This is a genomic window from Limisalsivibrio acetivorans (assembly GCF_000421105.1).
Taxonomy (GTDB): Bacteria; Chrysiogenota; Deferribacteres; order Deferribacterales; family Geovibrionaceae; genus Limisalsivibrio; species Limisalsivibrio acetivorans.
This window is the reverse complement of the sequence record NZ_ATWF01000001.1, coordinates 1831776-1947118: the sequence shown is the minus strand read 5'-3', so window position 1 is coordinate 1947118 and position 115343 is coordinate 1831776. Positions and strand designations below refer to the sequence as shown.

The following is a 115343-nucleotide window of genomic DNA, read 5'->3' as shown; positions in this document are numbered from 1 at the left end:
TAAGGCTCCAGATATAAGGAGAAACCTTAAGATTCTGGGGTGGGCTGTGTTCATCATCGGCGTTCCGCCATGGGTTGTTGTTTATGTTTCTGAACATAACTGGATGGCCGCCTCTATCGAAGCGGGTGGAATACCAACTATGATGCTCGGTTTCATGACTGCATATCGTAATACAGACAAACCGGGAAAGGCAGTTCAGTCCTTTGGTGCAGTCTCCATGTATGCAGTTCTTTCGGCGGGTATACTATACAGCCTATACGACTATGGCGGGATAACCTCACTGTCGCAGATCTTCGAGCTTGGAACGATAACCGGTTTTCTCCTCGGCAGTTATATGCTTGCGAAGTTTAATCATAACGGCTGGCTCCTGTTTATGATGATGAGCGCCTGCGTAGCTGCACTCATGTATCTGGCTGGGCGTTATATAATGCTCACAGAGCAGGTTATCTCCATAGGGTTTGCACTTTACGGCTACATCAGTGCAAAGAAACGAAAGGAATGGGAGGACTACGAAGACAGCTGGAGCGGATACTCAAGGGGGACATTCAGCGGGGAGTCATGATGTTGTGCCTGAATCATGGCGTTATCTGAGTCTTCTGATAACATCTGAATATACTTCAAGGTTATCCCGCTTTCCGATGCCGAGAACTAAAACGATTAACTTATCATCATTGATTTTGTATACTACTCTGATTTGCTTCTTGTGGACGTACAACTTGTAATATCCGCTGAGATCAATGCCGGCTTTGTTACGAAAGCATTTCGCCTTTGTATGGGTTTGTCTCAAGAGCCTTTAGCTGTTTTCCGACAATCTTTTTGATGCTGCCGTCCAGCTTTTTGAACTCTTCCATGGCTGATTCGCTGAGTTCAACCTTGAAGCTATTGTTCATCGACAGCAATCCCTTCATCGTCTAGTACCTCATCAAGAGAAAAGCTCTGCTCTGATCTTCTCTCTTCAATGAGTTTTGCTATCTCAAGATGTTCGGCTAAATCCATGATGGATTTCATGAGCTCATAATCCTCAACAGGCAGAACCACCATCTCTGGAGTGTTGTTACGCAGGACAACAACACGCCGCATCGTGTCTAGTAATTCGCTGACCTTGCTCATGTTTCTAGAGAAAGAGCTAGCGCTCATCATCTCACTTAGTTCGTACTTTACAGAACCCATAACCCCCTCCAATCTTACGTATAATAATACGCAGGATAATACGTATGTCAATATTTATGTAATACGGGCTAATTCCTGCTACGAGTTTTCTAAGCTACATCAGTGTAAAGAAAAGAAAGGAATGGGAGGACTACGAAGACAGCTGGAGCGGATACTCAAGGGGAACATTCAGCGGGGAGTCATGATGCTGTGCCTGAATCATGGCGTTATCTGAGTCTTCTGATAACATCTGAATATACTTCAAGATTATCCCGCTTTCCGATGCCGAGGATTAAAACGATTAACTTATCATCAATGATTTCGTATACAACTCTGATTTGCTTCTTGTGGACCGACATCTTATTTAGTAATTAACTGATTAAGCACATGTTTCTGAATAATCAGCTTGCAATCCGGTACTATATGAAGGGCAGTAGTAAACCAACAATCTGGCGGGCAAATGATACGGAGGTGGACAGGAATCGAACCTGCCGAAGACTCAAAGAGCCTCCCGATCAGTTTTGAAGACTGCGGGGAGCACCAGCATCCCAAACACCTCCATTAATGGAACTATTAAATGCTGCTTTTTATCTTTTCTGCGGTTTGCTGCATATGCTCCGTTGAGTCGTACTCCTTATGTTGGGGCGTAAAGCGGATGCCGTCATTCTCATAGCGTGGTATGAGGTGTATATGGGCGTGGAAGACCTCCTGTCCGGCGGCCTTGCCGTTATTCTGCACAATATTGATCCCGTCGCAGTTGAGCGCTTCCTTCATGGCTTTTGCCAGTTTCGACAGAAGTGGATAAACCTTTGAGCCCACAGACTCGGGCGCATCGAAGATATTCTCAAAATACTCTTTTGGTATAAGGAGAACGTGCCCAAGGTTGGTGGGCATAATATCCAGAATCGCTATAAAATCCTCATCCTCATAAACCTTGGATGAAGGTATCTCCCCTTTGATTATCTTGCTGAAAATCGTTTCCATAATCTCTGTCCTCCCGTTTACGAGTAATATATTCTTATACTGAAACATTATCCATGTAAAGGTGGCAGACAAATCAAAAATACCTAAATATATTGAAAAACAGCACTCATCCTTTATAATTCAATATAATGATACTCCGGCGGCGTTATGTTTCATTGGTTTATCCTACAACTGCCGGAAATCCTGGCAGCGGCGCATCTGAAGCCGTCCTAGTGCCAAAAGGGGCAGATCTGTGAATAATGAAAAAGACTGCATCTCCAGAGCAGACCTTATCGCAGCATATAAATATTTCTCACATAACCTGCGTACATCAACGGCTACCATCGTTGCTATGCTTGAGGCGGTCAATGACGACCTGGGAGACGATGCAGAGGAGATGCTAGAGATAGTTGCTGAATCAGGCTTTCTGCTGGACACCTTCGACAGGGGGATGAGCTCCTGTTTCCGTTTTCTTTTGGAAGACAAGGTTGATGCCGCCGATGATGACATTGATGTGAAAAGACTGGTGGACCACTACCTCGATAAAACTAAATTCTCCACACACCCCGATCAGGCGGATATCGAGATCGATGTGGAGGATGATTTCCACATACGTACATGCGGCTATGTCTTCAAAACACTTTTTATGATGGTGCTCAGCGAGGCCGTGGCAAACGCAAAGGGGAAGCTGATAATCAAAGGGGAGCCCCCTGTGCTCAGCCTCTCATGCGGCCAGGGATTTAACGAACTTCCTGTGGTTTTCAGCATCTTTACCAATATGTTTGAAAGGGGCGGAACAAGGTTTTCATACACCAGCGATGAAATATCCATGAGGTTTGATAATGAGAATTTTGATTGCAGATGATGAGCTCAGGCTCAGAAAAGTAGTTGCCATGCACCTTAAGAAAGCAGGTTTTGAGGTGGTGGAGGCGGGCAACGGAAAGCAGGCGCTTGAGCTTCTTGGAGAGAAGGAGCCCGATGTTTGCGTTCTTGATGTTATGATGCCTGAAATGACAGGTCTTGAGGCTTGCGCTGCCATAAAAGAGGATGATGAAACCTCCTCTATCCCCGTTATTTTGCTCACAGCTATGGCGGAGAGCGGCGATATTGAAAAAGGTAACACCGCAGGGGCGGATTATTACCTCACAAAGCCCTTTAGCCCGAAGGAGCTTATTGAGGTTATAAACAGCAAACTTAAAACAGAGTGAGAAAGGATATGAAACTTTCGTACAGAGGGAGCAAGGATACGCTTAAACAGCTTATCTCCATGCTCGCCGGTGAGATTGAATTTGTGCAGGAGGATTCGGCGGATGTCTGCATCATCGAGATCAGCGATGTTGAGATACTCTATAAGCTGAACAAGGAGTTCAGGATCCCCACCTTCTTCTATATCAATACGAAGGATAAGCGGATACGGGAGGGGATCAAAAACTTCAAGATCTCCGGACTCTTCTTCCCTCCGCTGAAGAAAGAGGATATCCTCAAGAAGCTTAAGGTCTCTGCCGAGCATACCAGCCAGGGGAAAACCTCCGGTGATTTCGATACTCTCAAGGCGAAGGTTATCGCCAAGGCGGAGAGCATACCAGCTCTGCCTGCCCTTGCGAGGGAGCTGTTAAGGCTTACCCAGCAGGACAACTCCCAGATGAAGGACTTCGTGGATAAGATCAAGAAGGATCAGGGTGTCTCCTCCCGCATAATAAAGCTTGTCAACTCCCCCTTCTATGGCCTCCGAAAGGAGATAACGAGTATAGACCGTGCTACGGTTCTTCTTGGGCTTAATACGGTTAAGAATCTTGCCCTCGCTGTATCCACCGAAGGTTACTACAACAAGCAGTTCAACATATATAAAACAGACGGTCACGCCCTTTGGGAGCATGCGGTTATGGTTGCCTTACTGTCTGAGTGCTTGGCGTCACGTGTGGGTGAGGATTCCGATGCCCTTTATCTTGCAGGGCTTATGCACGATATAGGCAAAACTGTTCTTGTGGATTTCCTCGTCAAAGAGGTGGACACCACCAAGGACGAGCTTGCACAGATCGGGATCGATCATGCGAGTGTAGGCTCTATGATACTTAGCAAATGGTCCGTTGCGGATATTATCTCCGAAGCTGTGAATAAACATCACTTGAAGACGGACAACAGGCAGGCTATGATTGTTTATTTTGCGAATCTCCTTGCGCAGGATAGAGAAAATGCTGAAGGATATCTTGCTGATGCAGCTGAATTCTTCGGCGTGTCCTATGAGGATGTCGCTATACCCGTAATGCAGATTCTGGAGGTTAGTTCTGAAGAATCGGAAGATGGTGAATCTGGATAAGAAGCTTTTCAACGCATTCTTTACCAGTACCGCTGCAGACTTTCAATATACATTGTGCGACTATATCATGGAGAACGGCTGTCTCTCCTTCACCTTTTGGACATGCGAAGGGAACATCTGCGAACCCGCTCTAGGCGAAAAAGGGGGCAGTGGTATCAGTATGGATATCTTCGATCTTGGATACAGCGGGGATGCTGTAACCGTCCCCATGATGGAGATCCAGTACTTTGATGAGGCCTTCAGTGTCCACACCGCCTTGTTTTTCAAAAGCTCAAACCGTGTCCTCGGTGTGGTGACCTTCCACGAAGAACCACCGGCTGAGATCGTTTCCGAGATAAGCGAATGCGCACCCTTCATAGGCTCCCGAATGGATGAGCTCCTCGCAAGGGATGCCAACATAAACGTTTATGTGGACTACCAGAAAAAGATCGAATTCATAAAGAAGGGGAGCCAGATATTCAAGGCCATCGAGCTGGATAAGGTTATCGCGGTTTCCCTTTCATTCTTCATGGAGGTTTTCACAGCCGAAGCGGTCTGTGCGCTCTATAAGAGCGAATTCAGCGGATACGGCCTTGAGGAGAATGATTTACGTGAAAAGATAAGCATTGAGGGTGTTTCAGCATGGGAGTTTGCCTCAAAGACCGATAGAACTGAATTCATAGAGGAGTCGTGCCATTCCAACGACTTCAATATAAACAACGTATTCATCGTGTATGAAGAGACTATGCAGATCCGATTTCTCCTCTTCAATATACATTTCGATATAGTGCCCGATAAGGAGTTCAGCGAGCTCGTATCATCCCTTGTAACCATTGCTGTGGAAAACGCCGCAAACCATGAGGCGATGACCCGTTTCAAGCTGGAAGAGAACGAGATGAAGGCAACGGGAAGCATCCTGAACAAGTTTGTCCAGCGGGATGTCTATTACGATAGTTATCCCGAGATATACGGCATAAGCTACCCCGCCAGAACCGCAGGTGGTGATTTTTTCTTTGTGAGAGAGCAGGGGGATACGGTTTTCTTCTGCGTCGCCGATGTTTGCGGAAAAGGGTACTCCGCTGCTGTCTTCACCGTTGTTCTCAGCGTGTTCGTAGCTATGAGCAACTGTTTTGAGGGTGAGAACGGCCTTGAAAACCTTACCAGAACAATGAACCTCTTCCTTATAGACAAAAACTTTGAGGACAGATTTATCACCGCCTTCTTTGGAACATATAACAGGACAAACAAGGAGCTCAAGTATATATCCTGCGGCCATGAACCGGGTGTTCTCTATGATGAGAAAGGTATGAACGTTCTCGGTTCCCACTATCTCCCCCTCGGCATAGCGGATGACAACTATGAGAGCGAATCGGTACCCATTCCGGAAAACTCCACCCTGTTCGTTTATACGGACGGCATAACGGAGTATATCAGCCAGGATGATCTGGAGGATAAGGTGGGTGCCCTTGTTAAAGGTGATTGCGAAAACGTCGTCCATGAGTTATATAAAGAACTTGTCACAGACAGGGACACACAGAGGGACGACTTCACCTGTATGCTGCTGAACTTCTAGAGCATACGTCCATTTCCCCTGAAGCAAACCATCTTAACCCGGAGTATTACTTGGAAAAGAAATCTCGTGAAATACAGAAGATGTTTGACGACATCGCCCCTAAATACGATTTTCTCAACCGTGCCCTTAGCTTCCGCACCGATGTGGCTTGGCGTAAGAAGGCCATAAAGCTTTCGGAGCTGGAGGACGGGCAGAGGATCCTTGATCTGGCCTGTGGAACGGCGGATATGATGATCCAGATGAGCAAGTCCGAAAAGGATATCGAGCTCATTGGCGGTGATTTTAGCTACAACATGCTCAGAAAGGGTGCGGAGAAGTTTCCCGAGGGTGCTTTTTCCGTAAGCGATGCCCATTGTCTCCCCTTCAAGGATGAATCCTTCGATCGGATCCTCATAGCCTTTGGCTTCCGCAACGTTACGGATAAGCCGAGGGGGCTGAGCGAGATGAACAGGGTTCTTAAACCGGGGGGAAGGCTCTGCATACTCGAGTTCAGCACACCGGAAAACCCTGTTTTTGCCGCAGTTTACCGTTTCTATTTCACAAAGATTCTCCCCTTCATCGGGGGGCTTATATCGGGGAACAGGAAGGCCTATGAGTATCTCCCCGATTCCGTTTATAAATTCCCAAAAAAGCCCGAGTACCGCAGGATGATAATGCAGGCGGGCTTTTCTAAGGTGGATTTTAATCCGCTCAGCATGGGCATCTGCGATGCCACTATCTGTATAAAATAACAGCTGCCTTTCAGGAGGTTTAAATTGGCTTATAAAGATCTAAGAGAATTCATAAAACTGCTTGAGAAAAAGGGTGAGCTTGTGAGGGTCACCGAAGAGGTGGATCCGATCCTTGAGATAACGGAGATAACCGACCGTGTCTCCAAAAAGCACGGCCCCGCCATTCTTTTCGAGAACGTTAAGGGGAGCGACCACCCTGTACTCATGAACATGTTCGGCTCAAACGAGAGGATGTGCATGTCCCTTGAGGTGGATACCCTTGATGAAATGGGGGAGCGGATCATTAACCTCATAGATCGTGATACCCCTGAGAACCTCATGGACAAGGTGAAGGCTCTGCCCACGCTCATGGAGCTCAATAAACTTTTCCCTAAGAAGGTGAAGAAGGGGCCATGCAAGGATGTTATCCTGAAGGGCGACGATGTGGATATTACAAAATTCCCCGTACTCCAGTGCTGGCCGGAGGATGGGGGCAGATTCATAACATTGCCCTGCGTCTTCACGAAGGATCCTGTTACGGGTGAGCGCAACTGCGGCATGTACCGTATGCACGTTTACGACCGCAACACCACGGGTATGCACTGGCATAAGCACCACCACGGTGCGGACCACTTCCGTAAGGCGAAGAAAGCGGGGCTTGATAAGATCGAGGTGGCAGTCTCCCTCGGGGCTGATCCCGCCATAACATATTCCGCCACGGCGCCTGCTCCTGAGGGTATCGATGAGATGCTTCTTGCTGGCTTCATCCGCAAAAGCCCCGTGGAGATGGTCCCATGTGAAACCGTGGATCTGGAGGTCCCTGCAAACAGCGAGATCGTGATAGAGGGTTATGTTAATGTGGACGAGCTCAGGCTCGAAGGCCCCTTCGGCGACCACACCGGCTACTATTCCCTCGCAGACATGTATCCCGTTTTCCACATAACCTGCATAACCCACCGGAAGGATGCGATATACCCCTCCACCATCGTGGGTAAGCCCCCCATGGAGGATTGCTACATGGGTATCGCCACAGGCCGTGTCTTTCTCCCTGTGCTGAAGAAGCAGGTTCCTGAAATAGTAGATATGGCTCTCCCTCTGGAGGGTGTTTTCCATAATATAATGTTCATCTCCATAGATAAGAAATACCCTATGCACGCCAAGAAGATAATGAACTTTGTATGGGGTACGGGACAGATGATGTTCACCAAGATGATCGTCATTGTCGATTCGGACGTGGATGTACATAACAACTCAGAGATCCTCTGGAGAATGGGTAACAACGTGGACTGGAAGCGGGACATCGTTGTTATGGAGGGCCCGCTCGATGCCCTTGACCACTCCTCCCCCTATGCCTATTGGGGAAACAAGATAGGTATCGATGCCACTAAGAAGTGGAAGGGTGAGGGTCATGACAGGGAATGGCCCGATGACATCTCCATGGACGAGGATATCGTAAAACGTGTGGACGAGAAATGGAAGGATTACGGTATAGACCTTTAGACAGAGAGCAGAGAGCGGAGGAGTTCATCCGCTTCCTCGATGAAAACTATGCGGGGGCTGACTGCAGCCTCCGCCACGATTCACCCTTTACCCTCCTGACGGCAACCATCCTCAGTGCCCAATGCACCGATGCCCGAGTGAACATAGTAACCGAGACACTATTCAAGAAATACCCGACACCGGCAGATCTGGCGGATGCCGATATTGGGGAGCTCATGGAAGATATCCGCTCCACCGGATTCTATAAAAACAAGGCGAAGAGCCTTAAGGGTATGGCTGGAGCATTGATAGAGAAGCACGGCGGCGAGGTACCCGATACGATGGAGGAGCTCACGGCACTCCCCGGTGTGGGCAGAAAGACGGCAAACGTTATCCTCGGCAACTGCTTTGCCAAGCCCGCCATAGTTGTGGATACCCATGTGAAAAGAATATCAAACAGGCTGGGGCTGGTGCAGAGCAATGACCCCGATAAAATTGAGAAAGAGCTGTACGATATTATCCCCGGAGAGAAGGGTGCGGAATGGTCCCATCAGGTTATCCTTTTCGGCAGGGAAACTTGTACTGCCAGGAAGCCGAAATGCTCCGAATGCCCCATTGCCGAAATATGCCCATACCTTAATGGTGAATTATGAAAACCTTATACATTGATATGCATGCAGGGCTCTCAGGTGATATGTCTTTGGCGGGGCTCATCGGCCTTGGCCTTGAGACGGGAGAGCTTGGGGATATGCTCTCAAGGCTCACAGGAAGGGATATCCAGGTTAGCGTAGAGAATGTTCTGGTGAGCGGTATCTCCGCATGCAGGCTTAGCCTGAATCTCCCCCATGAACATGCCCACAGGCATCTGAGCGATATAGAGGAGATGCTCGGCAACGGTGTACTATCTCAAGATGATGCATTGAGGGCTTTGAAAGTGTTCAGGAAACTTGCTGAGGCGGAGGCGGAGATACACGGCACAACGCCGGAGAAGATCCATTTCCATGAGGTGGGCGCCCTTGACTCCATTGCAGATATTGCGGGCTTCTGCTGGGGTCTGGGCAGGCTGGGTATCGAAAGGATCGCAGTCTCTAAACCGATGCTCGGCCATGGGAGTATAAAGTGCGCCCACGGGATAATGCCCGTTCCGGCACCTGCAACCCTTAAACTCCTTGAGGGGATAGAGGTTATCAGAACGGACGAGCCGAACGAGATCACAACACCCACAGGTGCGGCGATAATATCAGCTCTGGCGGATGAGGTGAGCGTACGTTTCACGGGAAACATTCTACGCTCAACCTTCTCCACAGGGACAAAGGTGCTTGAAACCTTTCCGAATCTCCTGCGGATGATTATATTAGAGGAAGTCGAACTTGAGTCGGTATACGTGCTCAATACGGATATCGATGATGCATCGGGTGAAGATCTCGCCGGTGTTATGGATGCCCTCTCCATAGAGGGGGTGCTGGATATCTCATACACCCCGAGGTTCGGCAAAAAGAACCGACCCGGCTGGCGCATTGAGGCGGTTGTTGAGAAGAAGGGTATAGAGCCTTTAACCGCTTTCATCCTCGAAAGAACTTCCACCGCCGGCGTTAGATACTATCCCGTTCTGCGTAGTATAATGCAGAGAAGGATCGAGAGGGTGGAGGTTTTCGGTTCTGCGGTTTGTGTGAAGGTTCTGGAATATCAGGGTATAATAAAGTTCTCGCCCGAATGGGAGGACTGTCTCAGAGCTTCGAAGGAAACCGGGCGGAGACCCTCGGACATATATACTGCGGCAAAGGGAGTGTTTATAAAATGACACTGAAGAACGGATACATACAGATATATACAGGAAGCGGCAAAGGGAAAACCACCGCCGCCCTTGGCCTTGCTCTCAGGGGAGCAGGGGCTGGCCTTAAAGCATATATGGGGCAGTTTCTCAAAAGTGCGGAGTATTCAGAGCATGAGTACCTTGTTCAGCATACGGGGCTCATCGATGTGGAAACTTACGGCAGCGGAAGCTTTATAGAGGGGCACCCGAGTGAAGAAGACAAGCGTCTTGCCGAGATAGGGCTTAACAGGGCGGAGCGTGCCATGACCTCTGGAGACTATGATATAGTTATTCTCGATGAGTTGAATGTGGCTGTTCATATTGGTCTTTTGTCCGTTGAGTCGGTCCTTGAGCTCATGGAGAAAAGACCCCCGAAGGTCGAGCTGGTGATCACTGGAAGGTTTGCCCCAAAGGAGATGACAGACCGTGCGGATCTGGTCACAGAGATGCGGGAAATTAAGCATTATTTCAGCTCAGGTGTCTCCGCAAGGGATGGTATAGAGAAATAATATGAAAAAATTGTTATATTTCGTTCTTCATAACAATTATATGACATAATAGTGCTAGATCGGGTACTGGTGATGCATGCCCACAGAAAAAGGCCGAATGTGGGAAGCGAATAACTCAAAAAAAGCCCTCTAACAGGTGATATATGCTACCCCGGTTTTGGCAGGAATCTCTTGATAAGCTTGATCATGCCTTTCAGCCCCTCGTAAACCCCTTCAGCGGAGTTACCTTCGCAGTGGAAGCGTTGCTTAGAAACTATGAGCAGTGCGGTTTTGAGAGCGTTGGCGAGTTATTTGACCGTGCCTACAGGGATAATGTACTCTTTGAGCTGGACCTGGTTCTTCGTTCAAAGGCGATGGTAAAGTTCAAGACCGTGGGCGGCTTCTCCAAGATGAAGCTCATGTACAACTATGATGAGCGTACCATTACAATGCCCGATTTTGTTAAGGGGAGAACATTTCAGCTCCTTCAGGAAAACGGGCTTGAGCCGGACTCATTCTGCTTTGAGATAAGCGAGCGGGGGAGAAACGGTATGGCGGCAAGCGCCCAGAGCGTTTTTGAAAACGCCAGAACCTCCGGGTGCCGGATAGCACTGGACGATTTCGGTGCAGGATTTGCAAACTTCGAGCTCTTCTATTACGCCGAACCGAACTTTATAAAGATAGACCGTTTCCTTATACAGGATATTGATACAGATATAAAAAAGAAGAAATACTGTAGTCACATAGTTAGCATGGCGCATTTCTTCGGTATATCCGTTATCGCTGAGGGTGTTGAAACAAGGGGTGAGTTCTTCTCCTGCAAAGAGGTTGGCTTCGACATTGTTCAGGGCTTTTTTATCCAGAGACCAACCCTCAACAGTTTCGATATCAAGACAACGTATTCCTCTATTCAGGAGCTTGACAGCTACGATAAAAGGGACCTCAGCGAGGATGCCTACCTTATCTCGAACGAGATCGTGAAGCTTTCGCCAGTCAATATTAAAGATAAGGCGGACAAGGTGCTTTCGGCTATGCGTGAGCATATGGATGTGCCGGTTGTTCCTGTAACGGATGATGCCGATGTTCCCGTGGGGATAATCAGCGAGAAGGATCTGAAGGAATACCTTTACATGCCCTACGGAAAGGAGCTTCTGAATAACCGTTCTCTCACGGTAAATATCCGAAAGTTTGTTAGCAGATGCCCCATCGTGGAGATCAATGTACCCATTGAGAAGATCCTTGAGCTTTTTGTTTCCAACAAGGATGCGGATGGCGTGATTATCACGAAAGGCCTTAAATACTTTGGCTTTCTCACCGCTCAGTCACTCCTTAATACCCTTAACGAGAAGAACCTCGCCTTTGCGAGGGATATGAACCCGCTTACCAAGCTCCCCGGAAACAACCTTATCAATGCTTACCTTAACGATGCTTTCAAAGACGGGAATACGCAGTATTTTCTCATATACTTCGATTTCGACAACTTCAAGCCTTTCAATGACCGCTTCGGTTTTCGTCAGGGTGACAGGGCCATTATCCTTTTCTCTGATATACTTAAGAAAGATTTCAGCGGTAAGAATGAGTTCATAGGACACGTCGGCGGTGATGATTTTTTCGGTGGGATGTCCTGTTCCGGCATGGAGTGCAGCAACATCGTTGCTAAGATAAAGAAAACTATCCGTAAATTCACCGATTCCGTGGTATCTTTTTACACCGAGGATGAGGTGGACACTGGCCACTATACCGCAAAAGACAGGTCTGGAAACATCCAGAGCTTTAACCTTCTGAGTGTTTCTGCAGCGATAATCGAGCTCCCCCCGGGCGACCGTGCCCACACACCCGACCAGATCTCCAATATCCTCGCCGACCTTAAAAAGCAGGCTAAGGCCAGCGATGACAAGATCGCTATCGCCAGCATGGGCCAGAAGGAGATTACCATCGTTAAGGGTGTGCAAAGCTCCATAGCCTGAGCCTCTTCACGGAGCTAACTTATAAGACCTATCCCGTACCAGCGGCTTTGTACCATCCAGCACTTCTGACGCATATCGAGCATACGGAAAGCATTACAGGAACCTCCACAAGAACGCCTACCACCGTTGCCAGTGCGGCGCCGGATTCCGGTCCGTACAGAGATATAGCTGTAGCCACAGCGAGCTCGAAAAAGTTACTCGCACCGATGAGGGCACCCGGTGAAGCCACGTTGTGTCGTATTCTAAACCTGCGCATCAGCCAATATATAAGCCCGGAATTGAAGTAAACCTGCAGCAGTATAGGTATACTAAGCAGAAGAACATGGAATAAGCGGCTTGTGATATTTTCCGATTGAAAGGCAAAGATGAATACAAGCGTTGCCAGCAGTGCGGAGATTGAGAGGGGCTGAAAGAAAGGGACGAAGCTGTTCTCGAACCATTCCTTACCCTTTGTCTTTATTACTGCACCCTTTGCCGCCACAGCACTGATAAGCGGAACCGCTACGAATACAGTCACAGAGAGAAACAGCACGTTATAGGGAACACTGAGATCAGAGGTTCCGGAAACTAGAAACTTAACTATGGGGGCAAATGCAAAAAGCATGATAAGATCGTTCACCGACACCTGAACAAGGGTATAGCCGGGATCACCCTTTGTTAGACTGCTCCACACGAAAACCATGGCGGTGCAGGGTGCCGCAGCAAGGATTATGAGACCTGCCATATATTGATTGGCCAGCTCCTCTCCAATAAATGGAACAAAAAGGACCTTAACGAAGAGATAGCCGAATAATGCCATGCTGAAGGGCTTAACCAGCCAGTTCACCGCCAGAGTAATCAGCAGACCCGCAGGGTTCTTTCCCGCATCCTTAACAGAGGCAAAGTCCACCTTGAGCATCATCGGGAAGATCATGAACCACATCAAAACGGCGATGGCGAGGTTTATGCCTCCGCCTATCTCTAGAGAACGCATCGTATCTGTAAACCCTGGGAACATCTCGCCAATGAAGACGCCTGCCCCCATGGATAGAGCCACCCATAGTGTCAAATATTTGCCGAAAAGTCCCATCTACTCACCCTTTATCCTCTCGATAAGATCAAGAACACGCATCTTAATTGTGTCCCGTACAGCGATAGTTTTTTCCAGCTTCTGTTCATCCGTTCCTTCAGCTGCGGATGGGTCCTCAATGCTCCATACAAGCTTGTCCTTGATAGTGGGGAATATGGGGCATCTCTGTGCGGTCAGCTCATCGCAAACTGTTATAACATAGCTGTATTGACGACCCTCCTTGAAAAAGTCGAAAACGGACTTTGTCGGGTTGCCGCTGATATCTATGCCATCGAGCTTCATCGCCTCAACGGCGAAGGGGTTAAGGTTACCCGGTGTCAATCCGGCACTCTCAGCATCAATAACATCCGAGCCTAATTCATTAGCATATGCTTCTGCCATCTGGCTTCTGGCCGAGTTGTGTACGCACACAAAAAGTATCTTAGTCATGGTGACCTCCTTTTTTATATTTCTATAATAATAGAAATAATGATTAATGCAATATTATTAGTGTTATCGAAATGTTAGATCTTTGGTTCGAAAATAGAACGCTAAAAGCTGTTTGGTACATAAAAGTCAGATTGTGGTCATATACCCCTTGAAATCTCCATCACAAGGGAGTAGTGTTCAGAGCCTGAGCATTAAAGTAAGGCGTTCCATGGTGCAGTTATGGACATAAGAAGAGAGCTATTAGGCGGACCGCACTCAAAGAGGCGGCGGTTCGGCAGATTTCTTGATGGTCACGAGGACCTATATATGGTGATCATCGCTGTAATAATCGGCCTGCTGGCCGGATACGGCAATATCATCTTCCGTTGGATGATAGGCTTCTTTCAGGGGCTTTTCTACGGAAGCCGCTCGGAGTTTATCCTCGAAACACTCAACAACACACCCTTTTATAAGATTATCCTGATACCGGCCATCGGCGGGCTTATGGTGGGGCTTATCTCCATCATGTTCAAGTTTGCCAAGGGGCATGGTGTTCCGGACGTTATGAAGGCGATAGCAATGAACCGGAGCATATCCCCCGCCATCGCCATCATTAAGTCGCTCTCATCAGCCATAACCCTCGGTTCAGGAGGTTCTGCGGGTAGAGAGGGGCCCATCGTGCAGATCGGTGCGGCCATCGGTTCCGGGGTAGGGCGTTTCTTCCGGTTCTCCACCAGCCGGATGAAGGCCTCCGTTGCATGCGGTGCCGCAGGCGGACTAGCGGCGACATTCAATGCCCCCATAGGGGGTGCGATGTTTGCTGCCGAGGTTCTTCTCGGGGAGTTCGGACTCAAAACATTCAGTCCAATCATCATCGCATCGGTTATAGCAACCGCCGTTTCCAGGGCGTATCTGGGTCATGAGGTAACCTTCGAAGCCCCAGTTTATCACCTCGAAAGCGCCTTTGAGCTCCCTCTTTATGCGCTTCTAGGTCTTCTATGCGCAGTGGTGGGGGTATTCTTCATAAGAACCTTCTATTTCTTTGAGGAACGCTTCGAGAGCCTCGACATACCCTCATGGAGCAAGCCGGCTCTCGGTGGTCTGCTTATGGGTACACTGGCCGTTTTTTCCCGAGATATCATGGGTGTCGGCTACGACACGATTATAAAGGTCCTCCATGGCGAGGTGGGTATGATCCTCCTCGTCATAGTCTTTCTCAAGATACTGGCCACCTCCTTCACGCTGGGCTCTGGAGGCTCCGGCGGTCTTTTCGTTCCCTCACTTTTCATCGGTGCGGTGACCGGAGGTTTTTTCGGCTGGCTTATGCACTCACTCATGCCAGGGATGACAGCGGACAGCGGAGCCTACGCCCTCGTTGCAATGAGTGCCATGCTTGCCGCAACCATGCGGGCGCCTCTCACAGCGATACTTATCATATTCGAGATAACCCAGAGCTATACCATCATTCTCCCCCTCATGCTCACAGCGATAATAGCCAACATCGCTGCAAACTGGATCGAGAAGGAGTCCATATTCTCATGGATACTAACGAAGCAGGGGATACGCATCAAGCGGGGGCTTGAGGAACAGGTACTCGATTCCATATATGTTCGTGATGTTCAGTTCACCGATGTTACCTCCTTCCATGAAAACACCCCCTTTCGAGAAGTGATGGAGGGTATACAGACGGCACCCCAGAGCTACTTCCCCGTTCTTGACAACAGCGAACACCTTGTCGGCATGCTTTCTCTGGACGACATCAGGGGAGTGATCTTTGAGGAGGGGCTTGAGGATATTGTTGTTGCAGGAGAGATATGTACGAAACAGGGGGTGATTTATCTTTATCCGGATGATACACTTACGGTTGCCATGGAAAAGATGGGACGCAAGGATCTGGGTGCACTCCCCGTTGTGGAAGAGGATGGCGAGGGCTACAGGGTCACAGGCCTTCTGCGTAGAAGCGACCTGATACTTGCCTACAATAAAAGAATAGCAGCGATGAGAGAATGATAGATTTTAAGAACGAACTTAACGACGGACAATACGCCGCAGTAACCAGCACAGAATGCCCTCTGCTCGTTCTGGCAGGAGCCGGAACGGGGAAAACAAGGGTTATCACATACAGGATCGCATACCTTATAAAGGTCTGTGGGATACAACCGGACAACATCCTCGCCGTAACATTCACAAACAAGGCGGCGGAGGAGATGAAAACAAGGCTTTTCGGCCTTGTGGGCCCTTCGGCGTATAGCGTCTGGATGGGCACGTTCCACTCCATATGCCTCCGCCTTCTCCGGCGAGATGGCCATCTGGTTGGTTTGCAGGGGGGCTTTGGTGTCATCGATCAGGACGACAGGCTCTCGCTCATGCGTTCAGTGGTGAAAGATCTCAAGATCGACCACAAGAAATATCCGCCAAAACAGTATATGCACCGAATAAGCTGGTTTAAGAACACCAAGCCCTATGTTGATTCCATGCCACCCGATGCGGCTACCTTCCACAGGCTGGACGAGGTTTTTAATGAGTATCAGCACAGGCTGGACCAGCAATATCTCATAGATTTCGACGATATGCTCGCCCTGACCATACGCATGCTGCAGGCTAACCCGCAGACAAGGGACCACTACCGGAGTATATTCAAGTATATCCTTGTGGATGAGTATCAGGATACGAACGGAATACAGTTCCTGTTCCTGCAGCTTCTTTCCGGAGAGAACGGAAAGATCTGTGTGGTAGGGGATGACGACCAGTCTATCTACGGCTGGCGTGGTGCGGATATTCGAAATATCCTTGAGTTCGATAAGCATTTCAGCGGTGTTGAAACCGTTAAGCTCACAGACAACTACCGAAGCACAGCGGATATCCTCGCAAGAGCTAATTCACTCATAAACAACAACAGGATGCGTAAAGGGAAGGAGCTTGTCCCCTTTGTTAAGGAAGAGGGGACCGTTGAGTACCGTTCCGCCATGAACGAAGCCGCAGAGGCGGAGTTTGTTACGTCCACCATCGAGAAATACATGGAGGAGGGACACTCCCTCAAGGATACGGCAGTTCTTTACAGGACCAACGCCCAGTCACGTAACTTCGAGGTAAACCTGAATAAAAAGGGGATACCGTATAAGGTGATCGGCGGCACAGCATTCTACCAGAGGCGGGAGATCAAGGATATCCTCAGCTATCTCCGCTTCTTTGATAACGCATACGATACCGTCTCCTTCGCACGAAGCCTCAAATTCCCCGGCAGGGGAATAGGGGATGGAACCATAGAGAAACTCCGCCGTTACTCCATATCGAATGGAATGAATCTTCTCGAGGGAACTAAGAACATGGGGGGCTCACTCAGCGCAAATATGCGTAGAGGGCTAGAAGGCTATGTCAGGCTTATGGACCATCTCGCAGGCCTCGGGAAGGTAAGCGATATGGTGAACGATATCATAGAGATGACAGAATATAAGGAGTACCTCAAAAAGTTCGAGAGTAAGGAGGAGGCAGAGAAGAGGGCAGGAAACATAGACGAACTTTTCAACGCCGCCGTCGCCTTCGAAGAGGCAAACCCCGATGGAACACTCACCGACTTCCTCGCCACAACATCGCTCACAACATCAACGGATGAGGATACCGGCGATAGGGTCAGCCTTATGACAATACACTCCGCAAAGGGGCTTGAGTTTGATGTTGTCTTCCTCACAGGGCTGGAAAACGGGCTTTTTCCTCTACATTCCAGTATAGACGAGCCGGAGCAGATGGAGGAGGAGCGAAGACTGTGCTATGTCGGTGTTACCAGAGCCAAAAAGCATCTCTATGTCACTAATGCAGAAAACCGTATCATTTACGGTAAGCGTAATATGACCACCCGCTCCTATTTTCTTGATGAAATGGGATTCAAAGAACCCGAATGGTTCCGTGCAAAATCGCCGTCCTTCGCAAATAGCAAAGTTAATGTTAAAAAGCCAGGCAACAAAAAATCGGGTGGAAGTACAGGTAAAGCGGGGAAAAGGGTCCAGCATGAGAAATTCGGCGAAGGTATTATTATCTCCGTGTCAGGAGATGGAGCCAGCGAAAAGGCGGAGGTTTTCTTCAAAGACGCAGGCGGACTTAAGAAAATCGTCACTTCATTTCTTACTTTTCTAGATTGAAATTGCAGTATTAGGATATACGTAAGGGATGCTTTTTTGGGAACAAACCACCCACAATCTATCTGAATACATTCCCATCCATGGAATATTCCATAGATTAGTAAAACTAAGAACGCAGGGAACTTTTTAGGGAACAAAGTTCCCCGCACCCCTCAAAAACCCATTTTGAAGATAAATATAATGATTGATGTGTAGTACGCTTTAATCCATGAAAGCTTATGCTAATAACACATTTGAGGTTGATACGTAAAAGGCTTCCAAGGATGGAAGCCCTGAAGTGAAGAATATGGAGCTATGCTTCATATTCTGTAACGGAAGTAAGCGGAGCGAAGGCTTTGCCGAGTGTAGCGGCAGGGAAATTCTCAGGATGATGAATTTCCCTGATATTAATTAGCAGCTTCCTTCTCACTTACGCAAGCGAGCTTTCATCCATGAAAGCTAATGCAAATCATACGTTTAAAGGTTGATATGTAACAGGCTTCCATGGATGGAAGCCCTGAAGGCGAAACTAAATTGAATTGTATTCAATTCATGTAGCCGGAAGTAAGCGGAGCGAAGGCTTTGCCGAGCGTAGCGGCAGGGAAATTATCAGGATGATGAATTTCCCAGATTAGTTTAAGGGGAAAATTTTAGGGAAAACTTTCCCCTTAGAATCCCCTTAAAAACCCATTTTGGGTTTTTTATAAAGGTTGAAGCGGATAAAGCCAACATGGATGTTGGCTCTGAAGTGAAGAATATGGAGCTATGCTTCATATTCTGTAACGGAAGTAAGCGGAACGAAGGCTTTGCCGAGTGTAGAGGCAGGGAAATTCTCAGGATGAAGAATTTCCCAGATATATCGTAGCCGGAAGTGCGAGAGAGCGGGTCTCCCCCGCTCGAACAACAATGGAATTTCCATGAATGGCAAATTCCATATATTTAATCGGTAGCTCTAACGTTTACACCCAAGAGAAAACAACGTGAGACGTGAAAAGGTATTTCATAAATTGGAAGACTAGTAGCCAACGACTCATTTGGCCTTAAAAGCTCTTAATCTTCCCCGAATGTTTTGCAGCCGAATGAGCTCTTTTGGAACCGCCCGGAAGTTTTGGCCGCACGTGACAGGTGAGGTAGTTCTAAATATTGAATACTGGAATGTGTGAATAGCGGCTACACTCCTCAGCATCAGCAAAACTTCAGGTGAAAAAGGAGTGAAATGAGGGAACCACCATCTCTTACGAATTTATGATAATAAATGAGTAATAATGGGGGCTGGAAAACCCTGAGGGAATAGTTTTGCATACTTTTGCGCCAAAAGTATGGCGTGCTTTAGCACGAAACACATAAATTAGTGACTAATTTCGCATTAAATTAAGTAAAAATAAGACTAAGGGGAAAATTTTAGGGAAAACTTTCCCCTTAGAATCCCCTTAAAAACCCATTTTGGGATTTTTATAAAGGTTGATACGCAACAGGCTTCCATGGATGGAAGCCCTGAAGGCGTAGCTGAATTGGGCTCTGCTCAATTCACGCAACCGGAAGTAAGCGGAGCGAAGGCTTTGCCGAGCGTAGCGGCAGGGAAATTCTCAGGATGAAGAATTTCCCAGATAGGATCAGTCTGGCTTCCATGGATGGAAGCCCTGTAGGCAAAACTAAATTGAATTGTATTCAATTTATGTAGCCGGAAGTAAGCGGAGCGAAGGCTCTGCCAAGCGTAGCGGCAGGGAAATTCTCAGGATGATGAATTTCCCAGATTAATAAAGACCAAGGCAAATTCCGTAGATTTGTAGGTCAAAATATTGCCTTAGTCACAATGTTCTTGAGACTTTCCAGAGTATCAAGCTTAACAATCCTCTCACCACCCAGTACAACTGCCGGCGGATTAACTATTCCGTATTTCGAGGGCACACCCTCCTCGGAGGTATCAATGAGCTTAACTTCTACCTTAGAGCCGTACTTATACTTTATCTCTTCTGCGAGTTCCGGTGTTTCCTTGTCGAGATCGCCGTCGTAGAGTATTTCTATGAGCATTTTTCCCTCCTTTTCAGCATTAACAGGTTCCGTTGGTATTAAGTAACTACTGCTATTAATAATAAGCCCCAATGACCCGATTTTCCAGTTTAATCCATCTGACAATTGCCTTTATTGACTATGCCCCTTGGCTGTAGTATTCTCTAACTTTGACTTCCACGAGGTGAATGAGAATATGCTCAAGAAATACCTTCTCGCTCCCGGGCCTACTCCAGTGCCTGAAAGCGTTCTTCTTGAAATGGCCAAACCGATACTTCACCACCGTACAGATGAATTCTCCTCTATTTTCGACAGCGCCGCAGAAAGGCTACCGAAGCTTTTCGGCACTGAGGGAGAGGTTCTTATGCTTGCCGGAAGCGGTACAGCCGCCATGGAGGCTGCTGTTGTAAACACTCTCTCTCCAGGCGACCATGTACTTGTGGTCAATGCAGGAAAATTCGGCCAACGGTGGCGTGACATATGCAATGTATTCGGCATGACCGTTTCCACAATAGATCTTGAATGGGGCGAATCCGTCAAGGCGGAACAGATCGAGGAGTTTATTAAGGAGAATCCCGATACTAAAGCTGTCCTTCTGCAGGGTAGCGAGACCTCCACAACAGCCTGCCACCCTGTTAAAGAGATCGCCTCTGTAACCTCTGCCACAGACGATACGCTCCTCATAGTTGACGGGATTACTTCTGTTGGTGTTTATGACACACGTATGGATGAATGGGGTATCGATGTCCTTGTAACTGGCTCCCAGAAAGCCTTTATGCTCCCTCCGGGACTCGCTTTTATTGCACTGAGCGACAGGGCATGGGCCAGAGCTGAGAACGCATCTATTCCGAGATACTACTTCGATCTGCGCAAAGAGCGTAAGACTCAGCAGAAATCTACCACCGCTTATACACCGGCTCTCACCCTTATCATCGGGCTTAACAAGGTTCTTGATATGCTCTTCGAAGAGGGTCTTGAGAATGTCTACAGGCGGCATCAGGTAAATGGAGATGCCACACGTGCAGCAGTCAAAGCCCTTGGCTTTGAGATGCTTGCGAAGGATAATCCATCCAATGCGGCGACTGGCTTTTATCTCCCCTCTGAACTTGATGGAGGCGCATTTGTGAAATTCATGCGTGAGAAGGTCGGTGTGACCTATGCAGGGGGGCAGGATCACCTTAAGGGGAGGATCCTGCGGATTTCCACACTAGGCTACCACGACGTTTTTGATACAATAACAGCCGTTTCCGCTCTGGAGATGGGGCTTGTCCGCTTCGGTGCGGATATTGAGCTCGGCAAAGGGGTTTCAGCGGCACAAAATATACTTAAGGATTACATCGGATAGGTTATGACCCAGGGTATTACAAACATTGCACCCATGCGTGCAAAAAAACTGAACGACATTGAAAAATCACTGCGGGGAGTTCTCAACTCCTACGGGTATATGGAGATATTCCTTCCCATATACGACTATTACGACATGCTCTCCCGCACAGCCATGGACTTTAAGGACGAGAACATCATCCGGTTCATCGACCGTAACACGGGTAAGTCTCTAGTGCTCCGCCCCGATTTCACACCCCAGGTGTGCAGATATGCGGCAAACTATATGGAGGGCTTCCCCCTCCCCCTTCGTCTCGGCTATCGAGGAAGGGTGTTCCGCAATGTAAATCTAGATAAGGGTGTTAAAGCGGAGAAACTTCAAGTGGGTTGCGAGCTTTTCGGTATGAGTGAGCTGGCAGGCGATACAGAGCTCATCCTCATTGCGGATAGAGGAATGAAGGCTCTTGGACTAAGCGGCTACAGGTTCGTTGCCGGCGACATACGATTTACAGAAACCATCCTCGAAATGGCAGGGGGTGGGCGTGAGGAGCTCCTTGGACTCCTGAGTGCAAAGAACGTTCAGGGTATCAAGGACTTTGCCTCAAATGCAGGATTGACTGATGGCGACACCGCTTTCCTTGCCTCCCTCCCCTTCGCATACGGCGGCATGGATGTTATTGATGAGCTTATCCGGACCGCACCTGCAGGTATCGCCAAGGAGAGGCTTGAGTACATTAAATCATTATTCAGCCAGCTCATCTCCCTCGGTGTTGATGAAAGCATGCTTGTATTCGACGCCGCAGAAACCACCGGACACGATTATTACACTGGCCTTGCCTTTGAAATCCTCCACGACAGCGTTGGCGGAAGGGTAGGATCAGGCGGAAGATACGACAACCTCGCAGGAAAGTTCGGCTTCAACGTATCCGCATGCGGAATGGCCTTCAATGTTGAGGAGATAATCCACATAGATAAACCCGTGGGTGAAACGGCTGAATTCGATTATATCGTAAAAGGGGATCTTGCCAAAGCAGAAGAACTTAGAAGCGAAGGTAAATCCGTAATGTTTATAGAAAATGAAGGTGAGCAGGATAGCTTCACCGACTACTACAATATAAAGGAAATCCTTTAGGGAGAAACTGTAATGAGCTGTAGTGTTATTCTTGGCGCCCAGTGGGGTGATGAAGGTAAAGGCAAAATTGTAGACATACTCACAGAACAGGCAGATGTCGTAGCACGCTCCTCCGGTGGACACAACGCCGGACACACCGTTGTTATCAAAGGCGAAAAATATATCCTGCACCTCATACCCTCCGGTGCGATGCATCCCGAAAAGCTTAATATCATCGGCAACGGCGTTGTCGTTGACCCCAAAGCTCTCATCGAGGAGATTGTGGGGCTTGAGAAGAAGGGTATAGACTTCACCGGCAGACTCTTCATAAGCAAGCGTGCCCACGTAATCATGCCCTATCACGGCCTCATAGACCGTATTCGTGAAGAGATAAAGGGAAGCAAGAAGATCGGCACAACGGGACGGGGAATAGGCCCCACATACGCCGACAAGGCCGCCAGAAACGGTATCAGGGTCTGCGACCTTTACGATAAAGAGGTATTCCGTGAGAAGCTTGAGCAGGGTGTAAACGAGGCGAATTTCCTCCTCGATAAAAAATACGGCAGTGACGAGAAGATCAACGCTGATGATATATACACCGAATATCTCGAGTACGCTGAGCGTATCCGCCCCTACGTTAAAGAGACCACCTATCTCATCAACGAGCTCTATGATTCCGGTAAAAAGGTTATGATGGAAGGTGCCCAGGGTACACTTCTGGATGTGGACTTCGGTACATACCCCTTTGTGACCTCCAGTAACTCAACTGCAGGGGGCTCCTGCACAGGTACGGGACTTTCACCTAACAGGATTAACAACGTTGTGGGCGTTATGAAGGCATACACCACAAGGGTGGGAAGCGGTCCTTTCCCCACAGAGCTTTTCGACGAAGACGGTCAGCGCCTGCGCGATGTAGGCCATGAGTACGGCGCAACAACCGGCAGACCCAGAAGATGCGGCTGGCTGGACCTCGTGGCGGCAAAGTTCGCATGCGTTGTTAACGGCATAAACTACATTTCACTCACCAAGCTGGATGTGCTCACAGGTATGAAAACAATAAAGGCATGCGTGGGCTACAAATATAAAGGCGAAACACTCGACACTTTCCCCCCTGAGATAGGCGCCCTTGAAGGGTGTGAGCCCATATACAAAGAGTTCCCCGGCTGGGAGGAGGATATCACAAAGGTAAGTAACTACGATGACCTCCCCGAGAATGCCAAGAAATACCTCGATTATGTAAAGGATTTCCTCGGCATTAAGTACAATATTGTATCCGTAGGAACGGACAGGGAAGAGACAATGATCCTCGAGGATGTATTCTAGATAACTTAATCATAAAAATATTGAGAAGCCCTGGACATTTTTTTGTGCAGGGCTTTTTTTATGGATAAATCCTGCCGTTTTTATGTGATGGCCAGCCGGGTTTTTATCCACTCTCAAAAGATAGTTAGCCTGATGCCACCACCCCTGCGTTAGGGGTTTCAGAACGTATATGGATTATTTAATATTTTTTTCAAAAAAGTAATTGACAAAGAGCTTCGTATTTTGCTATAAACCAATTCCCGCTTAGAAGAAAACATCTTGGCGGATTTAGAATGAGCCATTAGCTCAGTCGGTAGAGCAACTGCCTTTTAAGCAGTGGGTCGTTGGTTCGAGCCCAACATGGCTCATAGGTCCCATTCGTCTAGCCTGGCCTAGGACACCGCCCTTTCGAGGCGGCAGCAGGGGTTCGAATCCCCTATGGGACGCTTTACAATTAAATATCTTCTTTTTAAAGGAGAAACCGGGCGGTTAGCTCAGCTGGGAGAGCATCGGCCTTACAAGCCGAGGGTCGCAGGTTCGATCCCTGCACCGCCCATTACTTTTAAATCGAAGATCCCTTTGGGGGCGTAGTTCAGTTTGGTTAGAACGCTGGCCTGTCACGCCAGAGGTCGAGGGTTCGAGTCCCTTCGTCCCCGCTTTTTAAAAGCCCTGCTGTTAATTCAGCGGGGTTTTTTTATTTTCTCAGATACTTTATAAGCTCATCCTTCGGGATAGGCCTTGAGAAGTAGTAGCCTTGGAATGAATCACAGCCATATTCCTTGAGCTTCTCCATCTGTTCTCGGCTTTCGACGCCCTCTGCCAAAACTGCAAAGCCCATGTTTTTGCCAATATCAATAATATTTTTAACCATCTGACTGGATGTCTCGTTAGTAAGCATGTCATCAACGAAGCATTTGTCTATCTTGAGCTCATTAATGGGGAGCGCCTTGAGGAGGCTCAGGGATGAATAGCCGGTACCGAAATCATCAAGTGATATCATAATACCTGAATCACGCAGGCTATGCAGTACAGGGAGAACATGGTCCAGATCCTCTATAAAGAGGTTTTCTGTTATCTCCAGTATAATCTTTATGTTTCCGCACTCATTTTTAAGTGAATCATTAATCGCCTGCTGGAGCTTATCCACAAAATCTGCCTGCATAAACTGCTTAACTGAAATATTTATCGAAACCGAGGGGCAGCCAAAAACCGAATGAATATCCTTAATGTCTGTAAGAACACTGTTGATAATGAATTCACCAATCTCTTCTATGATGCCGGATGATTCAGCTACAGCAATAAACTTGTCAGGAGGCACAAAACCGAGCTCCCTGTTGCTCCATCTGGCCAGCGACTCTATGCCGCACACCTTCTCATCCCTGTCGACCTGGGGCTGATATACCATGAACAGCTCGCCCCTTTCAACAGCCCCCTTCAACTCCTGATGCATGTGGATACGTTTGAGCTCCTTAGCCTCCATACCCGGGGCAAACATGCTTATGTTGCCCTTACGCTTCTTGGCCTCATACATCGCAACATCTGCCGAGCGTATGAGATCATCAAGCGTTTCTCCGTGTTCGGGATACTTTGCAAGCCCAACACTTCCACCAAGTAAAAAAGTCTGTCCATCTATGGTGTAAGGCTTGGAGATGTGATCAAGTAGCTTGCGTGAATCCCTGACGATTGTTTCATCATCAATTACCCTGCTGAATATGAGGAATTCATCACCACCCTGCCTGATCAACATAGATGTTTTCTCAAGCTCAGATTTGATCCTTGCCGATATCTCAATAAGAACCTTATCCCCGAAGACATGCCCAAAGCTGTCGTTTACATCCTTGAAATTATCCATATCAAGATAAAGGAGCGTAAAGGGTTGCTTATCATCGTTTATCCATTCTCCTATGCGGTATCTCAGGTAATTTCTGTTGTAAAGCCCTGTGAGGTAATCCCTGTTTGCCTGCTTCTGAAGTGATTTCTTCAGCTCCTTATCCGTACGGGCAACCTTAAGAAACATGAAGAACAGGACAATATAAAAGGCAGCCCCGGATGCAAATATAATGGCAGTGAGCCTTAACCACTCTCTTACGATGAAAGATTTCTGTATGGTTGATGATATCCATATCTCATACCTGGGATCGTACCGGGCAGAGATAATCATTGGCACGCTTACTCCTTCAGTCTGCTCTATGGTAACGATTTCCCCATTTCTCATCACCTCATCTATCGGGAGCCCTGTTTTCTTTTCAATCAGAGATTTCCCTCTTTCGAGTATCTCTTCAGAGATAGGTTCATCGTATATACCCTCCCTGATGTAACTTTGGGAGGCATACTGGATATAGCCGTCAAACTCACGATGGATAATGATGTTGTTTTCATTACCGAAATGAAGATTGTTGTTGAAGAGCTTTGCCGAGTCGCCGAGTGTGAGTGCGGCGGCTATCACAGCAATAACCTTATTACTATCCTTATTATCACGCACAGCCTTTCTGATGGGAATAACGTACTCATTCAAAGGCTTAAAATAATAGGTCCGCCCAAGTATCATCTTGTCCCAGTTCAATGTTTTCAGGAAAGTGTTTCTGCTCTCTTCCTGCTCCAGAAGGTTAGGGAGGTCATCTGGGTTAAGATTATTGCTAACAGCGGTATACCTGCCGTCAGGGCGTAGAAGCCCGAGAGCTATAACGGAAGTATCAAGCTCAAGGTAGCTTTGGAAGATTTCAGGGTTCTTTACAGACTCATTCCCCCTGTGCTTCTCGGCAATCTCTTTTCCGAGCATATCGAGCATGTTTTCGTTTGTGGCCAGCAGGGAATGTATAACATTATAGATGAGATCAGTTTGTTGGATATTAAGCTTTTTATAGTCGCTGGTTATATCATTTTTGAGGCTATATGACACAAAGCACAGAATGATTAAACCAAAAATTAAAACGATATAAAATAAATACCAGATTTTCTCTTTAATTGCCTGCATAGCACATCCCGGTCAAATGATTGTAGCTGTAAAGTACACCTTACCAGTTATACTACCACATTAATGTACCCCACACCTTATTGTGCAGGGATAAGCTCCGTCTTAGAGATGCAGTATACCCAGACATGATAGATATAAAGGAAATAGCCTAAACCAAAGGTAACAATAACAATAAGAACCCAAAGGAGCAGATGTCCCAGATTCCCTAAAAGCTCAACGTTGCACTGCTGTATGTACCTTTTACCATCTACAGTTATCTCTGTACGGTTAATAAAAAACTTAGCTATCGAATACGGAGCGAAGAATGCTGCGATCCCAAAGGTTATAACGCTCAGAATTATCCAGATCACCGCATGACCCAAAGCTTCGAACATCGTAAAATTAGTCGTGATACTTCTTCCCATAACAAACCCCCTTTTCATAAATGTTAACAGTATTAAACTAGTGTTTTGTAAATTACTTGTAATTTTATCTGTAAGTGGATAATTGAAACAAGCTTAAGTATTTTATAGTCACTAGGATATATCTCTGTTAAGTTCTTATATGAAGGGGGGATCAACATGAAATATTTCACAGCTTCAATACTTTTGAGTGCCGTACTAATGGGCGGTTGCTCCTCGGTATCTTATTCAGTAAAGGACGGACTGCCTAAATGCGACAGCAGACCGCTATGCGTCTCTAGTGCGGATGAAAGGGACAAGTTTTATGTCGAGCCGCTCCCAGTTAAAGAGAGTGTAGAGAGTTCTCTAAAGGAGCTTGCAGGTATAATCGATGCCCTCCCCCGTACAGAGGTAACAAAGCTTACTGAAAACGAGTTAAGGGCGCTGGCCAAATCGAGATTCTTCAAATATAAGGATGATATTATCATAATTCCCATGAACGGCGCACTCGGCTACTTTTCAAAGGCGAGGATCGGTTACTACGATTTCGGCGTTAACAGGAAAAGGTATGAAGAGATACGAAGGTTGTATCTGGATTAGTTGATTATTGTTGTTCGAGCAAGGAGACCTTGCCCTCTTGTACTTCCGGCTACATAAATTGAATACAATTCAATTTAGTTTCGCCTTCAGGGCTTCCATCCATGGAAGCCTGTTACATATCAACCTTTAAACGTATGATTTGCATGAGCTTTCATGGATGAAAGCTCGCTTGCGTAAGTGAGAAGGAAGCTTCTTTCTTCGAACGGCAGAATAATTTCCATGGATGGGAAAGTCTTCAGACAGATAAAGGGGTTTTTGAGGGGATTCTAAGGGGAAAGTTTTCCCTAAAAATTTCCCCTTAGCCTTATTAATGAATAATGAGATTATTTGACAAGTTTAGCCGGATATGGTGTTTACGGCTTACGGTCGATGGGTATGGTTTTTCTTACTTCGGTAACGGAGTCGAGATCGGCATCGAAGGTGAGGAGCGCATCCTCTGTATCGTGGGCATCAACGGCTGTTTCGCCCCATGGTGTGAGTATTATGGAGCCGCCGCCGAATAGTGCACCACCTATGTTTCCTGCGGCGTTGCAGAGAACAAACCAGCACTGGTTTTCCACAGCCCTTGCGCTCACAAGAGCTCTGAGGTGCTTTTTGCGCACAGCGGGCCATTGTGCAGCGGCGAAGATGATCTGGGGAGCTTCGCAGAAGTGGTCTCTGTCCGGGTAGCGTAGATCGAAGCATATGGAGGTTCCGCACTTAATCCCGTCAAGGTTGACTATGCCCTTACGGTTTCCCGGTGCGAAGTTTTTATCTTCATCCATAAGTGGGAAGAGGTGCTTTTTATCATAGGGGAACCTGGTTCCTTTTGAGTCCTTTATGAAGAAAGAATTGAAACGCTCATCCCCGTTGTTGCGCACTACGCTCCCCATGTATCTGTTTGATGATGGGAGCTTGTCGACTATGTCATGATGGTTTTGCTCGAGTGAGCGTATCAGGGGATAGCGGAATCCTGTGGTAAAGAGTTCGGGTAGTAGTATGGTGTAGCCTTCAAGGTGCTCTGTGAGCTTGGTGGCTTTCTCAATGTTCTCGTTCGGGTCCTCGGTGACGTTCATTTGGAGGACCGCTATCTTCATCTCAGACATTCCAGAAGGTTGTCCCCTGATCGTCTACTATGTTGAATAGCGTTCTCTCCTCCTGCTCGCTGAGGCATGTTCTGTCGATACAGCTGCTTTTTGCGAGAACCTCTTCATCTATGAATATTGGTGTGCTCAGTCTGAGGGCTATGGCGATTCCGTCCGATGGTCTGCAGTCCATGGTTTTCTGTTCACCGCCGCAGTCGAGCTCCATCTTCGCTGTATAGACACCTTCTTTCACATCGTCGATAACGAGGCTGAGGACCCTTACTTTATCGATGCTTGAAAGTATTCCAGATATGAAGTCATAGGTCATAGGTCTTGGCGAGGGAATCTTGTTAAGTTCGCTGTAGATAGCCTCTGCCTCAAAAGATCCGATTGTGATGGGGAGAAGGTAGTCACCGCAGATAGTCTCCATCATGAGGAGATAGCGGGAGGTGAGCGGTTCTTTGATAACGCACTTCACGCCAATTTCATACATGTTCATGTCCTCCGGCATATTTGCCTTCACCCTTTCAAAGATAGAACGGACTTATTAAAATTCAACAACAAATTAATTCCTACCTTTTAGCTTCCGGAGTCAGTGTACTTCTCAACGATGTAAATGAGGTCCTTTTTTGTTATGGGCCCGACAATTATATCGAGAAGCGTTCCGTCCGGTTTGTATATAATGTTGGTTGGTATGGTGTTAATCCCGTATTCCGCACTGAGTGACCTGTCCGCAAGATAGACGGGGTAAGTGACGTTAAACTCTTTTATGTACTTCTTTGCATCATTAGGCTTTGCGTCCGTAGACAGGCCTATGATGGTGAGGCGGTCGCTCATTTCATTATAGGTCTCAACAAAATCGGGGGTTTCCCCTCTGCATGGCGGACACCAAGAGGCGAAGAAGTTCACAAGGAGAACCTTACCCTTGTTTTCCTTTTTAAATCTGGAGACAACTCCTGAGGATACCTTTTCAAGGTTAACATCGGAAACATCGACATCAGAGTCTGCACCCTTTCTTTCACAGCCGATGAAGGCGAATATAAGCATTACCGCGACAACAGTTCTAAGAACCAGTGATTTCATATCTGCTCCACAATTACTAGGATAGCTCCTATGGTATTCTTCATTTCGAAGACTTTCTAATAATATTCAAATATGACAATTTTTCAAGTCTCAGAGATAAGTCTTTATCTCTTCGTCGAAGTTTCTTTCTGTTACATCCACAGTATCAAAAACTTCTCTATCCTCGCAGGTGTTCCCTTCGGTGAGCATTATGAACTGGTCCCTTGTAATGGGGAAGAAGGAAAGGCCGCCGAATAGTGTGATGCCGAAGCTGACTGCAAATTCCGGAACTGGTAGTAGGGGCATGCCGCGGTCGATGGCGTGCATTATCTTCTTTAGAAGGTGTTTATAGGTGAACACTCTGTTTCCGCAAACGGGGTAGAGCTTCCCTACGGTTTCGGGTGTTTTGATGGAGTTCACGAAGATCTCCGCAACCTCGTGTACGCTCACCGGCTGCATGGGATAGCTTCCATCACCGAAATAGGTGAAAGCAGGGGCTTTGCGCATGTATCCTGCAAGCATGTTTATAAAGGAGTCTCCGGGGCCGTATATAAGTGAGGGACGCATAATGGTCCATTCGAGGGATGAGTTTCTAAGATGCTCCTCGGCCTTGTACTTCGTTTTATGGTAATCGCTCACCGCATCTGCTCGGGAGCCGTTTGCGGACATGTGTATGAATCTCTTTATACCAGCCCTCTCAGCGGCATCGATTATGTTCACAGATGCCTGATAATGGAGTTTTTCGAAGGTTACACCTTTTGCAGGGAACTCTCTGATAATGCCGATGAGGTGGATAACAGCATCAACATCTCCGAGGGCACCCTCAAAGCTTTCGGGTTCTAAAATATCCCCCCGCACAGCCTCAACACCTTCGGGCACCTCTTTGTCACGCACAAGAGCCTTAACCTCGTATCCCTGATCAAGGAGCTCCTGCATAACTCTGCTTCCGACAAATCCTGTGGAACCTGTAAGAAAAACCTTCATCTTTCCCTCCGCTTAACAATCATTCATATAAGATCGTGCTGTCTGAGACTCAAATAAGCCTCCTCTGTGACTATAATATGATCAAGGAGTGCTATATCAAGGGTTTCAAGGGCCATCTGTACCCGTGATGTTATGTCTATATCCTCTTTGCTCGGTGTAAGGCTGCCGGAGGGGTGGTTATGGGCTATAATTACGAAGGAGGCTCTGTACTTCAGGGAGGCTTCGGCAACCTCTCTCGGGAAGACAGCGGTTCTGTCCACAGTTCCTCTGGAGATATTCTCGTGACCGAGGAGCTTTTTGTTTCGGTCCAGAAATATTGTGATGAAGTTTTCCTTCTCGGACATGCCGATGAGATAGCGGAGAAAGCGGTATACGTCCTCAGCATTTTCGAGGGCTAAGCGTTCCTCCCTTGCGGTTTCGTACTCTATTCGGAAAATAAATTCCCGTATGATCGCAAAAAAACGCTGGACTTCGGGGCCCGCACCGTCTATTTCCTTGTAATCGGTTTTGAGCAGGCCGCTCAGACCTTCGGCATACTGTACCATATCCTTGGCAAGGGGTTTCACATCCCGCCTAGGTATAACATAGCCGAGCAGGAGCTCGATTATCTCGTAATCGAACATCCCGGAGGGGTTTTTAAGGAATTTCTCCCTGAGTCTTTGCCTGTGGCCCTTATAGTGGTTTTCCATCTGTTAATGTTATCACCTGGATGCCGCTATGTAAATATGGTGAAACCATCTTGATTTTTGTACACAAATAAATATTATGCAACAGAGGTGTGCGATGTTTGGACTCGGAATGGCGGAAGTTTCGCTTATATTGATTATTGGTCTTCTGGTTGTCGGTCCTAAAAAATTGCCTGAGCTTGCAAAATCCCTCGGTAAAGGATATGCGGAGTTTAAGCGTTCCCTGAGCGATCTCAAGGAGGCCGTTAATATTGATGACGAGCCCTCCAAGACCTCCGGCGGTGTAAGCAGGGACAGCTACAAGGAACAGCATAGAGAGACCCGCAGGCGTGAGGATACTTCGGCGAAAACCGTGGAAACGGTGGAGGCAGAGCCAGTGGATGAAAACTCCGAGGCTAAGAGCGAGGCTCCCAAGGCTGAGCAGAACAGGACTGAGGAGAGCTCTTCCGTAGAGGAAGAGGAAGGCAAAAAACAGCAGGTACAGAATTAATATAACTATACAAAGGATATAAATCTAAATGGCTAAAACAGAGCAAAGCGGAATTGAAGCACAAAGTCCGCTGATGGACCATCTGGAAGAACTGCGTAAACGTATCATATATGTACTCATTCTGCTGATAGCAATCTTCTGTGTCTGCTACTGGCAGAGGGAGTTCTTTTTCAACTTCGTAACTGCACCGCTCATTGAGGTGCTGCCGCAGGCTTCGACAATGTCGATGCTTAAGCTTACAGAAGGTTTCTTCACCCAGCTTAAGCTTTCGCTCATGGCGGCGCTGTTCTTCTCCATGCCCTTTATATTCTATCAGGGGTGGAAGTTTATCGCTCCCGGGCTTTATGTCCATGAGAAGAAGTTTGTGGTGGGCTTTGTATTCAGTTCATCGCTCCTCTTCTTTCTCGGTGCGGCGTTTGCTTATTACCTTGTTTTCCCCTTCGGTTTCCGTTTCTTCCTGACATATGCGCAGGGTGATGTTACGGCAAACCTCTCCATACAATGGTACCTCAGCTTCGTTGTAAGGCTTATCCTCGGCTTTGGCATCGTTTTCGAGCTCCCCGTTTTTACATTCTTCTTTGCGAAGATGGGTCTTCTCACAGCCGATATGATGCGCAGAAACAGGCGCTATTCCCTCTTCGGCATATTTGTGGTTGCGGCTATAATCACTCCGCCCGATGTTTTTACTCAGATGATGATGGCAGGACCCCTTATCATCCTTTACGAGATAAGCATTCTTATAGCCTCTATCTTCGGGCGCAAGCGTGAGATAAAGGAAGAGGATATCTATGAGTAAAAGCCTTGCGGACAAGTTCGGCCGGAGGATACGCTACCTGCGTGTTTCCGTGACGGACAGATGCAACTTCCACTGCAAATACTGCATGCCGGAGGGTGAGTTCGAGCACCTCTCCCATTCCTGTATCCTCAGCTTTGAGGATATGCTCTTCGCCTGCAGTGTATTTGCCGAGATGGGCGTTGAGAAGATACGTGTAACCGGCGGTGAGCCCCTTGTACGTAAGGGTGTTACCGACTTCATGCACATGCTTACCGACGTAAAGGGGATCGAAGAGGTTACCCTCACCACAAACGGTTCCCTGCTGGAAAAGTTCGCCGATGAGATAGTTGCCGCTGGCATCAGAAGGGTGAACATCAGTCTGGATTCCCTCCGCCCCGAAAGATACCGTGACATAACGGGGGGCTTTGATCTGGACAGACTCCTTAAGAGCCTCTACATCGCAAAGAAGGCGGGTCTTGATCCGATAAAGACGAATACCGTTGTCATTAGAGGTTTTAACGCCGATGAGATCCATGACTTCTGCGATTTCTCCGTTCGCTCCGGTGTTGTAGCACGTTTTATAGAGTTTATGCCCATCGGCAACTCCCCAGATTGGAAGCAGGAGAATATCGTCCTCGGAAGCGAAATGCTTAAGATAATCGGCGAAAAATACGACTACGAAGAGATAAAGAAGGAGCACCATGCCGGGCCCGCCAAAAACTACCGCCTCTCCAACGGCGGCAGGGTTGGCATCATAACCCCCATATCGAACCATTTCTGCTCCGAATGCGATAAACTGAGGCTCACAGCGGACGGAAAGCTCCGCCCCTGCCTCCTCACAGAGGAGGAATACGACCTCAAGGAACCCATAAGAAAGCGTGACCGTGAGGGTCTTATAGAGGCTATCTCCGGCGCTCTCTGCAAGAAGGAAAAGGAACACCACGTGGTGGCGGATAAGAGGAATGAAAGATATAAGCGCACAATGTCCGGAATCGGCGGATAGGATAGAAATCCCCTGGGGGAAGCAAAAGCTTTCCCTGAATCTTGATAAAAAGATAGATATACTTGCACCCTCTTCCATGGGTGGGCCTCTCAGCGATGAGGGGATAATTGAGCGCATGGAGAAATGCATCTACTCCGAAGGTTTTACGGAGATGGCCGCATCCTGCGAAAGGGCTCTGTTTATAGTGCCCGATGTCACCCGCAAGTCCGGCCTTGAGCGCTTTATTGAGCGTATGATAGGTATCCTCGAGCAGGCGGGGCGTGATTATTCCTTCATCTTCGCCATCGGAACCCACCGCCCCATGACCGAAGAGGAGATGAGCGGGGTTCTGACACCTGAAATATACGAAAAGGTCAAGGACCGCATCCTCCCCCACGACTGTGAAGATATGGATATGAACGACTTCTACGGCATATCCAAGGGTAAAACCCCAGTCCTTATAAACAAGGCCTACCGCGAGCATGACCTTATCATACCCATAGGCTCCGTGAGCTACCACTACTTCGCCGGATACGGCGGAGGGCGCAAGCTCATATTCCCCGGGATAGCCGCAAAGAAGAGCATCCTAAGGAACCACCAGCTTGTTCTGGATCCTGTGGCGAGAAGCAGGCATAAGGACTGTAGAAACGGCAATCTGCGGGGCAACCCTGTCCACGATGATATCGTCGATGCCGTTATGATAAGCAGGGCAGGGCACACCTTCTTCTCTGTGAATACTATCCTTGATGATGCAGGAAACATAGTAGAGATGGTCTGCGGCGATCTATTCATGGCCCACCACAAGGCTTGCGAGATGCTGGACGAGCGTGCCGTTGTGTCCGTACCTGAGAAATACGACACACTCATCGTGTCTTGTGGAGGATTCCCCAAGGATATCAATATGGTGCAGGCGCAGAAATCCCTTGATAAAGCGGCGGCAGTGGCAAAGGATGGAGCTGATATATACTTCTTTGCACAGTGTCCGGACGGTTATGGAAACAGCTTCTTCAAGGACTTTTTTGACCACGCCTCAGCCTCGTCCATGCTTGAGTCGCTTTTTATTGAATACCAGATAAACAGACAGACCGCCTTCAACTTGAAGAGTATAAATGAGGGGTGCAGGGTCAGTCTCTACTCCAACTTTGCCGAAGAGGACTGCTTGAGGATGGGCTTCAGCCACCTTGCTTCCCTGGAAGATATCGGAATATCAGGGAAGACAGCTTTTCTTCCATCAGCCTACAGCGGTCTTTTCAGGTCTCAGGGATAAAACTTTTCCCCCTATGTAAAAAATACCTGTTTTTTCTTCCTCTCATGCTTAATCTTTATATTGTGGGGTAATAGTCTGTTCGCCTCGCATTCATTTGAAGTATGGGCTATAGTATAATACTCGAAGTATCGACAGGCGGGGGTTTCAATGAAACGTACAATCATTATCCTTCTAGGGTCACTTCTATTAGCCGTTGGGGCTTTCGCCTCGGGGCATTCATATATTACCGGAAATGTTCAGGACCAGGGGAGAAACACCCTGCAGGTCGGCGGTGTCACATACAGCGTTGATGAAAAAGCGCTAATCGTCAAGGTGTCTAATAAAGACGGACGTTTCGAGGAGAAGGTTATCTCTTTGAGAAATGTGGACAGGGGTGACAGTGTCAGGCTGAAGGTTATCGGTAAGATTGTCTATGAGATTGCTGTGGAGGATTACTAGAATGAAAAAGTTTTTATATATTACTGTAGTATTTATGCTCTTTATCGGCACCTCGCAGGCAGCGATGGAGGACTACTGTTCCATGCCCCCCTTCATTTCCGCCCAGGCCTCCCCCCTTGTCATGATGGTTATGGGGCGTGACCACAAGCTCTACTACGAAGCCTATAACGATGCTCAGGATCTGGACGAGGACGGAAATGTCGACATAGGCTACAAGCATTCCATAGACTACTACGGCTACTTCGATTCCTACAAATGCTATACCTACAGCACCTCGGACAACCGTTTCAACCCCGTGAGCGAAACAGGTGATAAATACTGCGGTGGAACCGGGGAATGGAGCGGAAACTTTTTGAACTGGCTCTCCATGTCCCGTATGGATGTTCTGCGCAAGGTCCTCTACGGAGGGCACAGGAGTACGGATACCGCATCGGAAACGGTGCTTGAGGGAGTTTATATACCCAGAGACGCCCACAGCTGGGGAAAGGAATACTACGGAGCAGATACCCGTGACCTCACTCCCTACGCTGCCCCCGATTTCGGACAGTGTACAACCCCCATAGACCAAGCTGCATGGGATGTTGAAGGTAAGGTCCTTATGGTTACCTATGAGGACGGAGTCAACAAAGGATGCGGAACGGATCATGCGAATCTTCTCAACACCTTCGACCCCGTTGAGTATGATGATCACGATTACTATGAGAGCATAGACTACAGCGACGGCCAGGGGAACATGGTTGATCACGGTAACTATATGTATGTTGTTAAGATAGATGTTCCCTCCTCCGAGGCGGGTGTTTGGAACTTCTCCATAATCTCCGATGACGGCGGCGAGGTTGAGGTGGACGGAACGGTGATAAGCTCCGACTACGGATGTCAGGGCTATGCAGGTAGTCCTGATGTCAACGATGGTATAACGATTAACCTCACCGAGGGTGAGCATAGAGTAATAGTCCGTGTGCGTGAAGCCACAGGGCAGGATGGAGCACAGCTCCACTACAAATCCCCCCAGGATACAAACTACAAGATCTTCAATAAAACAAACCTCGATTCGGACAGTGTAACCATGTACGCACCGAATATTGAGGATACGTCCAGCGGCATATGCCGTCTTAAGACAAGCGAATTCATAAATACAGGAACACCCTCCGGCGGCGGAGGGGATGTGACCTACGGCTCATCGGAGAGGCATCTCTTCTGTGTAACCTCCGATTCCGCCGGCGATCCCCATCTCATAAAGGTTCAGCTCGATGAAACCGCAAGGGTGTGGGAATGGGCCTCCAAGGAACGTCCCGTTTGTGATGACTCCACTCTTGGAACCCCCGATGCTAAGCTCTACAGCAGGGTTAAGGTATGTGACTCAGGTATAGGTCTTGAGGAGAGCTGTACGGAATATTCCGGCGGACATAAGCCCACCGGCCTCCTTCAGCGTTTCGGTGACGGTGACGGCAGTCTCATCTGTTCCAAGAGCATGGGTGACAGTGACGGAACCTGTGGAAGCGGAGAGGGTAACCCTATAGAGGCTGCTTCAATGTACTTCGGTCTCATCACAGGAAGCTACACCAACAACCTCAGCGGCGGTGTTGTGAGAAAGAATATCACCTCCGTTGGCAACGAAATAAATGCTGATGGTACCTTTGTTTCATCCATACCCACAGAAGGGAGCATTATCCAGACCATAGACAGGCTGAGAACCGTTGATTTCAGCTATAGCGGAAACAGCTATTCAAACTGCGGCTGGATAACCACAAGGCCCCTTAGTGAGGGTGAATGCCTTATGTGGGGTAACCCCATCGGTGAGATGTACTTTGAGGCACTAAGGTATTTCGCCGGCGAAACCAGCCCCACGTCGGACTTTTCGTACAGTAGTAACCCTTCTGATACAGACGGCGGCCTGTCTCTCCCAAACCCCGGTTGGACGGATCAGCCCTACGATATATTTCCCTCATGCGCAAAGCCTTATACAATCATTTTGAGCGATGTTTATCCGAGCTACGATGCAGACGGAGTCCCCGGAACATCTGCGGATCTCAGTAACTATAACCTCTCTACACTTTACAGCAACATGTCCTCAACGGAGAGTGTCTCAGGCAACTACTTCATCGGAACGAACGGTGTGATAGAGGACTTCATCTGCTCCTCCAAGACCCTCAGTAATCTGGACAGCGCAGAAGGTCTCTGCCCCGAAGAGCCCACAAAGATGGGTACATACAACACCTCTGCCCTGGCGTACTACGCAAACACCGAGTTTGCCTCGAATATAGCAAGCGACAACACTAAGAATATCGAGAACTACTCCGTGGCCATGGCCTCTCCTGTGCCGGAGATCAAGATCAACGTTGCCGGACAGGCGGTGAGTCTTGTTCCCATCGGAAAGTCCACCAGCGGTTCCTATGACCTGGGCACTTACTGTGCAGGCAGGTGTGACCTAAGCTACAATGCAAACGGATACGGCCTTACAATATCAAACTGCTCCAGCGATGCATACTGCCCTTCGGATACCATCGTGGACTTCTACGCAGAATCGATATCTGATTCCGCCGGAAAATTCCGGATCAATTTTGAGGACGTTGAGCAGGGTGCAGACCATGATATGGACGCCATTGTGGAGTTCACCTACGAAGTTCTGGATAACTCCCATGTGAAGATCTCCCTTGAATCGACCTATGCCGCAGGCTCCATAGACCAGGTTATGGGTTTTGTTATCTCCGGAACTACTGATGACGGCGTTTACCTCCCCGTACGTGATGTGGATGCCGGCAGTACCCTCACAAACCTAGGTATGCCCCTTTCATGGGAGAAGACCTTTACGGTTAATACCGGTGACTCGACGGCGAGCCTCCTTAAGGATCCCCTCTGGTATGCCGCAAAGTACGGCGGTTTCAGCGATAAGAACGGCAGTGGAACACCTGATCTCGACAACGAGTGGGACGAGGATTTAGACGGCGTTCCCGATAACTACTACTACATTACGAACCCCCTTGAGATGGAGGAGCAGCTCTCACGCGTGTTTACAGATATCATGAAGGAGACCTCCTCCGGTACGTCGGTTTCTATCCTTTCGGAAAGAAAGAGCAAGGGATCTATCCTCAACCAGGCTGTGTTCTACCCCGAGAAGGACTTCGGCGATGCCCAGCAGTCCAACAGCCTGAACTGGGTGGGCCAGCTCTTTTCTTACTGGTTCTTTAATACAGAGACCGTGCAGAATATACGTGAAGATACGATTAACAATAAGAGCCTGGACATCTGCGGTGCTGCAGGGGGGCAGGGTGACTACATCCTCGACTTCCGCATCGATGAAGCCGGTTCACTGCAGATTGATAAATTCACCTCCGACTGCAACGGTGAGATAGATGGAACTTCCGCCACTTCGGACAGCTCACTGGATGATACGAACTACCTGTGGGAGGCTGGAGAGGTTCTTTCCTCAAGGTCGGTTTCCACAAGGAGTATCTATACAAACGTGGATAACTCCACACTTATAAACTTCGATAACTCATCCGTGGCCGCCTTTGAGGATCTGCTGGGTGATACATCCACCTTCCCGGCATGCCTCGGTTCAAGCCCGTCCACACTGGTGGACTACATAAACGGATACGATGTTTCCGGATGCCGGAGCAGAACGCTCCTGAACGGCAATATATATAAGCTTGGGGATATAATCTATTCAACGCCGCTCATCGTGGACTATAACGACTACACAATGGTCTATACAGGTGCAAACGACGGTATGCTCCATGCGTTCCGTGTGGGGAAGGTTCTGGAGACCGGGCTCAACTCATTCCAGGCGGGCAGGCTTTGCTCAAGCAGAGGGGACTGCAGCCATTCCGGTCTTGGTAAAGAGGAATGGGCGTTTGTGCCTAAGAATGCCCTTCCATACCTGCGCTATCTCCCCGATGAGGACTACTGCCACCTCTATTACTCCGACCTCTCCCCGTACATAGCGGAGCTTGACACCAACAACGACGGCTATGTGGACAAGCGCATACTTATAGCCGGAATGCGGCTAGGCGGCGGTGTATGCGGGTGTACAGGTACCGATTGCACCAACCCCCCATCGGACACATGCCCCGATGTTGATGATGACGGATGCGTAGGTCGCTCTGCATACTACGCCTTTGACGTAACAGATCCGGCAAGCCCGCAGCTTCTCTGGGAATACACCGATAAAGACCTCGGTTACAGCTACTCAGGTCCCGCATTCATAACCAGAGGAAGCAACCGGTACGTTATGTTCACCTCCGGTCCTTCGGATCCCGAGGGAAGTGCCGGGATGGAGCTCACAATATACGCGCTCAAGCTCGATTCCAACTACGGCATAGACACCGTTACCAAGCTGGGTTATGTGGATGGCGCAGTGGCAAAATCTGCACTCAGTTCATACAACAACGCCTTCGGCGGAAGGCTCTTCACCGAAGGGGTTGACTTCGGCGGAGACGGAAATACGGATACCGTATTCTTCGGCGTTAACCAGCTCTCAGGAAGCACATGGTCCGGAAACGTTGTGGGAGTATCCATCGATGCCGATGACCCTGCGGACTGGGATGTGGGGAACGTATTCAACAGTGCAGGGAAGCCCATTACATCCAGTGTTGTTCATATGGACTGCTTCAACATGAACTATATATACTTCGGAACCGGACGATGGTTCTTTAAGATGGACGAGGAAGGGCAGAACGCCAACGACAATAACTTCCTCTACGGAGTTAATATTGAGGACTGTAAAGACGGATCATGCAACCTGAACGCCGCCCATGCAAATGACGAGGTTTGTGATGATCTCGTTGCCGGAAAGGGTAAGTTCACATGGAAGAAGGATCTGGAACCGAAGAGCGGAAGCTACATCATGGAGAGGCTTATATCCGATCCAGCTGCTGCGGAGGATATGAATGTAGTATTCTTCTCCACAACGGAGCCCTCTTCGGATGTCTGCGCCTTCGGCGGCCGTTCAAGGCTCTGGGGAATGAACTGCGCAAGTGGAAGGGCTATCTTCGACAGCTGTGATGACGGCTCATACAAGTCGGAGGATTTCACAAGCACCGTTTTCCTTCAGCTCTCCAGGGGTAACATTGAGGACATTACAGCGGATAATCTAACTGAGGCGGACAACTACACCACGGACTGGTACACAGGTATAACACCGGAGACGCCCCCCGTTATACCCCCAGGTTATCAGGGCGGTGGTGGCGGCAGGCTGCTCTTCTGGATAGAGAGGTAACATGAACAGTAAAGGGATGACCCTCGTTGAAATGATTGTGACAGTATCCATTATCGGCATACTCGTTACACTGGCAACGGTGAACTATTCCAGCATACGCCGCAAGGCTATGGTGGAGAACGATGCCAAGAGGATATATGCGCTAAGTAATAAGGCGAGGCAGTTTTCCTTCACTTGGAAGGATACCCTTAAGCTGAATATAGCCAGCGGTGAGGCGTCGGTTGTTTATGCCGATAACGGAAATGTGGCCTCGGGGCTTAACGCAGAGCTTGATACAACCTTTGCAAAGAACGGCGACATAACCTTTAAGGACGGTTTTGTGGTTATTACGGGGTCGGTCACCACTGCCGGTTCGGATACCGGCGCAGAATATGACTGTGTCCTGTTTCAGGCAAGCAGGATTAAACTGGGTAAATTAGATGGCGGAAACTGTGATATCAAATAAGAAGGGTTTCACCCTGGTTGAGGTGCTGGTAAGTATCGTGGTTATGGCTGTGGTCATGCTGGGGCTTGCCTATGCCTATATCGTTACGGCACAGCGGAATTATGCGGATCTCCTTCGACAAAAGGGGGAGGAAACCGTTTCGGCAACAATGGAGAGGCTCAGGAGTATCCCCTTTGATAACGTAACAGATGAGCCCTCCTCACTCCCCTCCATGGATGTGGAGGATACCCAGCACCTGCGTGACTACTGCGACCCTGCCGATGGAACTACTCCTGATGATCCGGAAAATAGCGGTCAGTTTGTCTATAGAAGCGGCGGAAGCTCCCAGTTGGGCATTGCAAGTGCTGTGAACTGGGAGACTGTGTACAAGGTTTTCGATACAACCTCCGGCTACGGAGTGGACCTTCCCGGTACAAAGACCGTTGTGTTAACAATCTGCTGGCGATACAGGGATAAGCTTATGTCCATCAGCAAAAAAACAGTTATTCAGGAAGGGGGGCTTTGATGAGAGACTATCCCTCCATAATCAGAAAGGGTATAAAGGGGTTTTCGCTGGTTGAGCTTCTGGTGGTGCTTGGTATCTCCGGTATACTTATAACGGCTCTTTATACCACATATATAAAGCTCTACTCCGGCTATAAGCAGGGTACTAAGATTGTGGAAAGCCAGGTCGAGGGTATTATAAATTCCGAAATAATCCGTACAGACATTCAGAATGCCGGCTTCGGCATCGGAGATGGAGAAACCAAGACAGGAACTACCAACCCACTCTACCCGATAGAGTGGGACGGAACGAATCTGACCATATACTCCACATACAACAGGCTGGATAACAAAACCCACGGCTACGCACTGCTCAAATGTATAGACAATGTAACCAACGACATCTGCGAGATAGAAAGCGATAAGCGTGATCCGGCTCACTACGACGGCCTTAAGGTTATAAGCACTATCAACGATAATGAGATAAGCTACGTTCTGGGAACCGTCACAAGTCCAGATTTCTATGCCCTTGGTTTCCCCTATGATGATTCGGGTGTTAACCCTGATAAGTATGTAGCAATTCCGTACTTCCTCTCAAAGGACTGCAACGGTGATGATGTTTCTGATCTGGCCGCAAGGTGCAACCCGAATACCGACGTTCTCTGCAGAGGAACCGTTCCCCTGGTGGACTGTGTTGCCGATGTGAGAGCTTTTGCGGGATATATCGATAACGCCACCGGTGATATTATTTACGATGAATTCTCCAATATCGGAAACAGCGATCTAAACGATGTCCATAGATTCATGCTCTATGTTCTGGTTCAGGAGGGGCAGAGGGATAACGATTTCGATTTCGGCCGTGATACCATGGTGGGGCAGTTTAACTTCTCCGGCGACAACATCAGCGACAGCGTAAGCCTCGATCTTCCTGATGGGGGAGAGAACTACCGCTGGAATATAATAAACGTGGACGTCAAAACGCTTAATATAAGGTGAGAACATGAACATCAGAAACAATAAAGGTTTTTCGCTTGTTACTACTCTGGTTCTCTCCATGGTGGCACTTGCCTTCATCTCCACCCTTGCTTACTTCGTGCAGTCCGGCTCCCAGACAACAGCCTCACTCGGCTCCTATAAGTCATCATTGGATGTTGCCAAGGGTACTGCGGATTTTCTCATTGCAGGTGTGCGGGATAATCAGGTTGGCTGCGCAGACAATATAACCAAGGTAACCACGTTCATAAGCCGATACGACAACGAAACAACCACCCATGACATATCAGTTACCAACTACGAATGCAAAAGTTTCGATAATGATGAGAAGGAACTCTATATCTTCACCATTGAGGTGAACAGGGGAGCCAATCAGGAAAAATCCATTGTGGAGTTCGGCTATCTGGAAGATTTCTCAAGCTGAGCATTTCATTCTTGAACCTCTAAGTCTGTTTGGCTATCATAGCTAGGTTAAATGTACTGATTCTATTAGGGGTTTGATATGTCACTTCTTACCATAATCCTTGCCGCTGGTAAGGGAACCAGAATGAAATCCGAAAATCCAAAGGTACTTTTCGAAGCAGCCGGCAGACCGATGGTGGACTATGCCGTTTCCGCCGCCAGAGAGGCTGGTGCGAATGAGATAAATGTCGTTGTGGGTAGCGGTGCGGAGTTGGTTAAGGCACATCTCGGCAATTCCGTAACCTATTCTGTACAAAAAGAACAAAGAGGAACTGGCGATGCCGTTATGGCCGCCGAAGAGATTATTAAAGATAAGAAATGCCGAGTCCTTATCCTTTGCGGTGATATGCCCCTTGTAAGCGGAGCGACGCTTCGGAATTTTGTCGAAGAGGCAGAGCATCATCCGGTGAGCTTTATCACCGTTGATGTGGAAAAACCATTCGGCTACGGCCGTGTCGTTAGAGGTACCAACGGCAATGTGCTCAGGATCGTTGAGCAGAAGGACGCAAACGAGAACGAAAAACGGATAAAAGAGATAAATACAGGCATATACCTCTGCGACGGTGATACCCTGCTTGACAGGCTTTCCCGCATCGATACAAAGAACGCTCAGGGTGAGTTCTATCTCACCGACATAGTATCCGAGGGTGCCTACGCCTATAAAGCGGAAGACGAGGACGAGTTCATGGGTGTAAATACCAGAGCCCACCTTGCCGCCGCCTCTAAAATGATCTGGCGGAGAAGAGCTGAGCGTTTTATGGAAGAGGGTGTGAGCATATTGGATCCCGATACCTTCTATGCAGGGGCCGATGTTGAGATAAAAAAGGATGCTGTTATCTACCCGAATGTTTACATCGAGGGTGAGACCATTATCCATTCCGGAACCACAATCTATCCCGGAAGCCGCATTAAGGACTCTGTCATCGAAGAGAACTGCGAGATCAAGGACAACACGCTTATTCAGGACAGCTTCGTCGGTAAAGGCTCATCAGTTGGGCCGATGGCACAGCTTCGCCCTGGTACAAAGCTCCTTGGTGAGAATAAGATAGGCAACTTTGTGGAGACAAAGAAGATCAGCTTTGGAGAGGGGAGCAAGGCGAGCCATCTCACCTACCTCGGCGATGCGGATATCGGGAAGGATGTTAATGTGGGGTGCGGAACCATTACCTGTAACTACGACGGCATCAACAAGCATGTAACCACCATAGGCGACGGCGTTTTTGTGGGGAGTGATGTTCAGTTTGTAGCTCCTGTTAATATCGGAAAAGGAGCCCTTATCGGGGCTGGTTCTACCATAACCAAAGACGTGCCGGAGGATTCTCTGGCCATAACAAGGGCAAAACAGCTCATAAAGGAAGGATGGGTTTCATCCTGGAAGAAGTCCAAGGAGAAGAAATAGATGTGCGGAATAGTCGGCTTCATAGGGGACAGCAGTGCCTCAAGCGTTATAATGGACGGCCTTACAAGGCTTGAGTACAGAGGATATGATTCCGCCGGTATATCCCTGCTTGAGAAGGGTAAGATCGAGATAGTCCGCAGTGTGGGCAAACTCGTAAACCTTCAGGAGAGCATCAAGGAGTATGATTTTACCGCCACCGCAGGCATCGGGCACACCCGCTGGGCAACCCACGGCAAGCCCTCCTTCGTTAATGCACATCCCCATAAGTCGAATTCACTATCCATCGTGCATAACGGTATTATCGAAAACTACCTTTCCCTTAAGGAAGAGCTCATGGGCAAAGGGTATGAGTTCCATTCAGAGACGGATACAGAGGTTATCGCACATCTTATTGACGTGTCGTATGACGGTGATCTCAAAGGTGCGGTTCAGGGTGCTGTCAAACGCCTTGAAGGCTCCTATGCCATTGCTGTAATCAGCGAGAAGGAACCGGATAAGCTCGTGTTCGCAAGAAAGGACAGTCCCCTTGTAATAGGGGTAGGAAACGGCGAGATGATGGCCGCCAGCGATATCCCTGCGGTTCTCAGCCGTACACGCAATTTTGTATTTCTTGAGGAAGGTGATGTGGCTGTTCTCACAAAAGACAGCTACGAGATATACGATGAAAACGGTATCCTTGCCGAGCGTGAGATAAAGCGTATCGACTGGAACCCTGTAATGGCGGAGAAGTCCGGCTACAGGCACTTCATGCAGAAAGAGATCTTCGAGCAGCCCCGCTCCATAATCGATACTATTAGGGGGAAATACCGCCTCGAAACGGGGGATGTGTATCTCGATATAACCGATGAAATGAGAGACTCCCTGGAAAAGATAGACCGCATCGTAATAGTTGCCTGCGGAACAAGCTGGCATGCAGGGCTCATAGGCAAATTCTATCTGGAACGTTTCGCAAAACTCCCCGTTGAGGTGGATATCGCCTCTGAGTTCAGGTACAGGGACCTTGTGATGAATGAGCGTGTACTGCTCATAACCATCAGCCAGTCCGGCGAAACAGCGGATACACTCTCTGCGCTCAGGATCGTCAAGAAGATGGGCTCAAGCGTCCTCTCCATATGCAATGTTGTGGGCTCCACCATTGCCAGAGAATCCCACTCTGTCATTTATACCCATGCTGGCCCGGAGATTGGGGTTGCATCCACAAAGGCGTTTACAACCCAGCTGGCCTCACTCTTCGTGTTCGCACTATATATGGCAAGGATTAGAGGGCTTATGGGTGAGGATCAGGCGAGGAAATATATCGAAGAGCTTATAGCTATACCAGAGAAGCTTGAGAAGGTTCTCAGTCAGGACGATGATATTGAAGAACTGGCGAAGACATATAAAGACAGCAAAGACTTTCTCTACCTTGGGCGTAATGTGAATTACCCGATCGCCTTGGAAGGTGCGCTCAAGCTAAAGGAAATTTCATACATCCACGCCGAAGGCTACCCTGCTGGAGAGATGAAGCATGGACCCATCGCGCTGATAGATAAGGATCTGCCCGTATTTGTAATAGCCGTAAAAGGCTCCGTTTATGAAAAGGCGGTTTCCAACATCGAAGAGGTGAAGGCGAGGGATGGAATCGTTATCGCTGTTTGTACAGAAGGGGATAAAAACCTGCCGAAAATCTGCGACCATGTTATTACAGTGCCCGAGTCGTGTGAGGAGCTCTCCGTATTTCTCACAGTAACCGCAACGCAGATATTCGCATACCACTGCGCAAACCTGCTCGGTCTCGACGTCGACCAGCCCCGAAACCTCGCAAAGAGCGTAACGGTGGAGTAGGGGTAGGCCTGATTTTATGTATGGAATTTCCCTTACATTAATCTGGGAAATTCGTCATCCTGAGAATTTCCCTGGTCTGATGTAATCTATGGAATTTACCATCCATGGAAATTCCATTGTTGTTCGAGCAGGGAAACCCTGCTCTCTAGCACTTCCGGCTACGTGAATTGAGCAGAGCCCAATTCAGCTACGCCTTCAGAGCCAACATCCATGTTGGCTGATTATGTATCAGCCTTAATTATTATCTTCTAGATGGGTTTTTGAGGGGTGCGGGGAACTTTGTTCCCTAAAAAGTTCCCTGCATTCTTAGGTTTACTAATCCATTGAAGCCTGTTGCATTTAAAGATTGCTAGTATGATTAGCATAAGCTTTCATGGATGAAAGCTCGCTTGCGTAAGTGAGAAGGAGGTTACTATTAATATCTGGGAAATTCGTCATCCTGAGAATTTCCCTGCCGCTACGCTTGGCAAAGCCTTCGCTCCGCTTACTTCCGGCTACGTGAATTGAGCTGAGCCCAATTCTCCTACACCTTCAGAGCCAACATCCGTGTTGGCTTATTACGTATCAACCTTAATAGTTATCTACAACGTGAGTTTTTGAAGGGTTGTTAAGGGGTGGTTTGTTCCTAAAAAGCACCCCTTAAGTCTTTTCCAAACATAATCACACTCGAAATTAACCATAAATACTGTATTTTCGTGCTAAAGCAAGACTTACTTTCTAGAACTCGCCTTCTTTAAGCCGGTCTTCCTTACGTTTTCGCAAGACCTTGTTATAAGTGGATATAATATCTCTTCGGGTAATGATTCCCACGAGTTTTGTTTCATCTTCGGAGTCGACAATGGGTAGAAGCTCCACACTGCGGAAGCCGATGAGCTCGATGGCGTTTGCCAGTGTGTTCTCGCATTTGATGGTGGGGATGTCCTTTTCGCATATCTCCCCTGCAACAACAATATTTTCCAGTCCCTCTTCAAAAACAAATTCACGAATCTCTTCAAAGAGTAGGACGCCGACGAGGGTATTATCATCCTTGACTACGGGAAAGTTGTTGTGTTTCGTGGTGGGAATGAAATGCATAAAGTCGTAAAAGCTGGTGCTTTCATGGATAACTATGGGGTCAGGGCGCATGATGTCACGAACCTTGATGTCCTGGAGAACCTGCAGGAAGAACTCACCTTTATGTATGGGTGAATCACTGCGCATCTCAACCTGGTTCACATACATTGTAGTTTTTCTGAGTAGTAGGAAACTGAGCGTACTAACCCACATCGAAGGCACCAGAAGATGGTAATTCCCCGTCATCTCGCTAACCATTATAATCGTTGAAAGGGGCGCACTGGCTATGCCTGAGAAGAAGCCTGCCATCCCTACAATAACATATGCGCCTGGCTCGGGTGCAATCATCGGTATGAACATGTTGAGTGCAAGACCGATAAAACCACCAACCGCCGCACCAACAACCATAGAGGGGCCGAATATTCCAGCTGAGCCGCCGGAACCGATACTGAATGACGTCGTTAGAATCTTTGCGAAAATGAGCACGAGGAGAAAGCCTAGGGCCAGCTCCCGATGCATGGCAAGCTCTATCTGTGCATATCCGCCGCCGAGTGCCTGCGGTATGAAGTAGCCTATGATACCAGTGAGCAGTCCGCCGATGGCTGGCTTGAAATAGGGTGAGATCTTGAGGACGCTGAAGGCTTCATGGATACGGTAGAAGGTTCTGACGTAAATCCACCCGAAGAGTGCACATGCGAATCCCAGCACAGTGTAGCCCAGGAGCTCCATAGGACTCCTGAAAACGAAATCAGGTGTCGCAAACAGAGGATCCCAGCCGAAAAAACTACAGAAAATGGAATAGGCGATAATCGATGTTATGGTAGAGGGGAGGAGTACCTCATATTCCATGTCAGAGCTGGAGTAGAGAACCTCTGCGGCGAAGATTGCGCCAGCCAGAGGGCTTCGGAATATTGCGCCCACACCTGCACCCATACCAGCAGCTGTGAGAATACGCTTCTCCCTGTCCGTAAGCTTGAGTGCACGTCCAAGGAAGGAGCCGAACCCTGCACCGATCTGTGCTATGGGGCCCTCCCGACCGCCTGAGCCTCCGGAGCCTATGGTTACAGCACTGGCTATGGTCTTAACGATTGGTACCTGCCATCTGATATAGCCGTTCTTTTTATGTATTGAATCGATGGCTGCATCGGTACCGTGCCCTGCCGCCTCCGGGGCAAAACGGCAAACTAGAATTGCGCTTATCAATCCCCCCAGTGCAGGCATTATAATAAGCATCCATCGTTTGAGCTCCGTTGTTGCATGGCCGAATATTGCAGGTTCGCCGGCGGTTTCCTCGACACGCATACCAACTATTAGGTCCAGCATGATATATGAACAGCCTTGAAGAAGCAGAAAGAATAAGATAGCGCCGATACCGGCAACGATGCCCACGGCGGTGCCTAGGATGAACCATCTCCCGATAGAGGGGAGATTCATTCTTTGAATCCTGTTACGAAACAATCACTCAACTCGCTTACAGATTAGATTTTCTGAAAAATATAGATACCTTTTTTATCGGTATATGCGGATATCCCGCCCGACTTCCTCTCAATGCGCAGTTCTTTCTGGATATTCTCAGGAAGCCTTTCGAATGCTTCCTCGATACGTTTTATCCCGTCGGAATCCGCTCCCAGCCTTCCGGCCCATTCATAGAAGTCGTGCCTCTTAAAGATAGAGGTGAAATAAAGCAGACGCAACTTTTCAGCACCAAAGGAGAGTATCTCTTCAACCCTGTAACTGCGTCTGTGGGAATTATCCCTGATATATTCAATGACGTTGAGGCATGCATCCTCAACATCTACAACACTGTCGATCAAAACAAACTGTCCGCAAGGCCTAAGCACCCGGGCTACTTCGGAGAAGAAGTCCACCGGGGATTGGAAATGATGCAGGGCCAGTCGGCATGTAGCAACATCGAAGGAGTTATCTTTAAAGGGGAGCTTCTCTGCCGGAGTGAGAACAAGATTGCCGTGGGAATTCTTCTCCCCGGCCGTTCTCAGCATCTGCTCGGATATGTCGCAACAGACACGCATGGAAGCAGATACAGCCGCCGCACAGTGTCCGGCACCAGTAGCAACATCCAGCATGTTTTCAAACTCAATCCCTTCGTAACGCCTGCGGATGATATCAAGATCATCCCCTTTAATATGGTCCCCGCTTATGTAATAACTGAAGGCTGATTCATTAAAACCCATTCACCCTGCCTTTTCGGCGAGAAAATCACTAATAAGTTTGGTCTGCTCCTCAAATTCGAGGAGGAATGCATCGTGCCCGTAATCAGATTCGATATTTTCCCACCGTACATTTTTACCATGTTTCTTCATTATATTGTAAATTTCCTCAGTTTGGTAGGGGGGAAAGAGAATATCTGAGGTGAACGATATAAGAAATGTGTCGGATTGAATCAGGTTCAACGCATCCTTAAGGGTTATTCTGCCGTATGAAAGGTCAAAAATATCCATTGCCTTCAGTATGTAAAGATATGTGTTCGGGTCGAAGAACTCGGTAAACTTGTATCCGTTGTACCTTAGATAATTCTCAACCTCAAAGAAGCCGCTGAAATCGTAGATACCCTCAAAGGCGGCGAAGCGTCTGCCGAATTTATTGTGAAACGCCTGATCGGATAGGTATGTAATGTGCCCAGCCATCCTTGCGATGGCGAGACCGTCCGTCGGGTATTCGCTGTCGTAGTAATCCCCCCCGTTCCAGCGGGGATCCTTTTGAATGGAGAACCTTGCGATACTGTTGAAGGCGATGGCCATGGGGGTTATGGCATGGGTTGTTGCGATAGGGATAACGCTTTCGCACATGTAAGGAAAGGTGCACGCCCACTCAAGTGCCTGCATTCCCCCCATGCTTCCGCCGCACACGCTAAGCAGTTTCTCGATGCCAAGGTGGTCCACAAGCATCTTCTGGAGCTTAACCATGTCCCGTACAGTTATTACGGGGAATTTTAGACCGTATCGTTTCTTTGTGGCAGGATCCACCGATGAGGGACCTGTGGTGCCAAAGCAGCTACCGAGGAAGTTTGAGCTGATAACGAAGTATTTATCCGTATCAAAAGCCTTTCCGGGGCCTATCATGGAGTCCCACCATCCGGGTTTCTGTTCATCTTCCCTGTGATAGCCAGCAGCGTGGGCGCTTCCCGTTAAGGCGTGACAGACGAGGACGGCATTACTGCCGTCCTCGTTCAATTCACCATATGTTTCATATGCCACAGTGACGGGGGATATAACCCGTCCACTTTCAAGAAAGAAATCCTTCTTGAATGTGACATATTGAGTTTTAACTATTCCGACGGATCCCTGCTCCATCTTAAACCTGCTCCGCCTTTGCGAGTGCCTGTTCGAGATCCGCAAGGATATCTTCGCTCCCTTCGATGCCGATGGACATCCTGATAAGCCCCTCTCCGATGCCCGCCGCCTGCTTCTGCTCAGTGGAGAGCTGGCGATGGGTGGTGCTTGCGGGATGGGTTACGAGAGTTCTGGTGTCCCCGAGGTTTGTCAGGTGGGTTGCAAGCTCAACACCCTCGATGAATGCCTTGCCAGACTCGTATCCGCCCTTTAATTCGAAGGAGAGCATCGCACCGGATCCTTTGGGGAGATACTTTTTAAGCCGTTCAGCGTTTTTGTTTCCATCAAGATCAGGATAGCTTACACGCTCCACAGCGGGATGCCCTTCAAGGAACCTCGCAACCCTACCTGCGTTCTCCACATGGCGCTCCATGCGCAGATGCAGAGTTTCAATCCCCTGCAGGAGCAGGAATGCGTTCATAGGTGTCATGCATCCGCCGATATCCCTCATGATCTGAACCCTCATCTTAACGGCCAGCGCCATGTTCCCGAAGGTTTCGGAATAGACCACACCGTGGTAGCTGGGGTCCGGTTCGGTGAAGCCGGGGAATCTGCCCGAAGCCGCCCAGTCAAAGGTTCCGAGGTCCACCGCAACGCCGCCCATGGAGTTGCCGTGCCCGCCGAGAAACTTTGTGACGGAATGGATAACCACATCTGCTCCGAAATCCTTCGGTCTGCAAAGATACGGTGTTGGGTACGTATTGTCTACGATGAGCGGTAGTCCGTTCCTATGGGCTATCTCTGCCACCTTCTCCATATTCGGTATATCGTTGCCGGGGTTTGATACCGTTTCTAGGTATATCCCCTTTGTTTTATCTGTAATCGCACCTTCGATAGCCTCGAAGTCATCGTGATCGATGCCGATAAACTTGATACCGAGCTTCTTGAATGTGCTGAAAAAGAGATTGTTGGTACCTCCATATAGCCTGTTTGTTGTGATAATCTCATCCCCCGCCTCGGCGATGGAAGTGAAAACCATGAATTCAGCAAATTGACCGGAGGATGTGGCGACAGCTCCTGTGCCGCCTTCAAGCATTGACATTCGGTTCTCAAGAACTTCAACAGTTGGGTTGTTCAGGCGAGTGTAGATATAGCCCGGTTCTGCAAGGTCAAAAAGCCTTGCCGCATGGTCTGCGTCCTTGAATTGGTAAGCTGTGGTCTGATAGATTGGTACAGCTCTGGCACCCGTAACAGGGTCGGGTGTGTGTCCGCCGTGAACGGCGATGGTGTCAATGCTTTGATACTTCATATGAGTTCCTCCAAAAAAAAAGCCTCTTCCCGGGATGGAAAGAGGCTGTATAAGTTCCAATTCGTTATGGTAACTTATCTCCCCCGCCCAGGGAAGGATTTAGCACCTTTCCCGGGTATCGGGCGGTTGCTGTGGTTTCGCAGGGCCTTATCCCTCCACCACTCTTGATAAGTTCAAGTATTAAATATAATACCCATTTTTTTGAAAAGTCAACAGTTTTCATCCTGTTTTAGTTACATAACCCATCTAGGACTGTGATTACGGTTGCTCAATATCCTTTTGACTGATATAAACTATCTGTTCTGTTACACTGTTTTAAATAAATCACCGAAGGTTTTTAATAATGAGTAAACTTAAAGTCGCTCTTATCATTTTCGCAGTTGCTGTATTTGCCCTAGTGGTCGGCACATTTGTTTATAAGTATGTGAGCAAAGATACCAGTGCAGAATCCCAGCTAACAACGGATCAGGTTTTGGCAGAGGAGTGGCAGTTCCGCTCCATAGGGGATACAGGGATTTCCATAATCGCCCCCTCAAGCCTTGAAGAGGTCAAGCTCCCCTCCTATGAGAATGCAAAGGACAGGCTGGACGGCTATGAGATGTACACCTACCGTTCGGGTTATTTTGAGTTCACTTTGATCGAACTCACAGCCAAAGATTCCGAACCGGATGCAGAGGAGTACTCCAAGGGCTTCGCAAAGACCGTTAAGAAAACCAAAGGTATAAGCCGCTATAAGTATGACCTCTATCCTGTAGAAATAAACGGACGAAAGGGGTATTTCGTCAAGGGAACAGCGAACACCAAGGGTCTTGAAGTTAGTACCGATTCCATTGTTTTCACCGAGGGCAAGGATCTGTGGCACATCTACACCCGGTATGATGAGAATATGCCCAAGCTTGTATCGCTTATGGAGAAGGTGCTCAACAGTGTGGAGATAAACGAAGGGGACTAACCTTAGTATATTTGGGAAATTCATCATCCTGAGAATTTCCCTGGTCTGATTTTATGTATGGAATTTACCATCCATGGAAATTCCATTGTTGTTCGGGCAAGGAAACCTTGCCCTCTCGCACTTCCGGCTTCGTGAATTGAGCAAAGCCCAATTCAGCTACGCCTTCAGGGGCTTCCATCCATGGAAGCCTGTTACCTATCAACCTCAAACGTGTGATTAGCATAAGCTTTCATGGATGAAAGCTCGCTTGCGTAAGTGAGAAGGCAGCTTCTTTCTTCGAACGGCAGAATAATTTCCATGGACGGGAAATTATTCAGACAGATAAAGGGGTTTTTAAGGGGATTCTAAGGGGAAAGTTTTCCCTAAAAATTTCCCCTTAGTCTGATTTAATCTATGGAATTTACCATCCATATAACCTGGGAAATTCATCATCCTGAGAATTTCCCTGGCGCTACGCTTGGCAAAGCCTTTATGCTGCATACTTCAGGGCTTCCATCCATGGAAGTCTGTTGCGTATCAGTCTTAATTCTTTAGTGAATAGCTGAAAATTAGTAAGTATGCTGGGAGATTTCTTGGTTAAATATTCAGTGCGTTTAGGAAGCCGTTGAGGTCGTTGAGTTCGACATCAATGGCGGCGTAGGCGTACTTATGTTTTCTTTCATCGGGTAGTTTTACGTAGTCTTTTTCAGTCGTGAGTATCATTTCGGCGTTAATTCTTTCTGCCGCTTCTTCGATACTGTTCAGCACCTTGTCTGTATAGTCCGCATGGTCGCGAAATGGGCGTGTTCTTCCGATATTGAGGTTTTGATCCTTCATAAATCGAAAGAACTTCATTGGTGAGGCTATTCCTGCGAAGGCGAAGATCTTTTTGCGTCCAAACTCCTGAAGGTCTACTTCTTTGCCGTTCTGGTAAATCCCCTTGAACCGGATCTTGCTGAAGAATATCGGTTTATCCTTTACTAGGTGCCTGATATTTTTCTCTATGTTTTCATCTATGGCTCGGGTGAAAACAACTATATCTGCACGCTGAATACCCCGGGGAAACTCTCTCAGGTAGCCGAAGGGGAATATGAGTCCTGTGGATACGGGGCGTTTCTGGTCCATGAGCAGGATGTCCACATCTCTGGGCATACGCTTATGCTGGAATCCATCGTCCAGTATTATTATATCGGGGTCGAATCGTTCCTCGGCAACCTGTGCAGACTTGAGCCTCTCTTTACCTGTGATTACAACAGCTCCTGGGCAGGCCTTTGCCATCATGTATGGCTCATCCGCCGCTTCTGGGGGCGAGAGCTTGATCTCGCTGCCGTCTGAGATCACTGTGGTATCGAGTCCCGCCTTGCCTCTGTAGCCTCTGGAGAGTATGCAGACCTTTTTGTTCTGTTCGAGGAAGTGGCGTGTGAGCATTATGGTGAAGGGTGTTTTACCCGTTCCGCCGAGGGAGATATTCCCTACTGAGATTACCTTAGCCCTCATTGCGCTCAATTTCCCATAGGAACACATATTTAAGGAAGACGTAAATAAAGCTGCTTACGGCAACAAGGAGGCCGTGAAAACCGTCTAGAAATCCGCCTCTGATGATGTACTTCTTGATGAATGCCGCAGGCGGATTGAAGATAAGGCGAAACATGCTGAATCTGCGTCCGTTTTTATGGTAGCTCATGGCGGCTGTTTTGGCGTATTTAAGAAGACGCTGAAAGTGGTCGTTAATATCACGGTAGGAGTAGTGGATTAGATCGCCGTTCAGTTTACCCTTAGTTCCTTCTATCTCAAGGACATCGTGGGGGTCGTACCCTCCCCAGCGGGGATTTGCTGAACGTTTCACGAGGCGGAGCTTGTTGTCCGGCTGCCATGAATGGGCGAGCATCTTTCCTGCGTAGAAGGTGCGGCGGTTCATGATGTAGCCGTCCTTTTCACCGGAGGCAACTGTTTCTCTTATGGAGTTTTCGAGCTCGGGTGTTACTACCTCATCACAGTCGAGGGAGAGGATCCATTCCTGAGTGCATTTTTCTATGGCGGAATTCTTCTGCTTTACATGCCCCTTCCAGTCCTCGTCATAAACCTTTGCACCAAAAGCTTCGGCGATTTCAACTGTTTTATCAGTAGAGTGGGAATCAACGACGATAATCTCATGCGCAAAGCCCATAACGCTTTCGAGGGTGCGGCCTATGTTGTCCTCTTCATTAAAGGATATGATGGAAACGGAAAGGGGTAGATTGGAAGACATGCCTACTCCCCGATTTTCTCGATGGCTTCACGGAAGTAGTCGACGGTTTCACGTAGTCCGTCATCAAGGCTGACTTTTGGCTCCCAGCCGAGAACCTTCTTTGCCTTTGTAATATCGGGGCATCTGCGCTTGGGATCATCCTGTGGAAGATCCTCATAGACGAGTCCTCCGGAAGCCTGCAGGTTATCTGTGATTATCTCCGCAAAGCTTTTTACGGTGTATTCATCGGTGTTGCCGAGGTTGAAAACCTCACCCGAGATGCCTTCCATGGTTGAGACACGGTAGATACCCTCAACGAGATCTTCGATGTAGCAGAAGCTCCTTGTCTGGCTTCCGTCACCGTACACGGTGATCGGCTTTCCAGTGAGGGCCTGATAAACGAAGTTGGGGATGATACGTCCATCATTGAGACGCATGCGTGGGCCGTAGGTGTTGAATATTCGGACAATTCGAGCATCGACACCATGCTTCCTGTGGTATGTCACCGTCATCGATTCGGAGAACCGCTTCGCCTCATCGTATACGGAACGTGGGCCGAGGGGGTTCACATTCCCCCAGTAGCTTTCAGGTTGCGGGTGAACCTCGGGATCCCCGTATATCTCGGAGGTGGATGCGAAGACGTAGCGAGCCTTCTTCTCCTTGGCGAGGCCTAGAGAGTGCATGGTTCCTATGGAGTCCACCTTAAGTGTCTGGATGGGGTAGTTAAGGTAGTCTACGGGTGAAGCTGGGCAGGCGAAATGGAGCACAAGGTCAACCTTCCCTTCCACATGTATATAGTTTGTAACATTGTATTTAACAAAGGTGAAATTCTCATTTCCGAGGTTATGGGCGATATTTTCCATGCTCCCTGTGAGCAGGTTGTCCATGCCAATAACCTGCCAACCCTCTTTGAGGTATCGGTCGGTGAGGTGACTGCCGATAAATCCGGCGGCCCCGGTTATGAGAACCCTTTTTTTATCTGCCGATGCTGTAATATTCAACTCCTGCTTCCTTCATTGTTGCGGGATCGTATATGTTGCGGCCGTCTATTATAATGGGGAGCTGCATAAGGGACTTGATCTTTTCGATGTCAGCCTCTTTGAATTCAGACCACTCCGTAACGATGAGAAGGGCATCCGCACCGTTAAGTGCTTCGTACTTATCGTTGAAGTATTTGATATTCCCCCCCTCGGGGTAGAAGTTCTTAAAGTTTTCAGTGGCTTTGGGGTCAAAGAGCCTGAGTTGTGCTCCCGCCTCACCGAGCTCGCCTACTATATCAATTGCGGGTGCCTCACGGATGTCGTCTGTATTAGGTTTAAAGGCAAGTCCCCATATGCATATCTGCTTATCCTTGTTGATCCAGAGGATATCCTCGATCATCTCGAGGTATTTGCTACGGCGTGATGCGTTTATCATATCCGCCTCTTCGAGGAGGGTGAAATCGACACCGTTTTCGTTTGCCATGTTGATGAACGCCTTTATATCCTTGGGGAAGCAGCTTCCGCCGTAGCCGAGGCCGGCATTGAGGAAGGGTCTTCCGATACGCTTGTCGTAGCCCATGCCGTCCGCCACCAGCTCAATATCTGCACCAACCTTTTCGCAGAGGTCGGATACCATATTAATGTAGGATATTTTAAGGGCGAGGAATGAGTTTGAGGCATGCTTTATAAGCTCCGCCGCAGCGGGTGTTGTTATCAGTAAAGGGAAGCCCTGATCGGTGTATGGCTTATATATATCCTTAAATATCTGCTCCGCCCTTTCGCTCTCCACGCCGACAACGATACGGTCGGGATTTGAGAAGTCGTAAAGCGCAGAACCTTCCCTGAGGAACTCGGGGTTTGATGCAACATCAAACTGGGCATCGGGTGCGGCGTATCTGTTTAGTGTCATCTTGACACGCCTGTGTGTATTAACGGGAACGGTGGATTTTTCGATTATGAGCTTGTAGCCGTCGCTTATGGAGGCAATCTGTCTTGCGGCTTCCTCAACCTGGGAGAGATCCGCCTTACCCGTATCGCTCTGGGGTGTGCCCACGCAGAGGAATATCGCTTCTGCAAAGCGTACCCCTTCATCAATGTTATCCGAGAAGGTAATGTTTCCATTTGAGATATTCTTTTTAAGAACCTCGGAGAGGCCGGGTTCGTAGATGGGCGATTCCCCTTTTCTGAGGGTTTCGAGTTTTGATGACACCTTTTCGATGCACATAACCTCGTTACCGGTATCTGCAAGACATGCAGCGGTTACGAGGCCCACATATCCGGCTCCGATGACTGTAAGCTTCATGTTTGAAAACCTCTTTTATTGACGCTTTTACCAAGTTTGGACTTTACCGATATTTACCATGGGTGTCAATTCAATGTTGCACAAATTAGCCTCACCTGCGGGGCTTTGGAAATCTGTCCTTGAAGATGTGGCGGATCAATGTTACTGAAATGCTATATAGGCTTGACTTTCCATCGACCCTTCTATAATATTCTTTCTCTTTGACCGAGGTGACTGGTGAAGCTGTATTTCGAGAGTATAAACGAAGAGGGGAAGGAGCTTGAGACGGAGCTTTCCTTTGAGTTTGACGAAGGCACCTTCGAAAGGGTCGCCTTCAGCGGAAGTATCTATCCCCTGGACTCCAAAAACGAGGAATTTTTCCTTGATGGCCGTCTTGATTCGGAGGTTGTGCTAACCTGCGACAGATGCCTGAAAAAGAGAAAACTGAACCTTGGCGAGCAGGTGCGTGTCAGAGTATTGGCAGGCACTCTCAAGATTGAGGGGGAAGAGATTGAGCTTAGTGATGAGGACGCCGGAACCTATGAGGGTGCGGCGGATCATATAGATCTCCATGAAATCCTGAAGCAGGAATCGCTGCTTCTGCTCCCTATGAAAGTTACCTGCGATGAAGATTGCGCAGAGGAACTTCCCATAGAGGAGGAAGAGGATAATACGGAGCCGGAGAAGGATTCCCGATGGGAAAAACTCCGGAAACTTAAAGAATAAATCTAAGGAGCAATGCAAAATGGCAGTACCTAAGAAGAAAACAACCAGATCCAAAAAAGGGCACAGAAGAAGCCACCATCACGCCAAGACCATGGCATTCCACAAGTGCAGCAACTGCGGCGAGCTTACCATGCCCCACAGAGTCTGCCCTTCCTGCGGGTATTACAACAAGAAGCAGGTTGTAGACAAAGCAGAAATCTAAGAACATGAGAATTGTCGTTGATGCCATGGGGGGTGATTTTGCCCCCGTGGAGATTGTGAGAGGAGCGGCGGACGCCTGCCGCGACCTTGATACTGATATACTCCTGGTGGGTCGTGAAGCCCAGGTCAAAGAGGAGCTTGATAAGCTCTCATCCTACCCCCTTTCCCGTATTGAGATCAGCGACGCTGAAGATGTTGTAACCATGGATGATTCCCCCTCTGCAATCCTGAGAGGGAAGAGGAATTCCTCCATACACAAAGGCCTGCGCCACGTTAAAGACGGCAGCGGTGATGCGTTCTTCAGTGCCGGAAACACGGGCGCTGTTATGGCCGTTGCTAAGATGGTTCTCAAGGTTCTTGAGGGCATCGACAGGCCCGCCATCGGCGCAGTTCTCCCCACCATAAAAGGGCACACCGTTCTCCTCGATGCAGGGGCGAACGTTGAATGCAAACCTCTCCATTATCTTCAGTTTGCCATTATGGGTAGTGCATACGCACACATAGCCCTCGGCATAGACGACCCTAAGACAGGTCTGCTCAGTATCGGCGAAGAGGAGATGAAGGGGAGCGATGTTATCAAGGTTGTAAATCAGCTCCTTCGTGAATCCACCGGCGTTGTCAACTTCCACGGCAACGTGGAGGGTAAGGATATGTTCAGGGGGACGACAGACGTAATCGTCTGCGACGGTTTCTCAGGCAATGTCGCTCTCAAGGTTTCCGAATCCGCCGGCTGGTTCGTCTCCAAGATGATAAAAGAGGAGATAACCAAATCAGTCCCCGCCAAGATAGGTGCTCTTTTCGCCAAAGGGGCTCTTATGCGTGTTAAAGAGAGGGCGGACTATACCGAATACGGCGGTGCTCCTCTGCTCGGTGTTGGCGGTGTCTGCATCATCGGCCACGGCAGCAGCAACCACAACGCTGTTAAAAACGGAATACGTGTTGCAAAAGAACTTGCCGAAAACAACCTCAACGGCCTCATAGAGGAGAAGGTAAAGGAATCCTTCGAGGTATTAGAAGTTGACAAAGGCGGGTCATTTCTGGATAATATTCTCGGAAAATTTAAGAAAAAATCTAATCAGGGCAGTTAACGCCCGTCATCCCCGACGGTGTCAATATGGCTATATTTTCTAGAATTTCCGGTACGGGCTCTTTTTTCCCGCCGGATGTAATGACGAACCATGACTTTGAAAAGTTTCTTGAGACCTCTGATGAGTGGATTATTACCCGAACCGGCATACGTGAAAGACGTATAGCCAAGAATCACTCATGCTCGGATATGGGCTATGAAGCGGGGCTTAAGGCCTTGGAGATGGCAGAGATGAAGCCGGAGGATCTTGACGGAATTATCTTCGCCACCTTCACCCCCGATACTACGATGCCCTCCTGCGCATGCCGTGTGCAGAGCCTTCTGGGTATTCCCGGAACCTTCGCCTTCGACATTGCTGCGGCATGTACCGGATTTCTCTATGCCTGCAACGTTGCAGATTCGATGATCAAATCGGGAAGTGCCAAGAATATCCTTGTCATTGGTGCGGAAAAGATCACCGCCACTGTGGACTGGAGCGATAGAAGCACATGCATCCTCTTCGGTGACGGAGCTGGAGCGGCTGTCCTCTCTGCATCGGACAAACCCGGCATAAGAAGCGTAAGCGTTCATGCGGACGGCGACCATGCGGATCTTCTCGCACTCCCATGCCTCGGTACCGAGTATCTTGCCAAGCGTAATGAGCTGGATATTGAAGCGGGCATGATAAAGATGAGCGGGAATGAGGTCTTTAAGATAGCCGTAAGGGCCATGGCCGAAGTAGCTTCAAGGGCTGTGGAGATGAGCGGACTCTCCTATGATGATATCGACTTCCTCATCCCCCATCAGGCGAACCTCAGAATCATCGATGCCACAGCGAAAAGGCTTAACCTTGCACAGGAAAGGGTAATAATAAATTTGGACAGATACGGCAATACATCCGCCGCAACCATCCCCACCGCCCTTGACGGAGCTGTTCGTGAGGGTAGGATCAAGAGGGGTATGAACATCGCCTCCGCCGCCTTTGGAGGCGGACTTACATGGGGCGGTATGGTCTTTACATTCTGATTGCAGGAGGAACTAAGCATGGGTAAAACAGCAGTAATCTTCCCCGGTCAGGGCTCCCAGACAGTGGGTATGGGGAAGGATTTCTACGAAAAATACGATGAAGTAAAGAATATATTCGACAAAGCGGACGAGGTTCTCGGCTACTCCCTTACAGAACTCATGTTCAACGGCCCCGAAGAGGACCTTAAACTCACCTCAAACACCCAGCCGGCTCTGCTCACGATGAGTGTTGGTCTCTGGGAGGTTGTTAAGGATAAGCTCAGCCCCGATTTCTTCGCCGGGCACTCCCTCGGCGAGTATTCCGCCCTTGTGGCAGCCGGAGGAATGAGCTTCGAGGACGCAGTCCTTGCTGTTCACAACCGTGGTAAATTTATGCAGGAGGCTGTGCCTGTGGGAACGGGTTCCATGGCCGCCGTCATGGGCTCCGATGAGGAGACCGTGCGCAGGGTATGCTTGGAACTCACCGACGACAACGGCGTTGTGGAGCCGGCAAACTTTAATTCCCCCGGGCAGATAGTCGTTGCGGGGAGTACGGCAAAGGTTGCCGAGTTTGCCGAGAAGATCAAAGAGGCTGGTGCTAAGAGGGCTGTTATGCTCCCCGTTAGTGCACCCTTCCATTGCTCGCTCATGAAGCCCGCGGCGGTTAAAATGGCGGAGTATCTTAAGAATATCGATATAAATGATCTGAGCACTCCTGTGTTCAGTAATGTTAAGGCGGAGCCCGAAAGATCGGCTTCCCATGTTTACGACAATCTTGTTAAGCAGGTTGCAAGCCCCGTTCTGTGGACAGAAACGATCCAGAATATGGCCGCAGCAGGTGCTGACACTTTCATAGAGGTGGGAGCCGGAAAGGTTCTCACAGGACTCGTCCGCAAGGTCGATAAATCACTGAACTGTTCCAATGTGGGGATTGTCGGTGATGAAGAGAAGCTTTAAGGAGATACTGATATGCTCGAAGGAAAGGTAGCCCTCGTAACAGGCGGTTCCAGAGGGATCGGTCGCACAGTGGCGCTTAAGCTGGCATCGCTGGGTGCAAATGTGGCAGTTAACTACGCCTCCAGCTCAGCAAAGGCTGAAGAGGTTGTTAAAGAGATAGAAGAATCAGGCGGCAAGGCTCTGGCGGTTAAGGCAAATGTCGCCGATGAGCCTTCGGTTAAGGAGATGTTCGCATCGATAGAAAAGGAGCTCGGCACGGTCGATATCCTTGTGAATAATGCGGGCATAACCAAAGACGGCCTTATCATGAGAATGAAAACAGAGGACTGGGACGCAGTTATCGATGCCAACCTCAAGGGCGCATTCCTCTGTACCCGCTTCGCAGTTAAGGGTATGATGAAGAAGCGCTACGGTAAGATAATCAACATTTCAAGCGTTGTTGGCTTCATGGGCAACGCCGGCCAGGCAAACTATGTAACAAGTAAAAGCGGCCTTACGGGGCTTACAAAGTCCTCTGCCCTTGAGCTCTCCGCAAGGGGTATACGTGTAAACGCCGTTGCACCGGGCTTTATCGAAACCGATATGACCGGCGGCCTGGATGAGGATGTTAAGAATCAGATGCTTGAGCGTATTCCTCTGAAGACCTTCGGAAGCGGTGAGGATGTGGCAGGGGCGGTTGCCTTCCTTGCAGGATCCGATTCCGATTACATCACAGGAGAAACGATCCACGTTAACGGTGGAATGTATATGTAAAGCAAGCCGGGACTGTCCGGATAATGTTATAAAGTCCAGAAAATACAATTTTTAGAAAAACATAAACCCAGGAGGAAAACATGGACATCGAAGCTAAGGTAAAAGAGATTATAGCTGAGCAGCTTAACGCCGAAGAGGACGCAATAAAGCCCGAGTCATCTTTCATTGATGACCTCGACGCAGATTCCCTCGATACAGTGGAGCTTATCATGGCTTTCGAAGAGGAGTTCGGTATCGAGATCCCCGATGAGGAAGCTGAGAAGATCAAAACTGTCGGCGATGCAATAAACTACATCACCAAAGCACAGTAACGAAAAAATTTACATGCGTATAACCGGGGTCCGGAAACAGTTTCCGGATCCCTTTACAGTTATTTTAACCGGCTGTATAATTTGTTAATTATTCAACGCACAGATAGTCGGAGGATTTTGTGAGAAGAGTAGTAATTACAGGAATAGGTCTTGTGACCCCGCTTGGTGTCGGCATTGAGGACAACTGGAACGCCCTGCTTTCCGGCAAGAGCGGTATATCAAAGATTACCAGGTTTGATACCTCGGATTTTCCCGTTGATATAGCGGGCGAGGTGGCTGGGTTTGAACCCACAGATTTCGTAGATAAGAAAGAGCTCAGGAGATACGACCAGTTTATCGTTTATGCGCTGGCCGCAAGCGAGCTTGCCATGAAGGATTCCGGCATCGATCTTGAAAAGGTGAACAGGGATCGCTTCGGCGTTATTGTCGGCTCCGGAATCGGAGGGTTTGAAACCATCGAGAAAACCCACGAGGCCTATAGAAAGGGTGGTTACAGAAAGATCTCCCCCTTCTTTATTCCTGCGGCTATCATAAACATGGGAAGCGGTGCTGTTTCCATCAAATACGGCCTTAAGGGGCCCAATCTTTCCACTGTTACGGCATGCGCCACTGCCACCCATGCCCTCGGGGATGCCTTCAAGATAATTGCCCGCGGCGATGCGGACTGCATGGTGGCCGGTGGTGCAGAGGCAGCTATAACACCCCTCGCCGTTGGAGGCTTCACTAATATGAAGGCTCTTTCCAGACGTGTGGATGACCCCCAGAAAGCCAGCAGACCCTTCGACAAAGGGCGTGACGGTTTCGTTATGGGTGAAGGGAGTGGTATCCTTATCCTTGAGGAGTACGAGCACGCCAAGGCACGGGGAGCCAAGATCTATGCAGAGATCGCTGGCTACGGCCTTGCCGGGGATGCCTATCACATGACAGCCCCCGACGAAAGCGGCGATGGTGGTATGAGAACCATGCAGATGGCCATTGATGATGCCGGCGTTAAGCCCGAAGAGGTGGATTACGTCAACGCCCACGGCACATCCACCCCTTACAATGACGTTATCGAAACGAAGGCGATCAAGGGTGTGTTCGGCGAGCACGCTTATAATATGAAGATAAGCTCCACCAAGTCTATGACCGGACACCTTCTCGGAGCGGCTGGGGGTATCGAGGGTGCTTTCCTTGCGCTCACAATCAAAAACGGCATAATACCTCCCACCATCAACCTTGAGGAGCCGGACGAGGGGTGCGATCTGGATTATGTACCTAATAAACCCGTTGAGGCGGAAGTAAACTGCGGAATAAGCAACTCCCTCGGCTTCGGCGGAACAAATGCGACTATTCTTCTTAAGAAAATATGACAAAAGACTCGGATCTTAACCTCCGACTGAATGAATTAGAAAAGCTCCTGTCCTACGAATTCAAGGACAGGAGCGTTTTGATCGAAGCATTAACCCACCGCTCCTATTCCCATGAGAAGAAGGTAAAACGAAACTACGAACGCCTTGAGTTCCTCGGCGATGCCGTACTTCAGCTTATAATCACTGAATATCTTCTTGATAAATATAAGGACTACGATGAGGGTGTCCTCTCCAAACTGAGGGGGCATTTTGTGAGTGAAGGGTTCCTCAGCGAGCTCGCCACGAGCATGTGCATCGGTGAATACATCTTCCTCGGCAAAGGGGAGATGGCCAGCGGCGGCAGGAACAAGGATTCGCTCCTGTGCGACATCTTTGAGTCCATAGTGGCTGCCGTGTATATCGACGGCGGGTATGAAACCGCTGAGAAAACGGTTATTGAGCTTTTTGGCGGCAGGATGGACGAGGATATCTCTAACAACACCTTCATCGATGCCAAGAGCGAGCTGCAGAAAATAACCCAGAAGGTTCTCGGCATGCTCCCTGAGTATAATGTTATCCGAGAGCAGGGACCGGAGCACGATAAAACCTTTGTTGTGGAGCTTACGGTGGGTGATGCCATCTGCGAAACAGGAGAGGGGAAGAGCAAGAAGAGTGCGGAGAAGGATGCAGCGGTTAAGGCGCTGAAGAAATTCCCCGATGAAGCTTAAGGTTCTCCCCGTATTCATCCCCTTTGCAGGGTGTAAAAACCGTTGTATCTACTGTGATCAGGCGGGAATAACGGGGATTGACCCCCAGTCCGCAGTTAAGTCCGCAGAGAAACAGATAAAGATGTCCCTCAGCTACACAAAAAACTGGGACGAAATAGCCTTTTACGGCGGCAGTTTTACCTGCCTTGATGAACATATAAGAAAACAGCTCTACCGTCTCGCCTATACAAACGCCTTCCGGCGTGTCCGCATATCCACAGACCCCGGCTGTATTTACGATGAACTCCTCGATGAAGCGAGGGGAAACTTTGTTAAGACAATTGAGCTAGGTGTTCAGAGCCTTTCCGATACTGTACTTGCCGCCAATAGAAGGCCTTGTTCATCCAAGGTGATCATGCAGAGCGTGGAAAAGGTGCAGGAGCGTTTTAATCTCGGAGTACAGATCATGACCGGTATGTACGGGGAGGGGTGGGGTGACTTCAGGAATACCGTGGACAGGCTGTGCTCAACGGGTGCTGTATATGCGAGGATATACCCCACGGTTGTTCTGGAGGGGACGGAGCTGTACACGCTTATGAGCTCCGGCGCTTATGAACCGCTCACCCCGGCAGAGACAATCCGGCGGGCTCTTTACGCATACACAGCATTCGAGAACAGAGGCATTACGGTTATCCGGACCGGCCTGCACAGTGATGCGGATTTTCAGGAGAGGATAAAGGGTGGATTCTATCACCCGGCGATGGGGGACCTTGTTAAGACAGCGGCGATGCTGTTATACTGCTCCCTCGGCTATGTCTTAGAGGCTCCGGCGGGAAAGATACAGGGCTATTTCGGTTATAAGTGCGCAGTCAGACGTATATTCCCCGAAAGTATAAGAACTGCCGACAGGGAAACGGGCTTAAAAGAGATATGCGAAAAGGTACAGGAGGCATTCTGTGAGGATAACAGCGGGGAGCTTGAAAGGAAAATCGATTACTACACCCAAAGGCTCCTCAATACGCCCTACCACGGATAAAACGAGACAGGCGGTGTTCTCCACCCTTTACGACAAGGTGGAGGGTGCAAAGGTGCTGGACTGCTTTGCAGGAACGGGAGCCTTCGGCATAGAGGCGATAAGCCGGGGTGCAGAAAGCTGTACATTTGTGGATACAAACACTGCGTTTCTCATGAAAAATCTGAAGGATGTTCAGAGAAACTGTGTAAGGACAATAAAAAAGGATTTCTTTAAGACCGCCTCCGCACTGGGAGGAGGTTACGATATAGTATTCATCGATCCCCCCTACGGCATCTACGGTATAAATAAAACACTGGAGTATGTTAAAGAGAACGCCCTCCTTGCAAACGGGGGAGTTTTGATATATGAAGAGAGTGTACGAACGCCCTTCGAGCCTGAGGAAGCCTGCTTTGAGCTTTTAAAGGAGAAGAAGTACGGCGAAACTATAATAAGATACTTCGGATGATTATGTTATGAGAGCAGTCTATCCCGGAACCTTCGACCCCATGACCATGGGTCACCTTGATATTGCCGAGCGGGCGGCAAAACTCTTCGACGAGCTCGTTGTCGCAGTGGCGGAAAGCCGCAAAAAGAACACACTATTCAATGTGGATGAAAGAACCGAGATGGTTCGTGAATCCGTAAGCCATATCTCAAACATTCGTGTGGTAAATTTTAACTCCCTCCTCGTCAAGTTTATGAGTGAGATGGAGAGTAAAACCGTAATCAGAGGGCTTCGAGCGGTATCGGATTTCGAGTATGAATTCCAGCTTGCACTTATGAACCGGAAGCTTGACGATGAACTTGATACGGTTTTTCTTATGCCCACAAAGCAGTATATATTCCTCAGTTCCAGCATGGTTCGTGAGATCGGCGCCCTTGGTGGTGATATAAGAAGCTTTGTTCCGGGCCCTGTTCTCAAGAAGATGCAGGAACGCTTCTGCGGGGATGAGAACACCCCCTGCTGGGGCGACTAGGAGACTCCGAGCACTCCCCCCTTTTAGTGTATTAACATCCCGGATTTAACCGTGTTGCTGTATCCCTTTTGCCGGAATGGCTTAAAATCGTGCTGTGCCCCTTCGGGTGCGGGCATAGTGTTTGATTTTATGTATATTTGGTGGTAACTTTAGCTAAAACCGCTGGTGTCCTTTGCCCTCCATCGGCAAATAGAGGGGATTAATCCATGAAAAAGATAATGCTTATCGACGACAGCCTTACCATACACAGGGTTATAGACCTCTGCGTGGACAAGGCCAGTTTTGACGTTGCAAAGACCTTCTCTGCGGATGATGCTGTGATGAAGCTGAAATCCGCTCCCTACGATATTATCCTGCTGGACAATAAGCTTGAGGGTGTGCGCCTGGCTGAATTCACAGCCAAACTTAAGGAAATATCATCCTCCTCCTGGATAGTTTTGCTCATAGGAGCTTTCGATCAGTTTAAGGATGAGGATCTTGATAAAACGGGTGCCGATGACTACCTGTTTAAGCCCTTTGACTCCCAGTCACTCGATTCTAAGATAAGCTACGGTCTTTCTATGATGCCGGAGGAAAGCGGAGTGCCTGAAGATGCAGGCGTTGACGAAGCGCAAGAGACGCAGGAGCCCGTTGCCCAGGCGGAGCCGGTTACTCAGCCCGAACCTTTGGAGGCAGAACTCCCCGGAGATGAAGAGCCTTTGGATTCTGAGGAACCCGTTGAACTTGATGAGCCTATTGAGGAAACTGCCGATGCACCTGAGCAGCCCGAAGAGGAACCTGAAACCGAAGTGGAACCGGAAGAACCCCTTTCAACAGAACCGGAGACTATCCAGCTCAGTTTAGATGATGAGGACACTGCGGAAGAGGCCGACCTTGAGCAGCAGGTTCCCGAAAGTGAAGAAGAGCCTCTGGATATTGATGAGCCTTTAGAGCTTGATGAGTCTGTGGGAGATACTGCCGATACACCTGAAGAGCCCGAGGAAGAGCCGGAGCCCCTTGATGAGGAGATAGTTACTGATACGGATGTATCCGCCCCCGCCTCGCCGGATCAGGTTATAGATGAGTCCGTTATGGAGCTCATGGAGACCGAGGAGGAGAAGGAAACGGAGGATCAGGTTATCGATGTGGAACCTGACATTCCTGTGGAAGAAGGGGTTGATATAGAAGAGGATATAGTCCTTGATGAGGATGAGGCCCCCGAGGGTGCCGATACCATAGAAGAGCCCTTCGCAGATGAGGCTGAAAGCCTGGAGGAAGCGGCTCAAACGGCGGAGGAATTCGAGGCGGAGGCTGACTCCCCTGGAGAAGAGCCCGAAGAAGAGACGGCAGCGGAGGAGATGGAAACACCCGAAGATGATCTTTTCCCCGCAGAGGAAGATGCCGATGATACAGATGACCTAAGCGCTCTTCTTGGTACTGACGATGAACCTGTCCCCTCTGCCCCGAGCGATGACGAGGCGGATGATGATATAGACAGCCTGCTCAAAGAGCTTGGCGGTGATGATACTGATGAAGAAGAGGAGAAGCCCTCGGAGCGGAGTGCAGACTTTGAGGAACTCTCTAAGGCGGCCTCCAGCCTGATGGGGAGTGATAAGAAAGAGGAAGACGAGCCTGACGTTGAGGAGGAGATCTCCTTCGATGATCTTGAAGAAGCTGACGAGGATGAGGGTCTGGACGATATAGATTTTCCGGACACGGCTGACGAGGATATCGACGTTCTCGGCGGAAGTGACGATCTCTCCTTCGACGACCTTGAAGAGGCCACGGATGACGAGGATCTCCTTGAGGAAGCCCCTGAGGAGGAGATGAGCGAGATATCCTTTGACGACCTTGAAGAGGTCGATCCCGATGCACTACCCGATGAAGGTCCAGATGAGGACGTGGAGGCGGAGGAGGATATGACCGCCGCCGATGCTCAGGATACTGCGGAAGAGGTGCTCCCAGATGAGGATGCCCTCCCCGAAGAGACCGTTGAGGAAACGGCCCTTGATCTTCCTGGACAGTCCGATGTGGCTGATATTGATGCGGATACAGAGCTTGCGGAATCAGGACCCCTTGAGGGTGAGCTCCATGAGGATGATGAATCCGCAGCGGATACAGCCCTTGAGGATAAGCCCTTCGATACCGAAGCGGAGGAGATCCCCGAAGAGCAGCCTATGACACCGGATGAGCTCAAGGAAGGCATTGAGAACGCTCTGGATGTTGAGAAACTCTCCGATGAGAAGGCGGAGGAAGTCGCAGAAGAAGTCGGCGAAGTGGAGCCTGTTGAGGCTCTCAGTGAAGATGTGATAAAGGATGTTGTAGAACGTTCCCTTGATGCAGATATGCTTAAGAACGTGATAGAGGATGTGCTCTCCGAGAAGCTGGAAGAGGTTCTGCGTGAAGTTCTTCCTGAAATAGCGGAGATGGTTATCCGCGAAGAGATAGAAAAGCTCAAGAAAGGAGAATAGGTGTCTGATCTTAACTATAAAAACAGCGGAGTTGATATAGACGAGGGGAACAGGTTTGTTTCCCTGATAAAATCACTTGCCGATTCCACAAAGACCGACGGCGTTATTGGCGGACTTGGAGGCTTTGCGGGCTTTTTCAGCCTTCAGGAAGCCGCCGGAATGAAGGAGCCTGTGCTTGTCTCAGGTACTGATGGCGTGGGCACAAAGCTTAAGGTAGCCATAGATTCTGGAAGGCTCGATACTGTGGGTATCGACCTCGTGGCGATGTGTGCCAACGATGTTATTGTAACAGGTGCCAAACCACTCTTTTTCCTCGATTATCTCGCAACGGGGAAGCTAAGCTCCGAGAGCATGGCTGAGGTAGTTAAGGGAATAGCCGAAGGGTGCAAACAGGCAGGAGCGGCACTCATCGGAGGAGAAACTGCGGAGATGCCCGGCTTCTATGCGGACGGCGACTTCGATGTGGCAGGCTTTGTTGTGGGTCTTCTTGACAAGGCGAAGGTTATCGATGGAAGTGGAGTTCGTCCGGGGGATGTAATAGTCGGTCTCCCCTCAAGCGGTCTGCACAGTAATGGTTACTCGCTCGCAAGAAAGATATTCTTTGAGCATTTCGGACTCAAGGGGGAGGACAGGCTAGGCTCCTCCACCGTATACGATATGCTCCTTGAGCCCACACGCATATACGTTAAGCCGGTTTTATCACTGCTGGACAAAGGTATACGCCCCAAGGCGATGTCCCACATTACTGGGGGCGGATTCTACGAGAATATCCCCCGTACGCTCCCCATCAATGCCTCTGCGGTTATAGATCCCGCATCATTCAGCCGCCCTGAGATATACGATGTAATCGAGGAACGTTCCGGTGTTGAAAGTCGTGAGCTTTACAGGGTTTTTAATATGGGAATCGGCTACATGATGGTTCTCGCACACGAGGATGCAGAGGCCTCTGTTAAGGCACTTGGTGAACTGGGTGAGGATGCGTTTGTCATAGGTGAAGTAACCGAAGGGAAATCCGAGGTCTTCATTAAAGGGATAGACTGTTGAAAAAGATAGGAATACTACTCTCCGGAAGGGGCAGCAACTTCAGGGCTATAAAGAAAGCTGTGGACAACGATGATATAAAAAATGCGGAGATCGCCGTTGTAATAAGCAATAAAGAGGACGCCGCAGGGCTAGCCTTTGCAAAAGAGCAGGGGCTTGATACCGTCTTCATAAATCACCAGGATTTTGCGGATAGAGAGTCCTACGACCGGGAGATAGTCAAGGAGCTCAACAGCCGTAACGTGGATCTAGTCTGCCTTGCGGGCTTTATGCGGATAATATCCCCATGGTTCGTGGAGCAGTTCGAGAACAGGATAATCAACATCCATCCCTCCCTCCTACCTTCATTCCCCGGGCTCGATGCCCAGAGGCAGGCCTTCGATTACGGAGTACGCTTCACCGGGTGCACAGTGCACTTCGTTGATGCGAAGATGGACAACGGGCCAGTGATACTCCAGAGGGTTGTTGAGGTAAAAGGGGATGATACTGCCGAAAGCCTCGCTGAGAGAATCCTTGAACAGGAACATAAAGCCTATCCGGAAGCGGTTGCTCTGTTCTGTGATGACCGCCTGCGGGTTGATGGAAGGAAAGTAAAGATAATATGAGAATTAGGGCGGCACTGCTTATATTCTTCTTAATAACAGCCGTTTGCTATGCCGGAGAGACTAAGATGCTTAACAATGGAGCGATGTTTACAGCCATAGAGAGGGATTTCACCGATACAGTTTCCATATCGATGTTCTTTCGAGGGGGGCTCGCCCGGGAGAATGAGTCGAATAACGGCATAGGCTCGCTTACAGCATCCGTATGGGTCAAGGGGAGCCGTCTGCTTAAAGAGGCTGAATTCTACGGAAGCTCGATAGGGGCCGGCGTTTCTCCGGATTTCTTCGAGGTATCCTTCTCCTCCACAGCGGAGAACCTGGACCGGTTCATCCCATCCCTTCGCAACTTTCTGATGAATCCGGAGTTTCCGGATGATGTGTTCGAACGAGAAAAAAGACTACATCTCACAGCCATTAAGGCCGTTAAGGATGACCCCAATGCTGTTGCCATGCGGGGCTTTTTCAGTGAGACCTACGGCTCTTCTCACTACGCCCTCACCACAGAGGGTAATGAGGAAGCGGTTTCAGCCTTAGAAATAGATGATCTCAAAAAGCATAAAGATAAGCTTATTCAGGGTAAAAACGCTTTCATCACCGTGGCTGGCAGCTTTACAGAAGAGCAGGTAAGGAAGCTGGAGGCTGTTTTTGCAGAGATACCCTCCGGTGAAGAGTTTCAGATATCGTGCAATGATACCGTCATAGAGAAGGATCGTCACATAGAAGAAGAGGACGAACGAACCCAGCAGGCCAAGATGTTCATGGGCTATACCGCTCCCGCCGCCTCCGATGAGGATTACACTGCTATAAAGGTTATGAGCGACATACTTGGCGGCGGGATGAGCTCCCGTTACTTCAGAGCTCTCAGGAAGGAGAAGGGGTACGCTTATTCAGTGGGTACGTTCTATGCATCCAGATTATGCCCTTCCAGATTTGTCGGGCATATCGGCCTGCAGTACGAGAACGTTGAGGATGCCGTTTCGACAATGGAGAGCATAAACAGGGGCTTCATCGATGACCTCGGCGAGGATGAGCTTGAGAAGGTTAAAAACTACATACTCGGCCGTGTGCTTATCGAATCCCAAACCAATGGAAAAGTTGCATGGTATAACAACTTCTTCATGAACGTAGGTCTCGGAGAGAGCTATCTTTCCAGCTATGTGGACAGGATTGAGAAGATTACGAAGGACGATCTCCGCCGTGCGGCAAAGATATTTGAGGGGCCGAAGACCTTGTATATCCTCAAATAGGTATGCGCCCGAAGGGAAGCGCCGAGTACTGTATATCCTGTTGCACTCGCCTAAACATGTTTTCAAAAGCCATGTAATGTGTTATTTTTTCAGGTTCATTCATCAAAAAAGGAGTTCCGGTTTTGGATCTAAATAGAGGCAGGGTTTTCCTGCTCATATGCGTTGCCGCTTTCAGTTTTTTATACGGGATCTTTACCGTTCCGCTGTTTGATCTGGACGAAGGCGCCTTCTCCGAGGCTACCCGTGAGATGATCAGAAGCGGAAACTACCTTACCACCTATCTTGAGGGGAAGCTCCGTTTCGATAAGCCTATCCTCATATACTGGTTTCAGGCCCTTTTTGCCAACATCTTCGGTATCCACGAGTTCGTATTCCGCTTTCCATCAGTGATTTCCGCATCGATATGGCTCACTCTCGTTTATCTTTTCACAAAGAGATACTACGGCGAAGTGAGGGCTTTCTGGGCGGGGATCGTTATGTCCTGCTCCCTTCTTGTTACCATAGTCGCCAAGCTCGCCATAGCGGATGCACTCCTTAATATGACGCTGGCCGCCTCCATGTTCAGCATATTCCTTTACAGGGACACCGGCGACAAACGATTTATTTACACCGCCCACGCCGCCATCGGCCTCGGCATACTCACGAAGGGGCCTGTTGCTATACTTATACCCTTTGCGGTGAGCTTCCTCTTCTTTCTTTCGGTGAAGGATCTGAAGAAATGGCTGGTGGCAGTTTTTAACCCCATGGGTCTTGCTCTGATGATAGGGATCGCCGCACCATGGTACGTGATGGAGTACATCGATCAGGGTATGAATTTCATCAACGGCTTCATCTTCAAGCACAATATCGGCCGCTTCTCCGACCCCATGGAGGGGCATGTGGGGGGAATCGGCTATTACGTACCCGTTATCATAGTCTCCCTTATGCCCTTTTCCACCCTGCTTTACAATATGTTCCGGCGTGTTAAGGAGATTTGGAGCACCGAGCTTGAGCGATATATGCTCATATGGTTTCTGTTTGTCTTCCTCTTCTTCTCCTTCAGCGGAACAAAGCTTCCGCACTATGTGCTCTACGGGATGACACCCCTCTTTATCCTTATATCAAAGATGTTTATCGATGCGAAGAACCCCCTTGCCTTCACTATACCCATACTTCTGTTTCTCCTTATAATGCTGGGGATACCCCTCTATCTACCCCCTTTCATTGCCGGAGTTGAGGACGAGTTCGCCAGAGCGGTTGCCGGAGCGATGATAGACAGGATGGAGATATTCTATTTCGCAACCGTAGGCGCCATGACCGTCTTCACCTTTGTCTCCCTCTTCATAAGACGCATCAGCATCCGCACCAGAGGCGTTGTCTTCGGCATCTTCATGCTCTTCTGCGCCAACGTTCTTCTAATGCCTATCCTTGGCGAAGCGAGGCAAAGGGGTGTTAAGGAAGCAGCTATATATGCAAAGGAGAGGGGGATCAGAGTGAATACATGGGGCTCACGAATGCCCAGTTTCAGTGTCTATTACGATGACATCCCTGGAAAGGAATACCCTAGGCCGGGGGAGTACTTCTTTACGAAGGTTGATAAGCTGGATAAAATAAACTACCCCTATGAAGTTATAAAGGAATGGCCTGCATATCGCCTTGTCAGGATTGAGGAGATGGAATGAAGCTTTCGGTTGTGATACCCCTGTTTAATGAGGAGGAGAGTGTTCCGCACCTCTTCGAGCGTGTTCGTGAATCCCTGGTCGGGATGGACTACGAGCTTATCCTTGTGGATGACGGCAGTGTGGATAAAACCGTTCAGATGGTTAAAGAGTATGCCGACAGCCGGACAAGGCTTGTCCGCTTCCGCAGAAACTTCGGGCAGACAGCCGCCATGGCTGCAGGGATAGATGAATCCCGGGGTGAGCTAATCGCCACGCTGGATGGTGACCTCCAGAACGATCCATCGGACATACCCCTCATGATAAATAAGCTCGAAGAGGAGGATCTGGACGTTGTGGCTGGCAGGCGTGCCAAAAGAAAGGACGGCATGCTCCTCCGTAAGATACCCAGCAAGATAGCGAACCGCCTTATTCAAAAGATGACAGGTGTTTACATACGTGATTACGGCTGTACGCTCAAGGTTTTCAGGAGCGAGGTAGCCAAGAACCTCGGGCTATACGGCGAACTTCACCGCTTCATCCCCGTTCTTGCGGACCTGCAGGGTGCGAAGATCGAGGAGATGGATGTTAAGCACTCCCCGAGGCTTTACGGAACCAGCAAGTACGGCATAGCCAGAACCACCAAGGTCATAAGCGATCTGATGTTTATGATATTCCTGAAACGCTACGGCCAGCGCCCTATGCACCTCTTTGGCTCCCTCGGATTCTTCAGCCTTGCCATAGGCCTTCTTATAGACTTCTACATGTTTGTGCTCAAGCTGTTCGGAAACGACATATGGGGCAGGCCCCTGCTTATACTGGGCGTTCTGCTCACACTTGGGGGCATTCAGCTTATCTCAACGGGTTTTATAGCGGAATCGATACTGAGAACGTATTACGAGTCTCAGGATAAAAAGCCTTATACTATCAGAGAAGTTCTGGATTTTGAAAAGGATCAGAGCGAGGCGTAGCGCTCGGCAACACCCAGTTCCTCAGCAATCTTCACAACGGCCGGAGGAACGAGCTCCTTCCAGCTCTCATCGCCGGCCTTTATGAGCCTGCGCACCTCTGTGGCTGTTGTAAACCTCTCCGCCATACTCCTCCGCCAGAGGATCTCCACCTCATACCCTACCTTCCGGAATATATCCACCTTCTGCTCACCCCATTCATCATAGATGGTTACATATACGGTGGCGGATTTGGGTACGTAGTACTTTATAAGATTCATTCGATGCACTGGAAACGGAACGGTCATAATACGCTCGGCGCCGATGCCCTCTTCGGCTAAAGCGGCCTGGATCATCATCGCCCTTTCGTAGTATGTGAGGGCATAGAGCCTCGGTTCCTCAAGGGTTATATACGGTTCAGCCTCTGCCGGGTCATCCTTGTAATCGATACTTCTGCTGAAATATGCGCGGGAGGGATCGGGGTCCGAAATGCCGATGAATAGAAAGTCGCACCGCTCGGCGCAGGCGAGCAGATACTCCATATGACCCTTGTGGATAACATGAAAACGACCCTGGGCAAGCCCGAGCCTTCTCATTCGTTCCTCTCCATGTAGGCGTGTAAAACGGATATGCGGTTTGCGGCGGTTTCGGCGAGTTCCCCGTTCATTGAAGCGCATCCCCTGTATAGGTCGAGTGCTTTTTGATAATCCTCGTTTATGTCTGCCATCCTTGCTGCGGCGTAGGCGTTGTACTCATCACCGGGGTTCAGCTCATAGGCTGCTGCGTAATGAACGGCTGCCTTCTCCGTATCCCCTCTCTGCTCTTTTATATAGCCCATGGTGTAGCTCAGCTTGCCGGTATCCTTTATTCCGTTCTTTTTGGCGAAATGTATAAGGGATTCTCCGCTGTAGTCACCACCGTGCCCTGCGAGGGCTGTGGCGGCTGTTGAGGTAATATCCTCAGTGAGCAGGTCGGCATTTTTAGTGAAGAGCATCCCAGCCTCTCTGTATCGCCCGTCCTCTGCGAGGGCTATGAAAAGGTTGTTGAGTATATCTCCGCTACGGTTGAGCCTAAATGCTTCCCTATAGTATTTGACCCCTTTGGCTGTATCGCCGGCACTCAGGGCGGCGTTCGCCATGTATACGAAACTGTTTGCACGGGAAGCGGGATCCTCGGCCCTTTGTCTCAGTTTTTCCGCTATCTTCCTGTCCTTCTCAGTCTTGTTATCTGCGGGGTCTTCCGCTTGAGCTTCTGTAGCAGGTTCCCCGGTGTCGGTATGCTCATCGTTCCGGCTTAGGGCATCCTCTTCTGCCCGGGCTTCTTCCTCTATCTCATCTTTGGTTGCATTTGCGGCCTTCTGCTGGATATCCTGCTTCCTTCGCTCTATGATAGCATTCGCATCAAGGGGGAGGTTGTCCATATTCTCTAAGCGCATTTGACCGACCTCTGTGGGTACATAGCTGTTTTCGTCCTTAGGCGGGGGTGAGGGGTTTGTCTCGGCAGGATTACTCTCTGGTGCGGCCTTTGTCTGCACCATAGCAGTGCTGTTTGCGGCTGAGTTTTCCCTTTGTTCAGCGGCACGCTGACGCTGGATCTCTGCCATGCGGCGTATAGTGTCCGGATCCGTTCCCGTTTGCTGATACGAAGACGTGTAGTACATGGCGGCGAAGTAGCCACCCGCTCCGGTCACAAGCATGACTGCCAGGGCGATGACAAGGCCGTTCTTGCGGCGCTTTTTCTTGCCGATGAGATTCATCATGCTCGGATGGACCTCTTTGGAGTCTTTACCACCCTTCTTAAGCTTTCGGAGGGAATCTATTATAAGGCTCATCGCATCACTTGCTAATCACGGTGGTTTTCAGAAATATAACAAGCTCTTTCTTGACCTTCCTCGTGGTCTTCGCCTTGAAGAGCATTCCGAACAGGGGGACATCCCCCAATACGGGGACCTTCTGTTCCTCGACCTCTTCGTAGTTGTCTATCATTCCGCCTAGTATAACCGTTTCACCGTCCATCACCTTTAGGATAGTTCCCGCCTCTTTCAGGTTGAGAACTGGGAAGCTGGCGGCGATGGCTCCTGAATCGTCATACTGAACCTTATCATCCTCAACGGTTGTGGAAACGGGGACAACGTTAAGGGTTATGGTTTTGTTATCGTTTATGAATGCGGTTACCCCAAGCATTATGCCGTCCAGAATGGTGACACGGTTGTAAGTGACTGTATCGTCCTCCCCCTCTTCACCCTGCTCAATGCTCTTCTCCCAGTACGGGATAAGATTACCCGAGGATATAAGGGCACTCTGACCGTTCACAACCCTTATCCTGGGATTGCCCAAGGTTTTTATCTCACCCTGCAGAGAGAGCATCTGCAGGACTCCGTCAAGGGTTCCACCTGTGGTCTGGGCGATGGAGGCAACGGGGGTTAGTCCGACGCTGTCCATGGTTCTGGAAGCTATGTCACCGAAGTTTTGAGAATAGCTTATCTTGTTGCCGTTAAATGCATTCTGCCAGTTTATCCCGTATGAATTTACATCATTAAGGATAACCTCCACCAGCTTCGCCTCTATGAGAACCTGCTTGGAGACCTCCTCCATAACGGTTTTTACGTATGTCCTCACCTTGTCCATCTTCTTTCGGGTGGTGGTTACGGTGAGTGTGCCTGTGAACATGTTGAGGTTGAACCCCTCCTCTCCGGAGCTCTGGGCTATAACACTACCCTCTGAACTGCCGGAGCCACCTTCACTTCCGGAAGAAGCGGGTGTTGTTTCTGAACTCCCCTCTTCACCCGTTCCGGCAAGAACTATGGAGGCTACGCCCTGGCTTATCTGTTCGTACAGATCGTTACGTTCCCTGGGATTGTTGAACTGCAGATTGAAGCCACCGGCGATGGTGCTGAGATCTTCGCTCGCACCTCCGATTATATCCCCGCCAAGCTTGGAGTTGTACTCTGTCGTGGAATGAACGTATGGAATCTTGAATGTCTCGGTTTCATAAGCCCTTATATTAAGCACATTTCCACGAATGGAGTAATAGAGCCCCGATGTCTCCATGATTATATCGAGGGCTTCGGAGGCGGGCGTCTGGGCGAGGTTTACTGTTACCTCCCTCCCTGTGTCTATCTCCGGATTTATCACAAGGTTCATACCTGTTTCTGCGGCTATCATGAAAAGAACAGCCGACAGCGATTCACGGGAGGCGTTTATGGTAACGAATTTATCCTCAAGGGGATCGATCTTCTTCATTGCTGGTTTAGGCGCAGGAGGGGGTGGCGGAGGAAGCTTAATCTTTGCCTTCTCCTCTTCCAGAACATCCTTAACATCCTTTCTGGGTTTTTCTGCCGAAGTCGGTTCCGGTACCTTAGCACATGAAATAAGCACAGCTGTGATCATGACAGCCGTCAGAAGTCTACGTATATCCATCTCTGCCCCCAGAGACCGTCCAGAAGGATCCGGCCCTCATCGAGTTCAATAATTGTCTCATTGTCTGAAATATCTTCGCCCTGCCTGTATATTCCGCCGTCTATTATAGCAAACTTTTTATCCATTCCAATAAATACTGAACTGAGTTTGTAGCCCGGTGCAGGGGGTATTTCTGCGGTTTCATTGTCCGTTGCTTCCGCTTTTTCAGGCACACGTTCCACGGTCTCTTCAACGGGCATGTTCTCCCTGATAAATTCCCTGTTTTCGAGGGAGAGGATAAAGGGCTCACTAGCAGTTCCCCGGAGGCTGAATACGTCACTATCTCCGCTTAGATCCTTGCTCACGATGCTTGTGAAGAAATTCATCTTTTTCGGGCTTATGGCAGAATCCGCCGAACGCACCATGGAGTTGAGCCCGGGGTTCACCCTGTTCTCTACCTCTGTAACTGCCAGATCCTTGAAGTAGTATGCCGCTGCAGGTATCAACAGGGGCAGGATAAGCATGATTACTTTCTTTTTGCTGAGCAGTTTAAGCCTGTCAAACAGCCTTCGGTTCATCCCCCATCCCCCTCTGTTTCAAGGAAGGGCTGTATGAATTCCACTGAGAATGTTACAGACCTTTCGTCATTGCGTTCGGTGAATGCGGTTTTCTCGATCCTTATCACCGGTGCGTTGGAGTTCTCCATATACTCAGCCAGACGGATAAAATCCTCCGGCTCCACAGGGGTGAAGCGAAAGTTCATCTTCGCGTGGAATGCACCGTTTTCTGCATTCATCCGTGATGTTATCGTTGCGCCATAATTCTGGCGGAATTCCTCAAGGTTTTCGATGAACCACTGCCTCGCCTGCTCGCGGTTAAAGGTCAGTATCCGCTCCGCCTTCGCCTTCTGGTTAAGCTCCTCTAGCTTCTTTTCAAGAGAGCCCAGCTTCATGGAGACCGAACGCTGGCGTATGCCTGTAAGCGCATTATCAACGGAACTGTTAACCGAGGCCAGAGCGAAGTATTCGAGCATAACAAAGGCAAGGAGTACGCACAGGACAACAAACAGCCTGTAATCCGTTCCCAGACGGTAGAGAGCCCTTATCATCGGCGTCTCCCCTGGTATTCATCCTCACCACGCTCCTCTTTGACTCGTCCTTCGCTGATTGTTATCTGTACCGATGCGGCGAGCCTGTTCATGTTGTACTTGCTTATGTCGTTAATCGTGTATTCACCGCTGTTTTTCAGGTCCTCGAGTGCTCTATCGATTCTGTCGTGGTAAGAGGTGAGCTCCTGTATGCTGGTGAAGTTCCTCGCTGCGTTTATCTCAACGCTCCTTGTTTTCCCTCCGTCCATGATAACCCTGTCGTACCCGGTTAGGGATATAAGCGGAGCGATCTTTGGAAGCAGGCGGAGGGGGCTTTTCTTCTTTGTGTCAATGATATCAAGATACTGTACATGGTAGCGGGATTCGCTGATATCAGGAACTTCAGCGCTTAACCCTGCAAGGGACTGCCTCAGGCGCATGGAGTTTATCTGCAATCTCTCCTTAAGTGCTCGAAACTCGCTGAGCATGCCGATATTCATTACAGTGAAAACAATAACAGCAGCAAGTATGGCAATGTTCAGTGCTCCGGTGAGCTTTCGGAAAACCCTTTCACGGATTATTCTCTGCGGAGTGAAGTCGCTCTCGGAGCCGCAAAGGGCGGTTCCGATTGGAATGAGAAGATCGTGGAACACAGACATTCCGCATTTCTTCACAAGTCTTCCAGGAGCCACAGTCTCCGGTTCTTTTCCGGCGAATTCATTCACCATGGTAAAGAGGGGTTCCATGTTATGAAGGAGACCGCTCAGTACTATGTGATCAACATTTATCTGCCGGTTCTGGCTTACGTACATGTACGTGAGATTTATATTCTCATAGTAGAAATTCAGCTTATCATCATCGGATTCGAGGTTTGCCGGTATGGGTGTTGTCCTCGAATAGATCAGCTTATCTCCGAAACTTATGACGATAAGAAGTTTCTCCCTGTCTGCAAATGCCTGGAACACAAATTTGTTGCCGTGGTAGTAATTGCTCACAGCGGCAAGGGAGAAATGGGATAGTGTGAAAAGGCTTACATTCTTTTTACCCGCTTCGCCAAGCCCGATGTCATCCTCAAAAACGTGCTGGGGAACCATGTATACATCGAGCTTGAGTGTGGAGGCATCGGGTGCATCTTCATGGGCTTCGCTGTATACGGAGAGATAATCATTCTCAGGATTAAGGCTCTCTGCCATTTTACTACGGATCATTGACTGAACAGCCTGTGGATCCTTAACAGGCGGGATTTCCACTGTTCCTGTAACAGCATCGAAATAGTCCGTAGCGATACGGATTCCGCTCCCCGCTGTAATCTGTTGGAGGCGACCTGTATGTGTGCTATAATGATTTTTGAGGATAAAGCCGGAACCGCTTTTGCTAAGCACTGCGGCCTTTACCTTTCTATCGGACCCGGCTACTTCCAGCGACACGAATTGCATAACTAAAAATACATTAAGGATAGAATAAATCAATAAAAGAAAAAGTGAAAACGACATGAAAAGGATTCTTCTTGCGGAGGATGATCTCCCTCTGCGCAAACAGATCTGTTTCAGTCTAGAGATGGAATATGAAATTAAAGAGGCCTCAAACAGAAAAGAGGCTCTCTGTCTGCTTGGCGATTTTGAGCCGGATATCGCCATTGTGGATCTAGGGCTTCCCCCCTCGGAGAATACTCCCGATGAGGGAATAAAGCTTATGCAGGATATTCAAGAAAATTCCAGATGTAAGATTATCGTACTTACGGGGCAGAAGTCTAAGGAAGCTGCCCTACAGTCTATAAAGACAGGCACCTTCGACTATATAATCAAGCCGGTTAATATGGAAAAGCTTATCTTCTCCATCGAACGGGCGATTCTTTTCATGGAGACTGAGAGAGAGATTGAGCAGGAGGGTGTTGAGAAGATATCTTTCAATATCAAGATGGGTGAAGGGCTCCAGCCTCTTAGGGAGGAGGCGGAGAAGAGCCTCATTATAAAAGTGCTTAAGGATAACGAATTCAACGTTTATAAATCTGCAAAAATCCTCGGGGTTAAGAGGGAAAGCCTTTACTATTTCATTAAAAAGTTCGGACTGGAGCGCTGAGGCATGCTTAGCAAGCTCTATCCATTCATTATCCTTTCCGGCGTTCTTATTATAGGCGTCAGCCTGTATTACGGATACTACGCAGGAAGGATGCTTCGAAAGCTCCTTAGTCTTATTAGATACAATGAAAAATCGGGGTATGATCCGGTTACCTTCGCCGAGGGGATGGGTGAATACCTGAGCCAGATGGGGATCAAAGACTACGCCTACTATTTCTCCTATCTGGGAATAGAATTCGAGAAGCCGAAGAGGCTGAACATAGAAGGTAAGTCAAAGTTCCTTGTGGATAATGATTTTATGGTTTATGTCGAGATTATTCCCGCCTCGGATAAATGGGAGAACAAATACTCAAACAACCTTATACTAGAAACCCTCTTTCATATCTTCAAAACCGATGTGCTTGTAAAGATAACAAGTATAAACACTACATTCAGCAACCTTGCTAAGATCCAGAGCTTTCTGCACCACGATATGAAGAACCTTGCCCAGTTTATCAAAACCCTTGTATACAACCTCGACAGGGTCGATTCCACAGAGGATGAAAAGCGCCTTGTCAGCTATCTCAAGGAAACCTCACCGGCACTCCTGGGCAGGGTAAATAAGGTCTTCTCCACCCTGGAGCTGGAAAGCAGGGGGGAGATAGAGAACAGGCTGTTCAGTTTAAAGCAGCTGGTTGAGGAAACCGCCGCAGTTTACCATTTAGTGTGCAGTATAGAGGGTGATTCTGAGCTTTACGGGGATGAGCAGTCACTCGGGATGGTTTTCGATAATTTGCTGAAAAACATATATGAAAAATCACTGGTAGAGGACCTGGACTGCTCCGTGTCCATCTTTGAGAGAGGGGGCTATGCCATTGTCCGCATCGATGATACAGGAACACCTGCTGAGAATCCGGAACGCCTCTTTGAACCCTTTTATACAACAAAGCAAGGAGGACTAGGCGTGGGTCTTTATCAGACAAGGCTAACAGTAACCTCAATGCAGGGTAAACTCAGTGCCTATGCAACAAACGGTGGAATGCGTTTTGAGTTGAGCCTCCCTAAGGGAACACCTGTTGATGGGTAAAATCAATTTACATATTGATGCTTTACACGTATGAGGCTAATGTCGGGATAAGAAAATATATCTAGACACCTTTGGAGGCATTTTATGAACAGAAAGGGTTTTACCCTTGTTGAGATGGCAATTGTACTGGTTATCATCGGAATCATCCTCGGAATGGTAATGAAAGGAAAAGAGCTTATACAGGGTGCGAAGGTTAAAAACTTCGTCACCGATGTCAGAAGCCTTGAAAATATGCAGTTCACTTTCTATGAGCGGTTCAATCGTTTCGCAGGCGACTGTGACAACGATGGTCTTGTGGACGAAACCGGCCAGAACAACGGTATTGGAACGATAAACAACACCCCCGCAGGTCTCTGTGCTGACACAAACACATCAAACGATCCGGATCAGGCTTTTAGTGAGCTCGAGGCGGCAGGAATCCTTCCTACACAGGCAAACGATCAGCATGCACAGTTCTCCGATGGTCTTGGCTTTGCCTACTATGCAGAGTATGGCGGTCTTAACGTTATCGTTGTGCGGGGCGTACCCTGCTATGCGGCTCAAACCCTTGACTCTGTGATTGATAAGGCCATCGACGGCACAGACGGACGTGTTCGTGAAGAGGACGACCAAACATGGACGGCTGGTGGTTGCGCAGATATAAATGCAGATACAGTAGACCTTGCTTACTATTTCGATAGAGCACCCTAAAAGTTAAATATATCTACATCTGACTCTTTACAACCTCACTCGGAGAAGGGAGCCTTATGGGCTCCTTTTTCTATTTTATGTATGGAATTTGCCTTGGTCTGATTTTATCTATGGAATTTCCATGGACGGGAAATTCCATAGATTAAATAGAATGACTAATTCCCCAGATTACATCAAAGCCTAAGGAAGCTTAAAGTCCTCCTGATTGCTCCTGATGGTAAGCACCGGGCAAGAGGCCTTTCGCACAACCTTCTCCGCCGTTGAGCCGAAGAGAACATGCTCCAACCCACTGCGTCCGTGTGTACCGATAACTATCATATCTGCACCGGACTCCTTAGCATGCTTGATTATTTCCACAAAGGGTGTCCCCTTCTTGAGAGTGTAAGTGTATTCAATATCACCTAGTTCGCCGGATTCTTCCACAAATTTCTTCATTTCCTTCTTTGCTCCCTCCTCAATATCCACAGAAAGGTTCTGCATTGTTACCTGAGGGAGATAGAACGAAACTACCTGGGTTTCATCGAACATAACGTGTAGAATCTCGAGTTGGGCACCGCACATCTTCGCCATGCTTACAGCATAGTCAAAGGCCGTCCTGGAGGGCTCGGAAAAGTCGGTTGGGTAAATAATCTTTTTGATATCTTTCATCATCTGCCTCCGTTAGAAAGGTGGCCAGCTATTAAAATAACCGCCCTTTATTTATATTATAATCCTTTGGCAGATGTGTGCAAACATGTTCAGCTTAATACGCCACTTATTGTTTCTAAAAGTGTATCATAGTTGAAGGGTTTGTAGACAACATCAAGGGCGCCCATCTGGAATGCGGAGAGCATGCTGGCAATATTTTCATTACCGGTAATAACGATAACAGGCATTTCGTCCCCAGCACTGCGGATCGTGTGGAGGAACTGTAAACCGTCGGCAGCGGGCATCATGAGATCCGTAACCACCAGGTCGAACTCCTCCTCCTTGAGCTTATCAAGAGCGAAGAGGCCATTTTCGGCAGTTTCGACGCTAAAACCGCTCCCTTCAAGGAGCTTTGCGAGACCTTCCCGCTCATCCCTGTTGTCTTCGACTAGCAGTATTCTTTTGTCCATTCAGATATCCCCGAAGAGCGTCCTGAAGTTCTCCTCAAGTCTGTGAGCAAGCTCCTGCAAGCTGAGTCCCTTCTCAGCACAAACCGTTTCTGCTGTGAATACGGTTCTCGCCGGCTCGTTTGTTTTCCCTCTGTAGGGCATTGGAGCTAAGTAGGGACAGTCTGTTTCAATGAAAAGCCTTTCTGCAGGAACATACTTCAGTGTTTCACGCAAATCGTCTGACTTTTTGTATGTAACGGGACCAGCATATGAGATGTAGAAGCCATTATCCAGCGCCCAGCGGAGAAAGTCTTTATCACCATTGAAGCAATGGATAATCCCGTTTCTCTCACGTGAACCAATGATTGGATCCATAACATCCATACAGCGACTGGTTGCGTCCCTATTGTGTATTATAACAGGTTTTTCCTCTGCCACAGCCAAATCAAGAAGAATTGCAAAAACATCTTCCTGTCTTTCCTGGGGTGAGTGGTTCCTGTAAAAATCCAGACCTATCTCACCTAGGGCTATAACCTTGTCAGATCTAAGCATAGCCTCGAACTCGTGGAGCATTGATGTTTTGAATCCTTCCGCATCGTGGGGATGAACACCCACAGCGGCAAAGACATTCTCAAAATCATGCGCAACCTTAACAGCCCTGCGGCTGTCCTCGAGATCTATACCTATGGTTACTATACGTTCAACACGGCATTCAGCCGCTCTTTTTACAACATCCTCAAGCTCTTCGCTAAGAGGCGGAAAATGTATATGTGCATGGCTGTCTGTAAAAAAGCCATCGATGGAGGCCAACTCCTCCATGAACTCCTCAAACTGCCGGCCTTCCTTCTTGGAAATCATATCCTATCCGTATATCTTCACCGACACAAAACATCTCTTCACATTTTGCAACCAGTGAATATTACTACTTTTACGCCCCGTGTGTCAACAGAACGTTGTTTATTTTATCTGTGTACCCACAGGCACATCCTCAGGGAGCTCGACAACCTGATGCTTCTCCCCATCGAAAGCGGCAAGAACCATACCTTGGGACTCAACACCCATAAGCTTGGCGGGCTTGAGATTCGCTACTACAGAAACCGTCTTACCAACGAGTTCTTCCGGCCTATAGCTCTTTGCGATTCCGGCCACGATGGTTCTTGGTGCGGGATCGCCAACGTCTACCTTGAGCTTAAGCAGTTTGTCTGATTTCTTTATCTTCTCACCCTCAAGTATCTTTCCGGCCTTTATCTCCATGCGCAGAAACTCTTTAAAATCGATGAGCTCTGCCTCTTTCTCCTTCTCCGCCTTCTTCTCAGCATCGGAGGGTCCTTTTTGGTTCTGCACCTTCTCAAAGACCTCCTTTTCATCGAGCCTGGGGAAGAGTTGCTCACCCTTGCCGAGCTTGGCTCCGGAGGGGAGTTTACGTAGCTTCTTAAGCTCCTCTACGGGTGCCGGCTCCACCTTTTCGCTAACACCAAGCTGCTTGCGCATCTTTGCGGCTGTTTCGGGCATGAAAGGCTCTACGAGGATAGAAAGGAGCCTTGCTCCATCGAGAATATTATACAGCACAGAGCCGAGACGCCCTTTCTTAGACTCGTCTTTGGCAAGGGCCCAGGGCTGCATCTCGTCGATATATTTATTGTAAAGCCCCACCAGCTCCCATATGGACATCAGGGTCTTGTTAAAAGCCAGGTTGCTGATGTGTTTGTCAACGTTATCGAATACCTCTGATACCTTCTGGTCAAGGGCATCATCCGCAGGATCCGGATCGGAATATTCGGGGAGAACTCCGTCAAAATATCTATTGAGCATACCGAGTGTGCGGTTCAGCAGGTTTCCTAGATCGTTTGCAAGATCTCCGTTCACTCTGTGCACCAGAGCTTTAAAGGAGAAGTCTCCATCCAGCCCGAAGGGGACCTCCCTGAGCAGGAAGTAGCGTATTGCATCCACGCCGAAGGTCTCCACAAGCCAGTTCGGCTCGATAGCGTTACCAAGGGATTTGCTCATCTTCTGACCCTCAACGGTCCACCATCCGTGGGCATAAACCCTTTCGGGCAGGGGTATTCCGGCACTCATGAGCATTGTGGGCCAGTAAACCGTATGGAAACGAAGGATATCCTTACCCACAAGATGGTAGCTCGCAGGCCAGTATTTCTGGAACTTTTCACCCTCGTTCTTGTAGTCGAGGGCGGAGATATAGTTTGTAAGTGCATCTATCCATACGTATATAACGTGCTCCGGGTCATCGGGTACGGGTATTCCCCATTTGAAGGTTACCCTGCTGACAGAGAGGTCACGAAGCCCTTCACGAACAAAGGAAAGGATCTCGTTCCTTCTGGATTCCGGTTGGATAAAATCGGGGTTATCCTCGATGTGCTTAAGGAGCTTGTCCCCGTATTTGCTCATGCGGAAGAAATAGCTCGGTTCCTTGAGCCGCTTTGTCTCCCTGCCGCAGGAGGGGCAGCAGTTGCCGTCGAGAAGCTGGGTCTCGGTCCAGTAGGTTTCGCAAGGGGTACAGTACCATCCCTCGTAATGGTCGAGATATATATCTCCGTTCTCCTTCATCTTCATGAAGATTTTCTGGACGGCTTCCTTATGGCGGTCATCCGTAGTACGGACAAACCCGTCGTTCTGTATATTCAGGTTTTTCCAGAGGTCTTCAAAACGCTCCACAACGCTATCTGCCAGCTGTTGGGGTGTAATCCCTCTCTTTTGGGCGGCCTCTTCTATCTTCTGCCCGTGCTCATCGGTTCCTGTGAGGAAGTATACATCATGCCCGGTCATCCGCTTGTATCTTGCGGCGGTATCGCATGCTATGGTGGTGTAAGCATGCCCTATGTGGGGTACATCGTTCACATAGTAGATCGGGGTGGTGATATACCATGGTTTGCCGGTCATATATCTCCTCCTTCCTTCTCAGCCATATCTTTAAGTTCCACAACCTCTGCTCCATCCTCGCTTTCGTCGTAGCTCTCCTTTTCGTAAAGGAGGCAGCACATAAGCCTCCCGCATACGCCGGAGATCTTTGTGGGGTTAAGGATAAGGTTCTGGTCCTTGGCCATCTTTATGGATATATTATCGAATTTTCTAAGAAACGTGGAACAGCAGAACTCCTTGCCGCAGAGCCCGAAACCGCCGAGCATTTTTGTGGCGTCACGAACACCTACCTGGCGCATCTCGATCCGTGTTCTGAAAACACGGGCAAGATCACGCACCAAAGCACGGAAATCCACACGGCCGTCCGCTGTAAAGAAGAAGGTCAGCTTGCTTCTGTCGAGCGTGTATTCCGCCTTTAGCAGCTTCATCTCAAGCTCGTGCTTCACTACAAATTCTTTACACGACTTAAAAGCCTTCGGCTCTTCCTCTTTATTCCTCTTCGCATTCTCAAGGTCTTCCTCGGTGGCAAGGCGTATAACACGCTTCATTTCCTTAGGGTTATCTGCCACCACAGGACGGGGAGGTAGCACTACCTGTGCGATATCCTCACCTTTTTCCGTTTCCACAACAACGTGTTGGCGGAGTTTTGCATCAACACCTGCGGATAAAAAATCGTATATTTTACCGGCGGGTTTAAAGGAAACCCCCGTAGCCTCAATCTCTTTCAAGAATTACCTCTGCTGTTTTTATGAACAGGTCGAATTTGAATATTTCGAGGTTAACATTATAGTCAAGCCTTCTCAAAATTTCCAGTAAATAGTTGGAAAAGCTTAATAGAAGCGGGTCTCCGCTCTCTCGGTACCTATCGCTCAGCCACCTGTACAGGGTTGAGCAGAAGAGGCGTATGTCGTCCTTTTCCTTAAGCGTATCTATATGACGATACAGGGTTTCTCCATCCATATCACCAAAGGGGAGACCGTGGTCTGCAATGCCCATATCCAGAAGATACAGCGCATAGGATACAGAACCCGAAGCCAGCTTAACAGCCTCATCAAGCCCCTCTGCATCGGGGCGGATATCCTCCACAACAGTGCGGACATCCTCATCGGTGAGGGCGGAGAAGTCTACCTGAACGCACCTTGACCTGATTGTGGGGAGGATTCTGTCATATTTATCGGTTATTAGAAAGAAGAAAGTGTCCGCGCCTGGTTCCTCAAGGGTTTTAAGGAAAGCGTTGGCGGCAGTCGCCTCCATAACATGGGCGTTATCTATTATAAACACTTTGCACTGTGCAGAGAGAGGGCTCATATAGGCCTGGGAGTTGAACTCCCGTATGGTCGCAACGGGGATCTTCTCCTCCTCTGCTATATGTAGATCGGGGTGGTTCTTCGCCTCAACCTTCGGGGCGTGGTTGCAGTCCGTATCCGCCATGAAGGCATCTGCCCCGCAGAAAAGCCCCCTTGCAAGCTCCAGAGCAAAATGCTTCTTCCCGCTCCCCTCTTTTCCACTGAATATGTATGAATGTACGAGCTTATTGTTTTGGAGAGCCTTGCGGAATATCTCCCGCTCCCGTTCATGCCCCTGATGTCTCATTGAAGGTGTTCCAGAATCCTTTTGAATACATCATCCTCACTTCCAGAGCCGTTCACAACCTCGCAGAAGCTGTGCTCATCGGCGAAATCGAGGAAGCCTCGTCGAACCTTCTGGAAGAAGCCGGAACCGAGCATTTCAAACTTTCCCTCCGCCTCTTCGGTTCCTGTGGCTCTCAGCCTCTCCACAGCACGACCCACGCATACCTGGGGATCAGCATCCACAATAACAGCCAGATCAGGAACCCTCCGCAGGGATATCGCCTCAAGGGCATCGTATGCGTCCCTTCCAATACCTCTGCCGTGAACCTGATAGGCAAAGGTGGAGGCTGTGAAGCGGTCGCTTATGACAACCTTTCCCTCATTGAGGGCCGGCACAACGACCTTGGCAAGGTGCTCAACCCTGTCTACAAAAAAAAGCATAAGCTCCGATTCGATCTCAAGTTCGTAACGTTTTGAGAGAAGACGCTCCCGCAATTCCGCACCGAGATCGGTTCCGCCTGGCTCACGGGTAAGCAGGATCTCCCGTCCCTTATCGGCATAATACTTTGCAAGCCGGAGGCACTGGGTGCTTTTTCCACACCCGTCCAGACCGTCCAGTGCTATATAAAGTCCTTTATCATTGCTGTGCGCAATCAGTGGGATCCCCCTGCAGTTTCTTTACCGTGTGCTCAACGGCCGCCGCCACAGCCTCAAAATTCTCCCTTGCCGCCTTGGGGCTTCCGGGGAGGTTTATCACGAGGCTGCTACCCATTGTACCGCAAACTGCTCTGGATGTAATGGCTGTGGCAACCTTTTTGTAGCTTTCCATCCGCATTGCCTCTTCAAAGCCGGGAAGACGGCGTTCAATAAGCTCAAGCGTAACATCGGGGGCGATATCACGTGGCGCAACGCCTGTGGAGCCGTTGGTTATTATTATGTCGAATCCCTGGAGTTCGCTCATGTACTTGAGAGTGTTGCGGAGCTCCTCCTTATCATCGGGGATAAGTTCAAGGCGGGTGTATGTAACGTTGAGGTTTTCCTTGAGATACTCCACAAGCATAGGACCCGTTTCATCAACACGTTCACCACGGCTACCCTTGTCGCTGAGTGTGATAACAGCGGCACTGAGACCTTTCTTAGGAAGTTTTTCCACCTCATCGCCGACCTTGATCTCACCGTTACCTGAAACAACGCCAAAGATACCCTCTCGCGGCATGACGCATGTTCCTGCGGCGTAGTATATGGCGCATTTATTATGGCAGAGCTTGCCCAGCTGGGATATGGTGAACTCTACATCCCCTACCTTCAGCCTTTCGCCAACCTTCATGGAGACAAGATCCACCCCTTCGGTGGTGATATTCTCCGCAAAGTCGCCGCCGCTCACATCAATGCCGCTTTTACGCATCTTATCGATACTTTCTTCGGCGAGGAAACTAACCTGCCTGTGCCATTTGCCAGCGTGAGCATCCCCCTCTATGCCGAAATTGTCTATCATATTTGCTTTATCTACATTGCTTTTCTGTACGCCCTTCTTCTCGCTCGTGCTTATATAAAGAATCTTACCCACGCTGTCTCCTTGCATGCGGCAATTTCAGCCGTTATTATTTAGTTTTCCTAGCAAAATAGTTAAAATGTAATACCTTGTCAATAAACGCTGAGTCGGAGGCCAATATGCGAATATATGAAAACAACCCGCTCTCAATAGGGAATACACCCCTCGTAAAGCTTAATAAGATAACCAAGGACCTCGGCAACACATTCCTTGTCAAGATAGAGGGGAGAAACCCCGCCTATTCTGTTAAATGCCGTCTCGGAGCCGCCCTCATATGGGATGCGCTGGAACGCGGCGTGATCAAAGATAACACGTCTATCATAGAACCCACCAGCGGTAATACGGGTATAGGCCTTGCATATGCGGGCGCTGCCCTCGGTATTAAGGTTACCCTCGTTATGCCCGACACGATGAGTGTTGAACGCAGAAAGATGATGAGCGCCTTCGGTGCAGAATTCATACTCACACCCGGCGCGAAAGGGATGAAAGGCGCTGTAGAGCATGCCACAGAGCTTGCAGAAAACGAGCCGGACAGATACTACATGCCCCAGCAGTTCAAAAATCCAGCGAACCCTGCCATCCACCGCAAAACCACAGGACCCGAAATCTGGGATGATACCGACGGGGAAATTGATGCTTTTGTTGCAGGTATAGGGACAGGCGGAACAATCTCCGGCGTATCCCAGTACATAAAGCTTGATAAAAGGAAATCGATTATTTCAATTGGCGTCGAGCCAGAGGACAGCCCTGTTATTCAGCAGACACTTAACGGAAATGAACTACAACCGGGTCCGCATAAGATACAGGGTATCGGTGCTGGGTTCATACCCGAAACCCTCGACCTCGACATGATCGACAAAATGGTACAGGTGGGTAACGATGAGGCGATTGAATACGCTAAAAGACTGACAAAAGAAGAAGGGATCATCTCAGGAATATCCTCCGGTGCTGCAGTCGCCGCCGCCATAAAGGCCGCTAAAGAATTGGAGATGGAGAAAAAAAATGTCGTAATAATCCTGCCCGACTCTGGAGAACGCTACCTGTCTATGGACGTACTAACCTGAATCAACAACCTAAAGGGGGTTTTTAGGAGGATATTTTCAATGGTTTTTTTAAGGGGAACTTTCAGGGAACAAAGCTCCCCTTAATATGTATCTTACATTACTCGTACGGTTGTTTATTACCCTGACTATTTCCCATACACACTAGGCTTACGAATTAAGTATTTTCATGTGTTGGGCGTCGTAGCGCAGCCCCTTTACTTCGTTCGGGTCGATGGCTTCATCGAGGGTTTTCACAATCTCGCTGCTGAGGCTTAGTTTTGCCGCACCGATGTTATCCTTCAGGTATTTAATCTTCTTTGTACCCGGTATGGGAACCATGTCCTCCCCTTTGGCGATAACCCATGCAAGGGCCAGTTGTGCAGGTGTGCATCCTATTTCGCCTGCGATCTTCTCAACCTTCTCAACCAGTTTAAGGTTTGCCTTCATGCTTTCTTCAGAGAATCTGGGATTTTGCCTGCGGAAATCGTCTTTGTCGAGGCTGTCCTGTGATTTGATAGCACCGGTCAAAAAGCCTCTTCCGAGGGGGCTGTACGGCACAATGCCTATGCCCAGTTCACGGCAGGTATCGAGTATCTCCCCTTCGATATCCCTCGTCCAGAGTGAATATTCTGACTGTAGTGCTGTGATTGGGTGTACTTTATACGCCCTTCGAAGAGTCTCTGCACCCATCTCAGACAGTCCCAGATAGCGAACCTTACCCTCCTTAACAAGCTCGGCCATGGCACCCACGGTCTCTTCGATTTCGACCTCGGGATCCTTCCTGTGGTTATAGTACAGGTCAATGGTATCAATGTTGAGGCGTTTCAGGCTTTTTTCGCACGCCTCCTTCACGTATTCCGGGCGACCGCATATGCTTCTTTTTGTAGGATCCTCACTCCGGACAATGCCGAATTTGGTTGCGATCTCGAAGCTGTCCCTCCTGCCTTTCACAGCCTTGCCCACAAGTTCTTCATTTGCACCATTGCCGTACATATCTGCCGTATCAAGGAAGGTGAGCCCTCGCTCCAGAGCTTCGTGGATAACCTTGATAGATTCGCTGTCATCACCTTTGCCGTAGAATTCGCTCATACCCATACAGCCAAGGCCGATTTTGCTGACAACAAGTCCCTGAGTTCCAAGCTTTCTTCTTTCCATTGTCTCCTCCTTAATAGTAAACTACACTGTGTAGTTTACTATTGTGATCGTGATTTTGTCAATGAACAGGTCGATTTTTATATATATTTTACATATAATCTGTGTCCGAAGGGGTAAGGATGAAGGATAAGGATATTAAAACCGTTTCTGAGATAAAGAGGGAGTCTATAACGGAGGCAGCTGCCGAGCTTTTTCTTAGCAATGGCTTCGGCAGTGTCAGCATGGATGAGATCGCCTCTAAGGCGGAGGTGTCAAAGCGAACGGTTTACAATCACTTTTCGTCAAAGGAGATGCTTTTCGCCGAGGTTGTTCGTATGACATGGAGCCGTCTGGAGGCTCCGGAGCTAGATCCCTGCTCGGATACTCCGGTGGCTGTAGAACTGAAATCCTTCAGTATCAAGCTCCTTGAACTCCTTCGTTCCGAGACATTTACCAAGCTTCTCCGTCTTGTTATGGGCGAGGCTGGCCGGTTTCCGGTGCTTAATGAGATGTACTCAGAGAACAGCGTTCGACCCATGCTCGCAACTTTGGAAGAGTACCTGAAGCTCAAATCGGAGCAGGGGCTTTTGAAAATAGATGACCCCGCTCTTGCATCCCAGCAGTTTCTTGGGATCATTAAGGAGTCTCTCTTCTGGCCCGTCCTCCTAGGTATATATCCAAGACCGGAGAAGAAGAGGGAGCAGGAGATTATAGACAGCTCAATAAAAGCTTTTTTCAAGATTCACGGCAATACGTAGGTAAAAGCCCCATCCCCAGATATTTATTACTTCACAGCGCCGCACTTGGTTCCTGTCCATGCGGTTCAGCAGGCAGTTAATAAATCTCAGTAATTCTCCGCATTGATAAGCCTCGGCGTGTTGGATATCTTTTGAAAAACCAGTGTAAAATCATAGGGAACATTGGCTCCGGTAATACAATTTTCATAACTCAACGTCATGAAATGTTCATCTATAATTTCGTGGTAATTGTTTGTGCAGTTCTGGGCGTCCATTAAGAAGCTGTCCGGATCAATAGATTCGTATCTCTTCAGCCGCAACAGTGCCCCCACCTGGTACTTAACAGAGGATTGGTCGTTATCCGTATCGATGCTCATCTCACCGAAACACATATCCCCCTCGTCGCAGATGTACTCACCTTCGAAGGAGTCGAGCCTGTATTCCTCAAGGGTGTAAAAGCCATTGTAAGTTTCGAAGTCTGCATAGGAAAGTGAGCGGACATCGGGTTCGCTGTTCTCGTTGGGGGGCTTGTCGAATGGTGAGCTGTACTCAGATTCCTCCGCTGCGCATGCAGATATAATGGCAAACATAACAATGATCAGAAAAAAGTGTAGTGCAGATCTCATCTCCGCTTTCCTCCGGTGACTTCTCATGGAGCCGATTTTTCGACGGTTCCATGGCTCAAGATCCTAAACCTCAGCCCATTATACATACACTAATAGAAAATGACATTCACATTTATAATGAGATTATGAGTATATCCTTCTTTGACATATGTTTATAGTTACATTTATTTTTGTCACATATGCACAATTTTATGTCAAAAAGAAAACTCTTTATTTAAATCGCTCAGCTTGTATAATAATTAGTTCTAAGAATAATTATCAGCCAGAATAACCATAAAAGAATAATTAAAGATATAAGGAGAATACCGACATGAACATGCAGCAGATGATGAAACAGGCTCAGAAGATGCAGAAGAAGCTTGAGGAGGCCCAGGAAGAGGCAGCCAAAGAAGTTGTTGAGGCCTCCGCCGGCGGCGGTATGGTTACCGTTAAGGTTAACGGCAAGAACGAGCTACTTGACATCAATATTGAGAAGGAAGTGGTTGATCCCGAGGATGTGGACATGCTCCAGGACCTCATTGTCGCCGCTGTTAACGAAGGGATGACAAAGGCTCAGGAAACCGTGCAGGAGAAGCTTTCCAGCGTAACAGGCGGTATGAATATTCCGGGACTGTTCTAAAAAGCCCGGCTCTTAAAAGGGCTTTATGATACGAAACAGAATATTCGAGAACTGTCTTCATGAGCTTTCCCGTCTGCCCGGTATAGGAAAGAAAACCGCCGGGCGACTGGCACTGCATATCCTCAAGATGAAGGACGAGGATGTTAAGCGTCTCGCTGAAAGCATAACCACCCTTAAGGAAAAAACCGTCTTCTGCAAGCTTTGCGGCGGTATTTCAGAGGGTGAGCTCTGTTCCATATGCAGTGATCCATACAGGGACAAGTCCAAGATCTGCGTTGTAGAGGAGCCGAGGGATATATTTATCCTTGAGGCAACGGGCTCATTCACAGGCCTTTACCATGTTCTGGGGGGAAAGATCTCTCCTCTGGACGGCATAGGACCCGATGAGCTGAACATTGCGGATCTGCTTAAAAAGGGAGCCTCGGGCGAAATCGAAGAGGTGATTATCGCTCTTAACCCCGATGTAGAGGGGGAAACAACGGCTGTTTATATCTCACGCCAGCTGCAGAACTATCCCGATATATCCGTAACCAAGATCGCAAGCGGCGTACCCATAGGCTCCCATCTGGAATATACCGATGAGATAACCCTATTGAAAGCATTGGAAGGCAGGACACGAATCTAATCTTTATAAAGGTGAAGAAGTGTCCAAAGAGATTATTATAAATTCAACGGTGAACGAGTGCCGTGTTGCTGTTCAGGAGAACGGCAACACCTCGGAACTCTTTATCGAAAGGGAACACAGCAAAAACGTAGCAGGAAATATATATAAGGGGAAGATCGTCAAGGTTCTCCCCGGCATCCAGTCCGCCTTTGTGGATATCGGCCTGCATAAGGCCGCATTCCTCCCCGTGGCGGATGTTTATGTGGAAAACGGCGAGAGGGTAAGCTTCCTTGAGAAGAGCGTAGATGGAAGCATAGAGGACGAGGCGGATATTGATATCGACCAGCACCGCCCACCCGCCGGAGACCTTCCCCCGATACAGGAACTCCTCACAGAGGGGCAGGAGATCATCGTTCAGGTGGCCAAAGAGGCCATCGGACAGAAGGGCGCAAGGCTCACTACCCATCTCACCGTACCCGGACGCTATATCGTGCTTATGCCCGGCTATGAGCATGTGGGTGTATCCCGCAAGATCGAGGGTGAGGGCGAGCGTGAGCGTCTGCGGAAGATCCTCAAAGAGATAAAACCGGAGGGTATGGGTCTTATAGCCAGAACCGTCTCTGCGGATCGTGATGAGGAGGAGATCCATGCGGATCTCGACTATCTCCTTCGCTTCTGGGGGAAGATACGTGAGCGTATGAACAGGGTTAAGGCCCCTTCACTCATCTATGAGGATCACGACCTCATCTTCCGCACACTGCGGGATGTGGTGAACGAAAGCGTCAGCCGCATCATCATAGACAACAAGTCCGACTATCTTAAGATGAAGACCTTCCTCAGGGAGTATATGCCCGACCTGCGGGTGGATGTCTCATTGTATGAGAACGAGCTCCCCATCTTTGACCACTACAACATTGAGATAGAGATAAACCGTCTGCTGGATAAAAAGGTATGGCTTAAATCCGGTGGTTACATTGTTATCGATCAGGCGGAAGCGCTCACGGTTATCGATGTGAACACTGGCAGATACGTGGGCAAGCGCAACTTCGAGGAGACCATTCTCAAAACAAACCTTGAAGCGGCCAAGGAAATAGCATGGCAGCTGCGGCTGCGGAATATAGGCGGGATTATCATCGTCGATTTCATCGATATGAGCCGTGAGGAGAACAAGGAGAAGGTTCTCATATCACTCGAGTCCGAGCTTAAGAACGACAGGGCGAAATGCTCTGTGGTGAACATATCCCCCCTCGGGCTTGTGGAGATAACGAGGAAGCGTGTACAGGAGAGCCTCACACGCATACTCAGCGAGCCCTGCCCCTACTGTGAAGGGAGGGGTATCGTTAAGTCGAAGCTCACCGTCTGTTATGATATACTCAGGGAGATACGCAGGGTCGCCCCCTTCTTTAACTCAAACAGCAAGATACTGGTGGAGGCGCATCCGGATGTGGTGGACCTCGTGCTGAACGATGAGAAGGAAAGCCTTGATGAGATAGAGCTTATGCTCAACGTAACCATAGAGATAAGGCCCAACGACGAGTATCATATAGAACACTACGATGTAACATCCATTAAGAAGAGATAATATGTACGATAGAAAGGATCCATACTATAAAAAAGCGAAGCAGGAGGGGTATAAGTCCCGTGCTGCATACAAGCTGAAAGAGATCGATAAAAAGTACAATCTGTACCATCAGAACAGCAGGGTTCTGGATGCGGGGTGTGCACCCGGCGGATGGAGCCAGGTGCTTCTGGAGAGAGTGAAGAACGGCGTTGTTGTCGGTGTGGACATACTCGAGATGGACAGCCTCAACCACCCCGCTTTCCACTTTATCCACGGCGATATAACCGAGGATGAAACCGTGGAAAGGATTCTCGAGATCTCCGACAAATACGATCTTGTAGTCTCCGATGCCGCTCCGAACACCTCGGGGCAGAAACTGCTGGACCATGTGAACAGCGTGGAACTTGTGCAGAAGATAGCTGAACTCACCCGTAAGGTATTAAAGAAGAAGGGAACATTCCTCTTCAAACTTTTTGAGGGGGAGGATAAGGATATGGTCCTCAAAGGTCTCAGGAAGGATTTTGATATGGTTAAGGTGGTTAAACCCGATGCAACCAGAAAGAACTCCTTTGAGATATATGTAATATGCAGGGGGTACAAAGGTGAACAGGGATGAATTGCTTGAACTGCTGGAGGCTGTGTCAAAGGGTGAACTAAAGCCGGATGACGCCGCTGGAAAGCTTTCCATGAGCTGGGACGGCTTCAACGGAGATATGGGCAGAGGCCTGCGCCTCGGATTTGACGAGGTTATCTTCGGCAGAGGCAAAACCAAGGAGCAGATCGAACAGATCGCCGGCGAATATTTATCCAACGAGCTGAACTTCTTCTGCACCGGCCTGGATGATCAAAAGTACGCATACCTTTCAGGGATATACCCTCAGTTTGAATACAATCCTTTGGCGGGAACCATGCGGTATATGAAAAAGGAACCCGTAAAGCTCAACGGGACAGCCGCCGTTATAACCGCAGGAACCTCCGACATGAAGGTCGCCCTTGAGGCGGCAGAAACCCTTGAAATTCTCGGCATAGAGCATGAAATTTACAGTGATATAGGTGTTGCCGGTCTCCACCGTTTTGTGAACAGAGCGGAGCAAATCCGAGCTAAAGATGTTATTATCGTGGTAGCCGGTATGGAAGGGGCTCTCCCCTCGGTTGTAGGGGGCAGTTTTCCCCAGCCTGTGATTGCCGTGCCCTCTTCGGTGGGATACGGAGTTTCCAAAGGCGGTTTCACTGCACTTCTTGGAATGCTCTCCAGTTGCGCCCCGGGGGTTACGGTTGTTAATATAGACAACGGGTACGGTGCGGCTGTGGCCGCCTTTCGTATCCTCAACGGGAGGTAATTCATGGAACTGCTCAATGCTATCAGAGAAAGACGTTCGATAAACGATTTCGATTCCACAAAACACATATCCGATGAGAAGCTCGAGGAGCTGCTCAGCCTTGCAGCCCTTGCACCCTCCTCCTTCAATCTGCAGCCTTGGGAGGCTGTGGTTGTTCGTACTGATGAAAAGAAAAAGGCCCTTCGTGAGGCGGCTTTCGGCCAGCCGAAGGTTGAGGACGCCTCGGCGGTTATCATAGTTGTGGGTAACGCCGATGCTGTGGAGGAGAACCTTGAGGATATAATCCAGAGTATGATCGATAACGGGTACGTCGATGAAGAGAGTGCGGACGGCCCCAGAGGGATGGCCTCCAGCTTCTATGGAGAGCCGGACAGCGAACGCAGAAGGATCTTCGCCGCTAAGAATGCCGCCTTCTTCGGCATGAGTATTATGCTGGCCGCCAAGGGGCTGGGTCTCGATACCCATCCCATGGACGGCTTCGACGAGGCTAAGGTGAAGGAGATTTTCGGCATCGATGAGAAGGATGTTGTTCCCATGCTCATAGCCGTTGGCTCCCTTCAGCCAGGCAAGACTCTTCTGCCCAGAAATGTCCGCTTCAGTCCTGAAAGATTTGCAAGGTTCGAATAATGGGTGGCGGCGGCTTCCTTGAAGCACTGAACAAATGCGTAAACCCCGGCAGCATGGCTGTCGGGGTTAAGATAATAAAGGATGAATCCCTCATAGAGGGTGTAAAGCTCCGTGTTAAAGACAAGAAAATCAATATCTGCCAGCAGATAGCCTATTCAAGGTACTACGGCTGGCCTACCTACATCACTTCTGCACATAGTTTCTGTGTACTCGGCTCCGCCTGTGCAGGGCTCATAGAGCCTCCGGAAAGGGTTATGAAGGGTGAGGTGAACTGCTCCGTTTATCAAAAAACCCCCGAGGCGGCCGTTAAGATGCAGGAGATGATGCCGAGACTCCCCGCCGGAACTAAGGGTGTACTCACATTCCCCCTTTCCAGACCCATAGAAGGTATCGAACCCGATTGTGCTGTGATCTACATGAATACCGCCCAGTCGATGCGCATGGTTCAGGCTTTTCTATACGCAGAAGGGGGGGATCTGGTTTTCAAAACATCCGGTGATGCAGGTGTCTGCTCGAGGGGTGTTGCGGAGACAATCCTTGAGAAGAAACCTGTAGTGGAGATCCCCTGCCTCGGCGATAGGCGTTTCGCCATGGCTCAGGACCATGAGATGATAACCGCCTTCCCGTGGGAAATGGCCGATGAAGTGGCCGAAGGTCTTATAAGCACCCATAAAGCGGGCATCAGATACCCCATACCATTCCAGATGCCGGAGGGGTGTGATCTCCCCGAGCCCTACACCACAAGGGAAGAAGATATTTAAATCATATTGGTTCAATAAGATTATTGAGTCCCTGCTGTTTTTATGATATTAAAAGAGTTGAATCTTCTTAACAATAGCTCATATTGAAGTATCATAAAGTAAGGACTTTTTTATTTTTTATTGGAGGTAATATATGCCCAGGCCCTTGAAACCGAGGACGGTTGGCCTCAGACCTGAAGTTTGTCACTTCAAGCCAAGAGGAGTTCCATCCAAGAAGCTCAAAACAGCAGTACTTACCCTTGATGAATTTGAAGCGATACGTCTCGCAGACTACGAAGGTCTTTCCCATGAAGAAGCCGCAATCCTTATGAACATCTCCCGCCCGACGTTTTCCCGTTTGGTTGAGAAAGCCAGGGTTAAGGTTGCCGGGTTCATCGTAAACGCTGAACAGCTTGTTATCGAAGGCGGAAACGTTGAATACTCCGACCATCTCCACTGCCCCAAATGCAAACAAGAGGGTATGGATAGCGATGGGATCGGCAAAAGAGCAGAGATATGCTCCAACCTTTCCAGCTGTGAGCTGAACGAGCAGGAAACGGTGGATGCGAAGGGCTGACAAAGAGATAAAAGACCAGGAAACAATAATCGGGATCCTCAAGGGTGGTGATACACTTCATATCGCCGCTGTTGAGGGTTCCCGCCCTTATATCTTCACTGTAAACTACGGCTTCGACGGCGAGAATATCTTCTTCCATTCTGCAAAGCAGGGACGGAAAATAAACATCCTCAAACAACTCCCCACGGTATCATTCCAGGTTATTACGGAGAACAGGATAGCCCCCGAAACCACAGGGTGCAGATGGACCTGTCTTTATACCTCTGTATATGGTGAAGGGAAGGCGGAATTCCTTGATGACTTTGATGAAAAAGTCTATGCGCTGAATGCTCTCATGAAGCAGTACGGTGGTGAAGAGGAGGCTTTCCCAAGGGAGAGCGTTGATTCTGTTGAGGTTATAAGGATCGTACCGGAGGTACTCACAGGGAAGACGTACTCACCGAAGTGATTACCCTTCATCACCGAAACAGCACTCCTTGCCATCGTCCGTGGTGTAATGCGGGATATTTATCGTAAAAGATGTGCCCTTTCCCTTTTCGCTTTCGCAGGAGATATTTCCACGATGCTGACGGACGATTCCGTAAACTATGGAGAGACCAAGACCGGTCCCTTTGCCTGGCTCTTTGGTTGTGTAGAAGGGATCGAATATGTGTCTTGCAGTATCCGGGTCCATACCGTGGCCGTTGTCGCTTATCACAATCCTTGCACAGACCGGTGAGCCCTCAGCACGCTGGAGTGATGTTTCCACACGGAGCTTACCCCCATCGGGCATGGCGTCCTTGGCGTTGGAGGCTATGTTCATCAGAACCTGCTCCATCTGCACGCTGTCCGCATAAACGTGGACAGGCTCATCACAGAGGATCATTTCAAGCTCTATCTTATCATCAAGGATCCTGGCCAGAAGATCCTCATAATCCTTTATCACAACATTGATATCCTGAACCTCCGGCCTGTTTGGCTGTTTTCTGGCGAAGGTTAGCAGGCCGTTCGTAAGCTTCGATGCCTTCTGCACGGCCTTCTGGATATGTGTGATATACTCGTATTCTGCTGAATGTTCATCGGCTGTTTTCAGGAGTCTTGCGGAGAAGCCTCCGATAACCATAATAATATTCTTTAGGTCGTGGGCGAAGTTCCCCGCCATTTCGCCGATTAGGTTAAGCCTCTGGGAGTGGCGCACCTGCTCCTCAAGAATGCGGCGTTCGGTGATATCCTCTTTAACGCTTATGTAGTTTACGATCTCTCCGCCGGGCTCCCGAACTGGGAAGATAATTGCAGATTCCCAATAAAGCCCTCCGTCCTTTCTCTTGTTGCAGAGCTCCCCCTTCCAGATATTACCTTCTGCAATGGTTTCCCAGAGCTCCTGATATACGGAATCCTCCATCCTTCCCGATTTAAGGAGTCTGGGGTTCTCACCCACCGCTTCCTCATAGGTGTATCCGGAGGTCTGCTCAAAATGCGGGTTCACATATTCTATCATTCCGTCCCTGTTTGTAATAACAACTGAGACGGTGCTCTGTTCAATGGCGTTGCGAAGGAGGTTCAACTGTTTGCGAATGCGGACACGTTCGGATATGTCCCTTACTATGGAGACGATATAGCTCACCTCTCCGAGGGAGAAACAGTGTGCTCCGACCATCACCGGCAGGAGTGAGCCTGACTTTGTGAACATCACAGCCTCAAAGTAGCAGTGACCGTTATTCAGCAGTGAGCTTCTTATATTGTTTATATCGTATTTGCCGCTGGGGTACTCAAGATCACCCGGCGTCATTCCGATGAGCTCATCCCTTGTATAGCCTAGCTTTCCGCATGCTTCATCGTTTACTTCTATGAATCTTCCGTTCCTGAGGTCATGGGTGAATTCGTGGACAAAGATCGCATCGGAGGAATTGTTGAAAAGGACGTTGTACTTCTGTTCGAATATATCCGATTTGTGCTCAAGTATACGGCACTCCTCCCGGTCGCCGATTACACCCAGGCATGCACTCAAATCGCTCATAAGGCCTTCAAGTACCTGCATCTCAAAGCTGTCGAATCTGTCCTTTTCCGAGGCATAGATGCAGAGAACTCCGGATACTCCACCGAGGCTTGATATGGGTATGGCGGCAAAGGATCCGAACCCGCTGTCGAGGGCCTTATCTCTCCAGTTGAGATACTCACTGTCCTCTATCCTGTTTTCGATAACTGTTTCTTCGTTTAAGGCGCATATTGCCGCAGGGCCTGATGAAGGATCTGAGGTGTCAAGGCGTACAGAGTTGTTGTCCAGATAGCTGAAATGATCGCCGTGGGAGGCGGCGGGGATTATGATCTTTTCGTCTAGTTCAAGCAGAAATCCCATCCAAACCATACTGTAGCCGCAGATCTCCACAGCACGGCGGCAGATTATGGAGAGGAGCTCCTGATCATCGGCGGAATCCGCAAGGGCATGGTTCAGGCTCCTGTGCAGGCTTACCGCCATTTTGGAGCATTCAAGCTCCCGCTCAATATGCTGTCTTCTTCCTCTTTCCTCTTCGCTTTTCATAAACCAGCCCTGTTTATAATTAAGATATTTTAAGCACTCTCCGCCGCAATATTAAGTTCACTTTACCGGAAAATCGAAATAGGTATCTCCGAACGGCTCGTTTTTGAGGGTGTAGTGCCACCACTCCCTGCTGTAGTTCTTAAATCCGTGTCTCTGCATCCCTTCGAGGAGCATGCTTCTGTTCTCTGCGGCCTTTCCGGTTATTGCTGGATGGAGTGTGGAGGAGAGCTCGTGGAAGCAATCGAACCCTGTGCCCATATCTATGCTGTTGTCGCCGTAGCGGTTATCCTCAATGCAGTCCCTGAGATCGATATGGGGGATGTATTCCTCCTGTGACGGCATATCGGCTGGAATAATGGTCAAGTCCACCGTGCTCCCTCTGCTGTGTCCCGAGCGGGAGGCGATGTATCCACGTTCAAACAGAGTGCTCTTGTCCTCATGGAGATAAAACTCACCCTTTGTCAGGGTGTCGCCAGTATCCTTTGCCCACCGCACAAAATGATCCACAGCCCTCTGGGGGCGGTAACAGTCGTACACTTTGAGGGAGAATCCTTTTTCCAGAAGCTCCTGCTGAAAAACCGCCAGAGCGTCCGCAGCCTCTGCGGTAAGGATACATTCAGGCTCTTCATACCCGTCTACGGGAGTGCCAATGAAGTTGTGACTGGTGTGATAGCGGATATCCTTGATGATGGTGGGGGCTCTATCATTCAGGTAAACAAAGCCTTCCGGGAGTTCGGCCGCAAAGACAATATGCGCCAAAGCAATAATAAACAATACCCTGATGATACCCATTTTAGCTCCCCTGTGTTAGTATCGGTTAGGCGCTTAAATGTACCTGAATCGTACTTTTATATATAAGAGGCTGGTATGCAACAATTATTAAAAACTTTTATCATTTTTGTTACTTTTGTCACCTACTCTTTCGCAGGGGAGGTTTTCCAATACTCCACAATAACCGCTCTTATGGAGGGTGTTTACGACGGGGATTATCCCGCACGTGAGCTTGAGGATTCCTCCCTCATAGGCCTTGGAACCTTCAATGCCCTTGACGGTGAGATGGTTATAATGGACGGGCTCGTTTATCAGGTAAATGTGGAGGGTGAGGTTATACCTGTTTCACCCGATACAAAGACCCCCTTTGCCGTTGCTGCTGTTTTTGAGCCGAAGGCGGAGGATAAGGCGGAGGGGGTGGACTGCTCACTCCTGCTGGAGAAAACCGCCGAGCTTGCCAGGAGCAGGAATGCCCTTCTTGCCTACAGCATAGAGGGTGTTTTTGAACATGTGAAGACAAGGAGCGTCCCGGCTCAGAAGAAGCCGTATCCGAGGCTGGTGGATGCGGTGGCGGAGCAGAGGTTCTTTGAGTTTAATGATGTTAAGGGGAGGATGGTAGGCTTCCGTTTCCCCGAATACATGGATGGAGTAAACGTTCCCGGCTTCCATACCCACTTCCTCAACGAAAAGCGCACCGGAGGGGGGCACCTTGTGGACTGCACCGTAAAGGAAGCTTACATAAGCGTTATGGAGGCGGATGTTTTTACTTTGATAATTCCCGGCTCAGAGGATTTCGGCGGCTACACCTCCGAAGGGAGCGAGGGTGAGCTTGAGGCTATCGAGGTACGCTAGGAGAAGGGATCGTGAACATCCTCCCCCGTTTCCTCAGCCAGCATAACCCGTATCTTCTCAAGCTCCTCAATAACAAGGGGGTAGGTTTCGGCGGCTTTCTTGAAGTCGCCGTAACTTCCAAGCTCCTCCATCTCCGCACACTGCCTCGCAAGGCACCTTGCGGCGATACTTTTGGCTCCACCTTTCACCGCATGGGCCATATCAGATAGCGTTTCGCCGTGTGCATCCTTGATCGCCTGCTTCATGAGTATCAGCTTGGCTCTATTCACCGTAAGGAAGTCTCCGACAAGTTCGAGGATAAAGTCCCTGTCCCCTCCGAAGTCCTCCATGAGTTCGTTATAATCGAGAGGGCAGTCCGCCATCTCCTCCCTTTGGTGCTCATCCTGAGGTAGCTCCTCATGTTTGCTGTCATCTTCCCTTCTAAGCCATTTAAACACCTGGGTAACGAGGGTCTCCTTCCTAAGGGGCTTTGTTATATAGTCATCCATTTCGTTGGCCTTGCACTTCTCCCTGTACCCCTGCTGGGCGTGGGCTGTAAGGGCGATTATCGGTGTTCTGGATTCAACGGAGTACCCCTCCAGTCCTTTTTCGAAGGCTCTTATGAGCTTTGTGGCGGAGAAGCCGTCCATGACGGGCATCTGAATATCCATCAGGATAAGATCGTATTTGTTCTCCTTGAACATCTCCACCGCATCACGCCCGTTTTCCGCAAGGTCCACCTTAAGGCCGCTTCTTACAAGATGGCGCAGAGCCACGGTCTGGTTAACGGGGTAGTCGTCCACAAGGAGTATATGGAATGTTTTGCCAGGCTCAGTACGGATTATCTTGTCCTTTTCATGATCCTCGCTGATGATGATGGCTCCGTCCTTCTTTTCATCAAGGGCGTAGAGCATGTCCACAAGACCTTCGATTCCGGTGGGCTTCGTCATAACTCCGGCAAAGCTGTGTTCCTCGAGGAGATAACGGTTAACACGCTTGTCGGGATAGCTCAGAAGAACCTTAACGGCGTTGTCGCAACTGCATCCCGCACTGAAACGTTCGAGCATATTAATCTCTTCCCTTTCATTCTTACCGGCATCCAGAACTATCATCCTGCACTGATCACCCACAGCACAGGCATCCTCAGGCCTCTGTACAAAGGTGGATTCAATGCCCAGAGCGGAGTAGTACTTGCTCAGGATGAATCGCATCTCCTCGGAGTCTGTAACAGTGACAACGGGCATCCCTTCGAAGGTTCTGTCCAGCTCGACATCCCCTTCGGGATCCTTTCTGAGCCGAAGAGTGAAATAGAACCGGCTCCCAGCATCCTTTTCGCTCTCAAGGGAGATCTTGCCGCCCATCAGGTGTACAAGGCTTTTGACAATCGAAAGGCCAAGCCCCGTTCCTCCGTATCTTCTTGTTGTAGAGGCATCCTCCTGAGAGAAGCTTTCGAATATGCTCATCTGTTTTTCGAGTGCGATACCCGCTCCAGTGTCTATTACCTCAAAGAGGATCTCAACACTGTCCCCCCTTTTATCCATAAGGCTCAGCTTTAGAGTGATGTTCCCCTTCGAGGTGAACTTGATTGAGTTGCTTATAAGGTTTGTCAGTGTCTGTCGTATTTTACCGGGGTCCCCCATGAGCGAACGGGGGATGGATGGGTCTATAAACAGGAAGAAATCGAGTCCCTTCTTCCTCGCCTTGAGTACATGGCTCTTTACCATCGGCTCCACAACGGAGGAGATAGAGAACGGTGTCTCCTCAAGCTCAAGCTTGCCCGCCTCTATCTTGGAGAGGTCAAGAACATTGTTGATGAGGCTGAAAAGCGCTCTGTTCTCGTTATCCAGTATCTGCACAAGTTCGAGTTGGGTACTGTCCAGTGTTGTTTCCATGAGCAGTTCGGTCATGCCTATGATACCGTTGATGGGGGTTCTTATCTCATGGCTCACATTGGCGAGGAAGGCTGTTTTCATCCTGTTCTCCGTCTCCGCCTCAACCTGAGCTTTCTGATTTTCCTGAATGTAGTTCTGGTTCTGCTCAAGCTTTTCGAGCATCCAGTTGATAGACTGGATTAAATTACCTATTTCGTCATCCCCTCCGTTGGGTATCCTTCTACCTATGTCGCCGGTGTTTCCAATCTCGTTTATAAGATTTATGTTGCCTGTGAGACGTCTGAAAACGGAACGCTGGAGCAGAAAGAGAGTAAGCGGTATGGTTATTCCCATTATTATAACTATGAAGGTCACAAGCTTGTGCACGGTAAGCAGGGTTGCGTTATAAAAGGGGCGCTGGTAGGTGTATTGTATCCCGAAGGCGGGTAATGAAGCCAGATCCCTGTATACGAGGACCATCTCCGAGTCGTCCATACTGTCGATGGGTGTTCTTAAAACCTTGCCGTAGGATGATTCTATGTTGTCTTGGCCTTCAAGGGGGAACTCCTCCGTAAGTTTAAGGGAGTATTCAAGGGCGGAACCGAGGGAGCGAATAAACGGCTCATCGATAAGAGCCGCAGAGAGTATCTGAACAGGCTCCCCCTCCGTACTCTTTGAATTCGATGCACTGAGCATGACATAACCGGTCTCTGTCTCCGAGATACCTGTTACGGAACCGTTACTGTTAAGCTGCCTGCGTATCTCCCTGTTTTCGAGAAAGGCATAGCTAAGAGCCTCTCCTAAGTCCTCGTTTCCTTCGGTACAGATCGTATTCAGGGACATTCCCTGGGCTGCAAGTATGCAGTCCGCAATGTGGTTCTCCAATTTCCCCGACAGGCGTGAGGGATTGTTTTGTATAACCTGTTGCGCCATTTCCTGGCACAGCTCTGTGGAGAGTGTTTGAAGGGAGTCAAAACGCATATCTATCATATTGACAACCTGTGCCCCCATCCTGTCGGTAAGTTTTTTCTCCATTCCTGTGAAGGTTTTCAGGAGAAAGCTGTAAGAATAAACAGCGATTATGATAAGCGTTGCCAGGGAGGTCAGGCTTAGTATAAGGGTAACTTTTGTTCTGAGCTTCATAGGGGCTCCGGTTTTTTGTATGCTTGAAAACAGCAGTTTATTTGTTTATTATTTACTTGAAGAAAGGTAAAGTCAAGAAATTGACCCATATACAAATAGATAAAAGAGTGTACATATGATAAGAATTTTATTGGTAGACGATGACCCAGTTACAAGAAAAAGATACGACCACACACTTCTGAAGATCAAGGATGTAGAAACCGAACACGCCGAGAACGGCAAAGAGGCTGTGGAAAAGGCAAGGGCTAATAAACCCGATATCGTAATAATGGACTATCTTATGCCCGTTATGAACGGTATGGAGGCCTCAAAGCTTCTTATCCAGATGTTTCCCGATATTGTCCTTATTGTTTCTACCACAATGCGTAAGGAGAAACTTACGGAGGATATGCTCAGTGCGGGTGCGGTTCTTCTCATCCACAAGCCTGTAAACCCCAATATGCTAAGGCTGACCATAGAGAACTTCTCCGATATAATATCCCAGAAACGCTATGCGGCTGAACGCAAAAGGGAGATAGAAGAGAGCAGGGATGAGGTGGCCTTGCCCCCTGTTATCCTCAAGCCCGAAGAGCCGATCTACGAGAAGAAGGAGATAGTGGGCCCCGGAGGAAGGAAGCTTACCCGGATTGAAAGCAAACTCCTTGAAAAAAGTACCTTATCAGGGATAGGAACGGATAAGTTCTTTCAGAACTACGGCTCCGATTTCAGTGATGAGGTAGATACCATCATTGACCTTTCCGAGGAGATAAGCGGCTACATCTTAACCGTGTCAAACAACCACCGCCTTGAGGATATAAACACCCTCGGAGCAAAGATGCATGAGCTTTCCGTTGTCCTGAACTCCTTCCGTGAGTTTCCGGCTGTCGTTTACTCCCTTAACACCTTTGCCTCAATGCTGGAGCGTTTTGATAAAAGCTGTATGAGTGCGTATAACCTGTCCCAGCTGGTGGAAATACTTACCCAATTTGACGATGTTCTCCAGGAGTGGTGCAATATTATCTTCATAAACAGGGATACTGATAACATTAACTTTATTGACAACCTTATACTTACATACAGCCTCCAGCTCGATGTGATCGATTGCTGATATATGGGTGGTAATATTTAGCTGTACAGTTTAATATTGCAGGATAGAAGAATAAAAATTTTCCATTTTTGTTCTGATCGGAGGTTGTGTTGAGGACTGTTCTGGTTCTTCTTGTGTTTCTTGCTGATGTCTTGGCGTGTTCATGGTTTTTTGCACAGATGTCTGCTGATAAACGTCTTCTTGAAGAAGATATCCTCGCTTCGTTAAGCACAGAGTATCAGAGCGCCTACCACAGGTTTACCTCAGAAATACCCGAGATCTACAGGCTGATCGATGAAAATGAAGGGGTTCTTAGGGCGATGTCCATAGCCTCCTCACAGCCGGAGCGTATCGAAGAGGCAAGGCGCATGCTTGCCGAAAGCTTCTTTGATACTTACTCTGCCCTTGCAAGGCTGGGTTTCTGGCAGATACACTTCCATCTCCCAGACACAACCAGCCTGATGCGTATGCATAAAAGGGGGAAATACGGCGACGTACTGGGCGATTTCCGCTATTCAATCTACCTCGCAAATATTGAAAAACAGACAGTAGAGGGACTTGAGGTTGGCAGAACATTCAACTCATACAGGTTCGTCTACCCCCTGAGCTACGAAGGGGAACACGTGGGGAGTGTCGGCCTGAGCATCTGCGCCATGCATTTCACCCATATGATGCTGGATGTATACGGCGGCTACTACTATTTTGCAACCCATAAAGACTATACTGAAAATCGGCTTTCCAAGGATAGTATGGAGAAATACAAGCCCACACCCTTCTCAGACGATTACCTTTACGACAAAGATATCGAATCTGAGGACTGCTCCCCCCCGGCATCCACAAGATTCCCCGAAGATATATTCAACATCTTCAATGAGCAGTTGAGGGCAGAAGCTTCCGGCGAAATCGAAGCAAAAGAATCCTTCGTTTACCACAAAAACATAAACGGCATAGAGATGGCTGCCTCCTTTCTCCCGGTAGAGGATGTTTCCGGCGACAGAACCTCATATGTTGTTAAGTACTCCGAAGAGCCCGGGTTCACCTCCATTCGCAACGACTTTTACAGAAAGATAGCCTATACAAACCTTATGGCTTTGCTGATCGCAGGAATACTGATGCTGATGGAGAACAACAGGCGCAAGGTTTTAGAGATAAACGAAGCACTCAATGAGAAGATACGCGAACAGGAAGAGTTCGAAGAGGAACTGAAGAAAGCGAAGGAGGAGGCAGAGGTTGCAAACCGCTCCAAGGATATGTTCCTTGCAAATATGAGCCACGAGATCCGTACACCGATGAACGGAATTATTGGCATGAATAGCCTGCTGCTTAACACCTCGCTCACTCAGGAGCAGAAAGAATACGCAGAGACCGTCGCCACATCGGCGGAATCCCTTTTGGTAATAATAAACGACATCCTCGATTTTTCCCGTATTGAGGCGGGGCAGATGGAGCTTGAAAATATTGAGTTTAATATTAACGAGGCTGTGGAAAGTACCGTTGATGCACTCACACTAAGGGCACACCAGAAGGATCTATACATCGCATTTCTTGTGGACTCAAGTATCCCCGCCATGGTTTCAGGTGATCCATGGAGGCTTAGGCAGATCATCGTGAACCTTCTTGGTAACGCTGTAAAATTCACCGACAAAGGAGGTATATATTTCGAGGTTGTTCCTGAAAAGGTGACACAGAGTTATGTGAAGCTCGTTTTCCGTGTGAACGATACCGGCATAGGCATCCCCGAAGACAGAGTGGACAAGCTCTTTGACTCCTTCTCCCAGGCGGATATCTCAATGTCCAGAAAGTACGGGGGCTCCGGCCTTGGCCTTGCCATATCAAAAAAACTCACAGAGATGATGGGGGGAGAGATCGGCTGCGACAGTGATGAGGGTATCGGCTCAACCTTCTGGTTTAGTGCAGTTTTTGAAAGGGCTGATTCACCCCCCGTTGTTATCGATGATAGGCTCAGGGACAGGAGAGTGCTCGTTGTGGATAGCAATAAGAGCTGTGCCTATTCCACTGCGGAGAAATTAAAGGCGCTCGGTTGCAGTGTTGATTATTCTGTAAATCTGGAGGAAGCCCTTGATATACTAAGGAAATCCGCTGCAGGAAATAGACATTTTGAGGCTGCCGTTGTCTCCTCCGGATTTGCACTCAATGAGACGCCGGAACTTATAAGGTTCCGTGAAAGCGCAGAAAGTTTCAGCTGCAGGCTCATAATGTGCATACCCCTTGGCCAGCATATATCCGAAACACGCATACTTGATGCAGGCTTCCATGGTCATGTGTTCCGCCCTGTTAAGAGGCACTACCTTAAGCGGAATCTGCTCAGAGTGCTCGGCTACAATGTGGAGGATGAGCCGCACAGTAAACAGGCCGGTGTTTTTGAGAACCTCGACAATGGTGTTAACAGAAGAGATAAGATTATCCTCCTTGCAGAGGATAATGTTGTTAACCAGAAGCTGGCTCTCAAACTGCTGGATAAGCTAGGCTACAATGTTGAGCTTGCGGATAACGGGCTCAGCGTTCTAGATATGATGATGGAGAACGAGTACGACCTTGTCCTTATGGATATACAGATGCCCGGACTCAGCGGTATAGAGGCGACAATAAAGATCAGAAACACTGAAACAGGGGTAAAAAACCCCGATGTCCCCATAGTAGCTATGACAGCCCATGCCATGAAGGAGGACAAGGACAAGTTTCTCGAAGCGGGTATGGATGACTATCTTTCCAAGCCCTTCCGTCCGGAGGAGCTTGTGGAGATACTGAATAAGTACCTTTACGAAAAAGAAAACGGCAACGGCCAGAGGGAATCAGAAAAGGAGCAGATATTTAATGCACCCGAACTCATGTCTCTCATGGGCGAGAAGGAGCTCTTCTACGATGTTATAAACATGTTCATCGCCGACACCGATGAGAAGCTGGAGGATCTGGAAAAGGCTGTGAGTATGGTTAAGCCTTGGGATATCCAGAACCTTGCCCAGTATATCAAAGGAGCTTCGGGGGATGTTACCGCCGAGGCTATGCGCTCTGCTGCCCTTGAGCTTGAGATTGCAGGAAAGGAAGAAGATATGATGAGGGCCTCCGAAAAGCTTAAGGAGCTTCGTGAAGAGTTCGAGCACTTCAAAAAAGCGGTTAACCCGATAATCTCGCTCTAAGCACCGGCCACATCAGCACAAATACTCCCAAGTTTTTTGAGGGCACTGCTGTAGCGTTCGTTTAACGGTGTTCCGCAGTTTATGCGCATATAATTCTTATAGTTTTCTCCCGTTGTGAAAAGATAGCCGGGAACGGTTCCTATACCTTCCTCCATAGCTTTCCTGTATACCTCAAAGGTGTCTGTTTCGCCGGGAAGCTCCACCCAGAGTATGTATCCTCCAGAGGGATTAGTTATCCTCGTTCCCTCGGGAAAGCTCTCTGCGATCATATTTCTGTACCTTGCTATCTGCTGCCAGTAAGTTTTGCGCACCTTGACTATGTACCTGCTGTATTTTCCAGTGGCGAGATAATCGCTTATGGCAAGCTGGGTTATCCGTGAGGTATCCAGAACTGTGGTCAGCTTCATGTTCATGATCTCCTCATAATGTCTTCCGGGACATACCCAGCCTATGCGAAAGGAGGGTGCGAGGGTCTTGCTGAAGGATGAAACGTAGATTACATCACCCGTTTCTGAGTATGAAAAAAGACTGCTCGGCCTCGTTTCGGAGTGAGGGAGTTCGCCGTATATATCATCCTCAATAACGGTTACGCCTCTACCTTCACACAGCCTGACCAGACGCTTCTTGTTCTCTTCGGGCATGAGACAGCCGAGGGGGTTGCTGAAGTTCGCCTGTAGCAGAACTGCTTTTATATCATGTTTCTGGAGCATGTCATCCAGACTGTCTATGTCCATGCCGGTCTCAGGCGATGTTGGTATCTCCAGGCAATATACACCCAGTGTTTCAAGTGTTCTGACGTATCCGAAATGCAGAGGTGTTTCCACTGCCACGATGTCACCCGGTTTGGTGAGCACCCTTAAAGCGTGGGAGATCCCCTCCGTTGCACCGCTGGTAATTATTATGTCGTCACGGTGAGGATTGGAACCGTTCTGTGTCATAAGATAGGCGATATTATGGCGGAGTTCGGGGTTACCGTTGAACTTCTCAAAGGAGTTGTAGTCATTTCGGTTATTCAATATGTACTTGGTTGTTCTTGCAAGCTCAGCAGAGGGAAGAAGATCAAGGGCAGGCAGCGCACCGCCAAACTGAACGAGATCCGGGTTGGACATGGAGTTGCATACACTAAACATCATGCTGAATTTATCCACCCTGCGAACCTCAATCTTCCGTTCGCCGCCGCACTGTACACTAGGGATCGAGCTGTTCCCTGCAACATAGAATCCGGACTGGGGCTTCGCCTCCAGAATACCATCCTGCTCCATATCTACATATGCCTTCATTACAGTAGTTACAGAAAGACCCATTTCACGGCTCATCTGACGCAAAGATGGAACCTTATCGCCGGTAGATAAATGCCCTCCCCTGATAAGCTCAAGTATACGTTCCTGTACCTTCTCGTATCTGTACTGCTCTTTAACCCGCATCAGCACCTCGCTGTTATTGAAACAATTCTATAAAACTGTAACTGTTATTATATACAAGAGTGCATATTATGGAATCACAAAATGAATAAGGGGGTGCAACATGGCAAAGAAAAGTCTTAAACTAACTCTGGACAAGAGTAATATCATGTCGATGAACGGTCTTCGTACTGCCGATATTGAATGCTGTAGTGGTGCTCTCTGGGTAACTGGCGGTGAGGGTGATATGATCCTGTCCGCTGGTGAAAGAAAGAGGATCCGTGTGGATGGGAAGTTAATAATTGAGGGGAGAGCAGAGCGCTCAAGTATCTGTATAGGTCATTTTTGATTTTTTGCGTAAGCGAGAAGGAAGTAACTAATTAATATTTGGGAAATTCATCATCCTGAGAATTTCCCTGGTCTGATTTAATCTATGGAATTTACCATCCATGGAAATTCCATCGTTGTTCGGGCAGGGTAACCCTGCCCTCTCGCACTTCCGGCTACGTGAATTGAGCAGAGCCCAATTCAGCTACGCCTTCAGAGCCAACATCTACATAATCTGGGAAATTCATCATCCTGAGAATTTCCCTGCCGCTACGCTCGGCAAAGCCTTCGCTTCGCTTACTTCCGGCTACGTCAGACCAGCAAAGCTGTTCTTCCTTTCGCCTTCAGGGCTTCCATCCTTGGAAGCCTTTTATATATCAACCTCAAACATGTGATTAGCATAAGCTTTCAGGGACGAAAGCGTACTACACATCAATCATTATATTTATCTTCAAAATGGGTTTTTGAGGGGTGCGGGGAACTTTGTTCCCTAAAAAATTCCCTGCGATCTTTTACTTTCATACTTATATTCGAAATTAGTCACTAATTTATTTGGCTTCGTGCTAAAGCACGCCATACTTTTGGCGCAAAAGTATGCAAAACTATTCCCTCAGGGTTTTCCAGCCCCCATTGTTACTCATTTATTATCATAAATTCGTAATTTATGGTGGTTCCCTCATTTCACACTTTTTCCACCTGAAGTTTTGCTGATGCTGATGAGTGTAACCGGACTTCATACGTTTCAGTGTTCAATAATTGGGATTCTCTCACCTATCACGTGCGGCCAAAACTTCCGGGCGGTTCCAAAAGAGCTCATTCGGCTGTAAAACATTCGGGGAAGACTAAGAGCTTTTAAGGCCAAATGAGTTATTGGCTTTTAGTCTACTTGTTGGCGGAACTCCATTTCACGTCTCACGTTGTTTTCTCTTGAGAGTAAACGTTATAGCCAGCTCGATTTAATTCTGACGATGAGGGTTGCTACCCAATAGGCTTCCATGGGTGGAAGCCTGTTAGGTATAGGCCTTAATAATTACCTTCGGTAATCTCCCCGTAAAAAGGGAGTATTTATAAGTAGAATTTTCTCGTTATAGTAAAAGGAGGAGATTTTACATGAAGAAGTCACGATTCAGCGAGAGTCAGATATTTAAGATTTTAAAGGAAGCCGAGAATGGTGTACCAGTACCTGAATTATGCCGAGAATATGGCATGAGCAGCGCAGCATTTTATAAATGGCGCTCTAAATATGGCGGTATGGATGTATCCGCGATGAATCGCCTAAAAGAGCTTGAGCAAGAGAACAAACAGCTCAAAAAGATGTACGCAGAATCTCAGCTCAAGACAGAGGTTCTGAAGGATGCGCTAGAAAAAAAGTTTTAAGGCCGTCTCAACGGAAAGAGATGGCCGTGTCAGCGGTTGATAAGGGTCTCTTAAATATTCGTCAGGCATGCGAAGCATTCGGGATCAGTGAAAGTTGTTATCGATATAAGAGAAAGCTTTCTGATGAGAATGGTCTTATTGCAGACTGGCTCATACGGTTGACACATAACAACCGTAACTGGGTTTTGGTCTTTGCTTTTGTCATCTTCGCAATGTAAGGGGCTTCGGCTGGAATCATAAGCGTGTTTATCGTATATATTGTGAGCTTGAACTTAATATGCGTAGAAAGCGTATTCAGCGAGAGAAACCGGTATAAGTTACTGCTAAAAATGGGAGGATTACAATTCCACCGTCAATCGTCCTCATTTACTAATAATTTGTAAATATTATATATGCTTAGCCTGCCCCCGAGCCCTTCTAGCAAGTTCCTGCAACTGTCCAAGCCTTCAGAACTCATTTGTAAAATATTTCGGACTTCTTCTACTGATGATTCAGGTTTATACGACTTTATCAATGCTACAGCTGCAGATACATGGGGTATTGCAGCTGAACCAAGTGTCAGATATGAATACTTATCTTTACCAACAGCACACAATACATCATCAAAATTCGCATTGTGGCTACTAAAAATTATTTTATCACTCAGATTAAGGTGAGAGTAAATTTCTCTAAAATTGTTAATCTTTTTCCTACTACCCCCGGGCGCAAAAATCTCATATGTAAAAGAATATGAAGCATGAGAAGAAATGCAGTCATGTATATTATGGGGGCCTACACTTATTGTCCTAGTGCTGGCGGGCATCATATAGTTTTCCCAAGTGCCTGTATTACCAGCTCCTGTTACAACAACAATATCTTCTTCGTATGCGTAATCTAATGCAGAGCGGATACTTTTCAAGATATCTATATTTTTTTCGCTGTATAAGCCGGTACGGAACTTATTTTCATTTTCAGTAAAATATGTGGGAATAATTAATTCATCTACACCTCCACCTATATGAATAACTTCTGCTCCATTCTCTACTGCATATTTAATAGCATTAGCCATATTGTCTAAGTTAGTGCTTATCGGCATAATGACAGCCTTACTGAAAATGCCAGCCATTCCAATCCCATTTCCAGTTTCTGCCCCAATGATAGAGGCTACGCATCCTCCATGGTAAACAGAAGAATTCGGAGTTTTGTTATCATAACTCTCCGTACTATCCTTTTTACCAGTCCTAAAATTCCATCCCTCTGTTACTCTGTTACGCAAGTCATCATGCTTTACATTCACGCTTCGATCTATTACAGCAACTATAACTTCTCTCGGGGCATTGTTGTTTATCTCATTATAGTTTTCAGCGTAGTCATCACCATAAACTGAACGCAAGTTCCATTGTAATTTTGATAGAGGGTCATTAGTAATTTTTGATTGAACCAATTCATCTATTTCAACGGTGTAGTTATCGTTTGCTACTAGACCAGTATCAGGAACTGATTTTGAATTTTCTTTAATTCCAGCTCGGGCAGTATCTTCAGGCTTGCTCAT

General features: G+C 48.6%; 109 protein-coding genes, 5 tRNA genes, 1 pseudogene and 1 riboswitch (2 of these 116 cut by a window edge). Of the genes and pseudogenes, 72 read left to right on the top strand and 43 right to left on the bottom strand.

Annotated elements, in window-relative coordinates; genetic code table 11:
• Window positions 1–562 carry the 3' portion of a nicotinamide mononucleotide transporter gene (locus tag K300_RS15215; RefSeq protein WP_022851392.1) on the top strand. The gene continues 74 nt to the left of window position 1, outside the view, so 562 of the gene's 636 nt are visible here — the last part of the coding sequence; its start codon lies off the left edge, out of view; it ends in the stop codon at window positions 560–562.
• Window positions 563–749: 187 nt separating this feature from the next.
• Here the strand turns inward: K300_RS15215 and K300_RS16745 are convergent, their stop codons facing one another.
• From K300_RS16745 to K300_RS0109250, 4 genes are all read right to left on the bottom strand, one after another.
• A complete protein-coding gene (locus K300_RS16745) occupies window positions 750–890 on the bottom strand; it encodes a type II toxin-antitoxin system RelE family toxin (protein ID WP_022851391.1) in 141 nt (46 codons plus the stop codon).
• Window positions 880–1170 (bottom strand): type II toxin-antitoxin system Phd/YefM family antitoxin, encoded by a 291-nt coding sequence (locus K300_RS0109255; RefSeq protein WP_022851390.1) that lies wholly within the window; start codon window positions 1168–1170, stop codon window positions 880–882. Before K300_RS0109255 ends, K300_RS16745 begins: the two co-directional genes overlap by 11 nt.
• Window positions 1171–1615: 445 nt before the next feature.
• Window positions 1616–1709 (bottom strand) — tRNA-Sec (locus K300_RS16740).
• Window positions 1710–1722: 13 nt separating this feature from the next.
• Window positions 1723–2133: an HIT domain-containing protein gene (locus K300_RS0109250; RefSeq protein ID WP_026836392.1), complete on the bottom strand. Its 411-nt coding sequence runs from the start codon at window positions 2131–2133 to the stop codon at window positions 1723–1725.
• Between the two features lie 232 nt (window positions 2134–2365).
• Here K300_RS0109250 and K300_RS0109245 point away from each other — a divergent pair, with 232 nt between their 5' ends.
• From K300_RS0109245 to K300_RS15210, 10 genes are all read left to right on the top strand, one after another.
• Window positions 2366–2977 carry a HAMP domain-containing histidine kinase gene (locus K300_RS0109245; protein WP_022851388.1) on the top strand — a complete coding sequence of 204 codons (612 nt, stop codon included), beginning with the start codon at window positions 2366–2368 and terminating at the stop codon, window positions 2975–2977.
• The gene (locus K300_RS0109240; RefSeq protein ID WP_022851387.1) at window positions 2955–3320 is read left to right on the top strand and encodes a response regulator transcription factor; all 366 of its coding nucleotides are present in this window, start codon (window positions 2955–2957) and stop codon (window positions 3318–3320) included. Before K300_RS0109245 ends, K300_RS0109240 begins: the two co-directional genes overlap by 23 nt.
• A gap of 8 nt (window positions 3321–3328) precedes the next feature.
• Window positions 3329–4429 (top strand): HDOD domain-containing protein, encoded by a 1101-nt coding sequence (locus K300_RS0109235; RefSeq protein WP_155827586.1) that lies wholly within the window; start codon window positions 3329–3331, stop codon window positions 4427–4429.
• Window positions 4413–5981: a PP2C family protein-serine/threonine phosphatase gene (locus K300_RS0109230; protein ID WP_022851385.1), complete on the top strand. Its 1569-nt coding sequence runs from the start codon at window positions 4413–4415 to the stop codon at window positions 5979–5981. The genes K300_RS0109235 and K300_RS0109230 overlap by 17 nt, the downstream gene beginning before the upstream one ends.
• A gap of 50 nt (window positions 5982–6031) precedes the next feature.
• Window positions 6032–6712: a bifunctional demethylmenaquinone methyltransferase/2-methoxy-6-polyprenyl-1,4-benzoquinol methylase UbiE gene (gene ubiE, locus K300_RS0109225; protein WP_022851384.1), complete on the top strand. Its 681-nt coding sequence runs from the start codon at window positions 6032–6034 to the stop codon at window positions 6710–6712.
• A 24-nt stretch (window positions 6713–6736) separates the two neighbouring features.
• Window positions 6737–8191, top strand: coding sequence for a menaquinone biosynthesis decarboxylase (locus K300_RS0109220; protein WP_022851383.1), 1455 nt, complete (start codon window positions 6737–6739; stop codon window positions 8189–8191).
• Window positions 8164–8823: an endonuclease III gene (gene nth, locus K300_RS0109215; protein WP_022851382.1), complete on the top strand. Its 660-nt coding sequence runs from the start codon at window positions 8164–8166 to the stop codon at window positions 8821–8823. Before K300_RS0109220 ends, nth begins: the two co-directional genes overlap by 28 nt.
• Window positions 8820–9971 (top strand): nickel pincer cofactor biosynthesis protein LarC, encoded by a 1152-nt coding sequence (gene larC, locus K300_RS0109210; protein WP_022851381.1) that lies wholly within the window; start codon window positions 8820–8822, stop codon window positions 9969–9971. The genes nth and larC overlap by 4 nt, the downstream gene beginning before the upstream one ends.
• Window positions 9968–10492, top strand: coding sequence for a cob(I)yrinic acid a,c-diamide adenosyltransferase (locus K300_RS0109205; protein WP_022851380.1), 525 nt, complete (start codon window positions 9968–9970; stop codon window positions 10490–10492). Before larC ends, K300_RS0109205 begins: the two co-directional genes overlap by 4 nt.
• A gap of 143 nt (window positions 10493–10635) precedes the next feature.
• On the top strand, window positions 10636–12438 hold the full coding sequence (locus K300_RS15210) for a GGDEF domain-containing protein (RefSeq protein WP_022851379.1): 1803 nt from the start codon (window positions 10636–10638) through the stop codon (window positions 12436–12438).
• Between the two features lie 28 nt (window positions 12439–12466).
• On the opposite strand, the gene arsB is transcribed toward K300_RS15210, so the two are convergent.
• A complete protein-coding gene (gene arsB / locus K300_RS0109195) occupies window positions 12467–13507 on the bottom strand; it encodes an ACR3 family arsenite efflux transporter (RefSeq protein WP_022851378.1) in 1041 nt (346 codons plus the stop codon).
• Complete coding sequence (locus K300_RS0109190) at window positions 13508–13936, bottom strand: arsenate reductase ArsC (RefSeq protein ID WP_022851377.1); 429 nt, start codon at window positions 13934–13936, stop codon at window positions 13508–13510.
• Between the two features lie 219 nt (window positions 13937–14155).
• Between K300_RS0109190 and K300_RS15205 the strand changes: the two genes are divergently transcribed.
• The 3 genes from K300_RS15205 to K300_RS17075 all read left to right on the top strand — a co-directional run bounded on the left by K300_RS15205 (window position 14156) and on the right by K300_RS17075 (window position 18895).
• A complete protein-coding gene (locus tag K300_RS15205; RefSeq protein WP_022851376.1) occupies window positions 14156–15925 on the top strand; it encodes a chloride channel protein in 1770 nt (589 codons plus the stop codon).
• The gene (locus K300_RS0109180; protein WP_022851375.1) at window positions 15922–18051 is read left to right on the top strand and encodes an ATP-dependent helicase; all 2130 of its coding nucleotides are present in this window, start codon (window positions 15922–15924) and stop codon (window positions 18049–18051) included. Before K300_RS15205 ends, K300_RS0109180 begins: the two co-directional genes overlap by 4 nt.
• 709 nt (window positions 18052–18760) lie before the next feature.
• Complete coding sequence (locus K300_RS17075) at window positions 18761–18895, top strand: hypothetical protein (protein ID WP_022851374.1); 135 nt, start codon at window positions 18761–18763, stop codon at window positions 18893–18895.
• A 926-nt stretch (window positions 18896–19821) separates the two neighbouring features.
• Here the strand turns inward: K300_RS17075 and K300_RS0109170 are convergent.
• On the bottom strand, window positions 19822–20061 hold the full coding sequence (locus K300_RS0109170) for a hypothetical protein (protein WP_022851373.1): 240 nt from the start codon (window positions 20059–20061) through the stop codon (window positions 19822–19824).
• Between the two features lie 127 nt (window positions 20062–20188).
• Between K300_RS0109170 and K300_RS0109165 the strand changes: the two genes are divergently transcribed.
• From K300_RS0109165 to K300_RS0109135, 7 genes are all read left to right on the top strand, one after another.
• A complete protein-coding gene (locus K300_RS0109165; RefSeq protein ID WP_238320644.1) occupies window positions 20189–21385 on the top strand; it encodes a pyridoxal-phosphate-dependent aminotransferase family protein in 1197 nt (398 codons plus the stop codon).
• A 3-nt stretch (window positions 21386–21388) separates the two neighbouring features.
• Complete coding sequence (locus tag K300_RS0109160) at window positions 21389–22495, top strand: ATP phosphoribosyltransferase regulatory subunit (protein WP_022851371.1); 1107 nt, start codon at window positions 21389–21391, stop codon at window positions 22493–22495.
• Window positions 22496–22507: 12 nt separating this feature from the next.
• A complete protein-coding gene (locus tag K300_RS0109155) occupies window positions 22508–23797 on the top strand; it encodes an adenylosuccinate synthase (RefSeq protein WP_022851370.1) in 1290 nt (429 codons plus the stop codon).
• 274 nt (window positions 23798–24071) lie between these two features.
• Window positions 24072–24144 (top strand) — tRNA-Lys (locus K300_RS0109150).
• 3 nt (window positions 24145–24147) lie between these two features.
• Window positions 24148–24222: transfer RNA gene (locus K300_RS0109145), tRNA-Glu, on the top strand.
• Between the two features lie 37 nt (window positions 24223–24259).
• Window positions 24260–24332 (top strand) — tRNA-Val (locus K300_RS0109140).
• Window positions 24333–24357: 25 nt separating this feature from the next.
• A tRNA-Asp gene (locus K300_RS0109135) sits at window positions 24358–24432 on the top strand.
• A 38-nt stretch (window positions 24433–24470) separates the two neighbouring features.
• Here the strand turns inward: K300_RS0109135 and K300_RS0109130 are convergent.
• Both K300_RS0109130 and K300_RS0109125 read right to left on the bottom strand, forming a co-directional pair.
• Window positions 24471–26675 (bottom strand): bifunctional diguanylate cyclase/phosphodiesterase, encoded by a 2205-nt coding sequence (locus K300_RS0109130; RefSeq protein ID WP_162139873.1) that lies wholly within the window; start codon window positions 26673–26675, stop codon window positions 24471–24473.
• A gap of 152 nt (window positions 26676–26827) precedes the next feature.
• Window positions 26828–27154: a DUF6693 family protein gene (locus K300_RS0109125; protein ID WP_022851368.1), complete on the bottom strand. Its 327-nt coding sequence runs from the start codon at window positions 27152–27154 to the stop codon at window positions 26828–26830.
• 156 nt (window positions 27155–27310) lie between these two features.
• Between K300_RS0109125 and K300_RS15200 the strand changes: the two genes are divergently transcribed.
• Window positions 27311–27730, top strand: coding sequence for a DUF1499 domain-containing protein (locus K300_RS15200; RefSeq protein ID WP_081646941.1), 420 nt, complete (start codon window positions 27311–27313; stop codon window positions 27728–27730).
• Window positions 27731–28083: 353 nt separating this feature from the next.
• On the opposite strand, the gene K300_RS0109115 is transcribed toward K300_RS15200, so the two are convergent.
• The 5 genes from K300_RS0109115 to K300_RS0109095 all read right to left on the bottom strand — a co-directional run bounded on the left by K300_RS0109115 (window position 28084) and on the right by K300_RS0109095 (window position 31529).
• A complete protein-coding gene (locus tag K300_RS0109115; RefSeq protein WP_022851367.1) occupies window positions 28084–28815 on the bottom strand; it encodes a nitrilase-related carbon-nitrogen hydrolase in 732 nt (243 codons plus the stop codon).
• Window positions 28808–29287 (bottom strand): bifunctional nuclease family protein, encoded by a 480-nt coding sequence (locus K300_RS0109110; RefSeq protein WP_022851366.1) that lies wholly within the window; start codon window positions 29285–29287, stop codon window positions 28808–28810. The genes K300_RS0109115 and K300_RS0109110 overlap by 8 nt, the downstream gene beginning before the upstream one ends.
• A gap of 86 nt (window positions 29288–29373) precedes the next feature.
• Entirely contained in the window at window positions 29374–29877 is a 504-nt protein-coding gene (locus K300_RS16240) for a TlpA family protein disulfide reductase (protein ID WP_022851365.1), read from the bottom strand.
• A 90-nt stretch (window positions 29878–29967) separates the two neighbouring features.
• On the bottom strand, window positions 29968–30840 hold the full coding sequence (locus K300_RS0109100) for a complex I NDUFA9 subunit family protein (RefSeq protein WP_022851364.1): 873 nt from the start codon (window positions 30838–30840) through the stop codon (window positions 29968–29970).
• Window positions 30841–30863: 23 nt separating this feature from the next.
• Window positions 30864–31529: a JAB domain-containing protein gene (locus K300_RS0109095; protein ID WP_022851363.1), complete on the bottom strand. Its 666-nt coding sequence runs from the start codon at window positions 31527–31529 to the stop codon at window positions 30864–30866.
• A 94-nt stretch (window positions 31530–31623) separates the two neighbouring features.
• Here K300_RS0109095 and K300_RS0109090 point away from each other — a divergent pair, with 94 nt between their 5' ends.
• From K300_RS0109090 to glmS, 12 genes are all read left to right on the top strand, one after another.
• On the top strand, window positions 31624–32016 hold the full coding sequence (locus K300_RS0109090; RefSeq protein WP_022851362.1) for a twin-arginine translocase TatA/TatE family subunit: 393 nt from the start codon (window positions 31624–31626) through the stop codon (window positions 32014–32016).
• A gap of 28 nt (window positions 32017–32044) precedes the next feature.
• A complete protein-coding gene (tatC, locus tag K300_RS0109085) occupies window positions 32045–32812 on the top strand; it encodes a twin-arginine translocase subunit TatC (protein ID WP_022851361.1) in 768 nt (255 codons plus the stop codon).
• Window positions 32805–33794 (top strand): GTP 3',8-cyclase MoaA, encoded by a 990-nt coding sequence (gene moaA / locus K300_RS0109080; protein WP_022851360.1) that lies wholly within the window; start codon window positions 32805–32807, stop codon window positions 33792–33794. Before tatC ends, moaA begins: the two co-directional genes overlap by 8 nt.
• A complete protein-coding gene (locus tag K300_RS0109075; RefSeq protein ID WP_022851359.1) occupies window positions 33754–35040 on the top strand; it encodes a nickel-dependent lactate racemase family protein in 1287 nt (428 codons plus the stop codon). The genes moaA and K300_RS0109075 overlap by 41 nt, the downstream gene beginning before the upstream one ends.
• A 147-nt stretch (window positions 35041–35187) precedes the next feature.
• Window positions 35188–35478, top strand: coding sequence for a hypothetical protein (locus K300_RS0109070; RefSeq protein WP_022851358.1), 291 nt, complete (start codon window positions 35188–35190; stop codon window positions 35476–35478).
• Between the two features lies 1 nt (window position 35479).
• A complete protein-coding gene (locus tag K300_RS16235) occupies window positions 35480–40696 on the top strand; it encodes a pilus assembly protein (protein ID WP_022851357.1) in 5217 nt (1738 codons plus the stop codon).
• Between the two features lies 1 nt (window position 40697).
• Window positions 40698–41141: a type II secretion system protein gene (locus K300_RS0109060; protein WP_022851356.1), complete on the top strand. Its 444-nt coding sequence runs from the start codon at window positions 40698–40700 to the stop codon at window positions 41139–41141.
• On the top strand, window positions 41116–41646 hold the full coding sequence (locus K300_RS0109055; protein WP_022851355.1) for a prepilin-type N-terminal cleavage/methylation domain-containing protein: 531 nt from the start codon (window positions 41116–41118) through the stop codon (window positions 41644–41646). The genes K300_RS0109060 and K300_RS0109055 overlap by 26 nt, the downstream gene beginning before the upstream one ends.
• Window positions 41646–42620: a PilW family protein gene (locus K300_RS0109050; RefSeq protein WP_022851354.1), complete on the top strand. Its 975-nt coding sequence runs from the start codon at window positions 41646–41648 to the stop codon at window positions 42618–42620. Before K300_RS0109055 ends, K300_RS0109050 begins: the two co-directional genes overlap by 1 nt.
• A 4-nt stretch (window positions 42621–42624) precedes the next feature.
• The gene (locus tag K300_RS0109045; protein ID WP_022851353.1) at window positions 42625–43041 is read left to right on the top strand and encodes a hypothetical protein; all 417 of its coding nucleotides are present in this window, start codon (window positions 42625–42627) and stop codon (window positions 43039–43041) included.
• A gap of 78 nt (window positions 43042–43119) precedes the next feature.
• On the top strand, window positions 43120–44478 hold the full coding sequence (gene glmU / locus K300_RS0109040) for a bifunctional UDP-N-acetylglucosamine diphosphorylase/glucosamine-1-phosphate N-acetyltransferase GlmU (RefSeq protein WP_022851352.1): 1359 nt from the start codon (window positions 43120–43122) through the stop codon (window positions 44476–44478).
• Window positions 44479–46302: a glutamine--fructose-6-phosphate transaminase (isomerizing) gene (gene glmS, locus K300_RS0109035; RefSeq protein WP_022851351.1), complete on the top strand. Its 1824-nt coding sequence runs from the start codon at window positions 44479–44481 to the stop codon at window positions 46300–46302.
• 717 nt (window positions 46303–47019) lie between these two features.
• On the opposite strand, the gene K300_RS0109030 is transcribed toward glmS, so the two are convergent.
• Genes K300_RS0109030 through K300_RS0109015 form a run of 4 tightly spaced genes read right to left on the bottom strand, consistent with a single transcriptional unit; the run spans window position 47020 to window position 51954 of the window.
• Window positions 47020–48789, bottom strand: coding sequence for a chloride channel protein (locus K300_RS0109030; RefSeq protein ID WP_040463093.1), 1770 nt, complete (start codon window positions 48787–48789; stop codon window positions 47020–47022).
• A 44-nt stretch (window positions 48790–48833) separates the two neighbouring features.
• Window positions 48834–49547 carry a class I SAM-dependent methyltransferase gene (locus tag K300_RS0109025; protein WP_022851349.1) on the bottom strand — a complete coding sequence of 238 codons (714 nt, stop codon included), beginning with the start codon at window positions 49545–49547 and terminating at the stop codon, window positions 48834–48836.
• On the bottom strand, window positions 49548–50666 hold the full coding sequence (gene metX / locus K300_RS0109020; RefSeq protein WP_022851348.1) for a homoserine O-acetyltransferase MetX: 1119 nt from the start codon (window positions 50664–50666) through the stop codon (window positions 49548–49550).
• 1 nt (window position 50667) lies between these two features.
• Window positions 50668–51954, bottom strand: coding sequence for an O-acetylhomoserine aminocarboxypropyltransferase/cysteine synthase family protein (locus tag K300_RS0109015; RefSeq protein ID WP_022851347.1), 1287 nt, complete (start codon window positions 51952–51954; stop codon window positions 50668–50670).
• A 71-nt stretch (window positions 51955–52025) separates the two neighbouring features.
• A riboswitch (SAM riboswitch) is annotated at window positions 52026–52128 on the bottom strand.
• A gap of 169 nt (window positions 52129–52297) precedes the next feature.
• Between K300_RS0109015 and K300_RS0109010 the strand changes: the two genes are divergently transcribed.
• Window positions 52298–52906: a hypothetical protein gene (locus K300_RS0109010; protein ID WP_022851346.1), complete on the top strand. Its 609-nt coding sequence runs from the start codon at window positions 52298–52300 to the stop codon at window positions 52904–52906.
• A gap of 576 nt (window positions 52907–53482) precedes the next feature.
• On the opposite strand, the gene lpxK is transcribed toward K300_RS0109010, so the two are convergent.
• From lpxK to K300_RS0108985, 4 genes are read right to left on the bottom strand one after another with little or no spacing between them, the layout of a single operon-like run.
• Entirely contained in the window at window positions 53483–54382 is a 900-nt protein-coding gene (lpxK, locus tag K300_RS0109000) for a tetraacyldisaccharide 4'-kinase (RefSeq protein WP_022851344.1), read from the bottom strand.
• Window positions 54372–55133 (bottom strand): glycosyltransferase family 2 protein, encoded by a 762-nt coding sequence (locus K300_RS0108995; RefSeq protein WP_022851343.1) that lies wholly within the window; start codon window positions 55131–55133, stop codon window positions 54372–54374. The genes lpxK and K300_RS0108995 overlap by 11 nt, the downstream gene beginning before the upstream one ends.
• A gap of 2 nt (window positions 55134–55135) precedes the next feature.
• Entirely contained in the window at window positions 55136–56113 is a 978-nt protein-coding gene (locus K300_RS0108990; RefSeq protein WP_022851342.1) for a UDP-glucuronic acid decarboxylase family protein, read from the bottom strand.
• A complete protein-coding gene (locus tag K300_RS0108985) occupies window positions 56088–57395 on the bottom strand; it encodes a UDP-glucose dehydrogenase family protein (protein WP_022851341.1) in 1308 nt (435 codons plus the stop codon). Before K300_RS0108985 ends, K300_RS0108990 begins: the two co-directional genes overlap by 26 nt.
• Before the next feature lie 216 nt (window positions 57396–57611).
• Here K300_RS0108985 and K300_RS0108980 point away from each other — a divergent pair, with 216 nt between their 5' ends.
• The 18 genes from K300_RS0108980 (at window position 57612) to K300_RS0108895 (ending at window position 74371) form a co-directional block, all read left to right on the top strand.
• Window positions 57612–58100, top strand: a complete 489-nt coding sequence (locus tag K300_RS0108980) for a YceD family protein (RefSeq protein ID WP_022851340.1) — start codon at window positions 57612–57614, stop codon at window positions 58098–58100.
• Window positions 58101–58119: 19 nt separating this feature from the next.
• Window positions 58120–58302 carry a 50S ribosomal protein L32 gene (gene rpmF / locus K300_RS0108975; RefSeq protein ID WP_022851339.1) on the top strand — a complete coding sequence of 61 codons (183 nt, stop codon included), beginning with the start codon at window positions 58120–58122 and terminating at the stop codon, window positions 58300–58302.
• A gap of 4 nt (window positions 58303–58306) precedes the next feature.
• Entirely contained in the window at window positions 58307–59389 is a 1083-nt protein-coding gene (gene plsX, locus K300_RS0108970) for a phosphate acyltransferase PlsX (protein WP_022851338.1), read from the top strand.
• Window positions 59390–59421: 32 nt separating this feature from the next.
• Window positions 59422–60393 carry a beta-ketoacyl-ACP synthase 3 gene (locus K300_RS0108965; protein ID WP_026836385.1) on the top strand — a complete coding sequence of 324 codons (972 nt, stop codon included), beginning with the start codon at window positions 59422–59424 and terminating at the stop codon, window positions 60391–60393.
• 18 nt (window positions 60394–60411) lie between these two features.
• Window positions 60412–61329, top strand: coding sequence for an ACP S-malonyltransferase (fabD, locus tag K300_RS0108960; RefSeq protein ID WP_022851336.1), 918 nt, complete (start codon window positions 60412–60414; stop codon window positions 61327–61329).
• Between the two features lie 12 nt (window positions 61330–61341).
• On the top strand, window positions 61342–62082 hold the full coding sequence (fabG, locus tag K300_RS0108955) for a 3-oxoacyl-[acyl-carrier-protein] reductase (RefSeq protein WP_022851335.1): 741 nt from the start codon (window positions 61342–61344) through the stop codon (window positions 62080–62082).
• Window positions 62083–62162: 80 nt separating this feature from the next.
• Window positions 62163–62393 (top strand): acyl carrier protein, encoded by a 231-nt coding sequence (gene acpP / locus K300_RS0108950; protein ID WP_022851334.1) that lies wholly within the window; start codon window positions 62163–62165, stop codon window positions 62391–62393.
• A 119-nt stretch (window positions 62394–62512) separates the two neighbouring features.
• Complete coding sequence (gene fabF / locus K300_RS0108945) at window positions 62513–63745, top strand: beta-ketoacyl-ACP synthase II (protein WP_022851333.1); 1233 nt, start codon at window positions 62513–62515, stop codon at window positions 63743–63745.
• Window positions 63742–64452, top strand: coding sequence for a ribonuclease III (gene rnc / locus K300_RS0108940; protein WP_022851332.1), 711 nt, complete (start codon window positions 63742–63744; stop codon window positions 64450–64452). The genes fabF and rnc overlap by 4 nt, the downstream gene beginning before the upstream one ends.
• Entirely contained in the window at window positions 64442–65467 is a 1026-nt protein-coding gene (locus K300_RS0108935) for a radical SAM protein (RefSeq protein WP_022851331.1), read from the top strand. Before rnc ends, K300_RS0108935 begins: the two co-directional genes overlap by 11 nt.
• Window positions 65388–65912 (top strand): 16S rRNA (guanine(966)-N(2))-methyltransferase RsmD, encoded by a 525-nt coding sequence (rsmD, locus tag K300_RS0108930; protein ID WP_022851330.1) that lies wholly within the window; start codon window positions 65388–65390, stop codon window positions 65910–65912. Before K300_RS0108935 ends, rsmD begins: the two co-directional genes overlap by 80 nt.
• Before the next feature lie 7 nt (window positions 65913–65919).
• Window positions 65920–66423, top strand: coding sequence for a pantetheine-phosphate adenylyltransferase (gene coaD, locus K300_RS0108925; RefSeq protein WP_022851329.1), 504 nt, complete (start codon window positions 65920–65922; stop codon window positions 66421–66423).
• A 206-nt stretch (window positions 66424–66629) separates the two neighbouring features.
• The gene (locus tag K300_RS0108920) at window positions 66630–68873 is read left to right on the top strand and encodes a response regulator (protein ID WP_022851328.1); all 2244 of its coding nucleotides are present in this window, start codon (window positions 66630–66632) and stop codon (window positions 68871–68873) included.
• Window positions 68874–69917, top strand: coding sequence for a phosphoribosylformylglycinamidine cyclo-ligase (purM, locus tag K300_RS0108915; protein ID WP_022851327.1), 1044 nt, complete (start codon window positions 68874–68876; stop codon window positions 69915–69917). It abuts the gene before it with no gap.
• Entirely contained in the window at window positions 69914–70519 is a 606-nt protein-coding gene (gene purN, locus K300_RS0108910) for a phosphoribosylglycinamide formyltransferase (protein ID WP_022851326.1), read from the top strand. Before purM ends, purN begins: the two co-directional genes overlap by 4 nt.
• Window positions 70516–71763: a M16 family metallopeptidase gene (locus K300_RS0108905; RefSeq protein ID WP_081646939.1), complete on the top strand. Its 1248-nt coding sequence runs from the start codon at window positions 70516–70518 to the stop codon at window positions 71761–71763. Before purN ends, K300_RS0108905 begins: the two co-directional genes overlap by 4 nt.
• Window positions 71764–71885: 122 nt before the next feature.
• Window positions 71886–73424 (top strand): ArnT family glycosyltransferase, encoded by a 1539-nt coding sequence (locus K300_RS0108900; RefSeq protein WP_022851324.1) that lies wholly within the window; start codon window positions 71886–71888, stop codon window positions 73422–73424.
• Entirely contained in the window at window positions 73421–74371 is a 951-nt protein-coding gene (locus K300_RS0108895) for a glycosyltransferase family 2 protein (protein WP_022851323.1), read from the top strand. Before K300_RS0108900 ends, K300_RS0108895 begins: the two co-directional genes overlap by 4 nt.
• Here K300_RS0108895 and K300_RS0108890 read toward each other — a convergent pair.
• The 6 genes from K300_RS0108890 to K300_RS0108865 are packed head-to-tail and all read right to left on the bottom strand — an operon-like array spanning window position 74356 to window position 80268.
• Window positions 74356–74943 (bottom strand): nucleotidyl transferase family protein, encoded by a 588-nt coding sequence (locus K300_RS0108890; protein WP_022851322.1) that lies wholly within the window; start codon window positions 74941–74943, stop codon window positions 74356–74358. The two genes, K300_RS0108895 and K300_RS0108890, sit on opposite strands and share 16 nt — an antisense overlap.
• A complete protein-coding gene (locus K300_RS0108885; protein ID WP_022851321.1) occupies window positions 74940–76178 on the bottom strand; it encodes a tetratricopeptide repeat protein in 1239 nt (412 codons plus the stop codon). The genes K300_RS0108890 and K300_RS0108885 overlap by 4 nt, the downstream gene beginning before the upstream one ends.
• 4 nt (window positions 76179–76182) lie before the next feature.
• Window positions 76183–77766, bottom strand: coding sequence for a hypothetical protein (locus tag K300_RS0108880; protein ID WP_022851320.1), 1584 nt, complete (start codon window positions 77764–77766; stop codon window positions 76183–76185).
• The gene (locus tag K300_RS0108875; protein WP_022851319.1) at window positions 77745–78323 is read right to left on the bottom strand and encodes a hypothetical protein; all 579 of its coding nucleotides are present in this window, start codon (window positions 78321–78323) and stop codon (window positions 77745–77747) included. The genes K300_RS0108880 and K300_RS0108875 overlap by 22 nt, the downstream gene beginning before the upstream one ends.
• A complete protein-coding gene (locus tag K300_RS0108870; protein WP_022851318.1) occupies window positions 78320–78853 on the bottom strand; it encodes a hypothetical protein in 534 nt (177 codons plus the stop codon). Before K300_RS0108870 ends, K300_RS0108875 begins: the two co-directional genes overlap by 4 nt.
• Window positions 78850–80268: a hypothetical protein gene (locus K300_RS0108865; protein ID WP_162139872.1), complete on the bottom strand. Its 1419-nt coding sequence runs from the start codon at window positions 80266–80268 to the stop codon at window positions 78850–78852. Before K300_RS0108865 ends, K300_RS0108870 begins: the two co-directional genes overlap by 4 nt.
• Before the next feature lie 55 nt (window positions 80269–80323).
• Here K300_RS0108865 and K300_RS0108855 point away from each other — a divergent pair, with 55 nt between their 5' ends.
• From K300_RS0108855 to K300_RS16230, 3 genes are all read left to right on the top strand, one after another.
• A complete protein-coding gene (locus K300_RS0108855; protein ID WP_022851316.1) occupies window positions 80324–80911 on the top strand; it encodes a response regulator in 588 nt (195 codons plus the stop codon).
• Window positions 80912–80914: 3 nt separating this feature from the next.
• A complete protein-coding gene (locus tag K300_RS0108850; protein ID WP_022851315.1) occupies window positions 80915–81976 on the top strand; it encodes a sensor histidine kinase in 1062 nt (353 codons plus the stop codon).
• 84 nt (window positions 81977–82060) lie between these two features.
• Entirely contained in the window at window positions 82061–82666 is a 606-nt protein-coding gene (locus K300_RS16230; RefSeq protein WP_022851314.1) for a prepilin-type N-terminal cleavage/methylation domain-containing protein, read from the top strand.
• A gap of 180 nt (window positions 82667–82846) precedes the next feature.
• Here the strand turns inward: K300_RS16230 and K300_RS0108840 are convergent, their stop codons facing one another.
• The 8 genes from K300_RS0108840 to K300_RS0108805 all read right to left on the bottom strand — a co-directional run bounded on the left by K300_RS0108840 (window position 82847) and on the right by K300_RS0108805 (window position 89757).
• Complete coding sequence (locus tag K300_RS0108840; RefSeq protein ID WP_022851313.1) at window positions 82847–83314, bottom strand: universal stress protein; 468 nt, start codon at window positions 83312–83314, stop codon at window positions 82847–82849.
• Window positions 83315–83403: 89 nt separating this feature from the next.
• Window positions 83404–83763, bottom strand: a complete 360-nt coding sequence (locus K300_RS0108835) for a response regulator (protein WP_022851312.1) — start codon at window positions 83761–83763, stop codon at window positions 83404–83406.
• Window positions 83764–84600 (bottom strand): TatD family hydrolase, encoded by an 837-nt coding sequence (locus K300_RS0108830; protein ID WP_022851311.1) that lies wholly within the window; start codon window positions 84598–84600, stop codon window positions 83764–83766. It lies immediately after the preceding gene.
• A gap of 99 nt (window positions 84601–84699) precedes the next feature.
• Window positions 84700–86640, bottom strand: a complete 1941-nt coding sequence (gene metG / locus K300_RS0108825; protein WP_022851310.1) for a methionine--tRNA ligase — start codon at window positions 86638–86640, stop codon at window positions 84700–84702.
• Entirely contained in the window at window positions 86637–87347 is a 711-nt protein-coding gene (locus K300_RS0108820) for a PSP1 domain-containing protein (RefSeq protein ID WP_022851309.1), read from the bottom strand. Before K300_RS0108820 ends, metG begins: the two co-directional genes overlap by 4 nt.
• A complete protein-coding gene (locus tag K300_RS16225; RefSeq protein WP_022851308.1) occupies window positions 87334–88212 on the bottom strand; it encodes a DNA polymerase III subunit delta in 879 nt (292 codons plus the stop codon). The genes K300_RS0108820 and K300_RS16225 overlap by 14 nt, the downstream gene beginning before the upstream one ends.
• On the bottom strand, window positions 88209–88814 hold the full coding sequence (gene tmk, locus K300_RS0108810; protein WP_283804760.1) for a dTMP kinase: 606 nt from the start codon (window positions 88812–88814) through the stop codon (window positions 88209–88211). The genes K300_RS16225 and tmk overlap by 4 nt, the downstream gene beginning before the upstream one ends.
• Window positions 88815–88827: 13 nt before the next feature.
• Entirely contained in the window at window positions 88828–89757 is a 930-nt protein-coding gene (locus tag K300_RS0108805) for an MOSC domain-containing protein (protein WP_022851306.1), read from the bottom strand.
• A 104-nt stretch (window positions 89758–89861) separates the two neighbouring features.
• Between K300_RS0108805 and cysK the strand changes: the two genes are divergently transcribed.
• A complete protein-coding gene (gene cysK, locus K300_RS0108800; RefSeq protein ID WP_022851305.1) occupies window positions 89862–90806 on the top strand; it encodes a cysteine synthase A in 945 nt (314 codons plus the stop codon).
• Window positions 90807–90953: 147 nt separating this feature from the next.
• Here the strand turns inward: cysK and K300_RS0108795 are convergent, their stop codons facing one another.
• Window positions 90954–91940: an aldo/keto reductase gene (locus K300_RS0108795; RefSeq protein WP_022851304.1), complete on the bottom strand. Its 987-nt coding sequence runs from the start codon at window positions 91938–91940 to the stop codon at window positions 90954–90956.
• A gap of 119 nt (window positions 91941–92059) precedes the next feature.
• On the opposite strand from K300_RS0108795, the gene K300_RS0108790 reads away from it, so the two are divergent.
• Complete coding sequence (locus K300_RS0108790; RefSeq protein ID WP_022851303.1) at window positions 92060–92677, top strand: TetR/AcrR family transcriptional regulator; 618 nt, start codon at window positions 92060–92062, stop codon at window positions 92675–92677.
• A gap of 86 nt (window positions 92678–92763) precedes the next feature.
• On the opposite strand, the gene K300_RS0108785 is transcribed toward K300_RS0108790, so the two are convergent.
• Window positions 92764–93282 carry a hypothetical protein gene (locus K300_RS0108785; protein ID WP_022851302.1) on the bottom strand — a complete coding sequence of 173 codons (519 nt, stop codon included), beginning with the start codon at window positions 93280–93282 and terminating at the stop codon, window positions 92764–92766.
• A gap of 310 nt (window positions 93283–93592) precedes the next feature.
• Here K300_RS0108785 and K300_RS0108780 point away from each other — a divergent pair, with 310 nt between their 5' ends.
• The 9 genes from K300_RS0108780 (at window position 93593) to K300_RS0108740 (ending at window position 99798) form a co-directional block, all read left to right on the top strand.
• On the top strand, window positions 93593–93901 hold the full coding sequence (locus K300_RS0108780; protein WP_022851301.1) for a YbaB/EbfC family nucleoid-associated protein: 309 nt from the start codon (window positions 93593–93595) through the stop codon (window positions 93899–93901).
• 25 nt (window positions 93902–93926) lie between these two features.
• Window positions 93927–94526: a recombination mediator RecR gene (recR, locus tag K300_RS0108775; RefSeq protein WP_022851300.1), complete on the top strand. Its 600-nt coding sequence runs from the start codon at window positions 93927–93929 to the stop codon at window positions 94524–94526.
• A 19-nt stretch (window positions 94527–94545) separates the two neighbouring features.
• Window positions 94546–96087 carry an Rne/Rng family ribonuclease gene (locus tag K300_RS0108770; RefSeq protein ID WP_022851299.1) on the top strand — a complete coding sequence of 514 codons (1542 nt, stop codon included), beginning with the start codon at window positions 94546–94548 and terminating at the stop codon, window positions 96085–96087.
• A gap of 1 nt (window position 96088) precedes the next feature.
• Window positions 96089–96682: an RlmE family RNA methyltransferase gene (locus tag K300_RS0108765; RefSeq protein WP_022851298.1), complete on the top strand. Its 594-nt coding sequence runs from the start codon at window positions 96089–96091 to the stop codon at window positions 96680–96682.
• The gene (larB, locus tag K300_RS0108760) at window positions 96669–97406 is read left to right on the top strand and encodes a nickel pincer cofactor biosynthesis protein LarB (RefSeq protein ID WP_022851297.1); all 738 of its coding nucleotides are present in this window, start codon (window positions 96669–96671) and stop codon (window positions 97404–97406) included. Before K300_RS0108765 ends, larB begins: the two co-directional genes overlap by 14 nt.
• A 3-nt stretch (window positions 97407–97409) precedes the next feature.
• Window positions 97410–98033, top strand: coding sequence for a nitroreductase family protein (locus K300_RS0108755; RefSeq protein WP_022851296.1), 624 nt, complete (start codon window positions 97410–97412; stop codon window positions 98031–98033).
• Window positions 98033–98794: a DUF169 domain-containing protein gene (locus K300_RS0108750; RefSeq protein ID WP_022851295.1), complete on the top strand. Its 762-nt coding sequence runs from the start codon at window positions 98033–98035 to the stop codon at window positions 98792–98794. Before K300_RS0108755 ends, K300_RS0108750 begins: the two co-directional genes overlap by 1 nt.
• Before the next feature lie 133 nt (window positions 98795–98927).
• Window positions 98928–99350: a DUF134 domain-containing protein gene (locus tag K300_RS15175; protein WP_022851294.1), complete on the top strand. Its 423-nt coding sequence runs from the start codon at window positions 98928–98930 to the stop codon at window positions 99348–99350.
• Window positions 99337–99798 (top strand): pyridoxamine 5'-phosphate oxidase family protein, encoded by a 462-nt coding sequence (locus K300_RS0108740; protein ID WP_022851293.1) that lies wholly within the window; start codon window positions 99337–99339, stop codon window positions 99796–99798. Before K300_RS15175 ends, K300_RS0108740 begins: the two co-directional genes overlap by 14 nt.
• Here K300_RS0108740 and K300_RS16220 read toward each other — a convergent pair whose 3' ends face one another.
• Together K300_RS16220 and K300_RS0108730 are read right to left on the bottom strand one after the other, a co-directional pair.
• Complete coding sequence (locus tag K300_RS16220; RefSeq protein WP_022851292.1) at window positions 99799–101868, bottom strand: GAF domain-containing sensor histidine kinase; 2070 nt, start codon at window positions 101866–101868, stop codon at window positions 99799–99801.
• 57 nt (window positions 101869–101925) lie between these two features.
• Window positions 101926–102660, bottom strand: a complete 735-nt coding sequence (locus K300_RS0108730) for a M15 family metallopeptidase (RefSeq protein ID WP_022851291.1) — start codon at window positions 102658–102660, stop codon at window positions 101926–101928.
• Between the two features lie 75 nt (window positions 102661–102735).
• Between K300_RS0108730 and budA the strand changes: the two genes are divergently transcribed.
• The gene (gene budA, locus K300_RS0108725) at window positions 102736–103491 is read left to right on the top strand and encodes an acetolactate decarboxylase (RefSeq protein ID WP_022851290.1); all 756 of its coding nucleotides are present in this window, start codon (window positions 102736–102738) and stop codon (window positions 103489–103491) included.
• On the opposite strand, the gene K300_RS0108720 is transcribed toward budA, so the two are convergent.
• Window positions 103488–106484: an ATP-binding protein gene (locus tag K300_RS0108720; RefSeq protein ID WP_022851289.1), complete on the bottom strand. Its 2997-nt coding sequence runs from the start codon at window positions 106482–106484 to the stop codon at window positions 103488–103490. The two genes, budA and K300_RS0108720, sit on opposite strands and share 4 nt — an antisense overlap.
• A 115-nt stretch (window positions 106485–106599) precedes the next feature.
• On the opposite strand from K300_RS0108720, the gene K300_RS16215 reads away from it, so the two are divergent.
• Window positions 106600–107571, top strand: a complete 972-nt coding sequence (locus K300_RS16215; RefSeq protein ID WP_022851288.1) for a response regulator — start codon at window positions 106600–106602, stop codon at window positions 107569–107571.
• Window positions 107572–107660: 89 nt separating this feature from the next.
• Complete coding sequence (locus tag K300_RS16210) at window positions 107661–110708, top strand: response regulator (protein WP_022851287.1); 3048 nt, start codon at window positions 107661–107663, stop codon at window positions 110706–110708.
• On the opposite strand, the gene K300_RS0108705 is transcribed toward K300_RS16210, so the two are convergent.
• Entirely contained in the window at window positions 110705–112132 is a 1428-nt protein-coding gene (locus tag K300_RS0108705; protein WP_022851286.1) for an aminotransferase-like domain-containing protein, read from the bottom strand. The two genes, K300_RS16210 and K300_RS0108705, sit on opposite strands and share 4 nt — an antisense overlap.
• Window positions 112133–112232: 100 nt before the next feature.
• Between K300_RS0108705 and K300_RS0108700 the strand changes: the two genes are divergently transcribed.
• On the top strand, window positions 112233–112457 hold the full coding sequence (locus K300_RS0108700) for a DUF2917 domain-containing protein (RefSeq protein ID WP_022851285.1): 225 nt from the start codon (window positions 112233–112235) through the stop codon (window positions 112455–112457).
• 1088 nt (window positions 112458–113545) lie between these two features.
• A pseudogene (locus tag K300_RS16965) lies at window positions 113546–114122 on the top strand (transposase); the annotation flags it as partial.
• 42 nt (window positions 114123–114164) lie between these two features.
• On the opposite strand, the gene K300_RS0108690 reads toward K300_RS16965, so the two are convergent.
• Window positions 114165–115343, bottom strand: partial view of a S8 family peptidase gene (locus tag K300_RS0108690; protein ID WP_162139871.1) — the 3' portion only. The gene runs 81 nt beyond the window's last position; 1179 of the gene's 1260 nt are visible here — the last part of the coding sequence; its start codon lies beyond the right edge, outside the window; its stop codon occupies window positions 114165–114167.

What these genes read in the sequence shown, in the direction of transcription:
- K300_RS16745 (WP_022851391.1), bottom strand. Translation starts at nt 890, where the DNA reads ATGAACAATAGCTTCAAGGTTGAACTCAGCGAATCAGCCATGGAAGAG.
- K300_RS0109255 (WP_022851390.1), bottom strand. Translation starts at nt 1,170, where the DNA reads ATGGGTTCTGTAAAGTACGAACTAAGTGAGATGATGAGCGCTAGCTCT.
- K300_RS0109250 (WP_026836392.1), bottom strand. Translation starts at nt 2,133, where the DNA reads ATGGAAACGATTTTCAGCAAGATAATCAAAGGGGAGATACCTTCATCC.
- K300_RS0109240 (WP_022851387.1), top strand. Translation starts at nt 2,955, where the DNA reads ATGAGAATTTTGATTGCAGATGATGAGCTCAGGCTCAGAAAAGTAGTT.
- K300_RS0109235 (WP_155827586.1), top strand. Translation starts at nt 3,329, where the DNA reads ATGAAACTTTCGTACAGAGGGAGCAAGGATACGCTTAAACAGCTTATC.
- K300_RS0109230 (WP_022851385.1), top strand. Translation starts at nt 4,413, where the DNA reads ATGGTGAATCTGGATAAGAAGCTTTTCAACGCATTCTTTACCAGTACC.
- nth (WP_022851382.1), top strand. Translation starts at nt 8,164, where the DNA reads ATGGAAGGATTACGGTATAGACCTTTAGACAGAGAGCAGAGAGCGGAG.
- larC (WP_022851381.1), top strand. Translation starts at nt 8,820, where the DNA reads ATGAAAACCTTATACATTGATATGCATGCAGGGCTCTCAGGTGATATG.
- K300_RS0109205 (WP_022851380.1), top strand. Translation starts at nt 9,968, where the DNA reads ATGACACTGAAGAACGGATACATACAGATATATACAGGAAGCGGCAAA.
- K300_RS15210 (WP_022851379.1), top strand. Translation starts at nt 10,636, where the DNA reads ATGCTACCCCGGTTTTGGCAGGAATCTCTTGATAAGCTTGATCATGCC.
- arsB (WP_022851378.1), bottom strand. Translation starts at nt 13,507, where the DNA reads ATGGGACTTTTCGGCAAATATTTGACACTATGGGTGGCTCTATCCATG.
- K300_RS0109190 (WP_022851377.1), bottom strand. Translation starts at nt 13,936, where the DNA reads ATGACTAAGATACTTTTTGTGTGCGTACACAACTCGGCCAGAAGCCAG.
- K300_RS15205 (WP_022851376.1), top strand. Translation starts at nt 14,156, where the DNA reads ATGGACATAAGAAGAGAGCTATTAGGCGGACCGCACTCAAAGAGGCGG.
- K300_RS0109180 (WP_022851375.1), top strand. Translation starts at nt 15,922, where the DNA reads ATGATAGATTTTAAGAACGAACTTAACGACGGACAATACGCCGCAGTA.
- K300_RS17075 (WP_022851374.1), top strand. Translation starts at nt 18,761, where the DNA reads ATGGATGTTGGCTCTGAAGTGAAGAATATGGAGCTATGCTTCATATTC.
- K300_RS0109170 (WP_022851373.1), bottom strand. Translation starts at nt 20,061, where the DNA reads ATGCTCATAGAAATACTCTACGACGGCGATCTCGACAAGGAAACACCG.
- K300_RS0109160 (WP_022851371.1), top strand. Translation starts at nt 21,389, where the DNA reads ATGACCCAGGGTATTACAAACATTGCACCCATGCGTGCAAAAAAACTG.
- K300_RS0109155 (WP_022851370.1), top strand. Translation starts at nt 22,508, where the DNA reads ATGAGCTGTAGTGTTATTCTTGGCGCCCAGTGGGGTGATGAAGGTAAA.
- K300_RS0109125 (WP_022851368.1), bottom strand. Translation starts at nt 27,154, where the DNA reads ATGGGAAGAAGTATCACGACTAATTTTACGATGTTCGAAGCTTTGGGT.
- K300_RS15200 (WP_081646941.1), top strand. Translation starts at nt 27,311, where the DNA reads ATGAAATATTTCACAGCTTCAATACTTTTGAGTGCCGTACTAATGGGC.
- K300_RS0109115 (WP_022851367.1), bottom strand. Translation starts at nt 28,815, where the DNA reads ATGTCTGAGATGAAGATAGCGGTCCTCCAAATGAACGTCACCGAGGAC.
- K300_RS0109110 (WP_022851366.1), bottom strand. Translation starts at nt 29,287, where the DNA reads ATGTATGAAATTGGCGTGAAGTGCGTTATCAAAGAACCGCTCACCTCC.
- K300_RS16240 (WP_022851365.1), bottom strand. Translation starts at nt 29,877, where the DNA reads ATGAAATCACTGGTTCTTAGAACTGTTGTCGCGGTAATGCTTATATTC.
- K300_RS0109100 (WP_022851364.1), bottom strand. Translation starts at nt 30,840, where the DNA reads ATGAAGGTTTTTCTTACAGGTTCCACAGGATTTGTCGGAAGCAGAGTT.
- K300_RS0109095 (WP_022851363.1), bottom strand. Translation starts at nt 31,529, where the DNA reads ATGGAAAACCACTATAAGGGCCACAGGCAAAGACTCAGGGAGAAATTC.
- K300_RS0109090 (WP_022851362.1), top strand. Translation starts at nt 31,624, where the DNA reads ATGTTTGGACTCGGAATGGCGGAAGTTTCGCTTATATTGATTATTGGT.
- tatC (WP_022851361.1), top strand. Translation starts at nt 32,045, where the DNA reads ATGGCTAAAACAGAGCAAAGCGGAATTGAAGCACAAAGTCCGCTGATG.
- moaA (WP_022851360.1), top strand. Translation starts at nt 32,805, where the DNA reads ATGAGTAAAAGCCTTGCGGACAAGTTCGGCCGGAGGATACGCTACCTG.
- K300_RS0109075 (WP_022851359.1), top strand. Translation starts at nt 33,754, where the DNA reads ATGAAAGATATAAGCGCACAATGTCCGGAATCGGCGGATAGGATAGAA.
- K300_RS0109070 (WP_022851358.1), top strand. Translation starts at nt 35,188, where the DNA reads ATGAAACGTACAATCATTATCCTTCTAGGGTCACTTCTATTAGCCGTT.
- K300_RS16235 (WP_022851357.1), top strand. Translation starts at nt 35,480, where the DNA reads ATGAAAAAGTTTTTATATATTACTGTAGTATTTATGCTCTTTATCGGC.
- K300_RS0109060 (WP_022851356.1), top strand. Translation starts at nt 40,698, where the DNA reads ATGAACAGTAAAGGGATGACCCTCGTTGAAATGATTGTGACAGTATCC.
- K300_RS0109055 (WP_022851355.1), top strand. Translation starts at nt 41,116, where the DNA reads ATGGCGGAAACTGTGATATCAAATAAGAAGGGTTTCACCCTGGTTGAG.
- K300_RS0109050 (WP_022851354.1), top strand. Translation starts at nt 41,646, where the DNA reads ATGAGAGACTATCCCTCCATAATCAGAAAGGGTATAAAGGGGTTTTCG.
- K300_RS0109045 (WP_022851353.1), top strand. Translation starts at nt 42,625, where the DNA reads ATGAACATCAGAAACAATAAAGGTTTTTCGCTTGTTACTACTCTGGTT.
- glmU (WP_022851352.1), top strand. Translation starts at nt 43,120, where the DNA reads ATGTCACTTCTTACCATAATCCTTGCCGCTGGTAAGGGAACCAGAATG.
- glmS (WP_022851351.1), top strand. Translation starts at nt 44,479, where the DNA reads ATGTGCGGAATAGTCGGCTTCATAGGGGACAGCAGTGCCTCAAGCGTT.
- K300_RS0109030 (WP_040463093.1), bottom strand. Translation starts at nt 48,789, where the DNA reads ATGAATCTCCCCTCTATCGGGAGATGGTTCATCCTAGGCACCGCCGTG.
- K300_RS0109025 (WP_022851349.1), bottom strand. Translation starts at nt 49,547, where the DNA reads ATGGGTTTTAATGAATCAGCCTTCAGTTATTACATAAGCGGGGACCAT.
- metX (WP_022851348.1), bottom strand. Translation starts at nt 50,666, where the DNA reads ATGGAGCAGGGATCCGTCGGAATAGTTAAAACTCAATATGTCACATTC.
- K300_RS0109015 (WP_022851347.1), bottom strand. Translation starts at nt 51,954, where the DNA reads ATGAAGTATCAAAGCATTGACACCATCGCCGTTCACGGCGGACACACA.
- K300_RS0109010 (WP_022851346.1), top strand. Translation starts at nt 52,298, where the DNA reads ATGAGTAAACTTAAAGTCGCTCTTATCATTTTCGCAGTTGCTGTATTT.
- lpxK (WP_022851344.1), bottom strand. Translation starts at nt 54,382, where the DNA reads ATGAGGGCTAAGGTAATCTCAGTAGGGAATATCTCCCTCGGCGGAACG.
- K300_RS0108995 (WP_022851343.1), bottom strand. Translation starts at nt 55,133, where the DNA reads ATGTCTTCCAATCTACCCCTTTCCGTTTCCATCATATCCTTTAATGAA.
- K300_RS0108985 (WP_022851341.1), bottom strand. Translation starts at nt 57,395, where the DNA reads ATGAAGCTTACAGTCATCGGAGCCGGATATGTGGGCCTCGTAACCGCT.
- rpmF (WP_022851339.1), top strand. Translation starts at nt 58,120, where the DNA reads ATGGCAGTACCTAAGAAGAAAACAACCAGATCCAAAAAAGGGCACAGA.
- plsX (WP_022851338.1), top strand. Translation starts at nt 58,307, where the DNA reads ATGAGAATTGTCGTTGATGCCATGGGGGGTGATTTTGCCCCCGTGGAG.
- fabD (WP_022851336.1), top strand. Translation starts at nt 60,412, where the DNA reads ATGGGTAAAACAGCAGTAATCTTCCCCGGTCAGGGCTCCCAGACAGTG.
- fabG (WP_022851335.1), top strand. Translation starts at nt 61,342, where the DNA reads ATGCTCGAAGGAAAGGTAGCCCTCGTAACAGGCGGTTCCAGAGGGATC.
- acpP (WP_022851334.1), top strand. Translation starts at nt 62,163, where the DNA reads ATGGACATCGAAGCTAAGGTAAAAGAGATTATAGCTGAGCAGCTTAAC.
- rnc (WP_022851332.1), top strand. Translation starts at nt 63,742, where the DNA reads ATGACAAAAGACTCGGATCTTAACCTCCGACTGAATGAATTAGAAAAG.
- K300_RS0108935 (WP_022851331.1), top strand. Translation starts at nt 64,442, where the DNA reads ATGAAGCTTAAGGTTCTCCCCGTATTCATCCCCTTTGCAGGGTGTAAA.
- coaD (WP_022851329.1), top strand. Translation starts at nt 65,920, where the DNA reads ATGAGAGCAGTCTATCCCGGAACCTTCGACCCCATGACCATGGGTCAC.
- K300_RS0108920 (WP_022851328.1), top strand. Translation starts at nt 66,630, where the DNA reads ATGAAAAAGATAATGCTTATCGACGACAGCCTTACCATACACAGGGTT.
- K300_RS0108905 (WP_081646939.1), top strand. Translation starts at nt 70,516, where the DNA reads ATGAGAATTAGGGCGGCACTGCTTATATTCTTCTTAATAACAGCCGTT.
- K300_RS0108895 (WP_022851323.1), top strand. Translation starts at nt 73,421, where the DNA reads ATGAAGCTTTCGGTTGTGATACCCCTGTTTAATGAGGAGGAGAGTGTT.
- K300_RS0108890 (WP_022851322.1), bottom strand. Translation starts at nt 74,943, where the DNA reads ATGAGAAGGCTCGGGCTTGCCCAGGGTCGTTTTCATGTTATCCACAAG.
- K300_RS0108885 (WP_022851321.1), bottom strand. Translation starts at nt 76,178, where the DNA reads ATGAGCCTTATAATAGATTCCCTCCGAAAGCTTAAGAAGGGTGGTAAA.
- K300_RS0108880 (WP_022851320.1), bottom strand. Translation starts at nt 77,766, where the DNA reads ATGGATATACGTAGACTTCTGACGGCTGTCATGATCACAGCTGTGCTT.
- K300_RS0108875 (WP_022851319.1), bottom strand. Translation starts at nt 78,323, where the DNA reads ATGAACCGAAGGCTGTTTGACAGGCTTAAACTGCTCAGCAAAAAGAAA.
- K300_RS0108870 (WP_022851318.1), bottom strand. Translation starts at nt 78,853, where the DNA reads ATGATAAGGGCTCTCTACCGTCTGGGAACGGATTACAGGCTGTTTGTT.
- K300_RS0108865 (WP_162139872.1), bottom strand. Translation starts at nt 80,268, where the DNA reads ATGCAATTCGTGTCGCTGGAAGTAGCCGGGTCCGATAGAAAGGTAAAG.
- K300_RS0108855 (WP_022851316.1), top strand. Translation starts at nt 80,324, where the DNA reads ATGAAAAGGATTCTTCTTGCGGAGGATGATCTCCCTCTGCGCAAACAG.
- K300_RS0108850 (WP_022851315.1), top strand. Translation starts at nt 80,915, where the DNA reads ATGCTTAGCAAGCTCTATCCATTCATTATCCTTTCCGGCGTTCTTATT.
- K300_RS16230 (WP_022851314.1), top strand. Translation starts at nt 82,061, where the DNA reads ATGAACAGAAAGGGTTTTACCCTTGTTGAGATGGCAATTGTACTGGTT.
- K300_RS0108840 (WP_022851313.1), bottom strand. Translation starts at nt 83,314, where the DNA reads ATGAAAGATATCAAAAAGATTATTTACCCAACCGACTTTTCCGAGCCC.
- K300_RS0108835 (WP_022851312.1), bottom strand. Translation starts at nt 83,763, where the DNA reads ATGGACAAAAGAATACTGCTAGTCGAAGACAACAGGGATGAGCGGGAA.
- K300_RS0108830 (WP_022851311.1), bottom strand. Translation starts at nt 84,600, where the DNA reads ATGATTTCCAAGAAGGAAGGCCGGCAGTTTGAGGAGTTCATGGAGGAG.
- metG (WP_022851310.1), bottom strand. Translation starts at nt 86,640, where the DNA reads ATGACCGGCAAACCATGGTATATCACCACCCCGATCTACTATGTGAAC.
- K300_RS16225 (WP_022851308.1), bottom strand. Translation starts at nt 88,212, where the DNA reads ATGAGACATCAGGGGCATGAACGGGAGCGGGAGATATTCCGCAAGGCT.
- cysK (WP_022851305.1), top strand. Translation starts at nt 89,862, where the DNA reads ATGCGAATATATGAAAACAACCCGCTCTCAATAGGGAATACACCCCTC.
- K300_RS0108795 (WP_022851304.1), bottom strand. Translation starts at nt 91,940, where the DNA reads ATGGAAAGAAGAAAGCTTGGAACTCAGGGACTTGTTGTCAGCAAAATC.
- K300_RS0108790 (WP_022851303.1), top strand. Translation starts at nt 92,060, where the DNA reads ATGAAGGATAAGGATATTAAAACCGTTTCTGAGATAAAGAGGGAGTCT.
- K300_RS0108785 (WP_022851302.1), bottom strand. Translation starts at nt 93,282, where the DNA reads ATGAGATCTGCACTACACTTTTTTCTGATCATTGTTATGTTTGCCATT.
- K300_RS0108780 (WP_022851301.1), top strand. Translation starts at nt 93,593, where the DNA reads ATGAACATGCAGCAGATGATGAAACAGGCTCAGAAGATGCAGAAGAAG.
- recR (WP_022851300.1), top strand. Translation starts at nt 93,927, where the DNA reads ATGATACGAAACAGAATATTCGAGAACTGTCTTCATGAGCTTTCCCGT.
- K300_RS0108765 (WP_022851298.1), top strand. Translation starts at nt 96,089, where the DNA reads ATGTACGATAGAAAGGATCCATACTATAAAAAAGCGAAGCAGGAGGGG.
- K300_RS0108755 (WP_022851296.1), top strand. Translation starts at nt 97,410, where the DNA reads ATGGAACTGCTCAATGCTATCAGAGAAAGACGTTCGATAAACGATTTC.
- K300_RS0108750 (WP_022851295.1), top strand. Translation starts at nt 98,033, where the DNA reads ATGGGTGGCGGCGGCTTCCTTGAAGCACTGAACAAATGCGTAAACCCC.
- K300_RS15175 (WP_022851294.1), top strand. Translation starts at nt 98,928, where the DNA reads ATGCCCAGGCCCTTGAAACCGAGGACGGTTGGCCTCAGACCTGAAGTT.
- K300_RS0108740 (WP_022851293.1), top strand. Translation starts at nt 99,337, where the DNA reads ATGCGAAGGGCTGACAAAGAGATAAAAGACCAGGAAACAATAATCGGG.
- K300_RS16220 (WP_022851292.1), bottom strand. Translation starts at nt 101,868, where the DNA reads ATGAAAAGCGAAGAGGAAAGAGGAAGAAGACAGCATATTGAGCGGGAG.
- K300_RS0108730 (WP_022851291.1), bottom strand. Translation starts at nt 102,660, where the DNA reads ATGGGTATCATCAGGGTATTGTTTATTATTGCTTTGGCGCATATTGTC.
- budA (WP_022851290.1), top strand. Translation starts at nt 102,736, where the DNA reads ATGCAACAATTATTAAAAACTTTTATCATTTTTGTTACTTTTGTCACC.
- K300_RS0108720 (WP_022851289.1), bottom strand. Translation starts at nt 106,484, where the DNA reads ATGAAGCTCAGAACAAAAGTTACCCTTATACTAAGCCTGACCTCCCTG.
- K300_RS16215 (WP_022851288.1), top strand. Translation starts at nt 106,600, where the DNA reads ATGATAAGAATTTTATTGGTAGACGATGACCCAGTTACAAGAAAAAGA.
- K300_RS0108705 (WP_022851286.1), bottom strand. Translation starts at nt 112,132, where the DNA reads ATGCGGGTTAAAGAGCAGTACAGATACGAGAAGGTACAGGAACGTATA.
- K300_RS0108700 (WP_022851285.1), top strand. Translation starts at nt 112,233, where the DNA reads ATGGCAAAGAAAAGTCTTAAACTAACTCTGGACAAGAGTAATATCATG.